The sequence below is a fragment of the Burkholderia sp. MSMB1826 genome (genome assembly GCF_001526325.1).
GTDB lineage: Bacteria > Pseudomonadota > Gammaproteobacteria > Burkholderiales > Burkholderiaceae > Burkholderia.
In genome coordinates this window covers 1-115,343 of sequence record NZ_LOYN01000016.1, presented here as the reverse complement: position 1 = coordinate 115,343, position 115,343 = coordinate 1, and the positions used below count along the sequence as shown (strand labels likewise).

The following is a 115,343-nucleotide window of genomic DNA, read 5'->3' as shown; positions in this document are numbered from 1 at the left end:
AGCAGGCGCAGCACGTCGTCGGCCGGGCGGCCCGCGTCGGGCAGCGGTTCGTCGAACGCGGCGAGACCGGCCAGCGCAGCCGCGTCGGGAAACGCGCGCCGCTCGTTCGTTGCGGCCAGATACGCGTGTGCGCGCCGATCGGCGTCGGCCAGCAATGCAAGTTCGTCCATGTCGGTTGCCTCGGTCAGGGTCAGAGTTTCGAGAGATCGCGGCCGAGCTGCTGCAGCGCGCCGTCGATCCGCTTGTAGTACGTGAACTTGCCGACGCGGGTCGCCTGCACGAGCCCGGCATCCGCGAGGATGCGCATGTGGCGCGTGGTCGTGGCCGGCGCGATGCCGAGCTTCTCGGTGATGTACGTGCAGCACACGCCGAGTTCGTCGACGTCGCCATGCGGTTGCGGCGGGAAATGCTTGCGCGGCTGCTTGAGCCAGCGCAGCACGGCGAGACGGCTTTCGTTGGCCAAGGCGCTGATGCGGGTGACGTCGTCCATGGGGGTGCGGATTCGTTTAACGTTTTGAATATTAGCTAAATGACAAAATGTGGGCAATGCAGTCGAAGGGGGATTTCGACGCATAATGACGTTCGCCGGCATGCACCGTCGCACATTCGATGTGATCGCAGCGAGATCGCCGCTTCAACCGCTCGAAGCGCGCGCAGGCAACGTGCTTCAGGCCAGCGCCTGTGCCAGCCTGTCGATCAACGCCCGCACACGCCGCGGCTGCGCCGCACTCCCCGGATAGACGATCTGCAGATCGACTTCGCCCGGCGAGAAGTCTCGAAGGATCTCGACGAGCGCGCACGACGCCAGATCGCGCTCGACGTCGACCAGCGACTTCAGCGCGATGCCGTGCCCCGCGATGCACCACGCGCGCACGAGCGCCCCGTCGTTGGCGACGCGCCGGCCGCGCACCACCACGCGCTTCAATACGCCGTCAATGCTGAACGGCCATTCGGCATACAGCTCCTGGCCGAAGCGCATCACGATGCAGTCGTGCGCGGCGAGTTCGTCCGGGTGCATTGGCGTGCCATGTGCGGCGAGATACGCGGGCGACGCGCACACCACGCGCCGCGCACGGCCGAGCGAACGGCTGCGCAACGAACTGTCGGCCAGCGTGCCGCGGCGGATCGCGAAATCGAGCCCCTGCCCGACGAGGTCGACATACCCGTCGCCGAGATGCAGGTCGACCGTCACGCCCGGATGGTCGGCCAGGAATGCATCGACGACGGGCACGACGCGCTCGCGCCCGAGATCGGCCGGCGCGCTCAACCGTACCGGCCCCGACAGCGTCCGCACGCCCAGCCGCACGCGGTTTTCGAGCTCGTCGGCCTCGGCCAGCAGGCGTCGCGCGCCGTCCACCAGCGTGCGCCCCTCGTCGGTCAGACTGATCGCGCGCGTCGTGCGCGTGAGCAGTGCCGCGCCGTAGTGGCGCTCGAGCGCCGTCAGCCGCTCGGACACCGTGGCCGGCGACAGGCCGACCTCGCGGCCGGCCGCGGCCAGCCCGCCCTTTTCCACGATGCGCAGGAACAGCGCGAGGTTGTCGAGCAGCATTGTTCGCTCCCTCCGAAGGATATTTTCGACATCTTCGGGATTATCTGGAAAAGGCGCAAACGATACATTGGTGGCCTGACGATCGACGCGCGGCCGTGCCGCGCTCACACGACGAGAGAAAACGCCCATGGAATATCGCACGCTCGGCCGCTCCGGCCTCGAGGTTCCCGTCCTGAGCTTCGGCGCCGGCACGTTCGGCGGCGCCGGCCCGCTGTTCAGTGCATGGGGCAATACCGGCGTCGACGAAGCGCGCCGCCTGATCGACATCTGCCTCGACGCCGGCGTCAACCTGTTCGACACGGCGGACGTGTACTCCGACGGCGCGTCCGAGCGCGTGCTCGGCGCTGCGCTCAAGGGACGCCGCGACCAGGTGCTGATCTCGACCAAGACCGGCCTGCCGACCGGCGACGGCCCGAACGACGCGGGCACGTCGCGCGCGCGGCTGGTGCGCGCCGTCGACGACGCGCTGCGCCGTCTCGACACCGACTACATCGACCTGCTGCAACTGCACGCGTTCGACGCCCGCACGCCGGTCGAGGAAGTGATGGCGACGCTCGACGATCTGGTGCGCGCAGGCAAGCTCCGCTATATCGGCGCGTCGAACTTCGCCGGCTGGCAGATCATGAAGTCGCTCGCGGTGGCCGACCGGCACGGCTGGTCGCGCTACGTGGCGAACCAGATCTACTACTCGCTCGTCGGCCGCCACTACGAGTGGGACCTGATGCCGCTCGGCGCCGACCAGGGCCTCGGGGCACTCGTGTGGAGCCCGCTCGGCTGGGGCCGGCTCACCGGCAAGATTCGGCGCAATGCGCCGCTGCCCGAAGGCAGCCGCCTGCATGAAACGGCCGGCTACGGGCCGCCGGTCGACGACGAACGACTGTACGACGTGGTCGATGCGCTCGACGCGATCGCGGAGGAAACCGGCAAGACGGTGCCGCAGATCGCGCTGAACTGGCTGCTGCAGCGCCCGACCGTGTCGTCGGTGATCGTCGGTGCGCGCAACGAGGAACAGTTGCGCCAGAATCTCGGCGCGGTCGGCTGGGCGCTGACCGATGCGCAGGTCGCGACGCTCGACGCGGCGAGCGCGGTGGAAGCGCCTTATCCGTACTTTCCGTATCGCCGGCAGGCAGCGTTCGCGCGGCTCAATCCGCCGATGCGGGGGTAAGCGGCGACGGCGCGCTCGAGATAGCCGTGTCGCGCGACGCCGGCACCTCCGCCCCGCCGAGCCGCACGACCGTGTCGGCCGCGCCGATGACCGAGTGCCGGTGCGTGATCGCGATCACGGTCACGTCACGAGCCAGCAGCCGCACGTGCTCCATGATGTCGCGCTCCGTCGCTTCGTCGAGCGCGGAACTCGCCTCGTCGAGAAACAGCACGGTCGGCTCGCCGTACAGCGCACGCGCGATCGCGATGCGCTGGCGCTCGCCGCCCGACAACTTCAGCCCGCGTTCGCCCACGGTGGTCCGAAAACCGTCCGGCAACCCTTCGATGAACGGCAGGATCGTCGCTTTCGCGGCCGCCTCGCGCAAGCGCCGCTCGTCGCGCGGCCGGCCGAGCAGGATGTTGTCCTCCAGGCTTTCGTTCAGCAGCACGACATCCTGCGGCACGACGGCGACCGCGCCGTACCAGTCGGCGCGGTCGATCGCCGCGAGATCGACGCCGTCGACCAGAATGCGCCCGGCGGTCGGCTCGATCGACTTCAGCGCCAGCTTGAACACCGTGGATTTTCCCGACCCCGTTTCGCCCACGACGAACGTGATCGCGCCGCGCTCGGCAATGAAGTCGACGTCGGTCACGCCGCGGCCGTTGCCGTACGCATACCCGACGTGATCGAACACCACGCGCCCCTCGCGCGGCACGAACGTCGACGCATGCGACACTTGCCGCTCTTCGGGTGCCGCCCACATCGCCGCGAACGGCACGAGCGTCGCCCGGGCGCGCGCGATTTCGTCGATGGCCCGCGCGACCATGTCGAACGGCTGATTGAGCTGCAGCAGCAGCGTGTTGAACAGCACGATGTCGCCGATCGACAGCATGCCGGCCGCGTGACGCGGCAGAAGCAGCCAGAACGTCACGGCGAACTGGATGGCGAGGCCGAGGCCCAGCAGCGCGAGATAGCCGACGTGCCGCGCCACATAAGCACGCCAGTTGTCCCGCACGATCCGCGCCTTGTCCGCGAAACGCGCGTTCATCCAGCGGTGGCTGCCAAAATGCCGGAGCGTTTCCATCGCGTTGATCGCGCCGCCGACGAACCGTGCATTCTCCTGTCCGGCCTCGACCGCACGATCGAGGAACGCACGCGAGCGGCGCGCGGACACGATTGCGATCGCCACCGCGACCACGCCGTACGCGGCGGCGATCGCCACCACGTCGAGATCGATCAGCGCGCCGAGCGTCACGAGCGTCAGCACGATCTGCAGCACGCCGGGAATCAGGCCCATGAGTCCGAGCTGCACGAGCACCGCCAGCGACGAACGCCCGCGCGCGTTCGCGTTCTGTATTTCCGCCGGATTGTGTTCGACGAAGAAGGCCGTGGTCTTCTTCAGGATGCGCGCGAAGAAGCGCGTGCTCAGGACGAATCCCAGATTTTCCGCGCTCATGAACGCCAGGTACTGCACCACGCGTTGCAACGCGCTCGAGACGCCCAGCAGGACGGCATAGAGCAGGAAGCCGGGGAGCAGCACGCCGAGCGCGCCGCGATGCGACAGCGCATCGATCAGGCGCGAGAACAGATAGGGCACGGCAACGGCGCTCGTACTCGACAGCACGACGACCACCGCCACCGCCAGCAACATCCAGCGGTCGGCTTTCCAGTAGGCCTGCAGGACCTCGGTGATCGGATTCGGTGCATGGTGTGCGTTCATGGCGCGAAGGACCGGGCGCGGTGCGGCCCGGATGGCGACAGGCGGGCAAAAAGTCTAACAGAATCGCGCTGGCCTCCGCAGTAGCCCCAGAGATACACATTTTTCGTTTTGGCGAATTTATGTGTCTCTGGGGCTACAATTTCAACGTGTCAATTTGTAGCATAGGGGCTACAATAAGAACCAGCTTGGCAATTCCTGATGCCCAGGGGCTACAAATGACTACACTTGCCGATGTCGGAGCGATGCTGAAAGACGCTCGCCACGCAGCAGGTCTTTCACAGAAAGAACTGGCCGAGCATGCCGGTGTCGCACGCACGACGCTTGCACGCATGGAAACGCTTGCCCGAGGCGACATGAGCGTCTCTGCGCTCGTTCGCCTCCTCGAGGCTGCAGGATACGATCTGCGCGCGGTCAAGCGCGGACACGGGCGCACGCTGGACGACGTGCTGGCCGAACAGCGCGCGATGGGAGACGCGTGACATGCGCCTTCACATATACGTCAAAGGCAAACTCGTTGCCCACCTCTACCGCCAGGCGGACGACTATGCATTGCGTTACATGGCGGATGCGAGTGCCTCCGATTTCGCCAGTCTGACCATGCCCGTTCGCAACGATGCCTGGGTCTGGCCTCGCGATCTGCATCCTTTCTTCCGGCAGAACCTGCCGGAAGGGTTCCTCTTTCAAGTGATTCGCGAAGAGTTCGGCCCCTATCTCGACGGAACGGACCTTTCACTTCTGGCCATCATCGGCGGCGCCGGCATCGGCCGGGTAACCGTCGCGCCCGAAGACGGCGAACCCGGCGGCGAACTAGACCCGCTCGACCTGAAAAGCCTGCTGCACGAGGACATCACCACCGCGCGCTTTGCGGAACTTGTACGGTACTACGCGCGCGCGGCAATTTCAGGCGCCGTACCCAAATTCCTTGCCCCCGAACTCCCGTCGGCTCGGGCACCGATAGGCAAGCAAACGCTACGCACGAGCCGACACATCATCAAGGGATCCGACGAACAAACGCCTTATCTTGGTTTCAACGAGCATTACTCGATGCAGGTGCTGGCAAGACTCGACGTCGCTCGAGTCGCGAAGACCACGATGTCGGACGACGGCCGCGTACTCGTCGTCGACCGGTTCGACATCGACGAACAAGGCAAACCGGCGTTCGGCCTGGAGGACGCTTGCAGCCTGCTTGGCCTGCCTCCGCATGAAAAGTACCGCCCGTCAACCGAACAGGTTCTCAACGCGACAAAGCCCTACATCGGCGCCGCCAACTGGCGACGAGAGGCCGAGCAGCTCGGCTGGCAGCTCATCGCCAACTACGTCGTGCGCAACGCGGACTGCCACGCCAAGAACATCGCGCTTCTCTACTCGAACATCGACGACGTCGTCTACACGCCCGCCTACGACATCGTCACCACCGCGGCCTACCCGCGCTTCGCGAACAATCCTCCCGGACTGAGCGTTGAGGGTCGCAAAACGTGGGTGCCCGGGAAGACGCTGGAACGTTTCTTCAACACTCGCCTCGGCATCCCGCCGAAGCGATATCGCGAAATGGTCGAGGCGCTGTGCGACTCGGCCGTATCGACAGGGAAGGATATCGTCGAAGCGGCAAAAAACGAGACGCGGTGGCATTGGATAGCCAAGCAGATGCTGCACGCATGGAACGAAGGGATGGGATCGCTCCGTAGCGCCAAACCCCAGGTGGCGCTCAAAGCGCTCACGCCGATCATCGAGGCCGCCGGTTTCCCGGACGCAGATCGGGCCGAAAGCGCGAGAGAGGTCATTGGCCGCTCGGAATTGCTCGCAAATCACGGCAAGGGAAACTGACACCCGTCCAGGGACAGCCTACGGGAACAAGTCCGGCCTTCTCTCACCCCACCGGCCGCGCCTTGATCCACAGAAACAGCGGCACGCGCGCCCACTGCTTCAGTTGATCCGTATCAACGCGATCGGGCGGCGGCTCGCGCAGCGACACGATCGCGAACCCGGCCGCTTCCAGCGCCTCCATATACGCCTGCAGCGGCAGCGACCAGCCCGCGAAGTGCATCGACAGCCCGTCGCGCGTTTCCACGCCGTCGAAATGCTCGCGCCCGAAATAGCTGCCCGTTAGCACGAACGGCGCATCGGGCTGCGGCCCGGCGAAGCCGCCGCGATCGCGGAATGGATGCACGAGCGAGATGAACAGCGTGCCGCCGGGCTTCAGCACGCGGCGCGCCTCGTTCAACGCGCCCTGCATGTCGTCGAGATCCATCAGCACGTTGTACGCCATCACGAGATCGAAGCCGGCCGCGTCGAACGGCAGCGCGGCCGCGTCGGCCAGCCGATAGCGATGTGCGGAATCCGCGCGACGCGCGGCGTCGAGCATCGCGGGCACCGCGTCGCTCGCGGTCACGTCGTAGCCGAGCGCCTTCAGTTCGCGGCTCACGCGGCCTTCGCCGCAGCCGATCTCCAGCGCGGCGCCGGTGCCGCGGCCGATGTACGCGGCCAGTCCCTCGCGGTACTTCCAGAACGCATCGTGGCCCGGCTTGCCGGCCCAGTCGATCCATTGGGCGGCGACGTGCGTCCAGTGCGCGGTGATGGGTTTCGTGTCGGTCATGCGTGCTCCCACCCGGTATGCGTCGTTGGCTCAGGATGCGCATGGTAAGCCGAAGCGGCGCACAACGTGCACCGATTACCCCGTTTGGCCAGTTTCCGTTTCCGGTCGCGACGTTCTACAGTGGCGAGAACACCACCCGCGCCGCCGCCCACGCTCGACGATGCGCACCCGATTCCGAGGAAAACCCATGCCGAGTATCTTCGCCGCGCCTGCCGATGCCCCGCCAAGCCCCGTTGCGGCGGAAACGCGCATGGTGCACGACGTCGCGACGCTGAAGCGGTCCGATTACCGCTCGGCGGACGGCGCGTCGTGGGTCATCTCGACCATCACGCCGGCCGCGGACAGCGGCGCGAGCGTCACGGGCACGACGTATTTCGACACCGCGAAAGGCCGGACCGTCGCGGTACCCGACGCGCGCCGCCGCTATGCGAATCGCGGCACGTGGCAGGTCGTCGCGAGTTCGAGCCCATCGGTGCCCGCCACTGGCCGCTACGACTGGCTCACGCTCGCGTGGTTGCCGATCAACCGGCGGCCGCCGCCGCAAACGCCCGAGCATTTGTATTCGCCGTTCATTCGCGGCGGCACGATCGTCTATCGGTGGAACCCGGCTGCGGAAGGCGGCGAGCAGTTCGGCAACGTGCGGATGATCTTTCCCGAGTGGACGCAGCAGGTGGCCGACGCGTTGCGGTCCGCGCCTGCTGCGGTGCAGGACGGTGCGTCGCCGACCCCGCCACCGGCGCTCGATCGCGTGAAAGCGGAAACGAACCCGATGACCGCCGTGCTCGATTTCGGCGACGCGCTGCGCGAGGAGCCGGTCGAACGCATCGTCGCACGGCTGCCTGCGCTGCTGCGGGTGCAGGACCGCCATGAACTCTCGGCGCTCGTGTTCCTGTGCCTGTCCGCGGCGCGCGATGAAGACCGGCCGCGCTTCGTCGAAACGATCAACGCGACGATCGCGACAATCGACGACCGCGCACGCCTGCTAGCAATCGCATATGGCGCGTTCGCTGCGGGGCGAACGCAACCGGTTCCATTTGGCGACAGGACGCTCGATATGCTCATCGACGACGTATTCGGTGCGCTGAAACAGCGAACGGCGGCACTCGGCGTGCCGGTCGCGCTGGGAACGCCGTGGTACGAATTCTTTACCGCGTATCGGCTTGGTGGAGCGCGATCGAGCAACGTCCGGTAACGACGGACCTCTCGCGCGAACGAAACGAGCGGCGAACGGCGAACGCATGGCGCGCAGCGGCCATCTTCCGCATCGTTCGCGTCACGCGCGAGTGAATGCCCTGTGCTCGCATCTGGCAGCGTTCCTATTCCGTTGAATCAACCGATATGCACCGGAGCGCGGCCGCGCCCACCGACCGCCACAAGGCATTCACGCGCGCGCGCATGACGATGAAAAAGCGGCCGCTCGCGAGCGGAGCGGCCGTCAAGGAGAGATCCCTAAACGGGATACCGGCGGACACCACACCAGACCGGCCTGCGTATTGTTGATGAACAACATGCCGCTGACCATCGGACCGGTCCGATTCGCTGCATGGTGGCGCGAACGTCACGCAGCCCCGAGCGACCCGCGCGCGTATCACGAGCGGCAACACGCCGTTACGTTCTCGAAGGGAACCCCTGGACCCGGCAACCGGTCGAAACGCCGCACGACCGTCGACGGCTTCGTCGCCGCGGCGGACGATCCCGTCTCCTGCCCCGCTCGATCACGTCCATTTTTCCTCTCTCATGCTGAGCATCGGTCCGTTCTCGATCCGCGTCGTCGCGGTAGCCGTCGCCGCGCTGCTGGCGTGGCTCGTCGCGCGCTTCATCCAGCGCCGTCCTCCCGACGGGCATCACAAGAGCGCATCGAGTCTGATCCTCGATGTGTTGCTGTTCGGGTTGCTTGCCGCGCGCGTCGGTTATGTCGCGCAATGGTGGCCGGACTATGCGACGTCGCCACGTGCGATCGTCGCGCTCGGCGATGGCGGCTTCGACGCGCGCATCGGTATCGCAGCCGCGTTGGCGTTCGCGGGCTGGCGCCTGCACCGCCTGCCCGCGCTGCGTCGGCCCGTGCTGGCCGGCATCGTCGCGGGCCTCGGGGCGTGGGGCATCGCGCAAGGCACGCTGGCGACATTGCAGCGCAGCGCGCCGCCGCTTGCCTTGATGCCGCTCCAGGCACTCGATTCGACGCCCGTGTTGCCGGCGGGCTTCGTCGGCAAGCCGGTCGTCGTGAACCTGTGGGCGACGTGGTGCGCGCCGTGCCGCCGCGAGATGCCGATCCTCGAACAGGCGCAGCGCGACCACCAGGGCATCACGGTGCTGATGCTCAACCAGGGGGAAAACGCGCAAGCCGTGCGCGCGTTCCTCGAGCAGCAGGGCCTGCACTTCGATCACGTGCTGCTCGATCCCTCGCTGCACGCGATGCACGCGTATGGCTCGCGCGGATTGCCGACCACGTTGTTCTTCGACGCGAAAGGCGAACTCGTCGAATCGCACATGGGCGAGCTGACCGCTGCGCGGCTGAAGGACGTCGTCGCGCAACGTTTCGGCCCTTGACGAGCGCCCGCAGACGAGCGAACTGCACCGTGCGGACAGGGCTGTCCCGCATGCGATCACGGACAATATCTGGCGGCCTTCTCACACCGAAACCGCGAGCAATGCACGCCTGAACAGCCGCTGAATGCCAGCTACGACGCCCTCGTCAAGTGCTCGACGTACGCCTATTGCGTGTCGGAATGCGCGATGAACCGCGAACGGATCCCCCAGCCACGCATCTCACTGGCATGCTGTTCCGGTATGCGAGCCACATGCTCGCGCCGACTTATGCCAACGCAGTCTGCAATGTGTAATACGTCCCGAACATGAGTGCCATACTGCCCACAAAACGACCGATGTTTCCGAATCGGCGGAAGGCAGCGCCGGTTTCGTTACGGCTAGACAGCAATACGATCAGCGAGGCCGCGAACATGCAATGGCCAATTGCATCGACCATGCCGAACGGAATGACGGCAATCCCGAAAAAGAACAGCAGCACCGCGCAACTGCCTTTTGCCGACAGACGCCCCGCGATGAGCAGATAGGCACAGACGAACTCGACAAAGCCAGCGCTCCAAAGGAAGAAGGTCTGATCGAGCCCGAAGCTCAAATACGGGTATTCGTCGAACAGTTGGTGAAAACCGCTCGGATACGCGAATTTCTCGATGGCGCCCCAGAGCAGCGAAAATGCCGTCGCGAGTCGCAGTACCGCCAACGCCCGATTGATGCGCTCACCGCGAAACAACGACACAAGAATCAGGAAAGCGGCGATTCCGATGAAGATCACGTAGTCGAGCATATGGAATATGCCGTACTGACTCACGCCCATTGCATACAGCACGATGATTCCCACGCCCCCGAGCCAGGCCGACGCTTCGAACAGCACCAACGCGGCGATGGCGTAGTGCAATACGGAAACGAACGGGGAAGCGGATGCGAGCTCAGGCGTCAGGAGCACATCGACACCCGCCAGTTGCAACGAGACGAAGAACACCGCCGCCGCGGCGCGCATGAAACCGCTCGCGTAGCGTTCGCCGGCATGCTCGAGCCGCGCGATGCTCGACGGCATTGAGAGCCTGCGATCGATTGCGATTACGATCAGCACGGCGACCAAGCTTGCCGCAAACAACGTCAAGAACAACGTGGAAGTTGCAAGCTCGCTCAAAGCGAGCGGCGAGGCTTTTACGTCGTATTCGCTGAACCACTTGACGTGGCCGTGCGCCGAAAGAGGAATAGCGGCAATCAACGGGACCAGCAGGGAGGCCAGTGCTGCGGGCCGAATTTTTTCAAGAGTCATGTCGGTTCTCGTTCTGTCGTGGTGAAGGCGTTCCTTCCGGCATCCTGCGGACAACGCACAAAACAATGGCGGGATACGTACCGGACGACCGTCGCCTGCGGAGCGAGCTCGTCTCGTGCCGGTCGCGAAACATAAATATTGAAGATTGGGGACTCGCGCGGACATCGGACTGCGTGACGACAATGCGCAACGGATGTAGGCCTGATCCGATTCCAGGCGCGACACCTCTGTTTGCCGCCGCATTCTCGATCACGACCGCCGCTTCCCGGATGCGGTAGCAGCCACTCCGTTCACCGCTGCCGGCCGTACCTCGACACATGTGTCGGTCGTGTCGCTCGTGTCGATCGAGCCATCGCGCCCTGTCGAGCCGCAGTCCGGCACCGCGCATACGTTCGTTTCGCCGAGTACGCCATTCGGACCTTCAACTGCGCTGCCACGACGCCGATCGCCGCGAGCCTGCGGCAGCCTTGGCCGGCTTGACATGCTCGGAGTCCCGGCGGCCAGCATCGCACACGCCCTGAATCAGCCGTTGATGGCACTCGTCACATACGTGCGTCGCCAAGCGAAGCGATTTGAACCTGCGAGTCGAAATCGCGAATTCGTCGAATCGCACATGGCCCAAGCCGGTCGCCTCGCGGCTGAAAAGCAGTCGCACAGCCCATCGCCCGTGGCGCGAGTCGGCTCACGGACAGCGGCACGGCGCCGCCGCCCGTCAGATGCGTGTCGCTTACCAGTAGAACCCGCCACCCACGACCGCGCCTACCGTACCGCGGCTACTCGTGTTCGCCGAGGCCTTGATCGTCCACTTGCCGTCGCGCGTCATGTACGACACACCGAGCGCCGAGCCGTATTCGCCGCCGTACGTGCTGCCGGCCATCGCCACGAACGTGCGGCCGGGCTGCGTCGACTGCGGCAGGCCGGCGACTGCCATCGCCGCCGCTACGCCGCCCATCGCATCCTGACGCGCGCTGTGCGCGGCGTTGTTCATCTGCTGCACGTTCACCGCATCGGTCGGCGCGGTACCCGCCGCGACGTTCGTGATCTGCCGCTCCGCCCCCGCGCTGCCGACCGATACCGCGTTGTCGCGATCCGCGGTCGAGCCCGCGCCGAGTGCGACCGAATTGTTCCCCGTCGCGTTCGCGTTCTGGCCGACGGCCGTGCTGCCGCTGCCCGATGCGTTCGAGCCGTGCCCCAGCGACGTGCTGTTCTCGCCGGATGCCATCGAGCCTTGCCCGATCGCCGTGCTGCCACCAGCCGTTGCGCTCGCGCTGTTGCCGATCGCCGTGCTGTTGCTGCCCGCCGCGTCGGCGCCCGCGCCGAGCTGAACGCTGCCCGCACCGCTGCCGGACGGATCGAAATCGCCCGAACCGTTGCCCGGGCCGCCGGGCCCCCCACCGGCTTCCAGGTCGGACACGCGGTCGCCGAGACCCGCGAACCGGTTCTCGAAATCCTGCCGCATGTCGTACAACTGGCCGCCGTTCACCGCGTCCATACTGCCCGACGCGATCAGCCCGGGCGCGACGTTGCGCAGGACCGTGCCGTTCGTGCCGCCGAGCGTCGCGCTGGCAAGCGACAGATCGTCGTACACCACCGCGCCGAGCTCCTTGCCGTCCTTGTCGACCAGCCCGGATGCCTTCAACTGGGCGAGCGTCACGGCTTCGTCGTCGTTCACGCCGTTCGCGACGCCCGACAGCGTGCGCGCACCGTTCGTGCCGGCGAAGTTCACCGATGCGCCGCCCGAGTTCGCGGCAACCGTAATCGCGCCCGTCGTCTGGTCCTGACGAACGAGGCCGAGCTGGCCCGTCGCGAGCTGGTTGTTGATGTTCGTGATCTTCGTGCGGTTGTCCGCGATGTCCGACGCGTTCTGCGCGATGGCCTCGTTGGTCGCGTGGAGCTGATCGCCCGTAACGGCGTCGTGGCTGCCTGCCGCGACGTCGCCATTCGCGAGACCCGTCAGCTTGCGCTCGCCGGCCGTGCCCGCGAAGTTCACCGCCGCGCCATCCGTGTTCGCGCCGACCGTCAGATCCGCGCCTGCCGCCGCTTGCTTGACCAGACCGATCGAACCGCTGTTCATCTCGCTGCGGATCTGCGTGATCGACGTTTCGTTGTTCGTCACGCGCTGATCGAGATGGGTCACGTCGACGGCAACCACATGCAGTTGATCGCCGGTGACGGCATCGGTACTGCCTGCCGCGACGTCGCCGTTCGCGAGGCCCGTCAGCTTACGCTCGCCGGCCGTGCCCGCGAAGTTCACCGCCGCGCCGTCCGTGCCCTCGCCGACCGTCAGGTCCGCGCCCGCCGCCGCCTGCTTGACCAGACCGATCGAACCGTTGTTCATCTCGCTGCGGATCTGCGTGATCGACGTTTCGTTGTTCGTCACGCGCTGATCGAGATGCGTCACGTCGACGGCGACCGCATGCAGTTGATCGCCCGTGATGGCATCGGTGCTGCCTGCCGCGACGTCGCCGTTCGCGAGCCCCGTCAGCTTGCGCTCGCCGGCCGTGCCCGCGAAGTTCACCGCCGCGCCATCCGTGTTCGCGCCGACCGTCAGATCCGCGCCTGCCGCCGCTTGCTGCACCAGGCCGATCGTGCCGCCCGACAGCTCGGCCAGTTGATCGTTGATCAACGTGATGTCCGACGTGTTCTTCGCGATATGCGTTTCGTTCTGTGTCACGCGACCGTCGATGTTCGTCACCTGCGTGCCGAGATTCGACACGTCGCTGCCCAGATCGGCGATGTCGGATGTGTTCTTCGAGATGTGCGTTTCGTTCTGCGTGACACGACCATCGATGTTCGTCACCTGCGTGCCGAGATTCGACACGTCGCTGCCCAGGTCGGCGATGTCGGTCGTGTTCTTCGAGATATGCGCCTCGTTCTGCGTGACACGACCGTCGATGTTCGTCACCTGCGTGCCGAGATTCGACACGTCGCTGCCCAGATCGGCGATGTCGGCCGTGTTCTTCGAGATATGCGTTTCGTTCTGCGTCACGCGACCGTCGATGCTCGTCATTTGCGTACCGAGATTCGACACGTCGCTGCCCAGATCGGCGATATCGGACGCGTTCTTCGCGACGTCGCGATTCGTGGCGAACAACTGGCCGCCCGTAACGGCGTCGGTGCTTCCTGCCGCGATATCGCCGTTCGCGAGGCCCGTCAGCTTGCGCTCGCCCGTCGTGCCGGCGAAGTTCACCGCTGCGCCGTCCGTGTTCGCGCCGACCGTGATATCCGCACCGGCTGCGGCCTGCTGGACGAGCCCCGTCGTCCCGCTGCCGATCTGGTCCGCGAGCTTCGCGATATCGCTTTCGTTGGTCGTCACGCGGCCGTCGAGATTCGTCACCACGTCGCCGACGTTGTCGAACGTCTGCTTGCCGCCATTGCCGTCGCCTACCGTGAAGCTCGGCGCCGAAATCGAGCCGTCTGCGTTGACGCCCGCGCCCGCGCCGATCGCATCGGCGACGCCCTTCAGCTGGCCGACGTTGACGGCATCGGTATCTTCCGTGCCCGCGGCCATGTTGGTGATCTGGCGCTGTAGCGTCGCGGAACCGACGGACACCGTAGCGTCGCGATCCGCGACCGAGCGGATGCCGAGCGCGACCGACTGGTCGCCCGACGCGGTCGCACCGACTCCAATGGCCGACGAGAAATGCGCCGCTGCCGTTGCGCCCTTGCCCAGTGCCAGGCTGGATTCGCCGGATGCTTCCGCGTCCACGCCCAGCGCGGTGGCGTTATTGCCGGTCGCCGCCGCACGATGGCCGACCACGACCGAGTACGTACCGATTGCCGTCGCGGCACCACCGATCGCAATGGAGTCCGCCACGGCCTGCGCGGGCGCCGCCACCGTGTTGATCTTCACGTAGTCGTCGGTCACGGCTGCGTTCAGCTTGCTGTTGATGTTCGTGATGTCGGCCGCGTGCGTCGCGATATCGCGCTTTGCGCTCGTCAGCTCGCCGTCGAGTGCACCGAGCGCATCGCCGACGGTGTACTGCGTGCCGCCGTTCGCGAGATCGTACGTCGGGCCGGTCACGGCGCCCGTCGTCGGATCGATCGCCGCGCCGCCGCCGAGTGCGGTCACGACGGGCGCAAGCTGAGACACGTTCACGGCGTCGGTGTCCTGCGTGCCGGCGGCCATGTTGGTGATCTGTCGCTGCTTCGTCGAGGATCCGACCGAAATGGTGTCGTTGCGCGTCGCGTTCGAATTCGTACCGAGCGCCATTGCGTTCGTGACGTTCGCGTCGACGGTCGCATGATTGCCGATCGCAACGGAATTGGTGGCGCCCGCCGAGACGCCGGCTTGCGTGCCCAGCGCAACGCCGCCCGTGGCCAGTACCGACGTCTGGTTGCCTAACGCGGTGCTGTTGTCGCTGGTTGCGGTGGCAAGTCGGCCGAGTGCCACGACACCGGTGCCCGTCGCGGTCGCGGAGGAGCCGATCGCCAGCACCGACGTGCCGCTCGCGGTCGAATCGTTACCGATGGCGGTCGCGGAAGTGCCGCCGGTCGCTCTTGCCAAACGGCCGAATGCCATCGAACCGGTGCCGGTTGCGGTCGCGGCAGATCCGAACGCCAGCACCGACGTGCCGTTCGCGACCGCTGCATTCCCGATCGCGACGGCGGCCGTACCCGATGCGGTGGCAGCCGTTCCGCCCGTCGTCGCCGGCAATACCTTGATATACGCGTCGTCCAGTGCGGCCGTGGTGCCGATGGAACCCATGGTGCCGACCGATCCGATCGACCCGGTATTCGGCACCGCACACACACCCGCTTCGCCGAGCACGCCATGCTGGCCGTCAGCCGTCGTACAGGCGTCTGCCCCCGTCGTAGCGGCAAAGACGTGCGACGCGCCCAGACTCAGTGCGACCACTGCCAAGGCGATCGCGCTGCGCACCAGCGCGCGCTGGCCACCGGATTTCTTCCGGCCCGTTGCAAGCTCGGAGACGGCGACGTAAGTGCCCGTGGCCGTATTGAAGAGAGTGCGATGTGCTTTGTTCATGGTGACTCCAAAGATGGTTTGATCCGTTGGAAATCACTGTATTTTTTCGGTGCTTTCGGTTCGATCAGACCAGTCCTAAAGCAATATGGCCCCATGGTCGGATACCGGCTCGGCGCCTGCGCAGCGCCGGTCGAATCGAATCAGACTGGTCCGATTGGATTGACGTCATACGGCTCGTAGACTCCGACGCGTGAACCTATCGACCGCCCCCCTTCGCCGGACGGTGCGCGCCGCGATCCGCGACGCCGCCCGTCATCCCCGCTTCGTCCGCGGACTCGACATCGCCGTGCTCGCGCTGATCGTCGCGAGCGTGTTCGTCGTGATGGCCGACAGCGTCCAGGAACTGCATGCGCCTTACGGAAAGGCGCTGTACGCGGCCGAGTGGGCGTTCACGCTGCTGTTCACCGTCGAATACGCGGTGCGGCTCCTCACCGCGCCGAAGCCTGCCGCCTACGCGCGCAGCTTCTTCGGCATCGTCGATCTCGTGTCGATCCTGCCGACCTATCTCGCCTTCTTCTTTCCGGGCCTGCATGCGCTGATCGACGTGCGCCTGCTCAGGCTCCTGCGCGTGTTCCGCATTCTCGGGTTGTCCATCTACCTGGAAGAAGGCCAGATGCTGATCCGCGCGCTCGCGCGTGCGCGGCGCAAGATCTTCGTGTTCATCGGCGGCATGTTCGTGATCGTCGTGATCCTCGGCACGGTGATCTTCCTCGTCGAAGGTCCCGAGAACGGCATCACGAGCATTCCCGTCGGCGTGTACTGGGCCGCCGTGACGATGAGCACCACGGGCTACGGCGACCTGACGCCGCACACGCCGCTCGGCCGGCTGATCACGTCGTGCGCGATCCTGCTCGGTTACGGCATCATCGCGTTCCCGACCGGCATCATGGGCGCCGAACTCGTGGCGACGGCACTCGAGCGCGGTCGTGCCCAACGGGCCGCGTCCGGCGGCACCGACACGGCGACCTGCCCGCACTGCGGCACATGCGTGTCGACACCCGGCGATACGATTGCCCCGGCGACGCATCGCACGTCGAACCGGTAATCGCGCCGCATCATGAGAATTTCCACTCGCGTCGTGGCGCTGTCGGGCTGGCTTGCGTTGAGCCTCTCCGGTACCGCGCTCGTGCTGTCGCGTTCGGTGTCCGACGCGCACGACCGCTTTTTCCAGGACACCAGCATCGCGATCCGCGTGCTCGGCCAGAAAGCGGCCCAGCAGGAAGCGACGCTCGCCACGCTCGGCGCCACGCCGTTGCGCACCGTGCCGCCGCACATGCTCGATGACCTGCGCGAACGCATGCCGCAACTCACCGGGCTCGCGCGCTGGCGGCCCGGCAGCGGCTGGCACTCGGCCAACGGCGCGGCGCCCGGTGTGCCGCCGCCGCTGAACACGACGGCTAAGCCCTATGCGCTCGAATTCGAGGCCGACGGTCGCTACTGGCTCGTCGCCGCGCCAGGGTGGGCCGTGCGCATCGACCCGCGCACGATGCTCCAGCCCGGCGACTGGCCCGCGTCGCTGACGTCCGTCACGCTGCACTTGCAGGGGCGCCGGTTCGAGGTGCTGAACCGGCCGGCGGCCGCCGCGCCGCTCGGCTGGCCGATGACGCTCGACAAGCGCCTGCCGACCCAGCCCCAGGCGCTGACACTGCACGCGACGCGCACACTGACCGTCGACGATCTGCCGTGGCTGCCGATCGCGCTGTGGAACACCGTCGCGATCCTGCTCGTTGCCGGCGTACTCGGCGCGTGGCGGCTGCGCGATGCGCAGCGCCGCGAACATGCGCGCGCGCGGCTCGACCGCTTCGGCCGCCTCGATACGCTCGGCGAAATGGCGGCCGGCATCGCGCACGAACTGAACCAGCCGCTGATGGCCATCGTCACGCACACGCGCGCCGCCGAGCGGTTGCTCGATCTCCCGACCGAACGCGACAACGTCCGGCGTGCGCTGCAGACGAGCGTCGCGCAAGCCAAGCGCGCTGCGTCGATTCTCGACCGGCTGCGCGTCGCCGCGACGTCGGCGCACGGCGGCGAGCGCCGCGCGCTCGATCCGGACGCGATCGTGTCCGCGCTGCAGCTTCTGTACCGCGACGAACTGGCGCGTGCGCAGATATCGCTCGGCTGGCACAACGCGACACCCGGCGCGCAGCCGCTTGCCGATCCCGTCGCCGTCGAACAGATCCTGCACAACCTGATCCAGAACGCGCGCGACGCGCTGTCGGGTGCGCCGCACGGCACGATCCGCGTGAGCGGCGAGCGAACCGGACGGCACTACCGCTTCAGCGTGATCGACAACGGCCCCGGCATACCGCCCGATACGCTGCCGCGCCTCTTCGAGCCGTTCTTCACCACACGCGGCCACGGGCTCGGCCTCGGGCTGCCGCTCTGCGACACGCTCGCGCAGCGCCAGAACGGCGCGCTGGAAGTTCACAACCGGCCGTCGGGCGGCGTCGAGGCCACCTTGTCGCTGCCGCTCGCGGAGGTCCGGCCATGACGACGCCCGACCCGACCGTCGTCGCGATCGTCGACGACGACGAAGCCGTGCGCGACGGCCTCGCGCTGCTGCTGCGCACCGTCGGCCTATCGAGCCGCTGCTACGCGGACGCACACACGTTCCTCGACGACGCGCTCGACGCTGCGCTCGGCTGCGTGCTGCTCGACATCCGCATGCCGGGCATGAGCGGGCTCGACGCGCTCGACCGTCTGCGCGAGCAGCGCGACTTGCCGGTCATCGTCCTTACCGGGCATGGCAACGTCGACGCATGCCGCCGCGCGTTCAAGCGCGGCGCCGTCGACTTCCTGCGCAAGCCGACCGACGACGACGAACTGATCGACGTCGTGCAACAGACGCTCCGCCGTCATGCGGAGCGCCGCGCGCGCGCCGACGCCGAACGGCATCGCGCACAGCGCATCGCCGCATTGAGCGGACGCGAACGTCAGGTGCTCGAAGGCATCGTGCGCGGGCTGAGCAACAAGGAGATCGCGCGCGAGCTCGCGCTGTCGCCGCGCACCGTCGAAACCTATCGCGCGATCGCGCTCGACAAGCTGGGCGCGGCCTCGCTCGTCGAGCTGGTGCGCGACTACGCGGCGCTGCTCGGCGCGGCGCCTCCGTAACGCTACGGAGGCGCCATCCGTACGCGAGCGGGTACAGCGCGGCCGGCGCAATTCCTACGATGACGGTTTTCATCGATCGTCTACAAGGAAACGCTTTCATGTCCCGACTCTTCGTCATTCCGTCGTCGCTCGCAATGCTGTTCTCCGGTGCCGCCCTGGCCGACGCCGCGGAGCCGACGCCCCGCACGTCGACCAACGGCGACGCCGGCTACTACGCGACGGCCCGCGTCGTCGGCGCATTCGACAACGCCGCCAACATGGAACTCACCAGCCCGCGCGTGACGAGCCGCATCGGCGGCCCGGACGGCCAGTCGCGCGTGACCGGCGCGGTCGGCCTCGGCTATCAGTTCGGCAACGGCTGGCGCGCGGAAGGCGAATACACGTTCAAGCGCAGCGGCAACTTCGTCAGCTACTGGGCGCCGTTCGGCGCCAACGCGAACCAGTTCCAGGTATCGTCGCAGCGGCTGATGCTGAACGGCTATCGCGATTTCGACCTGGGCCGCGGCTTCTCGGTCTACGGCACGGCCGGCGTCGGCGTGGCGATCGTGTCGGCGGACGGCTGGCAAACCAACGATACGCGCCAGTTCGCGTCGCGCACGCAAACCAATTTCGCTTATTCGGCCGGCGCGGGTATCAGCTATGCGATCAACAAGCGCTTCACGCTCGACGTCGGCTATCGCTTCGTCGACATGGGCAACGTCGAATCCGGCTACAACACGTTCGTGAACCGCGTGTCGGCGCGCGACGAGCAACTGAAGGCGTCGCTGCGTTCCAACGAAGTGTTCATCGGCCTGCGCGGTCGCTTCTGACCGGCCCGCGAGCACCGCGCGATCCTGTCGCTCGGGATTCCGAATCGAATGGCGGCAGCCAGCCGCTTCCGCATCGTTTCAGCCCAGTCCGATTGGCCGGCGGCCTGCCGGCTTGTATGCTTTCGATGCGCGGTACCGGAACGGTTGGTCGATGGCAGTCTGGACGCTGCATGTCGGGAGGAGCGAACCGCTCCGTCTGCCGCGCCCCGCCTGCCGGCGACGGCTTGAACGCGGGTGCTCGATGGTGGCCGGTGGGCGCGGCCACATGTAGTCCGACGCTATGTTCCGTACCTCTAGAGAAACGCTGCCTCATGCGAGCATCGAGCGCCCGCATCCAAGCCGTCTCCTCCCCCTTCATGATCGATATCCGCACGTGCATCGTGCATCGGCACGACGCGCGTGCGGTGCCCACTACTGCGCGGCGCGCTTTCCGAGCATGTGCTTGAGCAGCAGGCACGCGCCGCCGCCGATCGCGCTCATGCACGCGACGTAGCCGAAATACAGCTGGTAACCGTGCATGCCCGGATACTCGGTGGTCAGCCAGCCGTTCAGCAGCGGCAGGAATACGTCCGGCGAATAGCCGAGCAGCGAGATCACGCCGATCGCGAGCCCCTTGATCGACGCCGGCACGTCGCAGCGCTCGAGTACGCTCCAGTACAGGCCGCGCACCGCATAAGTCAGCAAACCGATCAAGATCACGACGCCGGCGAGCAGCACGACCTGGTTGAACGACGGAAACACGATCAGCGCGACGAACGCGAGCGCGGCAAGCAACAGCGCGGCGCACAGCACGTTCAGCGTGCCGACGCGATCGCCGACGAAACCGCCGCCGATGCCGCCGATCGGGCGCATCCACAGCTTCAGCGACGCGATGAAGCCGGCCGCGACGATCGACATGCCGACGCCCTTCTGCTGCAGGTACGGCGAAATGCTGTACGTGGCCCACGACAGGTGATAGCCGCAGAACACGATGACGGCGAACACCCACAGCAAGCGATTGCGCGCGAGCGTTGCCAGATCCCGCAGCAGGTTGCCCCGCGCACGCCGGTCCGCCGGCGCGGCGGACGAGGTACCCGCGCTCGCGTCCTTGACGGTCAGCAGCACGATACCGAGCGCGACGCAGACGATCGCGTAGCAGAACACGACCTGCTGGAATGCGCCGTCATGCGACGTGCCGCGTGCATCGACGAGCCAGGCGAACAGCGCGAGCGACGCGGTGGCGAGCAACGCCTCGATCAACCCGCGCCCGCCGTCGAGGAAGCCGAAGAAGCGGCCCTGCTCTCGAGGCAATGCGATCGTGTTCACGCGCTTGATCACCGAGGCCCAGAACGTCAACCCGGTCGTCACGCCCCAGCCGCAGAAGATGACCATCAGCACCGGATACGACGGTGCGCTCGCGTAAGCGACGCCGAGTGCACCGGTTGCCACGAGCGAGAAACTGATCAGATAGCGCGGCGGCAGGCGATCGGCGAGCCAGCCGCTCGGCAGATAACAGATGAGGAACGTCGTGCCGAGTGCCGAATACAGATACCCGAGCTGCGCGCGCGAGATCTGGAACAGATCCAGCATCGTGTCCTGGTAGAACTGGCGCAGATACAGCATCGGATAGATCGCGCCCGCCGCACACACGAGAAGCGCGAGCTGGAAATAGCGGCTGGCCGCAGCCGGGGCAGCCGGTTCGCGAGGTATCGCGACGTTCGATGCCGCGTGTTGATCCGACATGTGCTCCTCCATTTGAATATTCGAAGTTTTATGACGATGTGCATGCGATACGCTCGCCGCGTCGCCGCAGGACATTCGCCGTCGTCCGCCGATACGGACAAAAAAGGCCGCTCCGGGAAGAGCGGCCGTCAAGGAGAGGTCTCCGCGTCGAGGAGACACCGGCGGGCCACCACGCCCACCGGCATGCCCATTGTCGACGACGGTTCATCAGCTGAGAATCGGTTTGGTCCGAATCCGCGACGACCTTCAATTCGTCTGTGATGCGAATTTTTTATTCGCACGCTTCCTCACCGCCATGCATCGTGTGTGCAAGTGCCGGTCATATCGCTCCGTGATTGTCGCGACGCGCGGCTCGGTGCGGGGCCTCCGATCGCGACGCCGCGCGATGCGCCCCTCAGCGATCCGTCAAGCGAGTCTGATTCGTCAGGCCGACGCGCAACGCGTCGGGATTCGACGGCGCGGGCGCAGCCGCCGCGCGCGACGACTCGCGCGTCGCATCGAGCCAGCGCGAAAACTCTGCAGCCGTCATGCCGACCGCTTCGGCCGCGCTCGGTACCGGCTCGACCGACGCCTGTTGCTGACGCGGCGCGGCGGGCTTCGTTGCCGTCGCGCGCGCCGGGATGCCGCCGAACGCAGCCGCGCGATCGGGCACCGCGACCGTTGCCTTCTTGCGTCGCGCAACGGCCGGCTTCGACGCGGGCGCCGACGTCGGTAATGCATCCACCACACGACCGTCGCGCTGCGCTGCGCTCATGGATTGTGCTGCGACTGCCTCGGCATCGTCCGCGGCGGGCGGCGGAACATCCGGCGCCACGATCGCCGCCGCGGGAGTCGTGACGAGCGCCTCCGCCGGCTGAACGGCAATCGCCGCCTCGTAGACGGTATGCGGCGACGGCGCTGGCTTGCCGGTGTCGAACAGCCGCGTGGCCGCAAAACCCACGGAACCGAACGCGAGGCCGGCGATCAGCGCCAGCAGCGTCGGCCGCCAACGGCGCGGCGCCTTCGGCTTCACCCACGGTCGGTTGTCCGAACCGAAATCCGTCGCGCGAACCGATGCGACGCGCACCGCCTCGGGCGCCTCGCGCACCGCACGCAGATCGAACACGCCCGGCGTCGGCCGCTTGCTCTTCACGAACGGCCTGCGACGCCGTCCATACGGCGGCGGCACGTCCGTGTAAGGACGCGCGAGCGGTAACGCGAAATGTCCGGTGATGTCCTGCATGCTCATGATGTCGACGACGAATCGTCCCGCGTGTGCCGCGCCGATCCGCTCTCCCGTAATGTCAATGAATGGTCCCGAGTATCGCCGCGCACACGGTCCGAGTAAATCGGACTGGGCCTATTCGAGCGGCTGCGGCACGCGGACCGCCTATCTCGCGTCGTAACGCAGCAACGGCCGCCCGTTCAGCGGTTGCACCACCCGCGCGTTGTGCGAATAACGCATCCGGAACGCGGTGATGTCTTCCGCGGACAGCTCGACCGGCTCGTCCAGCACGTACCATTCGACGTTTTCGGTCAACGGCGGCGTCGTCAGCGACCCGAGGTAGTGATAGTAGATATTCATGTTGCCCGGCATCAGCGCGGCCGCGCGGAACGACGAGAGGCTCGCCGTATCGCCTGCCTTGAGCGCGTCCATCGCGGCCGCGAACTGCGCATTCTCCGCGCCGGTGCGATAAAGCACGGCAACGACCGCCAGACGCCCGTCCTGCGCGCGAAACACGAAATGTCCCTCGATCGGATAGTTGCGACCGTCGATCGTGTGCTCCGACGGCGAATGGAAGTGAATCTGCTGAAGCGTGAAATGGCGCCCGCGGATCGTGGCGCTGCCGACGGCCGGCACGATCTGGATCGTATGGCCGTTGTCGATCACCTTCGCGCGCGTGTCGGCGATATGCATGCCGATCGCGTTGTTCTCGTCGGCATAGCGGGTCGCCTGTCTGGCCGTGCTCGCGTCGATCGCCACCGGCGACTGCGCGTCGCCGGATTCCAGATGCCAGTCGCGCTGGTGGTCGTAATCGAATGCATGATCGGTCGGCGCAGCGCTCGCCGGCGCAGAGGCATCGGCCGCATGGGCGGGCAGCATCGGCGCCGTCACCGCACATAGCGTCGCGGTGACGAGCCGGGTAATCGCGGTTCGTGTCACGTTCATGTCGAGTACCGGGTGTTCTTCGATCAAAAGCACGCGATGCGGCCGAATGCCTGCTCGCGGTTCCGTTGCGCACCGTTCCGATGCGGCGCAGCACGCATTGTCCGCACGATGCCGCTTCCGGTGGTCCGATACTGAGCGCGGTATCGGTCAGCCCAGTCCGATACATGCGGTCGCGAACGCGGCGTACAACGGCGTTCGCACAGGCGACGACGAGGGGGCCGAACGCATACCTCCGGGAAAAGCCGGTACGCCGCATTCGATGCGCACTTCGCACGCATCCTGCCCGCCATTTTCGGACCGGGCCGATTCACGCCACGCGCCAACGCCATCACAATCATTCCGCCGGCATGCCCGTTCCCCCGAATCCGGGCATGCCGTGCATTCCAGAGATAGATAGTCGATATTCATCCCGCCCTCGCGGCGGGATCTTTTTCGCGCGAGATTCGCCTTTCACGCGCGCATCGAGTCCGTCCATGAGCACTCTTCCCTTCGCGCGGCGCGGGCGCATCGAAGCCGCATCCCTCTCGCCGGACGAGCGCCGCGACAGCGCCGCCCCCGTTTTCGGACGAGCCGCCGCGAGCCGGCGACGCATGCAGGCCCGCCGGCCCGCCGCGCCCGACTCGCGCGTGCGCAGCAGGCCGGCTTCCTGTACGCGCCGGACATGACCGCCGACTCGACGCTCTTGATCGGCATCCTGACGATCGACCATCCATCCCGGCATGCATTCGACGATCGGCTGCGACGGGCCGGCCACGGCTACGACCGCCTGCGGATCGACGACATCCTCCGGCGGGCCGGCTATCGTCCCGTTCGCTTCGAATACCTGCCCGACCTGCTGGCGGCCTGCGACCTGCGGCCGTTCGACCTGCTCGTCGTGCAATGCGAAGCGCCGTGCTACCGGGCCAGCGACGCGATCCGCACGCTGCGTGCGCGCTTCTCGGATTCGATGCCGATCCTCGCGACCAGCCAGACTGACGGCGCAACGGCGCAAGTGCTCGCGTTCGAAGCCGGTGCGAACGAGTACCTGCCGTACACGTCTCCCGCCGAAACGCTCGTGTCGAGCGTCGCGATGTGGCTGCGCTGGGCCCACTACCGGACGACCAGCCACCGGCGCTGGCGCATGGGCGACTTCGAGTTCGACACCGGCAGTCGCACGATCCGCGTCGCCGGCCGCGAGCACGTGCTGACCGAGAAACACTTCCAGATCGCGACGGCGCTGTTCATGAACCTGGGCCGGCCGCTGTCGCGCGCCCACCTGAGCCAACTCGTCTGGGGGTCGCTCGTCGCGGTGACCAGCCGCCGCCTGGACACGCACATCGTGAACCTGCGCGACCGCCTCAAACTGGACGGACGGCACGGCCTGCGGCTGCTCACCGTCTACGGATTCGGCTATCGACTCGTCGAATCCGGGCCCGAAGAGGATCGCGCCGAACGGCGTTAGCGGCCCCGCGCCCCCTTTTTCACGCCTTCGTCGCGCGATCGGCAACCGGCGCGCCCCCGCGCGGCACGCCCGCACCGCGATCGGTCTCGCTTATCATGGCGAAACCTCATCCGCCCGCCCCGTGCCACGATGGATCCTCGCGCCGCCGCAGACCGCCGCCGTCCCGCTTCCCGCACGCCCGTCGGACGCCGCCAGCGCATGCTGCTGTATACGGGCGGCATCGGCGTGACGCTCGCGGCGCTCGTCGCGAGCGGATCGCTGCTGTATGCGATGGGCCGCGACTACGTGCAGGAGCGCTATACGCAGTTCGCGGCGCGCCAGTTCTTCGTCCGGTTCGAGTTCAACCTGCGCACGACCGGCATGGACACGCTGGTCACGCACGAAGAAGCGGTCTGGAGCACGCGCGCGACGGATCCGGTGCTGACCGCGCAGCTCGCCGACGGACATGGCCGCCTCGTGCTGCAGGGCAGCCCGCGGTTTCCGCCCGTGCTCGCCCTCGCCGACCTGTCTCCCGGGCAGCCCGCCGCGTCGTACGGCCCCGATCTCGAGATGGCCAGCGACATGAGTTATCGGGTCGGCGCGTACGTCGCGACGCAGGAGGCCGACCGTGCGATCGCCGGCTACGCGTACGCCCCGAATCGCCATTTCGCGCTCGTCATCCCGCAGCCCGAGCCTGCCGACCCGCTGGCCACGACCGGCGCCGCCGACGTCGCCGCCTTGCTCGACAAGCTCGCGCCCGATCTCGAACTCGCGCCGGCCGGCCGCTACGTCTGGCATGCGCCCGCCTACGATCCGATCCAGCGGCGCGACGTGTTCCGGCTCGTCGGCACCGCGTACGAGGCCGGCCAGCCGCGCATGGTGTTCGTGTCGACACTCCCGACCGGCCTGCTGCGCGAACGGCTCGCAGGGCGGGACGACGGCGATGCCGCGATCATCGTCGACTCGGCCGGCCGCCCCGTGCTGCGCGTCGGCGCCGCGGAACACGGCGATGCGGCCGAGGCTGTCGTCGAGCGGCTGATCGCCGCCGCGCGCGCAGTGCGCGCCGACGGCCCGCAGCCCGCACATCGGGCGGGCGACTTCACGTTGAGCCAGCGTATCGGCGGCACCGACTGGACGCTCGTCCAGTCGTTCTCGATGCGCTCGGTACTGAGCGCGCTTGCGCGGCGCATCGGCTGGTATGCGGTGCTGATGACGATCGCGCTCGGCTTCGCGTGGGCGATGCTCGTGCTGTTCGACCGCAAGGTTCTGAAGCCCGACGACGCGCGCACGCGGCGCATCGTCGAAAGCGAGAACCTGAACCGCACCATCGTCGAAGCCGCGCCTTCGGGCATCGCGCTGCTGTCGCTCGACGACGGCACCGTGCTGATGCAGAACGACACGATGCGCGCGTACGACGCACGCGCGGCGGGCGACACGTCGCTCGCCGCGCGCCTGTTCGCGCGCTTCGATCGGTCGCCCGGCGCGAACGCGTGGCAGCCCGATCTGCACGTGCCGCTGCCGACCACGCAGGGCGACACGGTCGACCTGCTCGCGACGCTCGTGCGCACGCGCTTTCGCGACGCGGACGTGCTGCTCTGCAACGTGTCCGACATCACGTCGCAGAAGGCCATCGAGCGCCACCTCGACGACGCGCGGCGCGCGGCCGACGCGGCGAACGATGCGAAATCCGCGTTCCTCGCGACGATGAGCCACGAGATCCGCACACCGCTGAACGCCATCCTCGGCAACCTCGAGCTGATCGGCCGCGAGCCGCTGAGCGACACGCAGAGCGAGCGCCTGCATACGGTCGAAGGCGCATCGTCGACGCTGCTCGACCTGATCAACGACATCCTCGATCTGTCGAAGATCGAGGCCGGCCAGATGACGATCGAGGCGATTCCGTTCGATCTCGCGGAGACGATCCGCCAGACCGGCGCGATGTTCGAGCCGCTCGCGGCGGCCAAGGGCCTGCAGTTCGACATCGTCGTCGACGATGCGCTCGCGCCGCGCTACGTCGGCGACCCGACCCGCATCCGGCAGATCGCCGCGAACCTCGTGGGCAATGCGATCAAGTTCACGAGCCGCGGCGAGGTCACGCTCGAAGTCTATCTGCGCGACGACACCGATCCCGCGTCGCCCGTCGCGATCGGCGTCAGCGACACGGGCATCGGGATGACCGATGCGCAGCGTGCGTCGCTGTTCAAGCCGTTCACGCAGGCCGATACGTCGATCTCGCGCCGCTTCGGCGGCACGGGGCTCGGGCTTGCGCTGACGAAGCGGCTCGCGACGCTGATGAACGGCACGATCGACGTCAAGAGCGAAGCCGGCCTCGGCAGCACCTTCGTCGTCACGTTGCCGCTGCGCGCGTCGACCCAAGCAGATGCCGCGCCCAAAGACGAGGCCGACGATGCGGCGGCGCTGCCCGCGCTCGCCGCGCGCGTGCTCGTGGTCGACGATCATCCGGTGAACCGCACGCTGCAGCAGAGCCAGCTCGTCGCGCTCGGCTATGCGGCCGACGCGGCCGGCGGCGGCGCGGCCGCGCTGCGCCGCTGCGCGGACACGCGCTACGACCTCGTACTGACCGATCTCAACATGCCGGGCATGGACGGCTATACGCTCGCGCGCGTGCTGCGCGCGCAGTATCCCGACCTGCCCGTGGTCGCGAGCACCGCGCATGCGAGCGCCGACGAGCGTGCGCGCTGTGCGGAAGCCGGCATCGTCGCTGTGCTCGTGAAGCCCGTGCTGCTGGATACGATCGACCGTACGGTGCGGCGTTTCGCGAACGTCGCCATCACGGGCCCGCGTGCGTCGGCGCTCGTCGAACTCGCGGAAGGCCCGTTGCCGCCGGACGTGCAGGTGCTGCTGACCGACAGCGTCGAGCGCTCGCTCGCGGCGATCCGCACGGCGCTCGCGCACGACGACCAGCGTGCGTTGCGCGACGAGCTGCATGCGCTGCGCGGCGCATTCGCGACGATTCACGAACATGCGGTGGCGGACGCCGTGCGCGACATGCAGGATGCCGTGCGCGCCGGCAATACCGCGTCGCTCGCCGCGTTGTTCGCCGACACCGAGCGCCTTGCGCGCGAAGCGCTGCGACGGCGTGCCGCGCCGGCGCCGACGGCTTGAGCGACGCGCGTCTTTCACGCTCTCCGTCGCACACTCTTGCGGCCGAAATCGGACTGGGCTGATCGTCACACGCGTTTTCTGCCGCTAGGATGGCGATGCGTCGTCGGTATGGCATCGACCGCGCACGGTTTCCATGACTCACGGTACACATGGCCGGGAAGGCAGCGACCATTCGCGCGCTAGCGCCTTGCCTCATCCGCCCCGCATGGATTCCGGTCACTTTCAGCCTGGTCCGATTGGACGACACGGACGGTGAAGGTAAGCTGTCCTGACATAGTGCCGGTGATGGTCGTTGCGTTCCGGCCGGGAGCCGGCTGAGGCGCGGGCGTTTGGTGGTGGCCGGTGGGCGCGGCCACGACAGAGATGGGTGATGGTGTTGAAACGTACACGCTGCCAGATGCGAACACTGAACGCTCGCCCCTCAGTCCGTCGTTCCCGTTGCCGGGAAGGCGGCATGCACGGCGTCGCGATCGCGTCGCGCGAATGCGCATGCAGTGCATCCTCGAGCCGCAGCGGCGCGGCCTTCCATCGGATCGCAGCCTTGCGTTCTCCCTTCCCACGATGGTCTCCGGTATCGCCGCATGCGAGCGGCGTTCGTTTTTCTTTCTTCCAACACACCCGCGATGCGTGCGCTTCGACGCGGCGTGGCGGGCCGGCAGGCGCTACGGTTTGCGGCAAGCCCGCGTACCGGCTCGTTTCAAGTGCCTGCACCGGCTCACGCCCGCCCCACGCACACCGGTCAGACGCATGCGCCGTAAAGCGCCCACCCGCGTGTAGGACTGGCCCCACGACGATCACGCAGCGATTCAGCCCCGGACGACAGATTCGGACGCGCCCGATCCCTACCATGCTTTCAGTTACCCAACACACTGAAAGGAGTAGGGACATGAACAAGACGTACCGCAATATCTGGAACGCCGCGACGGGCACGTGGACGGCTGTCGCCGAAACGGCGAAATCGCATTCGAAGGGCTCGGCGCGCGTGGCGCGCAAGGCGGTGGTTGCGCTCGCGCTGGGCGGCGCGGGTGTCGGCGGCGCGTTCGCGGCCGATGCTTGCACGACAGCGGAAGGCGAGAATGGTGCGCTCGACGCGGCTGGTGTATGCAAAGTGAGCAGCCCGATGAGCACTCGCTCGATCGGTACCACGGCTGCGCTCGACGATGCGTACATCAAGGTTACCAGTGGAGGGGCAGGCGCTGCAACGGCCGGTGGAGGCGCATCGATGGCGATAGGCGGAGCGGCTAACTCAGCTGGAGCGAACTCCGTTGCAATGGGATATGGGGCAAACTCGACGGCGGATCGCTCTATTGCGATTGGCTCGGGAGCAGTAGTTACCACGACTGGAGATAGCGGAGTAGCTATTGGGCGACGTGCAAGCGCTACGGCAGCCAATAGTGTGGCGCTGGGTCAGTTGACTGTGGCCGACCGCGCGAATTCCGTATCGATTGGCTCTAGTACGTTGCAGCGCCAACTGGTGAACATGGCCGCCGGCACACAAGCCACCGACGCCGTGAACGTGTCGCAGCTCTCCCCTGTCGTCACCGCACTCGGCGGTAACGCGTCGATCGACCCGACCACCGGTGCGGTAACCGGCCCGACGTACACCCTCGCGAACGGCGGCACGCAGACCACCATCGGTGGCGCACTCGGCGCGCTCGACGGCAACATCACGACCATCAACAACAAGCTCGCCGCGGCCGTGACCGACGATTACTTCAAGGTCGACACTTCGTCGGGCGCCACCGCCGCACAGGCAGCCGGCAGCGCGATGGCCGTCGGCGCGAATGCGCAAGGCACCGGCGTGGCCGCGACGGTCGTCGGCAACAACACCGTCGCGAACAGCCGGAACAGCTCCGCGTTCGGTTTCGGCGCGGAGGCGATCGGCGGGACCGGCACCACCACGGGCGCAGCCACCGCAGTCGGCGCGTACGCATCGGCCTCCGGGTTTCACTCGTCCGCGCTCGGCGTAGGTGCGGTCGCGTCGGGTTCGGAGTCGGTCGCGCTCGGCGTCAACTCGCGTGCCGACCGCGACTACAGCGTTGCAGTCGGTAACGCCACGCAACAGCGTCAGGTCATCAACATGGCCGCCGGCACGCAAGCCACCGACGCCGTGAACGTGTCGCAGCTCGAACCCGTCGTGACCGCGCTCGGCGGCGGCGCGTCGATCGATCCGACCACGGGCGCCGTGACGGGCCCGACGTACACGCTCGTGAACGGCGGTACGCAGACCACCGTCGGCGGCGCGCTCGGCGCGCTCGACGGCGAACTGACGACGGCCAAGGGCGACATCACGAAGAACGCGACCGACATCACGAACATCAACAACCAGCTCGGCGATCTGACGAGCGGTACGATCGGCATCGTGCAGCAGGCGAGCGCAGGCGCGGATATCACGGTCGGTGCAAGCAACGACGGCGAGGCCGTGAACTTCACGGGCACCGCGGGCGAGCGCAAGCTGACGGGCGTCCGGGATGGCGAAGTGTCGATCACAAGCAAAGAAGCCGTCAATGGCTCGCAGCTGCACGGCGTGGCGGATAGCGTCGCGTCGGCGATCGGCGGCGGCTCGACGGTCAACCCCGACGGCTCGATCACCGCACCGAGCTTCACCGTCGGCGACGGCAACGGCGGCACGACCGTCGTTCACAACGTCGGCGACGTCGTGACCAACCTCGACGGCCGCGTGACGACCAACGAAGGCGACATCGCGAAGCTCGCCGACCAGATCGGCAACGGCACCGTCGGCCTCGTCCAGCAGGATGCGACGACGCGCACTATCACGGTCGCGAAGGACACCGACGGCAAGATCGTGGACTTCACCGGCACCGCGGGCGATCGCAAGCTGACCGGCATCGAGGCGGGCGACGTGACGGCGACGAGCAACGACGCCGTCAACGGCTCCCAGCTGCACGGCGTGGCAGACAGCGTCGCGTCGGCGATCGGCGGCGGCTCGACGGTCAACCCGGACGGCTCGATCACCGCGCCGAGCTTCACGGTCGGCGACGGCAACGGCGGCACGACCGTCGTCCACAACGTCGGCGACGTCGTGACGAACCTCGACGGCCGCGTGACGAACAACGAAGGCGCGATCACGACGATCAACAACCAGCTCGCGGCAGGCGAAATCGGCCTCGTCCGGCAGGACCCGACGACGGGCGCGATCACGGTCGCCGCGAGCACGGGCGGCACGTCGGTGAACTTCGCCGGCACGGATGGCCCGCGCACGCTGAGCGGCGTCGGCAACGGCGTGAACGACGACGATGCGGTGACGATCGCGCAGCTGAAAGCGACCGGCCTGATCGACTACACGGGCAAGGAACTCGGCGCCGTGGTGTACGACGGCATCGATCTCGACAGCGTGACGTTCGGCGGCGTGGGCGGCACGGCGCTGCACAACGTGGCGCCTGGCCTGATCGCGTCGGGCAGCATGGACGCGGTGAACGGCGGCCAGCTGTACGCGATGCAGCAGGACTTCGCGCTGCAGTACGGCCAACTGAGCGGCCAGATCGGCGACCTCTCGAATCGCGTCGGCGACCTCGAGACGGGTAGCGGCTCGGGCGGTGGCTCGGGTGGCGGCATGGGCCCCGGCACGGGCACGGGCGGCGACGGCTCGCTCGTGGTCGGCGAAGGCTCGAACGCGTCCGGCGAGAACAGTTCGGCCATCGGCCAGGGCTCGGTCGCCACGGGCGACAACGGTACGGCCGTCGGCCAGGGCTCGGTTGCGTCGGGCGACAACGGCACGGCCATCGGCCAGGGTTCGAGCGCAAACGGCAACGGTTCGGTCGCGATCGGCGCGGGCTCGAAAGCGGACGAAGCGATGACCGTTTCGTTCGGCGACGGCACCGACGAAGGCAACCGCCGGCTCGTCAACATCGCGGACGGCGTCAATCAGACGGACGCGGCAACGAAGGGCCAGCTCGACCGCGCGATGGAATCGGTGGACCAGCGCTTCGGCGAAACCAACCGCATGATCAACGACGTCGCGAAGAACGCGTACGCCGGTGTGGCCGCGGCGATGGCGATGCCGAACCTGACGCCGTCGCAGCCGGGCAAGACCGTCGTCGCGGTCGGCGCCGCGAACTACAAGAGCGGCTCGGCGGTGGCGGCCGGCGCGACCTACCGGACGCGCGACGGCAAGTGGCTGATGAACGGCGCGCTGTCCGTCACGTCGACGGGCGATGCGGGCGTGCGCGCCCAGATCGGCTACGAGTTCTGATCGACCGGCTCCGCGAATCGACTCGATTCGATTCTCGGAGCCACGGAGCGAGAGCGGAGGGCGCGATCCCTCCGCCTTTTCGCCCGACGGCCGATGGCGGTTCCTTGCGAGCCGCCATCGGCCGTCGGCGCGAGGGCGTCATCGCGGGGCCGCGAGGCCGGCCGCGAGTACGCCCTCACGCCGGCGCTCAGCAGGCGTTTATGCAGAACGACGAAACGCGCCCCGCATGGTGCGGCGCGACCATCGAGACCAATATGATGAAGAGCTTCCCCATACGCGTGATCATTGCCGACGACCATCCGGCCGTCGTCATCGGCTCCCAGTACGAACTGTCGGCGTCGAGCACCGTGTCGGTCGTCACGACCGCGCACGATTCGACGGCGCTGATGGAGGCGCTCGCCGCGCATCCGTGCGACGTGCTCGTATCGGACTACGCGATGCCCGGCAACGAATACGGCGACGGGATCACACTGTTCAGCGCGATCCTGAAGCGCCACCCGAACCTGAAGATCGTCGTGATGACGATGCTGGAGAACGCGGTCGCGCTGCGCGCGCTCATCGATCTCGGGATCCATTGCCTCGTCAGCAAGTCGGACATGACCAACCATCTGACGATGGCGATTCACGCCGCCTATACGAACGGCCGGTATCTGTCGCCGTCGATGGATCGCGCGCTGCGCCAGCTCGGCGCAGGCGGCGGCAAGACGCCCACGCTGTCGGTGCGCGAGGCGGAAGTCGTGCGGCTGTTCGCATCGGGGCTGTCGGTCAACGAGATCGCGGACAAGCTGAACCGCAGCAAGAAAACCATCAGCACGCAGAAAAGCTCGGCGATGCAGAAGCTCGGCCTCGAGCGCGACGTCGACGTGGTCCGCTATGCGATCGCCTGCGGCCTGGTCGCCGACCCCGGCAGCGCAGCGCTGCCGGCCGACTCGACGTCCTGACGGCACGGCATCGTTCGCCGGCCGACTGCTGCCGCTCACCGGCCGCTGCGCCGACTGCCAGCGGCGGCCGCAGCAGGTCGCGCGCCGGCGTGCCGGCGCCGACGCCGGCGGCGCTCACGCGTCGACGCCCGGATTCCCACCGGCGGCTTCCCCGCCCGCCTCTTCCCCGCCTTCCCCGCCTTTCCCCTCGCTACCCGACGCGGCCACGATGCCGTTCTCGATCGCGTAGCGCAGCAGGTCCATGTCCTTGTCGATCCCGAGCTTCTGCATCGCGCGCGACTTCTGCGTGCTGATCGTCTTCTTGCTGCGGCTCAGCTTGTCCGCAATCTCGTTGATCGTCATCCCCGACGCATACAGCCGCACGACCTCGATCTCGCGCGTGCTCAGCGCGGGCGCCTGATCGACGAAACGCGCGCTCGAATGTGCGGACAGCGTGCGCACGACCTTTTCGACCGACGGCGAATAGTAGGTGCCGCCCGTCGCGGCTGCGTGAATCGCCGGAATCAGGTGATCGACCGTATCGGATTTGCTGACGATGCAGCCGATGCCGAGCCGCACCAGCGCGCCGACGACGGCCGCGTTGTCGAGCATGGTCAGCACGACCAGCTTGACGTCCGGATAGCGGCGCTGAAGGTAGGAAAAGAGCGCCGTGCCGTCGCCATGCTCGTTCGCGGGCATCGCGTAATCGGACACGAGCACGTCGCACACGCCGTCGTCGAGCAGGCGAATCAGCTCGGTCGAATTGCCGGCCTTGCCCGCGAGATGGATCGTCGGCACCGACGACAGGCCGTGCTCGACGCCGACGAGCATTGCCGGGTGGTCGTCGGCCAGTACCACGCGTATCTGATAGCTTCCCATAGTCGTCCGGGGTTCACCGCTGTCGAGGCGGCGAACGGCCGCCCGGTTGCCGGCGCCGGCGCGGCTGCGCGTGGCCGGATCTGGATTCGGCGCTATCTTCGCACGAAACCGGGGCGTGATCCACGAATCGGGAGCGGGCCACCGCCGCCCGCCATGTCCCCCAAAAGAAACAGGCCGCCGGCTCTCGTGGAGCGGGCGGCCTGAAGCCTGCCGGAGAAAGCCTGCACGCGACGATTCGGTCGCGTGCAGCCCGTGCACCGGTTCATGGCCGGCGCCGGCATGAGAGGCGCCGGCTATCCGGCACCCCGCGATGCGTTACTGCACGTCGAGGCGAATCTCGACGCGGCGGTTCTGCGCGCGGCCTTCTTCGGTCGCGTTCGACGCGACCGGGTCCGACGCGCCGAGACCTTCGGCCACGAACGAGCGTGCCTGCAGCCCGTTCGCGCGCAGGTAGTTCACCACGGTGCGCGCACGCGCTTCCGACAGCGTGCGGTTGTGCGCCGCGCTACCGGTCGAATCGGTGAAGCCGGTCACGGCGACGCGCGCGAACGGCACGCCGCGATTGACCGCGAGGAAGCGGTCGAGATCGTTGCGGGCCCGCGACGTCAGCACCGCGCTGTCGGTCGCGAAGTTCGCGTCGCCCTGCAGCAGCACCTGGCGTTGCTGCACCGGCTGCGGCGCGGGTTGCGGTTGCGGCTGGGCCTGCGGCGCGGGTTGCGCGACCGGCTGCGGCTTGCCGCACATGAACGTGATCTCGCGCGGATCCTTCATCGGCGCGCGGCTGTACACGCGGTCGATCATCTCCAGCGGCGTGAAGCCCTTGCCCTGGCAGAATTCTTCCGCTGCGCGGGCGCACGAATTGGCGCTGCCGAGCAGCCCGTCGCAGCTCACGCGGAACGCGCGGTCCGGCTGGCCCGGCACCGATACGGCGCGAATGTCGTAGGTCAGTCCCGATTGGGTCGTACAGGCGCCGAGCGCCATCGCGATCGCGCCGACCGACGCGGCGCGCAACAACAGAGTTTTCATGGTCATGATGAAACGTCCGCCCGAAGGCGGACGCCCGATTTGAATTGGAATGAACGGAATGCGTGACGCGGTAGCGCACGGGCGAAGCGGCGCGAGCCGCCCCGCCCTATGCGATTACCACTGGTACGACGCACCCACGCCGACGGTATTGCCGCCGCTCGACAGACCCACGCCGGCCTTCATCTTCAGGTTCTGCGTGATGCGGGCTTCGCCGCCGAACGCCACTGCCTGATAGCCCTTGTAGGTCGCGCCGCCGACACCGAACGACAACGTCTTGCCCGGATCGACGCCCGGAATCATCGTCAGCGCGGTGGCTGCCGCGATACCCGAGTACGCGTTCTTCGACACGTCGTTGATCTGCCCTTGCAGACCGCCGACCGCGCGGTCGAGCTGACCCTTCGTCGCCGCATCGCTCGCATTGATACCGTCCGCGATGTTGACGATTCGACGGTTGCCGTCGTCGGTGCCGTTGCCGAACGAGACCGTGTTGGCTTCCGTGGCCACCGAGCCCTGGCCGATCGCGACCGAGTTGCCCGCGCCTGCCGCGACGCTCGAACCCTGGCCGATCGCCGTGCTGCCTTCGCCGCGCGCGCTCGAACCGGAGCCGATCGCGGTGCCGTTCGATCCGCCGACGTTCGAGCTGGAGCCGATCGCCGTGCCGTTGTTCACACCGTCGCTGATCGACGAACCCGAACCGATGGCCACGTTGCCGTTGCCGTTGCCCGGGTCTGCCGGCACGATCTTGCCGCCATCGCCGGCCGTGCCGCCGACGAGGTCGCCGCCACCCGAGCCGCCGCCCGAGCCGCCACCGGAACCGCCGCCCTGTTCGAGCTGAACCACGCGATCGTCCATGCTGCCGATACGATCGCTCAGTTCGGTGCGCAGGTCGGACAACTGCCCGTAGTTCACGGCGTCGTACGTGCTCGTGCCGTTCGCGACGTTCGTCAGCACCACCGGCGCCGCCGCCGAACCGCCGAGGGTCACGGAGCCATAGTTCACCGTACCGTCGCCGTTCAGGTCGTAACGCACCGCTTGCGGATCGGTCGCGCCGTACGCAGCCGCGGCCTGGACAGCCTCGGAAACGGTCTTGTACTTGTAACCGTTCACCTCGATCGCCGTGCCCGCCAGCTTGCCGTCCGCGTCGACCGTCGTGCCGCCGCCGATCGCATCCGCCACGCTCTGCGCCGAGCCGTACAACTGCGAGCCGTTGATCGCGTCCGTGCTCGCCGCGCTCACCGCGCCTGCAGCCACGTTCGTGATCTTCGTGCCATTCGCACCGCCCAGCGTGATCGAGCCCTTCTGCGCATCGTCGTAGCCGACCGCCAGCGACGTCAGGTTGCCGTTGGCGTCTTCGCCGACGAGGCCGGTCGACTTCAGCTGCGCCACGTTCACCGCATCGTGGTCATCTACACCGTCGGCCACGTTCGACACACGTACCGGCGTACCGTCGTTACCCAGCTTCACCGCCGTCTTGGTGCCGTCCGTGTACGTCAGCGCCAGCGATTCGCCCGTCGTCGGGTCGATCACGCCGCTGTTCGACAGTTGGTCGCGCAGATTCGAAATGCCGTCCGCGTTGGCCTGCGTGCGGCCATCCAGGTTCGTCAGCGCATCGCCGACGTTATGCACGTTCGTGCCGCCGACCGTGTAGGTCGGCGCCGTGACCGTGCCGTCCGGGTTCACCGTCGAGCCGCCACCCAGCGCACCGGCCACGCTCTGCGCGGTGCCGAACAGTTGCGAACCGTTGATCGCGTCCATACTGGTTGCGCTCACGGCGCCTGCCTTCACGTTCGCGATCGTCGTGCCGTCCACACCGGCCAGCGTGAGACTCGACTTCGTCGCGTCGTCGTAGGTCACCACACCGTCCACCGGTGCGCCGCCGCTCGCCGCTGCCGCGTCGATCGCGTCGGCCACGTTCGTGTAGTCCTTGCCGTTGACGGTGTACGTCGGCTGGACGATGCTGCCGTCCGCGCCAACCGCAGCACCGCCGCCGAGCGCGCCCGTCACACCGGCGAGCTGGCCGACGTTGACGGCATCGGTCTTCTGCGTACCGGCCGCGACGTTGATGATCTGACGCTCCGCGCCAGCGCTGCCGATCGACAGCGCGTTGCCGCGGTTCGCGGTCGAGCCCGCACCGAGTGCGATGCCGCCGTTCGCGCCGGCCGCAACCGATGCGTTCGTGCCAAGCGCAATCGCGTCGGCGACGTTGAGCGCAACGGTCGCACCCGTACCCGCGGCAATCGCGTTCGTCGTTCCGGCGAGCGCCTGCGCGCCGTTGCCGAGCGCGATCGAGCTCTGGCCGATCGCTTTCGAGTTGCTGCCGACCGCGAGCGCGTTGTCCGCGTTCGCCTGGACGTGCGCGCCGAGCGCCACGGCTTCCTTGCCGTTCGTCTGCGCGTCGGAGCCCATCGCTACCGCATACGGCTGACCGTTGCCGGTCTGCGCGAAGCTGCCGATCGCAACCGAGTTGTCGGAACCCGCGAGCGCTTGCAGGCCGATCGCGGTCGCATTGCTGCCGCTCGCGACGGACGCCACGCCGACGGCGATCGCCGATGCGCTCGCCGGATCGCCGCCGTTGAGCGACGCGTAGTTGTCGACACGCTGGCCGTCGATCGCGACGAGCGGATCGGTCGCATCGTTGACACCGATGGACTTCGCGCTCAGCTCGGCGATCTTCTGGTCGGTTTCCGACTTCAGCGTGGTCGTCAAGCCGTTCAACGCCGAGTAGAGCTGCGAACCGTTGATCGCGTCAGTGCTGCCCGCGCTCAGGTCGCCCGCCGCGACGTTGACGATCTTGCGCTCGTTGCCGATGCTGCCGACCGACACGGTGTTCGCCTGATTCGCGACCGAGTTGAAGCCGATCGCCACCGCGCCGTTCGCGCTGGAGCGCGCACCGGAGCCGAGCGCCAGCGAGTTCGGACCCGACGACGATGCGCCCGAGCCGATTGCAACACCCTGTGCACCGGTTGCCAGCGCAGCGGTACCCGTTGCGTTGACCTTGATGTAGCGCAGGTCGATCCCGCCGTTGGTCAGGTCCTCGCGGAGATCGGACAAGCCGCTCGTGAGCTGGCTCACGTTGACCGCGTCGGTATCCGCCGTGCCTGCAGCCACGTTGGATACACGGACCGGCGTACCAGCGTTACCCAGCTGCACCGCCGTCTTGCCTGCGTTCGTGTACGTCACCGCCAGCGATTCGCCCGTCGTCGGATCGATCACGCCACCTTGCGACAGCGAGTCCTTCAGATCGCCGATCGACTGGTTCGTCGCGAACAGCTGCGAACCGTTCACCGCGTCCGTGCTCGTCGCCGACAGCGCGCCTGCCGCCACGTTCTGGACCGTCACCGGCGTGCCGGCGTTACCCAGCTGAACCGCCTTCTTGTCCGCGTCCGTGTACGTCACCGCCAGCGATTCGCCCGTCGTCGGGTCGATCACACCGCCGTCCGACAGCTTGTCGCGCAGGTCCGACAGACCATCCGAGTTCGCTTGCGTACGGCCGTCCAGGTTCGTCAGCGCATCGCCCACGTTGTGCAGGTCCGTGCCGCCGATCGTGTAGGTCGGGGGCGCGATCGTGCCGTCCGGGTTCACCGCCGAACCGCCGCCCAACGCGCCCGCCACGCTCTGTGCCGTGCCGAACAGTTGAGAACCGTTGATCGCGTCCTTGCTCGTCGCGTTTACGGCGCCCGCCGCCACGTTCGTCAGCGTCGTCCCGTTCGCGCCACCCTTCAGCGCGATCCGGTCGAAGTTCGCCGAGTCGTCCGCGTTCTTGTCGTAAGTCACCGCCAGCGAAGCCAGGCCGGAACCCGGGTTCGTCGGATCGATCGGTGCGATCAGGCCCGCGTCCTTCAGCTGCGCCACGTTCACCGCATCGGTGTCGTCCACACCGGACGCAACGTTCTTCAGTTGAACCGGAGCCGTCGCACCCGCGCCACCCAGCGTGACCTGGTTCTTCGCCGCGCTGTCGTACACCACCGCCAGCGATTGGCCCGTCGTCGGATCGATTGCGCCGCCATTCTTCAGCGAATCGCGCAGATCGCCGATGTCTTGGTTCGTCGCGAACAGCTGCGAACCATTCACCGCATCCGTGCTCGTCGCCGACAGCGCACCTGCTGCCACGTTGTGGATCGCCACCGGCGTGCCCGTGTTGCCCAGCGTGATGCCTGCCTTCGTCGCGTCGTCGTACGTCACCGCCAGCGACGTCAGGTTGCCCTGACCATCGTCGCCAACGAGACCCGAGCCCTTCAGCTGACCAAGGTTCACCGCGTCGCTGTCACCCGTTGCGTCAGCCACGTTCGTCACCTTCACCGGACCATTGCCGTTGCCCAGCGTCACCGAGCCGTAGTTCGGCGTGCCGTCAGCGTTCTTGTCGTACGTCACCGTTGCGCGTGTATCGCCGTTGCCGTCGACCAGACCGGTATCCGCCAGCTTGTCCTGCAAGTCGACGATATCGCTCTTGTTCTGCGCCGTACGGCCGTCCAGGTTCGTCAGCGCATCGCCCACGTTGTGGTAGTCCTGCTTCTGCGATGCATTCGTCGGATCGGTCAGCGAGTACGTCGGGTTCGTCACGTTGCCGTTCGCGCCGACGGTCGAGCCGCCACCCAGCGCATCGGCCACGCTCAGTGCCGTGCCGTACAGCTGCGAACCGTTGATCGCATCCGCGCTCGTCGCCGACACTGCGCCTGCCGCCACGTTGTGGATCGACACCGGCGTGCCGGTCTTGCCCAGCGTCACGCCCGACTTCGTATCGTCGTCGTACGTCACCGCCAGCGATTCACCCGTCGTCGGGTCGATCAGGCCGCTCTTGGTCAGCGTGTCTTCCAGCGAACCGACGCGCGTGTTCGTCGCGAACAGCTGCGAGCCGTTCACCGCGTCCGTGCTCGTCGCCGACAGCGCGCCTGCCGCCACGTTCTGGACCGTCACCGGCGTGCCGGCATTGCCCAGCTGCACCGCCTTCTTGTCCGCGTCCGTGTACGTCACCGCCAGCGATTCGCCCGTCGTCGGGTCGATCACACCGCCGTCCGACAGCTTGTCGCGCAGGTCCGACAGACCATCCGAGTTCGCTTGCGTACGGCCGTCCAGGTTCGTCAGCGCATCGCCCACGTTGTGCAGGTCCGTGCCGCCGATCGTGTAGGTCGGGGGCGCGATCGTGCCGTCCGGGTTCACCGCCGAACCGCCGCCCAACGCACCCGCCACGCTCTGTGCCGTGCCGAACAGTTGCGAACCGTTGATCGCGTCCGCGCTCGTCGCCGAAGCGGCACCTGCCGCTACGTTGCGGATCGACACCGGCGTGCCAGCGTTACCCAGCTGAACCGCCTTCTTGTCCGCGTCCGTATACGTCACTGCCAGCGATTCGCCCGTCGTCGGATCGATCACGCCGCCTTGCGACAGGGAATCCTTCAGATCGCCGATCGACTGGTTCGTCGCGAACAGCTGCGAGCCGTTCACCGCGTCCGTGCTCGTCGCCGACAGCGCGCCTGCCGCCACGTTGTGGATCGACACCGGCGTACCGGCGTTGCCCAGCGTCACGCTCGTGTGACCCGCATCGTCGTAGCTCACTGCATCCGCAGACGAGCCGCCTTGCGAGGCCGCCGCCTTCAGCGCGTCCTCGACGTTGTCGAACGTTTCGGTACCGATCGTATAAACCGGCGCAACGATGCTGCCGTCCGCGCCCACGGTCGCGCCGCCGCCGAGCGCGTTCGTCACGCCACGGAGCTGGTTCACGTTCACCGCGTCGGTTCCTTGCGTACCGGCCGCCACGTTGATGATCTGACGCTGCCCCACGGTGCCGCCGCCGACCGACAGCGCATTGCCGCGGTTCGCGACCGAACCCTGGCCGAGCGCGATGCCGCCGTTCGCGGTCACGCTGGTGTCCGCGCCGAGCGCGAGTGCATTCGTCACGTTGCGGGCGACGTTCGCGCTCTTGCCCATCGCGATACTGCTCGTCCCGCCCGCGTTCACGCGCGCGCCGTCACCCATTGCGATCGAGCTCTGGCCGAGCGCAAGCGTGTTGTTGTTACCGACCGCCAGCGCGTTGTCCGCGTTGGCCTGCACGTGCGCGCCGATCGCCACGGCCTGCGTGCCGTTCGTCTGCGCATCCGAACCCATCGCGACCGAATAGTCCTGACCCGCGCCCGTTTGCGCGAGGCTACCGATCGCGACCGAGTTGTCCGAGCCCGCGACCGTCTGCAGACCGACCGCGATCGCGTTCGAGCCGCTCGCCGCCGATAGCACGCCGATCGCGGCAGCCGTCGACGTCGCCGGATCGCCGCCGTTCAGCGATGCGATGTTGTCGCCGTTCTGGCCTTCGATCGCGACGAGCGGCGCCGTGACGTCGTTGATCCCGGCCGACATGCTATTGATGCCGAACAGGCCCGCCGTGTTGCTCTCGAGCGCCTTCGTCTTCGCGTCGAACGTCGACGACAGCGAGTTCATCGCGGCATAAAGCTGCGAACCGTTGACCGCGTCCGTGCTGTTCGCATCGACGTCGCCTTCCGCGACGTTGACGATCTTGCGTTCGTTGCCGATGCTGCCGACCGACACGGTGTTCGCCTGCGTCGCGACCGAGTTGAGGCCGATTGCAATGGAGTTGAGGCCGGACGAACGCGCGCCCGTGCCGATCGCAAGCGAGCCATTGCTGGTCGCGTTCGCGTTCGAGCCGATCGCGACAGCGTTCGTGCCGATTGCGTTCGCCTGCGCGCCCGTCGCATTGACCTTGATGTAGCGCATGTTGAGGGTGCCGTCGGCCAGATCGTTGCGGATGCTGTCGACGGCGTCGGTCACCTGACCGACGTTCGCCGCGTCCGTCCGCGCTGCGCCGTCGGCCACGTTCGACACGCGCACCGGCGTGCCGGCATTGCCCAGCGTGATGCCTGCCTTCGTTGCGTCGTCGTACGTCACAGCCAGCGACGTCAGGTTGCCCTGACCGTCGTTGCCAACGAGACCCGAGCTCTTCAACTGGCCGACGTTCACAGCATCCGTATCTTCCGTGCCGGCGGCCACGTTCGTGATCTGGCGCTGCTGCGTGGCCGAGCCAACCGAAACCGTATTGTTGCGATTCGCGGTAGCGCCCGAGCCCAAAGCGACGGAATTGGTCACGTTCTCATCGATTCCGGCCTGCGAGCCAATCGCGACGGAGTTGGTTGCCCCAGTCTCCACGTTGGCGCGATCGCCCAATGCAATGGAGCTTTGAGCTTGTGCGGAAGCCATATTGCCCATCGCCGTCGCGGCATTATTGGTCGCAGCACTGCCACGGCCAACACTCACGGCGCCGGTTCCGTTTGAGTTGGCGCTATTACCGAGTGATACCGACGACAATCCTTGCGCGCTAGCGTTTGAGCCAATGGCGACCTGATGTGTGTAAGTGCTATCTCCACTGACTCCAGCGACGGCACCGCTCCCGATAGCAATCGAATTGATCGTGTTCGCCGATGCGTCATCCGCCCCATTGACCTTGACGAGCCTGTTATCGACGGCTGCCGAGAGCCTGTTGTTGATCGTCGTGATGTTGCCGTCGAGCGCCGTCAGCGCACCGCCGACGGTCGTCTGACGGCCGCCGTTCGCGAGGGTGTACGTCGGGCCCGTGACGGCGCCGGTCGTCGGGTTGATCGACGCACCGCCGCCGAGGGCGGTCACGACCGGCGTGAGCTGCGACACGACAACGGCGTCGTTCGCTTGCGTGCCGGCCGCCACGTTGACGATCTGCCTCTGTGCATTCGATCTGCCGACCGAAACGGTATTGGCGCGGTCAGCAACAGCGTTATAGCCCAGCGCAACCGCGCCGTTTGCCGAAGCATTCGAACTGTTTCCGAGCGCGGTCGCATTTTGCCCAGTCGCGCCCGCGGAGCGACCCAGTGCAGTCGCATTTTGAGCCGTCGCGCTGGCGCCCACACCGACAGCCACCGTCTCGGTGCCCGTTGCCCTCGAAATCGTACCGATCGCCACCGCGTTCTGCGACGCACTCGCCAGTGCACCGCCGCCGAGTGCGACGTTGGACAGGCCACTGGCCGTGGCCCCGGCACCGATCGCCGTCGCGCCATTTCCCGCGGCCGACGTTCTGGCCGCGGCATAACTGCCGCTGTTGACATCGATATAAGGATTGTCCGCCGCCGCGATAGCGGCATTCATCTGCGCCAGGTTAACGGCGTCGTTCGCCTGCGTACCGGCGGCTACGTTGACGATCTGTCTCTGTGCAGTCGTCGTGCCTACCGATACCGTATTGGCTCGATCGGCACGGGCACCACTACCCACCGCAGTCGAACCATTGGCCGAAGCAACCGCGCCTTGTCCCAGCGCGGTCGCACCTGTCGCCGACGCACTTGCAGCGCGACCCAGCGCGGTCGTATAGCTGTTCGACGCATTGGCGCCCACGCCCACCGCGACTGACTCCATAGCGGATGCCCTAGCGAGCGTGCCGAGCGCTACCGCGTTGTCCGCGGTTGCCGACGCACTACCGCCGAGCGCCACCGCAGACGTGGCGTTGGCGTTGGCGCCCGCACCGATCGCGGTTGCGCTACTTCCCGCCACAGCAGCGGTGGCGGGTGCATACACCCCGGTTCGAACCTTGATATACGTATCGTCGAGCGCCGCCATCGTCCCGATCGAATCCGTGCTCATCGTGCCCATCGGCATCAGCGATTTCGTGCCGGTGATCGGCGTCTGGATCACGCTGTCGTCGTCGGCCTTGCCTTCCGCGCCGTCGGACACACCAACGACATCCGCCGCCGACGCGCCACCGATCGCCATCCCGCCCAGTGCGACGGCGGCGAACGCCTTGCGCGCCACGCGCGACGATCCCTTCGATTTCGAGCGCGCCGTTTCTTCGGCCGCTGCCCAAGTACCCGTCGTGGCATTCCAGACGGTCCGGTAAGTCTTGTTCATGTTGATTGCCTCATGTGCAAAAGAGAGTGAGACGAAGCCCGTGTTACACGAGGCAATATATTTTTCGCGGGCAATTTCGATAATCAGACGTCTGGATACACCCCAAGTATTTTTATAGGACCCGTCTGAATATGACGATGCCTGACAATTCTGCGAGGAAAACGCGACATGCACGCTTCGCCGCATCGTCGTTTCGTTTGACACGCGCCCGCCTCGGGCCGTATAAACGCAGCTCTCGGCGACTTTCAAAAAATAGGACTAGTCCTAGCCATCTGCGTCAATTGTTTCGGACTGCCCTACATACCGATGGCCCCGCCATCTCGATAATTGGCTCGTTCCCCGAGCCGGCAGCGCAATCGCCTGCCATCCCACACGGCTTACGGATATCGCTGCGCATCGCGGATCGCACCCGGTCTTCGCCGGACGACCCGCACGCGCCACCCGATCTGTGCATTGATTTCACGGTATTCGTCCCATGCCCATCCGAAAACTCTTTGCGTCCACCACCGATGCCGGCGCGCCGTTCGCGACGATCGACGGCGAAGCGCGCGACCTGAGCCTGCTGAACCGCTACCAGCGCTTCACGCTGTACGGCGGGGCCGCGGTGCTGTCGCTCGTGATCCTGTTCGCGACGAGCATCCTCGTCGCCGGATCGGTGCGCGACTACATCTCGAAGCGCCGCGAGCTGTTCGAGACACACAAGGCGCTCGTGCAGCTCGAGATCGACGCGAAGCAGGCGTCGATGCGGCGTGCGGTGATCAATGCGGAACTGCTGTGGAACAGCCACCCGCGCCACGCGCGCAGTGCGGTGGACGCGATCGTGCGCGACGGGCACGTCGTGCTGGCGCCGCTGAGCAACGTCAGCGAGATCTTCGCGGCCGCGACGCCCGCCGCCGCGGCCAGCGGCGAAATCGACGCGTACGTGCAGTTGATGGAGCGTCTGACGATTTCGGTGGCCGCCGCCGAGCGGCAATCCGGCATGCCGATGTCCGGTTATGCGTACAGCCCCGATCGCGGCGTGATCGCGATCACGCCACCGCCGTCCGTGCCCTATCGCGACGTGCTGGCGCGCATCGGCGTGCCCGATACGGGCGCGCTGATCGATCGCCTGGCCCTCGACGCCGCCGACTGGTCGAATCCGTCCATCGCCCGCTACTGGCGCGACACGCGCCGCATCGCATGGCAGGCGCCATCGATCGATCCGCTCACGGGCAAGAACGTGTTCCGCCTCGTCGAACCGGCCTTCGAAGGCCAGCGGCATTTCATGACCTTCGTCAGCGACCTCGACGTCGACGTGATCGACGACCGGCTGAAGCAGGCGCCCGAGGACGCCGTCGTGATGCTGGTCGATCATGCGGGCAACATGCTGTTGAACGAGGACCGCACGCGCGAATCGATCGACGGCGGCGCGCTGATGCGTCACGCGCTCGCCGAAAACGCGTGGCGGCGCGGCTTCGACCGCTTCGACGAGAGCTACCTGCATGGCATCTTCACGATCAGCGACCGGCTTTCGAATTCCGGCCTCGCGATCGTCTACGCGTATTCGTGGCGCACGATCGCGATCGCGATCTGGCCGACGATCGTGCGCGAGTTCGGCGTGGCCGCACTGATCCTCGCCGTGTTGTGGACGCTCGTGATCATGTTCGACCTGAAGGTGCTCGCGCCGCTGTTCCGCCGCTCGCGACGCGTGTTCGACAGCGAGCAGATGAGCCGCGCGATCATCGCGACTTCGCCTTTCGGCATCGCGCTCGTGTCGCTCGGCACGCGCGACGTGCTGCTGCGCAACCGCATGCTGGAACTGTACGAGCGCGAGGCCGGCACGCCGCCGCTGCACGAGCGCCTGCTCGCGTGCTACCAGGCGCGCGCCGGCGGCGCGCCGGTGCTCCTCGACGTCGAGCTGCCGTTGACGCTCGGCGACGGCCGCACGCGCGATCTCGTCGTCAACTTCGTGCGCGGGCGCTACCGGGGCAAGGACACGCTGCTGTGCAGCTTCTCCGACATCACGACGCGCGCCGACGCCGAGCGCGCACTCGACAGCGCGAACCGCGCGAAATCGACCTTCCTCGCGACGATCAGCCACGAGATCCGCACGCCGCTCAACGCGATGCTCGGCAATCTCGAGCTGCTCGACAAGGCACCCGATCCGAGCCGGCAGAAGCTGCGGCTGCACGCGGTCACGTCGGCCGCGCGGATGCTGCTCGACATGCTGAACAATGTGCTCGACATGACCAAGATCGAGGCGAACCGGATGACGCTCGAAGCGACGAGCTTCCGCATCGACGAGCTGATGCGCGACATCGTCGACCTGTTCGAGCCGATCGCCGCCGCAAAGGGCGTCGTGCTGTGCACGGAAATCGACCCGCGCATCGCTCGCCCGTACATGGGCGACCCGATGCGGGTGCGGCAGATCGTCGTCAATCTCGTCAGCAATGCGATCAAATTCACCGATCGTGGCTCGATTGCGTTGTCCGTTTCCGCGTCTGGCGCCGACGCGACGCCCGTGACGATCCGCGTCAGCGATTCCGGAATCGGCATGACGGCCGCGCAACTCGAACACATCTTCGAGCCGTTCGCGCAGGCCGACGCGTCGACCGCGCGCCGCTTCGGCGGCACCGGCATCGGCCTCGCGCTGAGCTGCAAGCTCGCCGAGTCGATGGGCGGCAGCATCGCGGCCGACAGCGTGCCGAACATCGGTTCGACGTTCGTCGTGAAGCTGCCGCTGCCGTGCGACGACGCGCCGGGCACCCCGCACACGGGCGCGGAAGCCGACGCGCCGAACCTGCGCGTGCTGTTCGTGGACGACAACCCGGTGAATCGTGCACTGGTGCACGATCAGCTCGACGTGCTCGGCTACCGCGCGGATCTCGCCGCGAACGTCGCGGATGCGCTGGAACTGATCGGGCGCAACGACTACGCGGTCGTGATGACGGACCTGAACATGCCGGGCCTCGACGGCTATACGTTCGCACGGGTGCTGCGCGAGCGCGGCCACCGCGCGCCGATTCTCGCGGTGACGGCCCACGTCGAGCCGGACGAGCAACACCTGGCGCTGGACGCCGGCATCGACGAGATCGTCACGAAGCCGACCTCGCTGAAATCGCTCGAACAGGCTATTGCCCGATACACGGGTGTGCGGCGCGACACACGACCGGCGGCGAACGCGCTGTCGTCGGCGGACGGGCCGCTGCCGGGCGAACTGCACGCGGTGCTGTCCGACGCGATGCTGCGCGCGAATGCCGCGATCGTGCGTGCACTCGAACACCGCGACCTGAAGCTCGCCCGCACCGAGATTCACAGCATGCGCGGCGCGTTCGCGATGATCGGCGAACGCGATATCGCGGACAGTTGCGCGACGCTGGAGCGGTTCGCGATCGCCGGCGACGCCGCGGCGTTTGCCCGGGAGTTCGAGCGTTATCGACGGGAAGCCGGGGATGCGCTGGCGCGGCGGGCCTCGGGAAGCAAAGATGGCGAAATGCGATCGCCGCACCCAGGAGCATCGATGCGGGCCTGATTCGGCACGGCTCGATTTTCAAACCGACGACAGGAAATGAACAACGGCGCCGAGTGGCGCCGTTGTTTGTTACGCGCTTCCGATCAGTATGTCTGCAGGAATGTGCAGTCCCGCATGCAACTTGCGGATCATCGCGAGACTCAGCGCGCGCCGGCCAGCCAGCACCTCGTACACGCGATTGCTATTTCCGATGTATGGCTGCATGTCGGGAACCGACAAGCCAGCCTGATCCATCCGGAACTTGATCGCATCGATTGCGCTCGGCGCCTTTATGGGAAAGTGCTCGTCTTCGTAGCGCTCAATCAGGATTGCCAGAATCTCCAGCTCGTCACCTTCCGGCGTGCCAGGTGCCGGATCCGCGTCAACGAGTGCGGACACTGCCTTCAGCGCGGCATCGTAGTCGGCCTCGGTTCGAATCGGGTGAATGTCCATTTCGTTACTCCATTTCCACGGTTGCCGCATCGACCTTGTCGTATTCGGCATGCGTGCCGACAAACTTCACGTACACCACGCCGATCTGATAGGCCACCGCGACGATCAACCGAAATGCGTTGCCTTTGATATTAAAAACTACTCTGTTCCTTCCGACAAAGCTCGCACTCGCGTACTGGTCCTTTATGTGCTGAGGCGTCTTCCAGTTCGCCTTCAACGCTTCCGCGTACCACGCCAGCAGTGGCTGTTCGGCCACCGCATGGCGCGCGATGAAGTTCAGCAGGGTCCTTTTGGCAACGATTCGCATTTGAGTAAGTATAGTCCCATTTTGGGACTTGCGCAATCTGGCTGTTACGCGTGCAGAGAGCATTGCCCTTCGAAGCTCAGGAATACCGCCGGCGGTCACGCCGGTCGGACGCTACGACGACTTGCTACTACGTCTCGGTTTTGCCATAAAGGCCGGCCACGAAGTCGACGAACGCGCGCAGCTTCGGCGCGACATGGCGTGCTTTCGGATAGAGCGCGTAGTACTTGCGCTTCGCCAGCGTGTAATCGGGCAGCACGTGCACGAGACGGCCGCGCTCGAGGTCGCCGCGCACGGTGAGATGCGTGAACGCGCCGATCCCGAGGCCGGCGACGGCCGAGGCGTGAATCGCGGTGATCGCATCGAGCCTCAGATAACCGTCGAGCTTGACGGACACGGCCGCGCCGCGTGACGACGTGAGCTGCCATGCGCCGCCGTCCTCGCGCCCGCTGTAGGGCAACAGTTCATGGGCGTCGAGTTGCGCGGGCGTTCTCGGCAAACCACGGCGCGCAATGTAGGCAGGAGAGGCGACGAGAATCTCGTCGGAGACGGCGAGCGTTCTCGCCACCAGGTCGGAATCGGGAAGATCGCTGCTGATGCGCAGCGCGACGTCGAAGCCTTCGCCGACCAGATTCGAGAACCGGTCGCTGCACGATACGTCCAGACGAATATCAGGAAAACGGCGATGGAAAGCGGGCAGCCAATCCGGCATCTCCAGCGTGCCGATCGACAGCGGCATGCTGACGCGCAACGTGCCGGACGGCTTGCGCGGGCTGTCGGCGACGGCTTCCGCCGCCGCTTCGACCCGATCGAGAATCTCGACGCACGACGCGTAATAACGTTCGCCGGCCGCCGTCAATGCGACGTTCCGCGTGTTGCGATTGACCAGTTGCACGCCGAGCGACGCTTCGAGCAGCTTCAGCTGACGCGATACGGTCGAATGGGTGGTATCGAGGCGCGCGGCCGCCGCGGAAAAGCCGCCGGCTTCCACGAGACACCGATAAACGCGCATTGCGAACAATTGATCCATGGTGGAGCGCAGCGTGATGGCGGAACCGGCGCAGGTCCGGCCGTGCCTTCATGCGGGCACGACCGCGTACGCTTAGCGAACCGGCAGCGCGACGATCTCCGACGTGGACTTCACGTCGCCGAAGGTATCTTCGATCTCCGCGAGCGCCGCGCGATGCAGCGTGTCCTTGTCGACCGTCTCGCCGTTTGCCCGGGCGATGCTCCGGGTGGCGGAGGCGTCCGATGCTACCACGACCTGGTAGCCGAGCGGCACCGCGTCGCGCGCGGCGCCGGCGACGCATGCATGCGTCATCAGGCCGGCGATCACGATCGTCTTGATGCCGTCGTCCTTCAGGCGGCGGTCGAGATCCGTACTGGCGAACACGCTGACCGTATCCTTCTGCAACACGGTGTCGGTGGCGCGCGGCGCCATCTCCGGAATGAACTTCACCGTCTCGCCGTCGCGCGCGAACACCGCCGAGCCGGCCGGCGTGACGTGCTGGACCTGGAACACGCGGATGCCATTCTTGTCCGCGAATTCGATCAGGCGGCGCGTATTGACCATCGCGCGCTGCACGTCGGGAATCGGCATCTTGCCGTTCAGATATTCGTTCTGGAAATCGATGACGACGAGCGCGGTCGACTTCGGATCGATGCGGTCGATCGGTTGCGCGCCGGCCATGGCGCGAATCGTCGGCGTGGCCGGAAACGCCGGCGCGGCTTCGCTCACCGGCACGATGGTGGCGGCGGAAGCGAGGACGACGAAGCGTGTGAGCGTGCGAAGCGAGAATGCAAACATGAGACGTTTCTCCGAATGTGAACAAAGGGTGCGACGAATTTAACTTCGTTCTCGCCGCATCACGACCACATCAGGACGACAACTCCTGTGCACTCGGCGCACAGATGCAACGCTCCCCTGTTCGGCTCGTGCAGCGATGGCCAAGACCATGACGCTCGTGCATCGGCAACGGCTGGCCGTGCCGATCCGACTGCAATCGTTCGTGAGGATCGCGGAAAAATCGCGGAAACCGCGAAAGGAAAGGTGCGTGGCACGCGAAGTACCGGCCATCGACGCTCGCATGAGGCAGCGTGAGGAGTAGTGCTACGGGGAAGTAGCGATGGATGCGGCCGCGCCCACCGGCCGCCGTCGATGTGGCTTCGATGCCACGCATGACCAGCATAGCGGCGATCGCGCCCCGAACCAATCGGACTGGACTGATTCGGCAGGTGCCGCCGCGCGCGGAAGCCGCCCGCGCGCCGCGCACGCGTTCGCGCGCAGCGGCGTTCGCCGCCGCGCGCCCTTGCCGCGTTACTGCTCGATCTTCGCTTGCGAAGCCAGTTTGTCGACCAGCGTGCCGAGCGCGCGCTCGGTCGCCTGTGCGTCGAGCTGCTGACGCAATACGCCCTTCGCCTGCTCGAAGGTCGGTACGACCGTCTTGCGCTTCTCGTCGAGCTTCACGATCACGTACGCGTTGCCGACCTGGATCGGGCCGGTCGTCGCGCCGGCCTGCATCGACGCGATCGTCTGCGCGAGCGACAGCGGCAAGCCGCCGGTGTTGCCCTGCGCGAGCGGCGTCTTCAGCGACACCCATTGCGCCACGCCGCCGTTGGGCGTCGTATTGAACGCCTTCGCGACGTCGGCGAATGCCGTGCCCTGCTTGAGTTGCGCCTGCGCGGCGTTCGCCGTCGCCGCGTCGCCGACGGCGATGACTTCCGCGCGATATTCGAACTGCCCCGCGCTCGCGACGATCGCGTCGTAGCGCGCCTTCACCTGCGCGTCGGTCACCGGCTGCGGGCGCAGCGCATCGCGCACAAAGAGATCGGTTGCGGCGTCATCGCGCACGCGCTTGACGGCGCCGAGCACCTCGGGGCGGCTGCCGTAGTTCGCCTTGTCGGCGGCCTGAGCAAGCAGTTGCTTGACGATCAGGTCGCGCTTCACCTGCGCGCGCAGCGCCGGCGTGTCCGGCTGGCCGGTCGCCTTGAGCACGGCATCGAACTGGCTTTGCGGAATCGGCACGCCGTTGACGACCGCCACGACGCCGGCCGGCAGCGGCGTTTCGGCAGCGATGGCATGGGTTGCGCCGGCCGCGCAGGCCAGCACGATCAGGGCGCTCATGGCGCGAAGTCGGGTTTTCATGATGAACTCCTTGATGATGAGAAATCCGGAGCACCGAACGAAAACGGCACGATGCGTCCGCAGACAGGAAGGAATGCCCTACGCTCGCATATGGCAGCGTGGTTCCGTCAATCAACTGGAATAGGTCAGTCGATAAGCGGCCGAGCCCACCGGCCGCCGCAGGGCATTCGTTCGTGTCGAATCTGAACCCGGTTCCGGCTCGTTGCGCGCCGACGCGCGACGTGTGTCCGGAAAAAAGACGCCGCTCGCACGGAGCGGCGTATGGAACGAAGACAAAGCTTCGGATACGAGGTATCGAGCGGTAAACCATGCAGCCGCTCGACCCGGACATTCTCCGATGGCCGCATCGCTCGCACAATCGGCCTGGTCCGATTTCGCTCGATGTCCCGCCGCGCCGGACAGTGCGGTCATCCGGCCCTTGGGTCGCGCGGCATCGCATCACGTCTGAATCGTCGACGTGCGACGGTCGTTCATCGTGATCGCGAGCGGCGGAAACGACGCCACGCTCCGCATGTCGCCATAGCACTTGTTCATCGCGACGTCGATGCCGAAGTTCGATATGGGGCGGTCGAGCCCGTACGAAAACAGGACCTCCGGCTTCAGCGGAAAACAGCGATCGAGCAGAAAACGTGCTCCCGCCGGCGAGACGGTATAGGCGCAAATCCCGTAGAACTCCAGCAGGTTCATCACGAGCACCGCACTTCGGTCGCTTCGAAACGCGTCGACGGAGCGCGCCAGCGCGGTTTCGTCGAAACGCATCGTCACGGGCGTCCGCGAGTTGAAGATCGAGCCGCGCAGGATCGAATCGAAGTTGTAGCCCCACGCGATGAAGTCGTAGCACCCGGCGTTCGCCTGCAGGAACTGCTCGGTGACCTCGTGAAAATCCGGCCTGAAAATCGCGTCGTCCTCGGCGATCGTCACCAGCTCGTCGCCTGCCGCGATCTCGGTCCACAGACGATGCGTCGTCATCGCAATGCCGTATGCGCCGCGGGAATACGGAAGCCCGGGCGCAAACAGGCCGCTGTTCGCGATGTCGTCGTCCGACAGCGCAGCGCCGTCGACCGCATCGACGAACTCGACATCGAGTTCGGGGTTGCCGGCTCGGAATGAAACGCGGCGCGAGCGGCCGTCGGTCAGCGAAATGACGCTTACCGCGCGCCGCAGCATCGGCGCGCACGTGCCATGAGTCGCGACGATGGGTCGGCTCGGGTTTCGGGCGGGCATCTGAGCGGGATTCATCACCAGCCCGCCACGACGGAAATGCCGAACACGATGCCGAGCACGATGCCGATCGAGCGGCCCTGCAGCATCGGCTTCAGTGCATCGGGCTCGAAGAACGGATCGATCGCCGACTCGCGATTGCGCCATGCGCTGACGACCGGCGGCACGAGCAGTGCAGCGGCCATCAGCAGGACCGCCACGATCGTCACGACGGGACCGTCGGCGGACCATCGCGTGCCGACGTCGATCACGAAATGAACGAGCGCGACGGTCGCCGAACTCGCAATCATGCCGGTTATCGCACCTTTCACCAGAAAATCCGCTTGACTCATCGCCAGTACTCCACGTTGTCAGATTCGCGCCGATCGATGTCGGCCGGGATGCTTCGTATTAAAGACGGACTCGACGCCAGTCTCTATCGGACTGGTCCGATTTCTGAGTCGCAACGTACGGCTGTAAGACAGGGACGGCAGGCAACCGGGAGGCGAGGAGGGAAAGGAGAATGTCGACTCGGTAGCTGCGGTGCTCGACCGCCGAGCGGGCACGTCTTGCTTCGACGCAGAAAATCGGACCAGGCTGATTCCACCGGCGGTCCATGCCCGACAGAATGACGTCGCTGGATGGCTGAACCCCGTCACCCCAGCTATCGCGTTCTATCCGCGATGCCTCCGTTCTGCGCCGCCCCCTCCGGGCGGCGTTTTTTTTATGCGCGCGCCGACACCGCGAACTACCGTTTTCCGCGCACGCCGTTCGATCGAAAAAGTCAGATTTGGTCAACCCGCACGGCCAATAGGCCCAGTCCGATCCGAACACGGTCTTGACTGCTCGCTGTCCGATGGTCTGGAAACGACATCGCTCATAGACTCGTTTCATACCCGGATGCACGCAGCGATTGTCCGGGTGATACGCCGCGCATGCGGTCGCGGGAACCGAGGCGTGCAACCCGTGACACGAGCATGTACGTGACAGGCTTGGATGGGTAGATGAAATGAAGAAGAAGCAAGCTCCGGGCAACGAGATCGTCGTATGTGCGATCGACGTCGTCGTGATCGTCGCGGTCGCGGCGCTGGCCCACCAGGGATCGATCGGCGATTTCGCCACGCTCAGGATCGAAGCGATCCTGACCGGCGTCAGTGCGCTGTTGGCCGCCTTCCTGCTGCGGCTGGCCGGCATCGGCCTTGACGGTCGCAAGCTGCCCGCCACGCGCCATGCAATGCGCACGGTGGCGCTGTGGCTCGTCGTGCAAGGCTTCGTCTTCGTCAAGATGGTTGCGCTGACAACCGTTACGCTGGTGCTGACGAAGTGGTTCCTCGACTGGACGATCGGCGTCGCGATCGCGCTCGTCGTATTCCGGATCGTGCTCTGCATCGTTCGACGCCGCAGCCTTCGCGCGCCGGTTACGCCCGCCACGGTCGCCATCGTTGGCAGCGGCGAGCGCATCGCGCAGATCCGCACCGAGCTCCGTGCGAGCGCGGCAGCCCGCTACCGGGTCGTCTGCGTGTATCGCACGACCGGCGAGGCCGCCACGCTCGACGACGACGTACCGGTAATGACCGATCTTGCGTCGTTTGCAGCCGGCGTACGCCGCGAGCATGCAGACGAAGTGTGGATCGCGCTGCCGCTCGACGACGACGAGACGGCCCGCACGGTCGACGCGTTCCGCAGCGACTTCGTCGAGCTGCGCCTGATGCCCGACGTCAGCAAGCATGCGCTGTTCGGCAGCCGCGCCGGCGAGATTCTCGGCGAGCCGGCGATCTCGCTGGCCGCGCCGCCGCTGTCGCGCGGCGCGCTGGCGCTGAAGGCCGTGTTCGACCGCGTGTTCGCCGCCGTCGCGCTGATCCTGCTGATGCCGGTGCTGCTCGCGATCGCCGTCGCGGTCAAGCTGTCGTCGCCGGGGCCGGTGCTGTTTACGCAAAAGCGCCGCGGCGCCGACGGCCGCACGTTCGACATCTACAAGTTCCGCACGATGCGCGTGCACGTCGAACAGGCGGGCACGGTCGTGCAGGCGACGCGCGGCGACCCGCGCGTCACGCGGATCGGCGCGCTGCTGCGCCGCACGAGCCTCGACGAGCTGCCGCAGTTCATCAACGTGCTGCTCGGCGACATGTCGGTGGTCGGCCCGCGCCCGCATGCAGTGGAACACGACGCGCAGTACCGCACGCTCGTCGACGGCTATATCCATCGCTACCGGATCAAGCCGGGCATCACCGGCTGGGCGCAGGTCAACGGGCTGCGCGGCGCGACCGAGCAACTCGAAAGCATGCAGTCGCGCGTGGAGTATGACCTGTATTACCTGCGCAACTGGTCGTTCGCGCTCGATCTGCGAATCATCGGCGCAACCGTGCTGAAAGGGATCGTGCACCCGAACGCGTACTGAGTGGCGCGGCCGTTCGCCTGCCTGGCGACGCGGCCGACGCATTGTCGATTGACCCCATGCGGGTCCGCGCAAGCGGGCCCGCGCGCGCTGCCGCGTCGGCGATACGTCGACACGCACCGCGCAACAGGAAGGAATCCATGAACACCTCGATCGCATCGACGGCCAAGAGCCGCCGTCGCGCGCTCGCGCTCGTTCTGACGGCCTGCATAGCGCTGTCCGGATGCGTGCTGGCGCCCGGCATGAAGATGAGCACGACCCAGCCCGGCACGCCGGCGGGCAATCCGAACCCCGTCGCGTCGCCGGCCGGCGACGCGCGCGCGGCCGCGACGCCCGATGCCGCGACGCCCTCGGCCCGCACGGCCGTCGAGATCGTCGCGATCGATCCGGCGCTGATCGCGCGTCAGCGCGCAGCGCGCGACGCGACGATGGCGTCGTTCGACGCACCGGCCCCGGCGCGTGCGCCGGCCTACCGGATCGGCCCCGGCGACGTGCTGCAGATCACCGTCTGGGATCACCCCGAGCTTGCTGCCGCGCAAGCCGGCGCGCAGCAGACGCCGCCGCGCGCGGCGGACCCGATCGCGGGCTTCGTCGTCGACGACGACGGCAACCTCACGTTTCCCTATGCGGGCAGGCTGAAAGTCGCGGGGCTGACCGCGGCCGATGCACAAGCACGCGTGAAGCAGGCGCTTGGCCGGATCTACCGCGATCCGCAGGTCACGCTGCGCGTCGCGTCGTTCCGCTCGCAGCAGGTCTACGTCGACGGTGAGGTCCACACGCCGGGTGCGCTGCCCGTGAACGACGTGCCGATGACGCTGGCCGACGCGATCGCGCGTGCAGGCGGCTTCACGGCCGCCGCCGATCAGAGCGACGTGACCGTCGTGCGCAACGGCGTGCCCGTGCGCATCGATCTGGCGCGCCTGATCGAGCGGCATCGCGATCCGTCCGCCATTGCGCTGCGCGGAGGCGACCTGCTGCGCATCGGCGCGCGCGACGACAACGGCGTGTACGTGATGGGCGAAGTGAACCGTCCGATGCTCGCACTGCCGAAGCGCAACGGCCGCCTCACGCTCAGCGACGCGCTGCTGCAGGCCGGCAGCATCAATTCGAACACGGCGGACGCGGCGCAGATGTTCGTGATCCGCGGCACGCACAGCGGCGCGCCGACGGTATTCCATCTCGACGCGCGCTCGCCGGTCGCGATGGTGCTCGCGAACCAGTTCGAGCTGGAGCCGAAGGACGTCGTCTATGTCGACGGCAACGGGCTCGTCCGCTTCAGCCGCGTGCTGAGCCTGCTGCTGCCGAGCGTCAACACGGGCGTCGCCGCCGGGATTGCAACGAAATGAGCGCGCGCCCGTTCCTGCTCGTCGTGTGCGAAGGCAACATCTGCCGCAGCCCGCTCGCGGCCGCGCTGCTCGCCGCGCGCCTGCCGCAGGCCGACGTGCGCTCGGCCGGCCTCGCGCCGCCGCCGGGCCGCCCGGCCGACCCGCTCGCCTGCGACATGGCGCATGCGCGCGGCGTGACGCTCGCCGGCCACACCGCCCGCGCGGTGACGACCGACCTGTGCACGCACGCCGACCTGATCCTCGTGATGGACGACGGCCAGCGTCGCGTGCTCGAAGCACGCCACCCGTTCCTGCGCGGCCGCGTGTTCCGGCTCGGCGAATACGCGCGCGCATCGGACGACGCGCGCCCCGGCCTCGACATTCCCGACCCTTATCGCGGCACGCGCGCGGATTTCATCCGCTGCGCGGCGCTGATCGATCTCGCCGTCGCCAGCTGGCTGCCGCGCGTCGCCGCGCGCTGGCCGGCCCCACCCGTTTCCACATTCCAGTCATGAACACGCCCGCTATCCCCGAACGCGAGATCGACTTGATCCGCGTGCTCGACACCCTGCGCAGCGCGCGGGGCACGATCGCTGCGATCGCGACGGCCTGCATCGCCGCCGGCGCGCTCTACGCATTCGTCGCGCCGCCGACCTACCAGGCCGACCTGATGATTCAGACTGACGATTCGACCGACACCGCATCGAAGAACCTGCTGGGCGACGCCGCATCGTTCTTCAACGTCGGTTCGCCCGCGTCGGCCGAAGCGCAGATCCTGTCGTCGCGGCTCGTCGTCACGCGCGCCGTCGAAGACCTGCGCAGCTACATCGTCGCGAAGCCGTCGCGGGTGCCCGTGATCGGCGCGTTCGTCGCACGATTCAACGACGGCGCGGTATCGCCCGGCCTGCTGGGCTTCGGCGGCTACGCGTGGGGGCAGGAACGCGTCGACGTCGCGCGGTTCGACGTGCCCACGCGCGCCGAGGGCGACACGTTCCACGTCGTGCGGCTCGATGCCACGCGCTACCGGCTGACCGGCCCCGACATGACGGCGGACGCCGTCGGCACCGTGGGCGCCGCGGAATCCTTCGCGACGCGCTACGGCCCGCTGCACATCGAAATCACGGGCTTCGACGCCTTGCCCGGCACGCGCTTCAAGCTGATCCGTCAATCGCGCGCCGAGACGATCGACACGTTGCGCAGGGCGCTCGACGTGCAGGAGAAGGTCAAGCAATCGGGCGTGCTCGTCGCGTCGCTGCGCGGCGACGATCCGGCCGAGATCGGCGCGACGCTGAACGCCGTCGCGAACCGCTACGTCGAGCAGAACATCGCCCGCCGTTCCGCCGAAGCGGCCCAGTCGCTGACGTTCCTGAACACGCAACTGCCGCTCGTCAAACAGCAACTCGAACGCGCCGAAACGCGATATGCGTCGCTGCGCAGCCGCACCGGCTCGGTCGATCTGGCCGAGGAAGGCAAGCTCGTTCTCCAGCAAGGCGCCGATCTGCAGACGCGCATGCTCGAACTGCAGCAAAAGCGCGACGAGCTGTCGAAGCGCTTCCTGCCGACCCACCCCGACATGGCGGCGCTCGACGCGCAGCTCGCGACGCTGAAGCGCCAGCAGGGCGCGCTCGACACGCGCATCGCGCGGCTGCCCGCGCAACAGGGCGAGGAGGTGCGCGCGCAACTCGACGTGAAGGTCAACACCGATCTGTATACCGCGCTGCTGAACAACATCCAGCAGCTCGAACTCGTGCAGGCCGGCAGGACGGCCAGCGTGCGCGTGGTCGATTCGGCCGTCGCACCTGCCGATCCGATCCGGCCGAACCGGCCGGTCGTGATCGCGGCCGCCGCGCTGGTCGGTCTCGCACTCGGCGTGATCGCCGCGTTCGCACGCGAGTTCCTGTACGGCGGCCTCACGGCCGTCGACGAGATCGAGCGCCACACGTCGCTGCCGGTGCGCGCGGTGCTGCCGGCCGCCACGCACCAGCGCAGGTTGATGCGCGCGGTCGAGCGACGCGACGCGGGCCTGCACGTGCTCGCCTACGACGATCCGTACGAGCCCGCGATCGAAGGTCTGCGCAGCCTGCAGACGGCGCTCCATTTCTCGCTCGCAGATGTTGCGCACCCGCTCGTGCTGATCACGGGCCCGACGCCCGGCACCGGCAAATCGTTCGTGTCGGTCAACTTCGCCGCGGTGCAGGCATCGAGCGGCCGGCGCGTGCTGCTGATCGACGGCGACCTGCGCAAGGGCTATCTGCACCAGTACTTCGGCCTCGAGCGCGGCCCCGGCTTCGCCGAACTGCTCGGCGGCAACGCCAACGCCGACGACGTCGTGCGGCGCGGCGTCGCGCCGAACCTCGATTTCCTGCCGACTGGCGAGCTGCCATCCGCTCCGACCGCCCTGCTGCAGCACGCGCGCACGGGCGCGCTGCTCGCGTCGCTGCGCGCGCGCTACGACCTCGTGATCGTCGATTCCGCGCCGCTGCTCGCGGCCACCGACGCGATCTGGCTCGATACGCATGCGGACGCGACGCTGCTCGTCGCCCGCGCCGGCTCGACGCGTGCCGGCGAGCTGACCGAATCCGCGAAGCGGCTGCCGCAACGTCGCGGCCGCACGCCGAACGTGGTGCTGAACGGTCTCGATCCGCGTTCGGGCGCCTCCGCGTTCGGCTCGAAATACGGCGGCTATCGCTACGAAGCGTATCGCTACACCTGCGACACGCGCTGCACGCACCTCGCGCGCCTGCGCACGGCCCTGCAACGTCTGCTGCGGAGGTCCGCATGAGCGACACCGTTCTCGCCCCGAAGCTGGACGATCGCGCGGCGAACGTCGGTCACACCGGCCGGCATGCGCCGCCGGCCTCCCGCGCGCGGCCGATGCGCATCGCGCTCGTCGTCGAAGCCGCCGGCGGCGGCGTCGCCGTGCATCTGACCGATCTGATCGCCGGGCTGCGCGCGCGGTCCAATGCGGAAATCCATCTGATCGCGCCGCTCGGCGAGCGCTTCGACGATGCGATGCTGCACGGCGCGGCCGCCCAATGCGATTCGTTCCATCGGCTGCCGCTACGGCGCGCGGTCGGGCTGCACGACCTGCGCGGTGTGCTGGCGCTGCACCGCCTGCTGCGCCGGCTCCGGCCGGACATCGTGCACAGTCACAGCTCGAAGGCCGGCGCGCTCGCGCGGCTGTGCCGCGGGCCGTGGAAGCAGGCGTACACGCCGCACGCGGTCTACACGCTCAACCCGACGCTGTCGCCCGCCAGGCGCGCGTTCTACGGCGGCATCGAGCGCGTGCTCGGCAATACCTGCTCGGATGCGGTGATCGCGGTATCGCAGGACGAAGCCGATCATCTGCACGACCTCGGTATCGCGCGCCACCGGATTCGCGTCGTCGAGAACGGCGTGTCGCCACCGCAGCTGCTCGAGCGCCACGCGGCACGCGCCGCGCTCGGTCTGCCCGACGACGCGTTCGTCGTCGGCTTCGTCGGGCGCTTCGATCACCAGAAGGGCGTCGATCGCCTCGTGCGCATTGCACGCCTGCTGGAGCGGCGCCACGAGCAGCGCCTGCGGGTCGTCGCGATCGGGTCCGGCGATTTCGATCGCGCGGCCGGCGACGAAGCGCGCGATCTGCCGACGAACCTGCACGTCGCGGGCCGCGTCGACGACGCGCGCCGCTATTTCTCGGCATTCGACCTGCTGGCGCTGCCGAGCCGCTACGAAGGTTTTCCTTACGTGTGCCTCGAAGCCGTCGCCGCGCACGTGCCGATGGTCGCGACGCAGGTCGCGGGCGCAGCCGAACTGATCGCGGCGCATCAGGTCGGCCTGACCGTACCGAACGACGACGATCCGGCAGCCTTTGCGGCAGCGGTTTGCCGGCTTACCGACCATCCGGCCGCCTTTCGACTGATGCGCGGCCAATGCGCGCGCGCGTACCCGCATTTCTCGGCCGACGCGATGGTCGATCGCACGCTCGCCGTCTACCGCGATCTTCTCCAGGAGCAAGCATGATGAATCGCCCCGTTCACGTCGCGCTGCTGCATGCGTACAGCGCGCGCAACTCCGGCGACGGTCTGCTCGTCGACCTGTCGGTCGCGCTGCTGCGCGACGCGTTCGGCCCCGACACGCACGTGTCGGTCGTCGCGGCCGATCCCGCGTCGTTTCCCGGCCATGCCGACGTACAGCCGGCGCCGGTGCTCGCCGCGAGCGGCGTGCGGCGCCTCGTCGGCGCCGCGATGGCGGCGCTGCCGGTCGGCATCAATCCCGCGCTCGCCGGCCTGCGCGCGCTGCTGCGGCACGCCGACCTGATCGTCGGCGTCGGCGGCGGCTACCTGCGCGCGCGCAATCGCGTCGAGGCGCTCAAGCTCGAAGCCGGGCATCTCGTGCAGATGCGCGCAGCGCGCGCGGCGCGCAAGCCGACCGTCTATCTTCCGCAAAGCATCGGGCCCGCCGCGGAAAACCCGTTGCTCACCGAACACCTGCGGTCGCTGCTCGGCGGATTCGATACCGTGTTCGTGCGCGACGACCGCTCGGCCGCGTTGCTCGCCGAGCATGCCAACACCCGGCGCGCGCCGGATCTCGCGGTGCTCGAGTTCGCCCATCGGGCGTCCGGCGTGCGCGACCTGGCCCGCTCGGCCGCGGCGACGCCCGCGCACGTCGCGCTCGTGCTGCGCCGCCCGCCGGCTTGGAGCGACGCACAATGCGCGCGTTACCACGCATCGACCGACGCGCTGATCGAGCGGCTGCGCACGTCCTGCCGCGTCACGTTCGCCGTCCAGAGCACCGGGCGCGGCAACGACGACGCCACGTACTACCGCGAACGCGGCTTCGACGCCGCTCGCATGCTGAAGGACGTGCTCGCCGGCGACACGCCCGACGCGGTCGTGTCCGTGCGCTTGCACGGCGCGCTCGAAGCGATCCTGCACGGCGTGCCTGCGTATCACCTCAGTTACGAGCGCAAGGGATTCGGCGCCTATGCCGATCTCGGCGTCGGCCGCTGGGTCGCGAATGCGGCCGACTTCGATGCGGGTGCGGTCTGCGACACGCTGTTCGCGCCCGACGCGCTGAGCCGGTTCTGGCTCCAGGCGGAAGTCGGGCTCGAGCGGCTCGGGCATGAACGCGAGCAGATCGTCGCCGCGCTGCGCGACGCGCTCGACCATGGAGCGGCACGATGAGCGCCGCGTGGTTCCGCCTGGTGTTGCGCGTCGGCGCACTCGGCCTGAAGTTCATGCTGGCGATCGTCGTCGCGCGCGCGCTCGGGTTCGACGCGGTGGCCGTCTACGGTTTCGCGCTCGCCGTGTCGGTCGTCGCGTCGAAAGTGCTCGGCCTCGGCTTCAGCACCGAGATCAATCGCCGGCTGGCCGGCCCCAATCCGCATGACGCGGTCCGAACCTGCGTACGCCTGTCCGTGCTGTATGCCGGTGTCTACGCGCTGCTGTGCGGCCTCGCCGTGCTGCCGGGCCATGCGTTCGGGCCGCTGCACCTCGGCGCGCTGCCCGACATGTCGCTCGCGCTCGTCGCGCTCGTCGCCTGTGCCGAGCATGCCGCGCTCGAAGTCAACACCTGGCTCTTCTCGCTCCATCGCGCGCGCGCCGCGTCGTGGCTGCTGTTCGTCCGGACGGGTGCATGGGCCGCGGTCGCGATCGTGGCGCTGACGACGGGCACGATCGGATCGATCGACGGGTTGTTCGCGATCTGGATCGCCGGCGATATGGTCGTGGTGGTGGTCGGCTGGGGGTTGATCGCCGCCGCCGCGCACCGGTTGCCGGCGATGCCGGCCCTGTCGGCCACGCGCGTGCGGCTCGCGACGGTCTGGCGCGACGGCGCGCCTTTCTTTGTCGCGTTGCTGCTGCTGTCGGTGCTGCAGTATCTCGAACGCTTCGTCGCGTCCGCGCAGCTCGATGCGAACGAGCTGGGGCGCTACGTATTCGTCTGGTCGATCGCCAACGCGATCCAGACGATCGCATCGGCCACCGTCGTCGCGGTAGCCGCACCGCGCCTCGTGAGCGCACTCGACAGCACACGCGCCGCCGCACCGGCGTTCCGCCGCGAGCTCGTCCGGGCGCTGCGCGCGTCGCTCCTGCTGACCGGCGCTGCCGCACTCGCGATCATGCTGGCGCACCCATGGATCTTCCGGCTCGCACACGCCACCAACGACGTCCCGTCGATCGCGATGCTCGTGGTGCTGCTCCTGTCGTTCGTCCTGCGTGCGGCGACCGACGTTCTGTGGGCGGCGGCGGTCGCCTTGCGGGCGGGACGCACGGTCGCGTGCGTGATCGCCGCGCTGACGGTCGTCTGCCTGCCGATGTCGATCGCGCTCGTTCACGACCAGCGTGCGCTCGGCGCGGCCGGCGCGCATCTCGTCGCCAGCATTGCCGTGACCGCGTGGATGACGTGGCTCGTGATGTCGCGCCTGCCCGCCGCGCGCGGCGCTCGCATCGGAGCCGGCGATGTTGCGTAACGTCATCGGAACCGGGCCGCTGTTGAGCCGCGGCCTGCGCGACGCCATCGCGGCGCTCGCCGCGCTGCTGTACGTCGGCGTCTACGCGAACGCGCGCGCGCTGCTGCCGGAATTCATCTTCCGCGACGCGGACAAGATCCAGACCCAGATCGGCGGCGGGTCGACCTACGACGGCTCGTCGTTCGACGCGGTCGGCAGGCTGTACCAGATGCTCGGCGACGCCGGAACCGCGCTGTTCGTCATCGCGCTCGGCGTCGCCACGATCTGGATTGCCGTTCGGCAAGCGCGGCGGCTCGGTGCGCTCGTCGCCTATCTCGCGCTGATCGCGCCGTGCCTGTTCTTCAACCTGTTCGTCGCCAGCAAGGACACGATCGTCGTCGCGATGTCGATCGTCGTACTCGCCGCCGCGCGCCGGCGCGGCATCGTGTGGCCGATGATGATCGCCGCCGCGCTGTATCTCGGCTACGCGGCGACGATTCGCAGCTATTTCGCGCTGATCCTCGCGATCGCGTTCGCCGCGTGGGCCTTTCGGCGCGCATCGACGCTGCCGAGGCTGGCCGGTGCGTTGCTGGCCGTCGCGGCGCTGGTCGCGCTGCCCGACGCGGCCTACATGCTGCTTCAGCAACCGCGCGACCTCGCTGTGGACTATCTCGTCTATTCGTCGCCATTCGGCGCCCGGACGAGCTTCTACAACCCCTTCACGCCCGATTCGTTCGCGCATTTCGTGGGCAACTACGCGTATTCGCTCGTCCGGCTCAATCTGCCGGTGCTGTTTTCGCTCGATCCGAAGGGGTTCGCGATGCAGGCGTTGATCGCGCTGTTTCTCGGCGCCGCATGGCGCCGCATGCCGAAGCGGCCCGTGCACGACGACGGTGCCGTGCCGGTTCGAAACGGCGAGCTGCTCGCCTGTCTGATCCTCGGCCACGTGGCCGTGTCGATGCTGTTCGAACCCGATCTCGGCAGCTATCTGCGGCATCTGTCGAGCGTCGCGCCGTTCGCGGTTGCGCTCTGGTCGATTCGCACGCGACAGGCGCGCGCCTGATCATCGCGCCGCCGGTGTCGCACGCAGCGACGCACGGGCCGCGTCGAGCGCGGGCTTCCGCGAGCGGTCCGCGTGCACGAGTCCATAGCTCCGCTGCGCGGTATCGCCGGCATTCGCGGTATCCGCCCACTCATAGACCGAGATCAGCGGCGTCCGGAGGTCGCCGCGCGCGTCGAGCAGCGCGCGCAGGCGCTGCGCCTGACGGCGCTCGCCGTCGGCGCCTACCGACGCCGCACCGTCTTCGGTGACGAGCGCCGGCAAGCCGTAGCGCGCGTCGATGGCGTCCGCCGCCGTACGGATTTGCGTGGGCGTCATCCCGTACGCGTGATACGACACGGCATCGAGACAATGCGGTGCAGCCGCGTGCACGCGCGCGAGCAGATCGCCCGAGACATTGCCGGGCAGCGGCGGGTGTGCGAACCCGAAGCCGACGATCGGCACCGCCGGGGGGCGCTCGGCCAGCCGGCGGCACAGTGCGACCGCGAACGGCGGAAACGTTCGCGCGACGTCGCCCGTCGGCCAGTAGCGACCGAGGTCCGGTTCGTTCCAGGGTTCGATGGCGATCAGGTCGCGCGCATGTCGCGCGGCCAATGCCGTGATTGCATCGGCCATCCGGTCGCCAGCGTCCGCGAGCGGGGCCGCCGTTGTTTTTGCATCCGCGCCGTCAGCTTCCGCGAGGCGGCCAAGCGTACGAACGGTCAGCAGCACCGGCAGGCCGGCGGAGCGAGCAGCAGCGATTGCGCCGTCGAGCTGCGCGCGGTAAGCGGCCTGGTCGAGGCGATCGGTCCACGCACCCAGCCTGACGAACGCGAAGCCGGTGTCGCGAATCATGCGTGCGTCGTCGCGCGTGAACGACTGGATCTTGACCTGCACGCCAACGAGCGGCCTACCGCTCGCCGCATCCGGCCAACGATGGCGGTCGGCCGCGCAAGCCGCGACGGTCAACGCGCAACCGGCGGCCAAAACCGACAGCTTGCGAATCCAGTTCGACATCGAGCACACGCTCCCTCTTCCTCGGTTGAAATTCCGCGTACCGATCGACCGCCGCAAGGCGCGGCCGACGGCGTATCGCGTGCCGTACCGCCTCGACATCGTGCCGCATCGGACCGCTCACAGCACAAAAAATATGGCGATAGCCACGAATATGGAAATGATCAGTAGACCCATGCATCGAATCCCGGAAAGCCGGACAGCATCGCCTATCCGACGCACGCCGGCAATCGGACCGGTCCGATCGACGCCATCGTGCGACGTCCGATGCCTCTGCCAGAATCCGACCAGTCCGATTGTCGCGCCCGACGATTGTTGGGACCATGGCCGTTCGGCGCGGGAATACGTTCGAGTACCCGTGGCGGCACGCGCCGTGCACGCACGCCGACGCACGGCGCAAGCAGCGCGCATCGCGCACTTTCCGCTGCCGCCGCGTCTGTACGACGCGTCGACCGCAACACTGCCACCAATCGGTCCGCGACGCATTTCACCCGTCGGCACCGGCATCGCCTTGCGGCGGAACCGGCGCGCTACGCCGGCCAGGCCCGACTTCATCCAGCCATGCGCTCGTGCTGTCGCCCCGCTCCCGCCGACGGACCGAATCAACAAGGACATTCTCGATGAGCGATACAGGATTGCCTCCCCGTAGCGCCGACGCCGCCGGTCTGCCGGCGTCGTCCGCCGCCGAAAGCCGGACACTGCAGCGCAGCCTGACCTGGAAAGACGGTTTCTGGGTCACGAGCGGCGTGCCGGCAGGCGTGCTGTTCACGATCGGCGGCGTGTCCGCGACGATCGGTCATCCCGCGTGGGCGATCTGGATCGCCGCGATCACGATGGGGCTGATTCAAAGCGCGACTTATGCGGAAATCTCGGGGCTATTTCCTCATAAATCGGGCGGCGCGTCCGTGTACGGCGCGATCGGCTGGGTTCGCTACAGCAAACTGATTGCCCCGGTGTCCGTGTGGTGCAACTGGCTCGCGTGGTCGCCGATGCTCGCGCTCGGCTGCGGCCTCGCGGCGAGCTATGCGCTCACGAGTCTCTTTCCCGCCGATGCGGCGGTGCTGCACTGGCAGCTCAAGATTGCGGATCTCGGTTTCATCAAGCCCGGTCTGTCATTGCGGATCAACGCGACGTTCATCATCGCGACGATTCTGCTCCTCATCACGTTCAAGCTTCAGCACAGCGGCGCGTCGAAGGCTGCACGCACGCAGCGCATTCTCGGCATTGCATCGCTCACGCCGCTTTTGATCGTCGGCATCGTACCGTTCGTCACCGGCGACGTGCCGATGTCGAACCTGCTGCCGCTGCTGCCGCTCGGTCACGACGCGCAGGGCAACCTCACGGCCGCGACGTTCGGCTCGTGGAACGGGCAGGGCGTGACGATGGCGCTCGGCGCGATGTTCATGGCCGGCTGGGCGTCGTACGGTTTCGAGACGGCCGTCTGCTATACGCGCGAATTCCGCGATCCGCGACGCGATACCGCGAAGGCGATCTTCTGGTCGGGTGCGTTGTGCCTGGTCGTGATGACGCTCGTGCCGATGGCGTTCCAGGGTGCGCTCGGCACGCAGGCGATGCTCGATCCGTCGATCGGCGACGGTACCGGCGTCGCGGCCGCGATGGCGAAGATCGTCGGCGGCGGCGCATGGGTCGCGAATGCGGTCGTCGTGATGCTGATGCTGTCGATCCTGCTGATCGTGATGACGTCGATGATGGGCTCGTCGCGCACGCTGTACCAGGCGTCGGTCGACGGCTGGCTGCCGAAGTATCTGTCGCACGTGAACGAGCACGGCTCGCCCACCCGCGCGATGTGGACCGACCTCGGCTTCAACCTCGTGCTGCTGATGATGTCGGACTACATGACGGTGCTGTCGATCTCGAACGTCTGCTACATGCTGTTCGTATTCCTGAACCTTCAATCGGGCTGGATTCACCGGATGGATCGCGGCAGCTGGGATCGGCCGTTCCGCTGCCCGACGTGGCTGCTGGCGGCGGGCGCGATCTGCGGCTACGCGAACCTCGTCTACGTCGGCGCGGGCGCGAACCTGCAAGGCGAAGGCACGCTGCGCAACGGGTTGATCGCGATGCTGCTGATCGTGCCGGTGTTCCTGTATCGCCACTACTGGCAGGACCGCGGCCGCTTCCCCGCGCAGATGCAGCGCGACATGGCGCTCGACGTGCCGAAGCGCGCGTGGTGGCTGAATGCGATGCCGTATGCGGCGTTGATCGGAGCCGCGCTGACGATCGGCGTGTCGCACTACCTTGCGTGGGGGCTTTGAGCGTCGATTGCCCACCTGCCGAATCATCCCAGTCCGATAGGCCGACGGCGCCTTCGACGATAAGCTTGTTTTGCGCGGTACCGGATCGACGGCGCTGAGCGCGCCTCATCGGGCAACGCTCACGCGACTCCGGATCTCGCGCACCGTCCGCCTGCGACGGCTTCGATGCGGGCGCTCGATGGTGGTCGGTGGGCGCGGCCACGCTTTGAAGGGCGCTGATCTTGCTGCAACTCGATAACGCTGCCATATGCGAGCGTCGAGCGTCCGCATCGGAGCCTGTCGCGCGCGTACGCCCCACCGCCTTACCGATCTCGCTCGGAGTCGACATGAACCCACGACAGACGACATTGCAAGACGGCGAATACTGGGCCGCCTGCAAGGAACGCAACGATCTCGCCGCGGCCGTCAACGGCCACGGCGCCGTGTATCCGCGCGCGCGGATGACCGTGCGCGACGGCGTCGCGGTGTTCCATCACGGCGGCGACACGCTGTGGACGTGCCGTGCGCACTACGCGTTCGCGAATTTCACGATCGACCCGGCGTAGCGCGTCGACCCGAACGGACCCGTACCGGATACGGGTGGGTGCGCCGGGTCCGCGCTGCTACGCAGCCATAGACTCCGGTCTCAACAGCGGCGCAAGCGCGCGTGCCTGCGAATGCTGGCGTATCGTCCCGAGCGCCTCCGCCTCCAGCAGCCGACGCCGTGAAGTATTCCGGACCAGCTCGGCGCATGCGTCGACCAGCCCGTCGTATGACGCCGCATGGAATCCGCCCGCATAGTCGTCGTCGACCGCCGTGGTCGGCGACACCTCGCCGACTACGGCCTTGCCGTTCGTCATCAGATAGAACACGCGCACGATCTCGAAGATGTGGGACGCGTAGTGATGCAGGTTCAGCACGACTTTGGCACGCGCGATGTACGCATCGCGCGCATGGCCGTAGACGCCGCTCACGACACCCACTGTCAGACCGCGCGCCCGCAACGCGTCGAGTATCGCCGCTCGCCGCGGCCCGATCGTGCCGTAGAACAGCACGTCGATGTCCTGTTCTACGTCATGTGCAATACGACGCAGCTTCGGATGGAAACCAAGTTTCAAGTAGCGTGCGTTCCCGATGCCCAGATGGCGCAGCTTCGCGATGTTCCGCTTGCTGTAGTCCCACGTCTCGTAACGAGCGGTCCAGCGGTAGATGTTCTGGTTCCACGGTTGTTCGTCGATATGGAGTTGCTCGGTATTGACGACGATCGTGTCGTTCGGGACGTGCTCGGTCGCCCCGGGATCGGCAAGATGGCAACCGATCAGGATGTTACGCGCGCCCGCCATCATATCGTTCTCGCTGAAGCTGACGCCATGACCAAGATCTTCCAGCCCGTAAGCGATGACTTCGGCGAGCTCCGTGAATGCACCCGAATGCGCGTAGCCGTCGGGCCGGACGATGCAAATGTTGTAGTACACGGCGAGACTCCCGTATCGCCCGGCAGGTAAGCGGTGAATCGCTGTGGGCCCGGCTGTGATGAACGAATGCAGCCCAAAACGCGGAGATTGGCGATCATGTCGTTCGGCACCAATCCAGTCCGCGATCGACGGCCATCGGCGACGCGCCGCGTTCGGCTGCATGACTGCCCGCAACGGTGCGTCGGGCCATGTGTCCGGCATACCGTGCGGTGACGATGTCGCCGTTCGCCCCGCGTGCGATCGCCACTCCATGGCCAACGCCACTTTAGGCATTCCTTCGCCGCGACTAAATCGGACCAGTCCTAATCTTCACCGGGTTGCGGTTGATCGCCCCGCGCCCGCATGCCGGGCTCCGCGCTCCCTATCGGGCCGTGTCGATCGGAGCCGTCCGGCGGCGATCGGTGCCGTGAATCGCCTTGTGTTCGACCGGGACGTTCGACGCCGCCAGGGCGGGCGTCGGCTGCCGTGCGACCCATATCGGCGAATGACGGTTGCAGCACGCTCACCCCGCCTGCGTTCCCACCGTACGGACGAACTCCGACACGCCCGTCAGCATGATCTGCACGCCCACGCACAGCAGCAGGAACGCGGACACGCGCATCGCAACCTTCGTCCCGTCGGCGCCGAGATATCGGGCGAGCGTCGTCGCGCGGCTGTAGATCTGCCAGATCGCGAGCGCGACCAGCGCGGCGACCGCCACCGAAATCACACCCGACATCAGATAGTCGGCCACGCCGCGCGAGCGGTTCGCATGCAGCGCGATACCGGCCGCGATTGAACCGGGTCCGATCGTGAGCGGCACCGTCAGCGGAAAGAACGCGCGCGACATCAGGCTTTGCAGATCGCCGCCCTGCGCCGGCGTGGAGCCGCCCGGCACGTCGGGCGCATTCAGCATCGACCAGCCGGCGACCGCCACCGCGAACCCGCCGCCGATCCGCAGCGCCTCCATCGAGATACCGAAGAAGTTCAGCACCGGCGCGCCGACGAAAAAGATCACGAGCAGCGTGCCGAACACGTTGATCGCCAGCTTCTTCGTCAGTTGCGCGCGCTCGGCTTCCGTCAGCGACTGCGTGCGCTCGAGAAACACGAAAGCCATGCCGATCGGATTGATGATGCCGACCAGGCCCGTGAAGCCGAACAGGATTTCTGGAATCAGTCGTTCAACCGACATCGTCACCATGGTTCTCCGTTGACGTAGCGTGACATGACGCAAAAAAACGGCCGCTCGACAGGAGCGGCCGCAATCGCAGATTGTTTCCGCGAAGCGGCAGGGGCCATGCCCGGCGCCTCGTGGAACTGAAATTGTCGTGAAGACAAAGGGGAATCGGAATCAGTCGAGTCTGATTTTGCGGTGCCGGGATGCCAACCGCGAATCGCCGCGCTGGATGGAACGGCACCGCACCGCGCGGGAAAGCGGCCCGCCTACTCGCCCCCTCGCGCGCACATCGTGCTCGTGTCGCCCTCCGCGCCGTCCCGCAGCGCCGACCGCCCCGGCGCCACTTTCGGCGGCGCCACCGTGCCCACCTCCGCCCACGGCAAATTCGGAATCTCGTCGAACATCGCCCGCTGCCGCTGCGCCCACGTCGTATTCAGCATCCCGTAATAGGGATCGTGTTCGTCGAAGGTCGCGAACTTGGTCGCGCTCAGCGTATCGCGCTCGTACACCAGCAGATCGACCGGCAAGCCGACCGACACGTTCGAGCGGATCGTCGAGTTCATCGAGATCAGCGCGCACTTCGTCGCGTCCGCGAGCGACATCGCCTCGCACAGCATCCGCTCGATGATCGGCTTGCCGTACTTCGCTTCGCCGATCTGCACATACGGGCTCAGCGTCGACGCCTCGATGAAGTTGCCGGCCGCATAGATCTGGAACAGTCGCGGCGCCTCCCCGCGCACCTGCCCGCCGACGATGAAGCTGCAGTTGAAATCGACGCCGAATTCGCGCAGCGATTGCGCGTCGCGCGCGTGGACGGCCCGCACCGCGTCGCCGACGAGCCGCGCCGCATCGTGCATCGAGCGCACGCGCCAGATCGACTGCGGATCGGTCTCCGGCTGCGACGCCAGATGCTGCGTCACGGCCTGCGTGATCGCGAGATTGCCGGACGACAGCAGCACGACGACCTGCTCGTCCGGTACCTCGAACAGCACCATCTTGCGGAACGTGCTCACGTGATCGATGCCCGCGTTGGTGCGCGAATCGGACAGGAACACGAGCCCTTCGTCCACGCGCATCGCGACACAGTACGTCATTGCGCGCCTCCTGCCTGCACGTCCACCTTCACGTCGAGCGACTCTTCGCCGCCGCCGATGCGCATGCCGCGCACGGGCGCCGCTGCTTCGTAGTCGCGTCCCGTCGCGACCCGGCAATACGCCTCGCCCGCGAAGCGCGCATGCGTGACGTCGATCGACACCCAGCCGATCTCGCGCACCCATACGTCGACCCATGCATGGCTCGCCGCATGCTCGACGTCGCCCGCATCGAAATAGCCGCTCACGTAACGCGCGGGCACGCCGCTGGCGCGACAGCATGCGAGCATCAGATGCGCGTGGTCCTGGCATACGCCGTGGCGCAGCGCCAGCGCATCGGCCGCCGTGCTCGTCGCGGCCGTGATGCCCTGCCGGTACGCAACCGTGCCCGCGATCCGCTCGGCCAGCGCGACGAACGCATCGGGCCCGTCGCTCGCGCCGAGCGGCGCGGCGAGTTCGCGGATCGCGTCGTCGGCCTCGGTGAGCCGCGTCGGGCATGTGTAGTGCTCGACCGGCACCGGCCCCGGATCGAGTCCGAGCCGGCCGTCGTCGAGCGGTTGCGTGTCGATCGCGCCGTGCGCGTGCAGCGCGATCTCGGTCAGCGCCCGCGTGACGACCAGCGAATGCAGCGCGTTGCCGTACGCATCGCTCGACGCGTCGAGCGCGCCGGGCGCGGCGATCCGCCAGCCCGCGACGTACTGCGACGGCAGCGTGGGCGGCGTCATCCGGATCTGCTGGATCGAATAGGTGAGCGGCGCCGAATAGCGATAGATCGTGTCGTGTCGGATGGTCAAATACATGGAAACCTCGATTCAGCTCGCGGACATCATGAAGGCGCGCGAGACCATGTTGCCGAGCGCGTAGACACGCTCGAGCAATTCGTTCAGGAACGCGTGCAGCCCCTGCGCGCGGATCTTGCGGATATCCGCGTAGTGCAGCTCCGCCCGCAGCCGGCCGGCCTCGCGTTCGCACTCCGCCGACGCGGCGTTCTTCAGCTTGTCGAGCGTCATGCAGAAGTCGTCGATCGCCGCGCGCAGCGAGCGCGGCATCGCCGGGTTCAGCAACAGCAGTTCGGCCACGCGCTCCGGCGTCACGACGTCGCGATAGACCTTGTGATAGATCTCCATGCCCGACACCGACGTGAGAATCGACGTCCAGTAATAGAACTCGTCGATCTCGTCGGGGGTGTCGGCCGTCGCCTGTTCGATGTCGAGAAAGCGCACGTCGAGCATCCGCGCGACGTTGTCCGCACGCTCGAGAAATGTGCCGAGCCGCGAGAAGTAGTAGGCGTCGTCGCGCATCGCGGTGCCGATCGACACGCCGCGCGCGAGGTGCACACGCGCCTTCACCCATTCGAGGAACCCATGCGGATCCGACGCGAGCGCATCCGATCCGAGCTGCTCGACGCATTCGATCCACGTGTGGTTGATCGTCTCCCACCACTCCGTCGTCAGCAGGCCGCGCACCGCGCGCGCGTTCTCCCGCGCGCTGCGCAGGCACGCGTAAATGCTCGACGGGTTGTCGCGATCGGCGACCAGAAACGCGATGACGGTTTCCGGCGCGGGCTCGCCATGTTTCGCCGCGAACGCGGGTTCGAGCTCGACCGAGCGCAGCAGCGCGCGCAGCGTGCGGCGCTGCCGTTCGGCGCCCTGCGGCAGCAGCAGCGACTTGAGGTTGATGTCGACGATGCGCGCGGTGTTCTCCGCCCGCTCCAGATAGCGGGCCATCCAGTAGATATGATCCGCGGTGCGGCTCAGCATGCTGCCTCCTGTGTGTTGTGATTCCGGCCGTCGCCCCGTCGAGCGGGCCTGCGCGTCGCGTTCAGCCCGCGACCCACGTGTCCTTCGTGCCGCCGCCCTGCGACGAATTCACCACCAGCGAACCCTCCTTCAGCGCGACGCGCGTGAGACCGCCCGCGACCATCTTCACGGTGCGGCCCGACAGCACGAACGGACGCAGGTCGATGTGGCGCGGCGCGATGCCGGCTTCGACGAAGGTCGGGCAGGTGGACAGCGCAAGCGTCGGCTGCGCGATGTAGTTGTCCGGCTGCGCGACGAGCCGCGCGCGGAACGCGTCGATCTCGGCCCGGGTCGCGGCCGGGCCGACGAGCATCCCGTAGCCGCCCGCGCCGTGCACTTCCTTGACGACGAGCTCAGGCAGATGCGCGAGCGTGTACGCGAGATCGTCGGGCTTGCGGCACTGGTAGGTCGGCACGTTGTTCAGGATCGGCTGCTCGCCGAGATAGAACGCGATCATGTCGGGCACGAACGGGTAGATCGACTTGTCGTCGGCGATGCCGGTGCCGATCGCGTTCGCGATCGTCACGCGTCCCGCGCGATACGCGCCGAGCAGTCCCGGCACGCCCAGCGCCGAATCGCTGCGGAACGCGAGCGGATCGAGAAAATCATCGTCGAGCCGGCGATAGATCACGTCGACGCGCTTCGGCCCGTGAGTCGTCCGCATGTACACGTGCCCGCCGTCGACGAACAGGTCCTTGCCCTCGACGAGCTCGACGCCCATCTGCTGCGCGAGGAACGTGTGCTCGAAATACGCGGCGTTGTACATGCCCGGCGTCATCACGACGACCACCGGGTCGTCGACGCCGTCCGGCGCGCTCGCGCGCAGCGTGTCGAGCAGCAGGTCCGGATAATGCGCGACGGGCGCGATGCGGTTGCGCACGAACAGATCGGGAAAGAGCCGCATCATCATCTTGCGGTTCTCCAGCATGTACGACACGCCCGACGGCACACGCAGGTTGTCCTCGAGTACGTAGAACGCACCGTCGTCGCCGGCTCGCACGAGGTCGACGCCTGCAATGTGCGCGCGAATGTCACGCGGCACGTCGACGTTCTGCATTTCCGGCCGGTACTGCGCGTTCGCATAAATCTGCTCGGCCGGCACGATCCCCGCGCGCACGATGTCGCCGCGGTGGTAGACGTCGTGCAGGAACCGGTTCAACGCCTGCACACGCTGCCGCAGGCCGGCTTCGAGCGTGCGCCACGCGTCGATCGGCACGATGCGCGGAATCTGGTCGAACGGGATTAGCCGCTCGCCGCCTGATTCGTCGTCGTTGACGGCGAACGTGATGCCAACCCGCCGGAACATCAGATCCGCTTCCGCGCGCTTGCGGCGCATCGTGTCGTCGGTCTGCTGGCTCAACCAGCGATCGAACGCTTCGTAGTGGCGCCGGACAGTGCCGCCTTCGAGATGCATTTCATCGTAGAACTGCATGCGGGTCTCCGTTTATGGTTAGATGTGCCGTCGCCGCCGCACGACGCGGCGTGCGCGGGGGACAGGCGAGGAATACGACCGGCAGGTCAGCCGATCGTCGGAAGTGGGATACGCGACGGCGTCAGGAGTCGGTCGGGCGTGCCGGATACATCGGGTGAAGCTCGGCCTCGCCGCGTCGCTGCGGTCGCAGGATCGGGGCCGATGCCTGCCGGCGGATATCGGTGAGCCACGACGCCAACTCGGCATCGGTCATGCCGAGCGCCTTGGCCGTGTCGGACGACGCGTCGGGCTTGCGCGGATAGCGCGCCTTGGCGTGAGCCGCCGCCAGCGTGGCGGACTCGCGTGCTTTTCGGCTCGCTTCGTCGGAGCCGCCCGGTGCCGCACCGCCGGGTGCGGCGGCCGGACGCGCGATGAAACCGGGGTGCGGGGTATTCGCGCCGTCGTGCATCCCGATCGCGGCCGGCCGCCGCAGCTCGTGCGCGTGAGGCGCCGCAACGCACATCGACCCGAACATCGATCCCGCCATCGCCACCACGACGGCAGGGCGCCGGGCACACGGCCCGCACTGGAGCCGCACGCCTGCGAACGGATGCGCGACCCGTGTCGCCAACCGCCCGATGATGTGTCGATAGCCCATGATGTCCATAGGAGTACGTCCTCGGCAAACCGCACCGCGCTCGTTTGAATGGAAATTCACCGATTCCAGTATCGCGTTCGGTACGCGGGCAAGTAAATCGGACTGGGCTGATTTCGCCGGGACCCGATCACGACCGGTGATCGAACCTGCCCATTGGAGAAACGTTGTTGGATAATCTCCGTCAATCGCGTGATCGGAACCCATCGCGCAAGTCGACACCTTCGGCACGCTCGTCGCAGCGTCGCTCGTCCTCTTTCTCGGTCAGGTGCTCGTGTCACGCGCGCCGGGCTTGCCGAACCACATGTGCCGCAGGACGGCCTCCGGCGACACCGGCGGCCTCGAACACCCGAGGGAACAGCGGCGATGACGCCCTCCGCATTCATCAACACAATCGCGCTGTTCGCCATCGCGCTATCGGGTGGCACGGCGATCGAACGCTGATCCGCGGCACGACGTTCAAGCTTCCGACGCTCGTATACTTGCTGTTTGTCGGCGTGGTGTTCAGCAACGGGTTGTCGCTGTTCGGCTGGCGGTCGTCTGAGCATGCGGTGTCGTTGCTCGGCAACGTGAGCCTCGCACTGCTGATGACGCTGCCGCCGTGGTAACTCGCGTCTCGCACTGCCGATTCTCGCGCTACTCGCGTCCCGGACCGTGCTGATGGTCGCCTACGCGGTGTTCGTCACGTACCGCTTGATGGGGCCGCAACTACGACGCGGCGATGCTCGCCGCCGGGCATTGCCGCTTTCGACTCCGTGCGACACCCACGGCGATCGCGAACACGCAGGCCGTGACCGTGCGCGTCGACCGCTCGCACATGGCGTTCCTGATCGTGCCGATAGTCAGCGCGCTCTTCATCGACATCACGAACGCGATCGTCATCAAGCTGTTTCTGGCGTAGCCGGTTTATGGGGGATTACAGGTGATGCGAGGCGAACGGCTCAGCGACGCAGGAACACCATCATGCGCCCCGACACGCGCTGTAGCTTGAGCCGACCCATGTCAGCGGTAAGGCAGCAAGTGCTGCAGCGGGGAAGTCGAACGCGGCTTTCCCGGCGGCGCTAACGACCGCGATGCTGCGGCTTGGCGCCTTCCCTGCTTCGGTCCTCGCGCTGCCGTTCTGCACGCCATAGAAGTAGCGGTGACCCGCGCTGACCTCGTTTTGCAACTGCCTCGAGTGCCCAAGCAACCCGAGCATCGAGCAAAACAAGTCTGCAACACGCTGCGTCGTCAGGCTGTGCGCCCACAGTGCGCGTTCGCGGCCGGCCTCGCTAGATTGTGGCGATCAGCCCCCTGAGCCTACTCCGTGATATCGCCTCTCAGGGAATCGTGCCTTCTCATGACGCGCTCCTCATGGTTGGGTTGGCCCGGGTTAGCTTGCCTGCGGGGCGATTGACTGTACCAGACTGCGGGCAAAGCCGCGCGCCGGAACAGAGCGCTTTCAACCTTGTCGCAGGCCGGTTGAACGATACCCTCATTGAGTGAATTCATTGCCCGTCGAGTATATCTGGCCCGCGCACAATCAACGGAGGTACGATCGCCTTCGGCACGATGCCGGCGCTACGATGGATATCCATCAAGCAACTGGCTGCGGACCGGCGCGAACTCGTGCATGCCCCTCGTGCGCGTGCTTCCGCGACGCATCAGCAGTAGCATCGGGAACGAGGTGGCGGTGGCTCGCACGATGCCGATCGACAAAATCGCGATGAGACTCAATCCCTCTCCAATGGCGGATCGATCTCGTGGTGCTCACCGCCCCTACTCCGCTGTCGTTCCGGGGCATACGGACTGCGCTGCCGTTCGGACAATTGGGCGCGCCGCGATTGCGCGACAGCGCTATCCCGCAGCAGCGCTTCGGGATCCAATCGCCGCACCGGCATGCGCCGCACGAACTCCACAACGCGCATCGCCATGGCACGGTCTTCAGGCTCGACAGAGTTGGCCAATGCGTGCGCAAGCTCGCGCCAGACGCTCAATGACTCGATATGCGCGCGCCACAGTGAGCGTTGCGCCCTCTCGCTAATCATAGGTTGGTAAAACCGCGGAGCAACGCCGCGAGAGGCCATCCGAACAACGGCCTGTTTCGGCAAGCGCTGCGTCTGGCCGCGTACCAGTCTCGGTGTCGCATTGGCCTCGACGCCCTGTTCGCGCAACTGTCGAGCAAACTCGTCTCGCCAGTGCCGCAGATCCGGCCTGCGCGGATTCAGACGCCGCCCGTCAGGACCGCGCACCTGAACGCACAGATGCACATGAGGATGTGCTTCGTCATCATGCTGGGCAAACACATACGGTCGTCCATCTCCAAAAATCTCCCGCGCAAACGCTCGGGCCGCATTGCGCACCGCCTCGCCGCTCGTACCGGGCGGCATCGACAGCATCACATTGAACGTTTCACGATGTCGGCTCTGTTCCGATAGTCCCAAGCCGCCCCATTTCCATTCCTCGCACAGATCTTGCAATGCGGCGTCCCCGGCGATCACACGTGCGTCCTGATCCTCTAGTTCGACACGGCCGTGGCGCGAAATATATTGCAAGTGGCGCCGTACCGCCCCCATGCCCTGGGCGCCCGAAGCGCGATTTGTAATCCGTACCATAACTTCGGGGGCGCGCCGAAGCGTCAAAGCCAGCCGCTCACGTACGCGCCGTGCGTCGCATGGTAGCGACCCGTGCGACAAATAGAGGGCGCGTGAGTGCCTCAGCGGCTCGGGGAACAATCGATCTCCCCAATTGACCAGTAGCGAGTCGACATAGGCTTTAGGAAACGGCATATCAGCGGCTCCATCGGTCTAGATTACTTTGTAGATGTTTCACCACTGTGCGCAAGTGCGCGTCGATCTTGCCGCGAAGCTGCTCCCAATCGAATCCCACCATGCGCTCGATAGCATCCGTGTGCCTCGCCAGTTCGTTCAGTCGCGTACGAATTGCAGCGAGTTGTCGATTCGACTCGGCGAGCAGCATTAGTTCGCGGTTTCCGAACTGTGGTTGATTTGTCAGGTGTGCCCGAACCAATGCGGCAATCCATCGATTCGGCGTAAAGCCGTGCAGATAGGCCTGTCCTTTGACACATTCCAGTTCGGCACGCGCGAGCCCCACTCCGATTCGTACTTCGCGCTCGCTCAGCGGTTCGAGCAACCGCGCCATGTCCGGCGGCTCGACAGTAATTCCTACCGTCTCGGCCACGAGTCGGCGCAACCCTTCGCCCGGTAGCACGCCACGCTGCGCACACCAGGCCGCCCAGATGGGTTTGAGCGCACCCAGTTCAACAGCAACGCGTGTTCGAGTTCTCGATCCCATGTTCGTCTACCTTTCAGGTATCGCAGGCAGCATCATGCCGTCGACTACCGTGGCGGGTCATCGGTGTCGGCCCGACCTTGCGTGCGCGTCTTCGCTTGTGCGAGCGCAGTCGCACGCGCTGCTTTTACACGCTCCCATGATGCACTCTGCAATGCGTCGAGCTTCGCGTCCATGTCTTCGCCCAGTCCCATTTCCCGCGCCGATTTTTTCAGCGAGGCCACCGCACGCTCGAGCTGATCGCGCGCGCGGTCCCACGGATAGACTTTCGCTCGTTCGCCGTCGTAGCCAATTTGTACATCCGCGCCGTTTAAGCGATGATTTTCGTTCATCCATCGCAGCCGGTCCGAGACAAACGTCATCTGTGTCTTGGCGTGAAATACCACGCTTCGCGGCGCGACCTCTTGAACGAGATAATGTTCGGTATTGAACACTTCTCCTCGATAGGGTCCGCCGTGTTCTCGTGGTGTCGCCATCCTTAACGCGACACCAAACCGATGCTGGGCCAACGCCTTGACTTCCGCCGGCACCACGTCGAGCCCATAAAGCAACGCCCCGGGCGGCCGACGCGATGACTCGACCGCGCTCTCGCTCGACACAGACTCACCCTGCAGGCCGATCCCCGCATCAGAAGGTCTTGCCGTGTGCCCATTGTCTGGCGTTCGCACCGCTGTTTCCCCGTCACTTGAACCGTTCGGCGTGGTGTGTTGTCCCGCCTCGGTCGCACCGGCACCCTTATCTGCCCTCGCGCGCGCCATATCCTGACCTCCCGCTAGGTAAAATGACATGCTGTTTGCCACCATATTGCCCATACCTGCATCAAACAGTGCAGGTATGGGGCTGCCACGAACAGCGCTTCGTAAAAACTCACCAAGAGCGCCGATTCCGCTGAGCACCGCCATATCGTTGAAGTCTGTCGGTACCTGGTTGCCGATACGCGAGCCTTGCCTGAACTGGGGAGCCACCAATCTCGCTTGGGCATCGCGCGCCGCATGCACGGCATGCGCGTAGCCCGCACCGAGGTCAGCCAGAATAACGAGGTCGGCTTGCGGATACCGCGCGCGCCAGGCAAGTGCCACCTTGAGCAAATTGCCGCTCGATAAGGCGGCAAGCGAGTACCATCCGGTTGCTTGCCATGCCGACACAGCCGTTGCCACGCCTTCGGCGATCATGATCGGCACGCGTACCTCGCCAAGACTTTGCTTTGGTACGGCTTCCCAGCAGCCACCAGCTTTTGCGCCACCCGCCAGTGCGGATTTACGTCCATCACGATCAATCAGCTCGAGCGTCGAGATTCGATCCCCAATACGGACCGGCACGATCAACACGCGACCACAAAGTGGCTCGTCGGTGCATTTCGGCACGTAGCCGAGCAACACGTGCAACTCCTCCGCTTCGAGCTCACGTAGCCCGGGCACCGACTGGATCCGCTTGCGCGTCAGATAGGGGTGGTCGGGCGCGAGTGGGCGCGCCCATCGCCAGATCGCTCGCGCCTCACGCGCGACGGCAGCTCGTCTTGCCTGGCTTTTTCGCGTGCGTTCGGCCCCACCGTCGACCATGGGGGCGGAACGCGTCGCGGTGGAACTCGTACGATTGCCAAACACACGTGAGTCAGCAAGGTCGAACCCATGCCGATTGGCTAGCCAAAACAGCGACGCGAGCGTCTTCCCCCCATTTTGGCTCGCCGAACGCCACGTCACGCGGGCGGCTCGCGCATCGTAATTGGATGCCGTTTGGCTCCATGCATCCCATAGATCGAAGCCCGCGTCGCCAAACCCTTGCTTCACCGCAAACGCCATGTCGACCCAGGTCGTATAGTCGTCGGCCGGGATCGTGGACAAAGCGGCACGCACCCGCTCTGTCTCGCTCACGAAGGGACTGTTCATGGGTTTGCTCCACCCGAAGACACCTCGCTGGTACGGGCAGATGTCCGGGTACGGCGTGCACTTTGACACGAGTGCCCTTTGGTCGGTGCAGCCCCGGCCGTACCGGCTTTGTTACCCGACAAATGGTCTCGAGCGCGCGCTGTGTCATCGGTTGGTGCGCTAAACAACGCAAATTGCTGTCCCACGTATGCATCAACGTCCTCGCAACTGATATCGTCCAGCGGTTGCGACAAGTCCGGCGGACCCCATGCCTGAGCACTTTCCAGATAATCAGGTAAAACGTGTGCAAGACTCGAGGTATGGGCATTGACTTCGTCGTCTGCTAAGTCCATTACCCGGTGCTCGATTTGGGCGGTAAATCCGGCGATATCTAGTGCCGGCAACGTGGGCGCGTCCATCAGACGTGATGTGAAGACCGGATCACGCCAGTAGCAAATCCGATCGGCCAGAATCGGTCGGGTATTTTCAAGAAGGATGATCTCCTTGTCACGACCGAGCTCTTTGAGTTCCTGCGGCAACATCAACGGCCGGCGCTGTTCGGACAAGCTCTCACTTGTGCCACCTCGGCCCGCGAAGATGCCCCCTGAGCGGCTCGTTGTGCGCGAATGTGCCGTACGCGTGCCCAGCATCTCCGAGTACGCGTTGGCATCTACCTGCTCGCGAGGTGCAAACAGGATCTGCATCGCATGATTCGTCACGATGCTTCTCGCGTCGGCACGGCCGTAGACCGATTCGAGTTGGGAAACAGATTGCACAATCGAGAGCAAGCGCAGATCGTAGCCGGCCATGTAGGCCACTGCTCGCGCGAGGATCTGAATTTTGCCGATTGATGTCATCTCATCCAGCAACAGGAGACACTGATATTTCAGATCGGGATTGTTCTGCGGCAGTTCCTTGGTATTCAGATTCACGAACTGAGAGAAGACCAGATTCATCAGCAGTGCTGCTTCACTCAGATGGTCTGGCGTTACACCGAGATACACGGACATTCGGCGCTTTCTCACGTCTCTCAAATCGAAGTCGTTTGCACTCGTTGCCGCATCGACGATCGGATTGGCCCAGATCGTGAGGGGCGCATTAAATGTCGCCAGGATGCTGGCCAGCACCTTGTCGTCGTTGGAGAGAAAGCGATTCAACGCGTCAACACAGGCTCGGCTCAAACACTGTCGATCTCGCGCCAACACCCGTTGCAAATAGACCTTAAGCGGCATCCCGTTTCCCGAGGACTGGCGTAGTACCTCACCCATTGTCACCGGATAGTCCGGCGCATCGGCCACCTCCGCGTGGCGAGCATCACGCCATTCGCACAGCAACAGTACGAGCGCGAGGAACAGATTGCGGGCCTGGTCTTTCCAGAATTCGTCGTGTCCACCCGCCGGGTACAACACATGGCTAATGGCCAGGATGTCGCCCACACGAAACACCCCGTCGCCGATAACGGATAGCGGGTTATACCGATGCGTTCGGCCATCCTCCGCAAAGGGGTTAAAGAGATATACCGCGTGCCCGTGTGCGTGCCGAAAACCGGCAGTTAGCTGAAAATTCTCCTGTTTAATGTCGAGCACCACGACAGAATCGGGATAGCTCAGCAGGTTCGGCACGACGACGCTAACACCCTTTCCCGAACGCGCGGGTGCCGCAAGCAACACGAACTGCTGCCCCGTAAAGCGCAGATAGCGACTACGCCAGCGGCCTACGACAAGCGCTGGGTTTGGTGGCGTGAGCAAGCCCTGCCTCATCACAATCCCGCCTTGCGAATATCCGCATCGGTGGCAAAACGCGCGTCGCCGTAAAGCGCCCGGCGCGCTGCCCGCTCAAGCCATACGTAGATGGCAAGCACAGGACTGCCAAAAGCAATGGCCAATCCGATGAAACCCGCACCGGCCAAACGCCTACCCATATTCGGCAGGCCGCCGTCTGACCACGCCAGAAGTGCATCGACCCATGCCGACCAATGCGCGCGAAACGGATTGAGATGCAAGCTCACGTATAGCGTGCAGGTAGCTAACCACACGGCAACGCAAAGCCCCATCAACATCCCGATGACCACGCAGAGCGTGACAATCGTCGCGCGCCACGAGAACGAATGCCAGTCAGAAATCGGACGTGTCTGTCGCATCACGATTCCCTCCACTCTGATTATCCACCTGCCCGATGCTGCGCAGCGGATCGAACCACACTTCAGTCATCGCCCAGCGTTTGCCGATCTGAGCGCCGTGCGAGTCGAGCACCGCCTGCGCCTGCATGTGCGCAACCACGTCGATCGTGAGAAACAGCAAGCGCTTAAGCGATGCGACTTCCCACGCCGCGGCTTCCGGGTGCTCTTTAGCCATTAACGCGAAGCGTTCGATGGCAACGCGCGCACTGGAGGCATGAAAGCTCGTCATCGACCCCGCGTGTCCAGTCGTCAGCAGCTTCAAAAAATCGTACGCTTCCGAGCCGCGCAACTCGGCAAGCAATACCCGATCGGGTCGCATGCGCATGGCGCTGGCAATCAAGTCGGCGGGTGTGACGCGGGCACGGCCCTGCTCGCCCTTGCTGTACAAAAGATGCACGCAGTTCTCCAGATGCTGGATGAATAGTTCGCGCACGTCTTCGATCGTCACGATACGTTCGTTCGAGGGCAAATATCGACACAAACTGCGCATAAAGCTCGTTTTGCCAGATCCAGTGTCACCGACAACGACGATGTTCTTGCGCGCCTGCACGGCGCGCTCAAAGAAAGTCGCAAACTCGCGTGCATCAAGCCGTTCGATGAGCAACTGGTCTGCTGCATGCAAGGCCGATTTCACCGTATCGAGGTCGCTCGGGCGATGCCACTGCGTCGTCTCAAAAAGCCCCTCGTCGCGATAGCACTCGAGCGTCTTCCCCTCGGCAGACGGTCGCCTAATCGTTACCGAAACCGAGCCTGGAGGAACCGCCGGCGGTACAGCAATCTGAATGCGCGCGTTGCCCGGCAGCAGTGCTGAGAGCAATGGACGTTCGGCTGAAATGCCCTGATTCGTCAGGGTCGCAATCGCGACGGAAAACGCCATGAGCCGCTCGAAGTCGAGCTCCAAGCGCTCGTGCACTTGCCAGCCTAGACGAGTTTCAGTTAGTACGCGCTGTGGGCGATTGATTACGAGCTCGGTGACTTCTGCATCTTCAAGCAACGGCGCAAACGGACGCATCAACTCCCTCACCGACGCGTCGTCGGGCAACACGGATAGTGCATCGGCTAGAGGAGCGGGCGCCACCGATCGCATATGCGCATAAGCGTTCATCGCACGCCCTCCGGTTCAAGGGTGTAGACGGAACTGAAATCAAGATCACGCGCGAGAACAATCGTGAATTCCGCGCCCTGATTCTGTTTGAGCGTGGGCGCAATATTGATGGTCTGATCGAGCACGCGCGTAGCCATGTCGTTGCCTTGTGCCTGCGTACTCTGATAAACGATCGTGCCGTTGGCGTTGCCCCCGCGCGTGGCCAGATAGCCGATTGCATCCTGGCTCAGTCCGAGCAGCATCGCCGCGCCCACACGCTCGCCCCAGTGATTGTCGAGTGCACCGGCCACGCCCATACGACCTAGCGCATCGGCCACGGGTGAGTCGATTTGTACGATCACGCCATGCGGTGTGACGATTCTGGCCGACAGAACGAATACGCGCTTTTGCCCGGGCGCGAGATTGGCACGATATTCGCAATTGATTTGCGATCCGCGCTCGATGAGCACAACGCGCCCGTCGTCAGAATAAATATTGCGAGTGACCGTGCAGGTCGAAATGCCGGCCTGTGTCGAATCGAACGCGGTGTCGCCCGCACAGTCGATCTGGGTGCCCTGACTGAGCAGCAAGCTGCGGTTGCCGATAAACGCGGCTTTCACCTTCGGCGTGCGCGTCGGAACCAGCGCCTGCGCCAGGCTCGAGAACGTTCCTTGATCGGCGCCACCAGTCTGCTCGCTCACATGCGCCAGAACCGTTCCCGACCCACCGGAGGCTGCTTCCTTCATGTTGCCAGGCTCACTCTCACGGGCGGCAACGACGAGCAACGGTGCATCGTAATAGCTGTGTGCCGGTCCGATGCGATCAACGGCTACGGCCGCGCGTGGCGCTGACACAGCCACCGATGGCGCAGGCCCCGCACTTGCAGCCCCCGCAATTTCCGTAAGCGCCGGATCGATCTCGAATACCTTGTCGTGCGTATCCTGAGCACGAACCGCGTTGCGCCGAGCGCGCTCGGCAGCATCATGGCGGCTGAGCACGCCATGAACCGTCCACACGGCGCCAGCTAGCGCGAGCATGACAATCATGAGTGGGATAAGCCAACCGGCTATCGAGCGACGGTTCTGCCCATCTAGACTGGGTAAGCCGCGATCCAGGACGGTAAACGAATTGGATCCTGACAAGTCGATTTGGTGCGGCTCGAGATTGTCGTGAGGGGATCTACCGTTTCGCGAAGTCTCATCAATCATCCTCGCTGCTCCGCAAAGTACGGCGCACACCATCGACCGTTACACCGTGCCGAGGCGCTACGCCGTCAACGTCAAATGCGTCGTTCCACAGTCCGACCGTCTCCTCGCCTAGACGCAACACGAGACGCCGAGCCAGCTCATGAACGACGATCACATCGTGGTCCATATGCTTGTCCACAACGCGCTCACTATCGTCGTCTTCAACGCGAAAGACAGCGGGTATTCGGCGATTGTTCGGAATTCGGATATATGTGAAGCGACCGTCATCCCACGCTGCAGACGGTGCAATGTCTTCGGCACGTGGCATGACCTGCATCGAATAAGCGGTATTGCGCACGATTGAAGGTTGGGAAAGGCGTTGTTGCAGACACGTCATGCGCGCCGCAATACGAGCGTTCGCTGCGTTGGCGTCGGGATACACAAAACTTACCCGGTACATTTCGCGCGTATTACCGGAGCGGGCTTGCAGCGGCAGCACGACAAGATCGAAACTGTAACTGCGTCGATCGGTCCGAACCACGAGATTCGTGTCGTGCGCCGCAAGCTTGGGTTTCAGATAAACGTCGTGATCGCCCCGGTTGGCGACGACGTGCCATCCGTCACGATCACCTGGCGCGACCACAAGAATATGTTCGCCCGGATCCAGCGCGATATGCGTGGCAAAGCCGCGCTGTGCGACAACGCGCACCACGTCATCTGGCACGAAGCGTACTTGGCGCACCCGCGCATCACGAGTCCATTCCGGCACGATATGAGCATCGACGGATTGCGCCGCGACGCTTGCTAGCAAAACTGTCGCGGATACGAGCACGTTCATCGCGTCCCCCCTGCAACCGCCGCCTGAGCAGGTGATATGTCTTCGGCATCCCGACTGTACGCAGTGACCTTGAAACCAAAGGGGTTTTCGATTGCCGTACGCTCGCGCATCAGCGTAGCTGGACGATACGTAAAAGCCAGCGTAATCACGAAACGTTGTGCGGGCTCGCCACTGTCGATACCATTCTTGAGAGTCGTGCGTTCGATATGCACGACTGCACGGCCGGGCTCGTCAGGCACCAGAGTGGTGGACACAACTCGAACACGGTACTGTACCGATGCGCCTAGGCGTTGATCTAAAGCGTCAGGTCCGCTGTAGATTTGGCGATATGCGCGTGCGACCGACTCGTCGCTCATTTCGAGGACACGGTCGTAGTCCATCTGCAGCAATCCCCAGTCATAGCGCTCTCGCGAGCGGACATAGACCGCGACCCAATGCCTGTCTTGTATCTCGCGCAGTGGAATGTGCTTTGCGTCAAGCACATCGATGAGTTGCGCTTCACCAGTGAGCTTGTCCACCTCAATCGGTAACGGCACCACACGGTAAAACGGCGTCATCACGGCAAGCGCGGCCACGGAGCCCATTGCAACGGCAACGGCTGCGCCCGCCACCTGCCATGCTCGGCGTTCGGAGCGCGCCTGCAGATGCGTGAGCGACGTCTCAAAGTCGAGCGCGCGTCGGTAGTCGTCTGCGCCTTTCATGGGCAGTCCCCAACTGATGGCGCAACTTTGCCGAGCGGAATAGGAGACTGCTGATTGACCGGCACCCGATGAGAACCATCGGGCAGCTCCGGTTTGGGCGGCACACTGCCACACCCTGACAGCACTATGATCAGCATGCTCAACGTCATCGACGACCAAATCGGCTTCACGATCGTCCTCCTTACCGTCCGAATGTCGCCGGTACCATCTCGTCCTGAAGGCGGCGAGTGTTGCCCGCTCGCTTGAGAATCAGTTCGGACTGCTGCTGCGCGATTAGGCGGTCCTCGGTATCCGACAGCGCCTTGAAAAGCTGCAGCTTCGTCATTTCGTTGCCGACTGCGGTGCTCTCAGATTGAATGCGCGCCTGTAGCTCTGCGATGCCTTTCGCATCCTGGGTGGCATCGATCTGCCGCATCAAGCGCTCGATCCGGTCAAGCTCCGCCAGCTCGGTCTGGTACGCTTGCAGACCGAGTGCCTTGTCCTGAAATGGCTTGTTCAGCGCGCGTTGGCAAATCTGTTGATCGATGCCGCGCTGGTCCTCGCAGTCATAGAGCTTGTTTTGCGCACGTAACGCTTTTGCAGGACCGGTGAGGCCCGCATACCCACCCTGTCGAATCGCTGCATAAATGTCTTGCCAATCAGCAGGCAGCGCATTGGCTAGTCCCGGTCGGTCAAGCAACGCGCCGAACCCGCGCGCACCGCTCATCGAGCGATACAGCGCGATTTCCTGCTGCACTTGCTGCTTTAACTGTCCGACCATCGCAATGGCCTGAGCCACGTTCCGTTCGTCATAGACGGAATAAATCTCCGCGCTTGCGGGCATGGCAATCGCACCGGCGAACGCAGTCGCAGCAATCAGGATGTGGGCCGTTAAATAGTGACGCTTCATGGTTTGAACCCCTCCTCAATCCTCGGTTTGATCGAGATGAGCACGTGCGGCGCGCTGATACGCTGGAGCTCGCACGGCCCCGGTTGTGCTAGCAAGCGCGCCGGTCTCGCTTGTCCGGGCACCCGACGATGCACTTCGGGGCAAGGCACGCAGTCCGGACACGAGTGCGCCGCTCATCTGCCGGGACGCGTATCCCGCGACGAAGGCGCCAAAACCGGAAAGGGTCGCGCCTCCTGCAAGCCCGGAGGCGACGGCCGGCAGCTGCCAGCCGATCATGGCCAGTAGTACGGACGTCACGAACATGCCAAATGCCCCCGCCCATGGCGCGCTCGCCTCCAGCGTCTCGCGCGCGGCCGCCGCAAGCGCATCAGCAGAAGTCTCGGGCGGTGCCGTCGTCACATGAAATGGCGCGAGATTGGCGGAGAATGCGGCAAGCGCGAGCCCCAGGAACGCTGCGACCAATATCTGAAGCAGCGCGTAGTTCACCACCTTGGCCGTCCAAGCCTCAAAAAAGCGCGCGGTCGGGCTAAATGCAGCACACGCGATAAATGCGGGTCCGAGTGCAAGCACGAGATCAAGCAGCATGCGCGCCATGAGAACTTCGACGGCCAGCACCATCAGGAAAATCGCCCCGCCGAACGCAGCTACCAGACCGCAGGCCAGGTCACCGATGCCTGCGACAATGCCACTCATACTCAACCCCTCGTGGGTTGCCTTATCGAAATACGCGTCAACCACGAGGTTAAGCTGCCGGTCATAGCAATCAAGCGTGCGGTAGATGCCGGCAGCACTTGTGTCTGATGCGCTTGCTTGCACGAGAGCCGCGCACCCCGCGTTGCCGGCACCAGCGTTGACTGCCGCGGTTTGAATTGCCTGAGCAACGCCGGTAGTGGCCCCGCTCACGGCGGTGACAACATGCGACTGATAAAGACCTGTACCCAGTGCAAATGCGAGTGTGATTGCGACTTTCGTGCCTCGCCAGGCGAAGGCAGGGACCGGTTCATGGGCCTCGCCGCGAACCACGGCCATGCCAAACGCGAGAATCCAGATCGTCACCCCCGTTGTCGCCACTGGTACAAGCGCGGAGGACAGCGCCGACGATGCGTCTGTCACATACGTTTGCATACCGTTTTCGAGCGTGCCGCCCACCGCACTGAAAAGCCCGTTCATCGCGCACCTCGCTCAGGGCTTACGACGGTGTTCACATGATCTGTTCCACGCGAACTTGATCGCGCTCGGCGCGCGGCCACTGCATCATGGAAGTGCGGCAGCCATGCTTCCGGTAACTCACCCACATCGGCTCGAATCGCATCAAGCAATGCAACGTTATCCGTCGTACCAGACAGTACGTCGAGCACGTCACCCAAACCGGTTAAATCCAGCCGACCGACCGCCGAACGATGGCCTTGCTTAACCAGAAATAGCCGGCTGTGTTCGCCCATGCGCCGCACGATGTTGAATTCGGCTTCGGAAAGCTTAAAACCATGCACGTAGTCGTCGTAGTCAGCTGTAGGGTTCGGTAGAAAGAAGAATGTGGCTGTTTGCTCGACAAGTGCGCGGGCAATAGGACTATTGAGTACATCCGCGGGCGACTGCGTGTCGAATATACCCAGACCATTTAGTTTGCGAATCGTCTTTTGCTTGTCGTTTGCAAATTCTCTGAAAACCGGATCGCGTAGCCGCTTCCAGAACTCCGTCATCACGTAGATGAAGCGCCGGCCGTCCATCAAGCGCTCGGTCAGATGGAGCAACACCATCGTAAGGGGTGTGGACGCTTCCGGATCGTCAAGAAGCTCCGTATCGTCAAACCCGAGGAGCCTATGGCTGTGAAAATCAATCCGGTCCACCGGATTGTCGAGCAACCAACCGAGACGTCCACCGGCACACCATTTAGCAAGCCGCGCATGCAGACTGTTTTCGCCAACGTTCGGTAAAAGTTGTCGGACCATCGACAATCGTCGCAACGAGTGCTCCATGCGTGCGACCTGCTGGACGGCGCGAGAAATGTCGAGCTCCTCCTTGGCCGACAGCGCAGAGCCGTTATCGACGAGCTTGCATACGAGACGCTCCCAAAAATCGCGCGTGGCCTCGTCCGGTTCAAGCTGGAACGGATTCACACCGGTCGGCTCTCCCCGACGAAAGACCGTATATTTACCGCCCATTGCACGAATGCCGATCTCGGCACCGCGATCCTTGTCGTAGAGCACGGCGGTCACGCCATACTTCGTCGCCATAGCGAGCAAGAACAGTTCGAGCACCGTTTTACCTGCGCCCGCACGACCGATGAACTGCGTATTGGCCAAAGCCTTCTCGTCGATGGCGTCGGTCTTCTCAGGCGTCGCGTGAAAGTTCAGATAGAGCGGTTGGCCACTGGGCGTCTTCACGATTGTGATGGCCTCGCCCCACGGATTGCCATTGCGCTTTCCGGTTGCGAAATTATGCAGACTGGCCATTGCACAGAAATTGCGCGAAGTGAGCTTCGCATCCCGCGGCCGATATTGCCAATTGCCCGGCCACTGCGCAAACCATGCGGCGTCGGCCACCAGGTCGATGAGTGCGCTTTGGAAACCGGCGTCGGCCAGGCACGTCCGTGCTTGCGCGACATGGCGGACCACGTCGTTTAACGAGTCGCCCATTACAGCCAACGTGTAGTGATACTCGCCTAGCACAAAGTCACCGTTCACAAGATCGTTTAATGCACGATCCATCGCTTCAATTTGGGAGACGGCCACATCATCGCCAGCGACAAGTTGATTGCGCTGACGCTCGAGCGTCTCCTTGGCACTTGGACGATCGAGAATGGTGAAGCTTTGCGTTTCGATATACTCGAATTCTCCATACAGCAATCCGTTGAGCATTCCTGGTTCGGTTTGCTCCGGATAATCCTTCAGATCGAGCATGGCCGCGTATCGGGTTTGCGCAGGCATACGGATTTCGAGTTTCTCCCGCTGAAACAGCAGCCGAGAGGTCGGCAGCGCTTCGTAGATTGGACCGGCCGGCACCGGCACCACTTCCCACGTTGCATTAACGAGATAGCCCAGCACCTCGAGCGCGGTCGAATAACAGCGCGACTGCCCCGTCAATGGATCGGGACGCTCAACCACACCCAATGCAATAGGCGCCCAGGGTTTTAAACCCGACTCCATCTGCGAGGCGATATCTTCCATGGCTCGCAACGCGTCCTGCTGGTCGCGACGAATATCGTCGAGCGTACGACGGGCCGCACGGCTAAATGCCCGCCCCAGTGTCGTGCGATGTGGTCGATACACCACGCTCAGATACAGCTCGTTGACCATCATTCGGTATCCGGAAAAGCTCGCGTAGTACCGCTCAGCCAACTCCTGACAAAACCGGTTGGAGTACGATGTCTCGAAGCGATCTGCGGTGCGCCGCCGTAGCCGATGTGTCCAAAGCGCAATGTGGCCGCCAGGGAGGTTACGTACGAGCTGATTGAATCCAATGTGGCGTGTAAGGATCTCTGTCGGATCGACCGCTTCGAACGCGATGCCGGGGATTTTCCAGATTTGCACGTAGTCGCCCTCGCACGTACGAATAACCCGGTCTGTGACGTGCGAGGAAAACGGAATAAAGTCGGCAAGCACCACTTCGCGTTGCGCGACTGCAGCCAGCGTTGATCGCATATTCATATCAACCTCTGCGCTTGAAACGGATAGGCCCATAGGCGTGAGCGTCCCAGAACGGACAATTGCGCTGACGCAGCTTCATCCTGAAACGCAACAGACGCTGGGCGAGCCGCTGATCGTCCTCGCGCGCGACCATTCGCATCGTCGCGAATACTGGAATGATCAGCAGCACGAGCCCAACGCCCGCGGGTGGACTGGCGATCAATACCCACACAGCAGGAATCAGCACGCCGCCGAGGACGATCAAAAGCGGCACGAGTGGTACCCCCCATAGCATTGCAGGCCGGGTGCAACCTTTGAAGACGGGGTCCGTGAGTGCGTCCATTAATCACTCCATGCACACATCAGCTTGTCGGAATCAGCATGCCGGCGATCACCGTCGCACAGCCGACGAATAGACCGCCGATAAAGACGTGTGCAATATCACCAAACCGGGCATGTTGAAACATCATCTTGAAACCTGCCCAGATGATCGAAATCGAACACACCACTCCACCGACGCCGAGCAATGTATTCTGGATCGTAATCAGCAAGGTGCTAACCTGAGTGAGCTGAGCGCTTGCTGGCACAGTCGTCACGACAAGCGCACTGGCCACTACAATTCGAAGAGGAGCAAGATAAATTGTTTTGCAGAATATATCGGCGATCTTTAATAGACAATTATTTAGCAGTAGTACTATGTTTTTAACATTACCCTGTCTCATCTTCTATCACCTTTTCCGTTCAGAAGATCACAGCATCGGTTTCGGACTCGCCATCTCGCTGACCGCGTACCGTCCTGTCTTGCGGGTTCTGGAGCGCAGAAGATGCTGGCGAAAACCGCGGTCTAATTTCCCTTTGTGAAGCTACGGGGCGCACGGGGATCACCGGAATCGGCTTTGCCTCTGAAGTCGGGGCGGGCACGATGGCTTGGATAGCGTTCGCAGTTGTCACCACACGTTGGACGTATCCCGTTCGGAAGCCGGTGATAAAGTCACCGCTTTCATAGCATGACAACGCTGCGCGCAGTGCCTGCTGAGGGTCCGCGTAGACAACACGTGCACGTGCGAAGCACTTGCTTAGAATCGTCGCGCCAGCGGCCAAGTTTTGGCAGACATCGAACACGTTTGATGCCGTCAGCCCATAGCGAGACCAGTTCGCTCGATTGATTTGCGTGAGGCCCGCACTATAGTTCCATCCGGTTGCCTCAAGCGCGTTGAGCGTGGCAATTGCTTCATCCTGGCGCCGCGGTTGTCTCGCCAGACGGCCATGGACAACGCCAATCGCGTACGGATTGAATCCAGATTCGACGCGCACAATAGCGGCTAGCGTCGGTGGTGCGACGGCAGGTGCACATTGCTGAGCCAGTGCCATAAGGTCGTGTGCCATCATCGATCGCTCTCTATTGTTCGGCCGAAATCTCTCAACTGTTTCGACATGTCACCGAAAACGGTTTCACCACAGCCACTGAAGCTGCCGCGGTCGCGGCGGCACATAGCCAGCAACTCGTTCGCGTTATGAGTCGCACGCCGCCTCTGTCCTGAGTCGTAGGCGAACCGTGGTGGGAACAGGAGGGAATTTATGCAGTGGGTGGCAAGAGCCCAAATCCGTCTTGTCGACGGCTTCTCCCGTCGAATCGAGACGTTGTGCTCAATGCCGAGAGTAGTAGAGACTGGCCGGCTTTCCCGCTATGTACCCGAACCATCTTTTCATGGGCAGCGACTGCCGAATGCGGCATGCGTGGTCGCAAGCCAACAAGAAAGTAGTCTTCCACGTGGCGGCTCGACTCGTACGCATTATCGCCATCGCAAGAGATCAACCGGTGGTACGGCACTTTATGGTCAGCTATGCGAGACAGAGAAGCCGCCATTCCAGATTCCGCAACTCAGCGCCGCGTGCTGTCGGCCCAGGGCATAGCCACGGCTTGTACTGTCAAATCGCGGGTTGTCTGACACTCCTCGCGGCGCGTGTTCCTATAGGGGAGTGGGTTCGGCGCGAGCGCGACGAACATCGTATTGATCGGAATGCCCAACCACCCGGCAGCGCGGCGACCTGCGCGACATGAACGGCAATCGATACCCGGAGCGCCCACTTCAATGGTGCGGTCGGCGTGGTGAACACTTTGGTGACGACGGTCGCTCCGAGCCTAGGCGCGGTGCCTGTTCCGATTACGCATCCCACGCCGTAGTTGACGAAGTACATGTTGATTAGCACACCGCGGAATCGCCCGATCATGTCGGACGTGATCGACGCGCGCCCGATTTCATGGGTCGTCGCCGTATCGGTGAACCCGTGTAAATGTGCGAAATGCACGACTTCCACATTATTCTCGCCGACATCGTGCGCGTAACTATTGAATTGATCGCAGGTTGTCCTCGGCGAACTAAACCCGTGGCCCGTGTCGGCTTCCTCGGTCTCCAACAGGGCGACAAACCGTATGCAGAGGCCGGCGATGGCTTCGCTCAATGCAGGTCGGGCGGTACGTAGTGAACCCCGAATTGCTCCGCCAGTTGCGCGAGCCGCCGATCGCGCGTCCAGAGCCAAGTGCGCGGGGTCAATAGCACTGACGCCAGCAGCGTGCAATCACCGCACCGCATGCGCGCCTGTACAGCCGTTCCCGCTCGATCCAGTCCACTACTTTTTCCTAAGCGTGGCGAGGCGCGTTTGGCGCAACAGCGCGAGATCTCCTAGCGTTCGGGCTCGGGGTTCGGGCGGCGTTCCGCACGTCAGTTCGAGGATCACGAGTGGATGTACCAAGACGGCATCGGCCTGCAGCAGCTGGACAAGTACCGATAGCAGCCGCCGGAAATGCTCGACCCAGACCGACGTATCAACCAGAACGCTCATCGACCAGCAGCAGTCGGGTTGCGGCGCGGCACATCAGGCATGTCGGGCGCGCGACCGCCAAGTGCGGCAAGGCGTTGGCCGGCCTGGACACGTACGAACGTCTCCAGTGCGGCTCGGAACAGGTCAGCCGGCGAAATGCCCGGCTCGGCGAGCTCGAGTGCGCGCGCATAGAGAGTATCGTCAACGGTGACGGTGGTACGCATGATGACTCCTTTGATGCTTTACTGCATCACTTTTAGCATCAAATCGGCAACGGTACAGTCGACGGCGATTAGCTAACGCTCCTGTAGTCCCGGCACGCAGTCCGCCACGAATTGCGCGAGCGGCTTAGGGTCCCACTCGGGAGGGAAACGGGGTGGCAGTGCGAATGAAGCCAGAAGTGACCTCGTAGTCATTCCTGTTTCCAGGAGAAAGGTGTCGAGGCAAGGCTAGCAGACCACCATCGCGAATCTATGACTGCGCGGGCGGTGGCATCACAAACAGGCGTTCGTCCCACACCACAGGTTGCGGATCTGTCACAACGATTCGCATTGCGTGCGGATGCGCGGGATTTACCAGCACGTTGAACTCTGCACGGACGACAACGGACGGGACTATCAGGAGCGCTGTACGCAATTCGGTCATCCATGTGTCACCGAACTGACGCGCTGCCTGCAGCGCCACCGCGTCCCACCCGCTCGGCAATGTTTCGGCCGTATGGCGTTCGACGCTCACGTCATCGGGAACGCTTGCTTCGACCCATCCGTGCGTTTTCGGCACCTTGCCGATGCGCGCATGCACGAGCACCTCGAGCATCGCACCCGCGAACGTCGATGCTGCATAGATGACGGGCCGCCCCGGACTGTTGAAGCGGCCACCGACCAACATCGCGCCAGTGCCGCTCCAAATCGTGTGTCGCGTGTCAGCGATGCGGAACAACTTCATGCGGGTAGCCCGTAGAACAGCTTCCAGAGCAACTCTTCGACCCGGCGCGCACCGAGTTCGGTCAGTGCGACATCGAGCGGTGCCCGCCCCTCAAGTTCAGGATGGGGCGTCGACAGAAACTCTCGCGCATCCTCTTCGTCGTTCCAGACGTAGGTGGTCGTCGCAACGATCCGGGCCAGGCGCTCGGTTTTCTCGGATTCGTCTTGCGTCAGCCGATCACGGCGCCGCTTGTAAGTCGCCTCGGGGATGATGCGGGCAAGCAGCGCGCGGCGGGCGTCGGCACCTCGCGTCGCATGTTCGACGCCGGCGCGCAGTGCAGACTTCGGCAGGCCGTCGCGCACGAGCGCCTCTAATTCCGCCAGCGTGTGCGGGACCGATCGCAGTTCCATGACCGCAGCCACGGCTTCAGGGGTAACGAGTGACATGGCAGCCCCAATCAGGCATCAGTTGATACACGATTATAGATCATTTGATACCTTAACGAGACGGATTCGCCAATGGCAGCTTGAATCGATGCACGTCAGGCCCCCGCGTCGCCGTTAAAGTCGCTCGGCACGCCTACATGTGATCAGACGCGCAGGTCCTACCCCGCCTCGCCCGCCGGATGCATGCGAACCGCGGACAGGGGCAATTGGCCCCGTCTGACGTTGCGCGAGTCTAGGCGTTCATGCCGCAAGCGTGCCCGATGACTGGATAAAATGGCAAATTAGGCAATAAAAGGGGCCGACTACTGAATTGACCCCGTAAAGTTGGACGGGGAGGTCATGGCGCCGAGGGCTGAACCGACATGCGAGTACGTAATCGTGAAATGGCGCATCGTCCGCACGAACCGCCGGACGATTCAAGTAATCAGACAACGGGTGGGGCTTGCCCGCTCGCCACGTCAAAGGCCTGGCTGATCAACAGCACAGGCGCGTTCAAACCACGCAACCTGCGATTGGCAAAACTCGAGATACGCTCGAACCAGCGCAGACGGATGCCGATGCGATGGATACAACAGGTTGACGTGCTGCTCGGGCAGCGGGTAGCCGGGAAGAAGTGCCGTCAACCGCCCCTGCCGGATCGGCCCGGCAGCAAGAAACGGCGGAAGCTCGGTGACCACCTCTCCGGACATCGCGCGGCTACGCAAGTGCGAATAGTCATTGGTGGACAAGACGGCCGCGGGTTCGAATGTCTGCTCGCCCAAACGCCACCCCCGATTGAAATTCGCACCGGTGCTCCACACCGCGCACGGGAATCGGTGCAGGTCGTCCGGCGCCGCCGGCGTACCCAATGTGTCGAGCAAGCCGGGACTGGCGACCAGCACGTGCCGGTATGACAGTAACCGGCGCGCCACCATCGCTTCGTGCGAGATCGTGCCGATCCGCAGCGCGACATCGATCCCGTCTTCGATCAGATCGACTCGACGTTCGGTCGAATACACATGCAACTCGATATCCGGATACCGCTTCCGGAACGCCGACAACAGATTCCACCACGCCTCGAATGCAGGCGGTAACGACAAGCGCAACCGCCCTTTCAGCCGAGCCTGATCGCTGACCACGGCCTGTTCACCCTCGGCGAGCATTTCGACGCCGCGGCTCGCGTGCTCGTAGAGCCGCGTTCCCGCTTCGGTCAGCTTGGTGCCGCGCGCGGTGCGCTCCAGCAGTTGCACCCGTAATTGCTTCTCGAGCGCGCGGATCCGCCGGCTGACCGTCGGCAACGGTATCTCCAACCGCACTGCCGCACCGGACAGACTGCCCGTCTGCACGACGCCCACGAATATCCGTACATCGTTGAGATCCAATTTACCCTACCAAAAATGAAAGCAATGTTTCCATTTTAGCCAGTTACATTTCATATTTGAATTATCGAGAATGACAGGCATTCGACGGGTCATCGTCTGTTAGATGAGCCGTCATCACGCAATTTTTCGCACTTCAGGCAGTGCATGTGGAAGCGGATTCCGTCCGGCGTCACGACTCAGACGCCCGTGGCGGCGATCGCATCGCATGCGTCCCTGCGTGCATTGGAGTACTCGTGAAGGCCTATGTCATTGAACGCTTCGGCGGCCCGGACGTCCTGCAGTTGCGGGACATCCCGATTCGGAATCCCGGCGACGACGAAGTCCGGATTCGCGTTCGCGCGTTCGGACTCAATCGCGCCGAAACCTACCTCCGCTCGGGTAACCTCGGGCCACTGGGCGACCAGCCGCGTGTGCCGGGCATCGAGGCCGTCGGCGAAGTGCTGCACGATCCCAGCGGCCAGTTCCGAACCGGACAGGCCGTCGCGACCGCGATGGGCGGCCTGCAGTTCACGCGGCCGGGCAGCTACGCGGAGGAAGTCATCGTGCCGCGCGGCAACGTCGTCGCCGTGCCGGACACGGCGCTATCGTGGGAAGAGCTGGCCGCGTTGCCGGAAGCCTATGTCACCGCGGTCGGCGCGCTCGACAGGATGCTGGCGACCCGCGCTGGCCAAACGCTGCTGGTGCGCGGCGGCACGTCGTCGGTCGGGCTCGCGGCCATCGCCTATGCGAAATACCGCGGCCTCACGGTCGTTGCCACGAGCCGTGCGGAAGCCCATTTGCAACGAATGCGCGACGTTGGCGCCGATCTCGCGCTCGTCGACGACGGGCAGATTGCGCCGACCGTCAGGAAAGCGGTTCCGTCCGGCGTCGACGCCGTACTGGAAGCCGTGGGCGCCAGCACGCTCAGAGATTCCCTTCGCACGTTGCGCCCGTTCGGCACGGCGAGTCTCGTCGGCATGCACGGCAGCGCGCAGCTCGAGCATTTTCATCCGATGCGCGATCTGCCCGATGGCGCGCGTCTCGGCTTTTTCTCGTCCGGCATGTTCGGCACGGCAGCACTGCCGGCGTCGGCCGTGCCGCTGCCCGAGATCGCGCGCGCGACGGCCGAAGGCCGCATGCCCTCGCTGCGCACGCACACCTTCGACTTCGATGAACTCCGTCGCGCCCACTGCCTGATGGAAAGCAATCGGGCGCTGGGCAAGATCGTCGTGTCCGTCTGACGACTCACCCGCCGCGATGAAGCACTACCTGGCCGGCCAAGCCGGCTGAATCTGAATCCAGATCATCACCTCGCATCGACCATTCGATTCGATCAGAACCATAGGAATCCAACATGAATTCGAACGCCTCACCCGGTATTTCGCTTCCCGCGACACGCATCGCCCGATATCAGCCGGCGGCGATGCTGATTGCACGCATTTTTCTCGCGCTGATCTTCCTGCTGTCCGGCCTGTCGAAGCTCGCCGCCCCGGATGCGATCCGCGGCTACATGGAGGCCAACCATGTGCCGGGCCTCCTGTTCGTTCCGACCGTGATCTTCGAGATCGGAACCGGTCTACTGGTCGTTCTCGGATATCGCGTGCGCGTCGTGGCCGGGCTGCTCGCCGTCTTTTGCGTCGTGACCGGCGTGTTGTTCCACAACCAGTTCGCGGACCAGACGCAGATGGTCATGTTCCTCAAGAACGTCGCCATGGCCGGGGGCTTCCTGCTTCTGGCAAGCGTCGGCGCGGGCCGTTTCAGTCTGGACGCGAAACGCGATGCGCCCGATGCGCACCGCGACGGCCGCGCGCTCGTTCACCCCGTTGTCCCGCTCAATGAAGAGAGGAATTCTCAAGTGTCGAATATTGCCGAAGTGATCAAGTCGCGTGTTTCCGCGAATCGCTACGACACCAGCCGCACGGTGTCGGAAGAACAGATCCGTCATCTGATCGATCTCGCCACCCGCGCGCCGTCCGCGTTCAATCTGCAGAACTGGAAGTTCGTCGCCGTTCGCAGCGACGCGGCCAAGGCACGCCTGCTGCCGCTCGCTTACGGGCAGCAGAAGGTCGCGGACGCAGCCGTCACGTTCATCGTGTGCGGCACGCTCGATCCGCATCTGACGCTCGCCAGCGCGTTGAAGCCGACGCTGGACGCCGGCATCATCGACGAGGCCGTCTACAAGGGCTGGGTTGGCGCGGCGCAGAACATGTACAAGAACAACCAGACGTTCCAGCGCGACGAAGCGATTCGCTCGGGTTCGCTGGCGGCGATGACGCTGATGCTCGCCGCGCAGGATCTTGGCCTCGTCTCCGGCCCGATGATCGGCTTCGACCCGCATGGCGTCGCCGAAGCCTTCAAGCTCGAACCGACGGACGTCCCCGTCATGCTCGTCGCGGTCGGCTATCCGGCGTCCGGCAACTGGCCGCAAAAGCCGCGCAAGCCTGTGACCGAAGTACTGAGCTTCGCGTGAAGAATCCACCCGGGGCGGCACGGGACGTGCGCGCTCCGGGTGACGACGAACGTATTCAAACAGCAAGATTGGCTGTGCATGCATGTTTCCGTCGAAACGCCTCAGCCATTCGCTTTTCGGCATTGTGGCACCGCATCGAATCGTCAAACCGGCCGCAGCCGCGAAGTATCCGGTCCCCGACCGCACATCCGCGTTCGCCAAGAACATGCGAACGTCGTATCGCGCGATGATTCCGTCTGCTGGCGTACCCGACGCGGTCGGCAAGGTACTCGCGCTCGACGTGCCTGCTGGTCAACCTTCCCGGAACATTCCGGTGCGCGGCTATCGCCCGGCCGATGTACTGTCGTACGAGTGGCTCCCGATCCTGCTGTTCGCGCACGGCGGCGGCTTCGTATCGGTGATCTGGATACGCACGACGTGCTCGTGCGCGCGATCGCCGGCCGCACTCGTGATTGCCGTCGACTATCGGCTGGCGCCGGAATTTCCGTTCCCAGCCGGTCTCGAGGACGTCTACGCCGTGCTGCAGTGGACAGCTGACCACACCGACGAATTGGGCGGCGACGCCAGGCGGATCGTCCTCTGCGGCGACAGCGCGGGCGCGACACTTTCGGCGGCTACACCATGCTCGCCCGCGATCGCGGCGGCCCTCGCCCGGTGGCGCAATGGCTGATGTATCCATCCGTAAGCAACAAGCTGAATACGGCCTCGTGGGCTGAGCTGGGCGACGCCTACTTTCCCACGCGGGAAGTGATGCGCAACGTGCTGGCAAGCTATGTGCCACCAGGAACGAGCCCGTACGCGCCGCTGCTTTCCCCGATGCTCGGCGAGCATGCCGGCCTGCCGCCCGCGCTGATCCAGGTCGGCCAGCTCGATCAGTTGCGCGACGAGAACGTCGCCTACGCAAACCGCCTGAAAGTGGCAGGCGTGGAAGCGCCCGTCGTCGTCTACGAAGGACAGGCGCATGGCTTCATCCAGTTCTTCAAAGACAACGCGAATCATTCGCGGGGCGAAGCTGCACTGGACGATGGCATCCGGTTTCTCACGGAACGGACGACGTCGCGGTAATCCCCTGCCCGGCCGGCGACGGGCTTGTGTGCGGCAGGACTCGCACGGTTGGTGATCCCACTCCGAACGATGCAATAAACAAGTTCTCCGATATAAGCGCTTTCGTGGACCGTCGTCGAGTCGGGCAACTTTTCCGAAGCCGCGCGTCGCCTCAGCACGGCCAAGTCAATCGTCAGCCAACGCATTCAGTAGCTCGAGAAGCGTCTCGGTTGCACACTGCTCAAGCCCAGGCGCCCACTGCAACTGACCGGCGCCGGCCAGCGCTTCTTCGGGCAATGCCGTGTTTGCGGCATAGGTCTGCGACCTTCATGCCTGCGTCGGCTTCCTTCAGTACCCCGATAATCTGCGCTTCGCAGAACCGCGACTTCTTCATGACAAGGGTTCTCCTGCGCCCCGAGTTGCCCCAGCATTCCAGAAATTTAAACAATATCCGTCGACTCATCATTTTATAGAACGATCACAAATCGTGCTTGACCTAACTATTTTCAAATCCTAGATTGATAAAAAACCTCCCCATAGGAACGAAAGTCCATCATGAAAAGCAAGTGAAACAATAAAAACTTATATGGTGCGCGCTTTCGCTTTTCTGGGAATTTGATGACGGGACCAACCCAGAATCAGCTTCGATACAGATTCACATAATTTCTACCGCATCCCCATTGAATCGGTCTGCAGAGATATGCAGGCCGCGACTTGCCGCCATTAAACATACGAAAGGAAAGACAAGTATGGCCCGCACCGCACCGCTACTATTACCTTTCCACTAGACCATAGCGATTATGCGTGCATTTAAAATTCCGGAATAGTTTCCGGATGATTATTCGCGCCCGCTCGATTATCAGAATTCTGCGCGGATTGCAAAATCCATTCGTCAGACATTTTCCGATCGATGGTCGTCGCGCGTGTAATTCACTTTCCATAGAAATTCAAGCTGGATGAAAATAAAATGGATGAGACTCTCATTCTGGTAGACCAAAACGATACGCCTTTAGGTTTCGACACCAAGACGCGAATTCACCAAAATGGCGCATTGCATCGGGCTTTTTCAATCTTCATTTTCGACCACCGAGACCGTCTGTTGCTTCAGCGGCGCGCCCTCCGGAAATACCACTCGGCAGGCCTGTGGAGCAACAGCTGTTGCGGCCACCCGCGGTACGGAGAGGAACTGGACGCTGCGGTATCTCGACGTCTGCGCGAGGAGATGGGCGTCGATTGCCGGATGAATAAAGTGTCGTCGCTGACGTACCGGGCGGAATTGCCAGGCGGGCTGATCGAGCACGAGTACGACCATGTTTTCGCCGGCACCCTGGAGGGCGAGCCGACGGCGAATCCCGACGAGGTCGCAGACTGGCAATGGATCCCAGTCGATCGGGTCGTGGATCTGGTCGAGTGCCGGCCGCACGACTTTACCGTCTGGTTCCGGGAAATCCTGGGCCGCGCGAGAACGAAGGGCCTCGCGCAATGGCGAACCATTTCGAGCAGCGGCGCATCCCTTCCCGCCGGGGGCGTCCCGGTATCGCGCGAAGCATCGCGCTGACGTGATCTTCGAGATCAGCTCGGGACAACAACATGGACGCCTTGCTGAAGTCGATCGATACACCAGCCGCGTTGCGGAAACTCGCACGCGGACAACTCGCGGACGTAGCAACGGAATTACGCGATTTCGTGCTGCAAACCGTCTCGGCCACGGGCGGCCATCTGTCGTCGAATCTGGGTACCGTCGAACTGGCCATCGCACTGCACTATGTGTTCGACACACCGTACGATCGCATCGTCTGGGACGTCGGGCACCAGTCGTATCCCCACAAGATTCTGACCGGCCGTCGCGATGCGATGAAAACGTTACGGCAACTGGGCGGTATTTCCGGTTTTCCACGACGCGAGGAGTCTGCCTACGACGCTTTCGGCACCGCGCATTCCAGCACATCGATTTCGGCCGTGCTCGGCATGGCCCATGCGGCACGGATCGCGGGCGAAGCAAGACACTGTGTCGCCGTGATCGGCGACGGTGCGCTCAGCGCGGGGATGGCATTCGAGGCGATGAACAACGTCTCGGCGCACGAGGACATGCGCCTGCTTGTCATTCTGAACGACAACGACATGTCGATTTCGCCGTCTGTCGGCGGACTGCGCAACTGCCTCGCAAAACTGACCGCAAACCGCTTTCTCAACCAACAGAAAGTCAACGCGAAAGCCGCGTTGCAGGGGATGCCCGCGGCCGCAAGGGACATCGCTCATCGGCTCGAGACGCATCTGAAAGGCATCGTCCTACCGGCCACGCTGTTCGAGGCGCTCGGCTTCAATTATGTCGGCCCGCTGGACGGGCACGATCTCGATGCGCTGGTTCCTGCGTTGGAGATGCTGCGCACGCTCGAGGGACCTCAGTTGCTCCATGTCGTCACGCGTAAGGGACAAGGATATGCGCCGGCCGAAGCCGATCCGGTGCTGTATCACGGACCAGGCAAGTTCGATCCGTCAGTGGGGATCATGCCGGCCACAACAGGCAAAATCACCTATGCGCAAATCTTCGGCGACTGGCTCTGCGACGAGGCGGAGCGCGACAGCCGCGTGGTGGCGATCACGCCGGCGATGCGTGAGGGATCGGGACTGGTCGAATTCGAGCGGCGCTTCCCCGATCGCTACTTCGATGTCGGCATCGCCGAGCAGCACGCCGTCACCTTCGGCGGCGGGCTGGCGACCGAAGGCCTCCGGCCGGTGGTCGCGATCTATTCGACCTTCCTGCAGCGCGCTTACGATCAGCTCATCCATGACGTCGCGATCCAGCGCCTGCCCGTGGTGTTCGCCATCGACCGCGGCGGCGTGGTCGGCGCCGACGGCGCCACGCACATGGGCGCATTCGACCTGGCCTATCTGCGCTGCGTTCCGAATCTCGTGGTGATGGCGCCGTCGGACGAGAACGAGTGTCGGCAGATGCTGCACACCGCGTTGCTGCACGACGGCCCCAGCGCGGTGCGCTATCCGCGCGGCACCGGGCCCGGTGCCGCCATCGCCGCGGAAATGAAGGCGCTGCCGATCGGCCGGGGTGAAGTCCGACTCGAATCGTCGCAGCCGATGGGCAAGCGCGTCGCGATCCTGGCGTTCGGCGCGATGCTTGCACCAGCACTGGCCGCAGCCGAGCGGCTCGACGCCACCGTCGCCAACATGCGCTTCATCAAGCCGCTGGACGAAACCTTGCTGCGGGCATTGGCGCAGACGCACGATGCGCTCGTGACCGTGGAAGAAGGGTGCGTGATGGGCGGCGCGGGTTCCGCATGCCTGGAAGCGCTGGCGGCGCTGGGCATTCTGATTCCGGTGCTCCAGATCGGCTTGCCCGACCGGTTTATCGAGCATGGCGATCCGACCAGGCTGCTCGAAGCTTGCGGCCTGCATGCCGATGGCCTGTCGCGGTCGATCGAGGCGTTCCTCGACGCCAACCTTTCTGCCAGTCGGGCTGTCGCGGCGATCCGCACGCCTGAGCCCGTTTCCTTGAACGCCACACGGAGAAGACTCTCATGAGCACAACCCTCGCGCCCACCGGCCACGCCGTCGCCGCTCCGTTTGAAGTGGTGCCCGGCGCCGTGCCCAATCCTTATCTGGGCAAGGTGGAATATACCTATCAGGACGACCCCGAAGACTGGCGCAAGGCGATCGGGGACAACCTCATGTTCCAGTTCGGCGTCTATGACGATCCGCGTTCGACGCCGCCGATTTCGCTCGACGAATCGGGCCTGCGCTATTTCGACCAACAGATGGAGATCGCAGGCTTTGGCGGTTCCGAGCCGGCCCCGATCATCCGGCGCATTCTCGATGTCGGTTGTGGCTGGGGCTTCGGTCTCAAATATTTGGCGGAGCGCTTTCCGGCATGCGCGCGGCTCGATGGCGTCAATGTCAGCCGCACCCAGCTCGAATATTGCGCGAAATATCTCGCCGCGCAGCGGCTCGACGATCGCGTCCATCTCTATCTGTGCGATGCGCAGGACGTCGACCGGCTGCCGGACGCCGACGAGCTCTATGACCTGGTCACCATCCGCGGCGTCATCACGCACTTCCCGGACGATTTGTACGAGCGCGCGATGCGCAAGCTCGCCCCCCGCGTGCGCGAAGGCGCGAAGCTGGTGATCTCCGACAACCTCTACAACGTGCCGCTAGACGACTATCGCTCGGATATCCATGACGAGGTGGACCGGCTCGCCTGCAAGCACCGCAAGCGTCCGGACTATTTCCGGCGTGTGATCGAGGACAGCGGTTTCGTGGTGGAGGACATCCGCGTCCTGCCGGCCAATATCGACGTCGTGCGCTGGTTCATGGACGTCAAGAAGAACATCGAACGGCACTTTACGCCCGGCAATATCCCGCCGCCGCTGGAGGAGCTGCGCGTCATGGCGGTGAGCCTTTCGGTCGCGCTGATCAAGGACAAATTCTCGACCTACAGCGTCATCGCGCGGCGGGAATCCGCCTGAGCGCGAGTCCGCTGATTCCAGATTCCATCCCAGCATCGGAGGCCCGTCATGAACGCCTTGCACGCGAGCGCAGCAGAAATCGAAATCGTCCAGGGAACCGGCGTCGATCCTTATCAGGACATGGTCGAGAAGGTTTATGCCGACCCGTCGGAGGAATGGCGCAAGATCATCGGCAGCGAGCTCTGGTACCAGTACGGCATATTCGACGAAAAAACCGACCCGCACAGCGACCCGCTCGATGCGTCGGGCCGTCGGCATATGGAGCTGCAGTTCGAACTTGCCGAGCAGGCCGGCGCCGATCTGTCCGCGTCATCGGTGCGGCGGGCGCTGGACATCGGCTGCGGCTGGGGGCCAGTGCTCCGTTTCCTGGCCGCGCGCTATCCCGGTTGCCACGTGGACGGCATCAACATCAGCCCATCGCAGATGGAATGCGCGCGCCAGATGGTCGAGCGCGAGGGGCTGGCAGACAGGGTGCGCCTCTATCTGTGCAACGCCAAGGACATCGCCGCGCTGCCGCACCCGGAGATTCCTTATGACCTGGCGATATTGCGCGGCAGCCTGATCCATTTCCCGCCGGAGGTGCTGCAGACGGCGCTGGCCGCGCTGGCCGCGCGGATGCGCCCCGATGCGACGGTGATCATTTCAGAAAGCCTCTACAAGGTCGATCTGGCGACCTATCAGTCGTTCATCCCCGACAAGGTGGATCGCGCCGCCTCCGGCCACCGGAAGACGCCCGACGGCTTGCAGAAGGCGCTGGAAGATCATGGTTTCGCCGTGATCGACCAGCGCATCCTGCCAAGCAACGCGGAAGTCGTCCGTTGGTACGATCTGGTCCGGGAAAACATCGAAGCCCACTGCCCGCCCCCCAGGAAGGCGAATTTCGAGGAGCTGCGCGACATCTCGATCAGCTTCGGCGACGCACTGCGCAAGGACAAGGCTTCGTCCTTCAGCTTCGTCGCGCGTCGTACGCCGTCATGACCGCGCGCACTCCGCTTCCGGTCGCCGCGCATGAGAGCGGCGAACCGGGGATCGAAAGAGTGGTGATCGTGCCGGAGCCGGTCATCGAGGGGCCCCGTCCGCTGCCCTATCCGAACGGCTGGTTCGCACTGTGTTTCAGCGACGAGCTCAAGCGGGCAAGCGTGCGCACCGTTCCTTTCATGGGCAGCGATCTGGTGCTGTACCGGACGGTTGCCGGCATCGCCCATGCCGTCACGCCTTATTGTCCGCATCTCGGCGCCCATCTCGGCCATGGCGGCAAGGTCGACGGCGAGGATCTGATCTGTCCGTTCCACGGGCTCGCCTATGGGCCGGATGGCGCCTGCGTGCGCAGCCCCTTCGGCCCGACGCCGCCGCGCGCCGCGCTGGACACATGGCTGGTGCGCGAGCGCGGCGGCGTGCTCCTGGTCTGGCGCGATCATCTGGGGCGGGCGCCGGACTGGGAGATGCCGGACTTCGATGCGACCGGGTTTTCGCCGGCAAGGGGCAGTTGCTACGAACTGGGCGGCTACGCGCACGACATGGTCGAGAACAGCTCGGACATCCGGCATTTCCCTCATCTGCACGGCTTCACCGATGTGGCGATGCGTCACGAGGTCGGTCGCCATCATCTGACGATCGATCTCACCGCCCGTTGGAAGGGGGTGGATGTCCATCTGCGCATGACCAGCCATGGCCTGGGCCATGTGCATGGCGAAACCGACGTGCCGCGCTTCGGGGCGAAGGTGATCACCCGATCCTACGCCACGCCCACCGCGCCGCTGAAATGGACACTGCGGTGGACGGACGTGATGCGTGTCGCGCGGATCGATGCGCTGCCGCCGTTTCTGCGCCAGCCGCTTTACGCGCTGCTCGCGGGGATCGCGCATCACTGGTTCGTCCGTGTCGTGCGCGCCGATTTCCAGATCTGGAGCAACCGCCGCTACCTTGCCCGGCCGATGCTGGCCGCCGGAGAGGACGCCACCGCAGCGCTCCGGCGCTGGATGATGCAGTTCTATCCGGAGCAGCCCGCGCCCCGAAACGGCGGCCCGATCCTCAACCCCGCCAGGCCCTCATCACTCCAACGGAGACAATCATGACCGGCAATTTCAGGCTTCCTCCGCTGCCGCTGCCTATCGAGCCCAAGGTGCATCCCCATTTCAATCTGAAATGTCCCGCGGAAGATCGTTTCGAGGCCGTCACGCTGGAATATGCCGACCGGTTCAAGCTCTATCACAGCGAGGAGCAGCGGGCCCGCATGCGCAATACGGAAAATTCCCGCCTCGCGGCCTGGATGTATCCGCACGGGTCCGACGAGCTGGTGCAGATCGGCTCCGATTTCGTGCTGTGGGCCTTCGCGTACGACGACGAATATTGCGACGAGGGGCCGCTCAGCAACGACCCGGTGCTTTTCATCCAGAAGGCGGGCGAAATCCTGCGGGCGATCGACAGCCCGGAAAACCCGCCCTGCAACGAAGACAAATACGCGATGGCGGCGCGGGACATGCGCCAGCGCCTCGATCGCTACGCGAAACCCGTTCAGGTCGCACGCTTCGTGGAGGCGTTCCGCTGGTACATCACGGCCGAAATCCTGAAGATCACCAACCTCAAGCCGACGCTCAGCGATTTTATGGTTCAGCGCCTGTACAGCGGCGGCGGCTGGGCCTTTCCCATCTTGGTCCACGTCGTTGCCGACATCGACATCACGCCGGAGGAATACGAGGATCGCCGCGTTCGCGCGATCTCCGAAATGTCGGCGATGCTGACGGTGCTGGACCCGGAACTCTACGCCTATCCGAAGGAGATCGCGCGGGCGGTCAACGACAAGGAACACAATCTCATCCAGATCATGTGCCGCGACCATCAATGCTCGCTGGAGGAAGGGATACGCCATTGCTACGATTTCCGTTGGCGCATCATCAGCCTGCTTCTCCGGCTGAGGGACGATGTGATGAAGGACGCCTCGCCAGGCCTGCGCGCCTATATCGAGACGATCATTCTCTATTGGGCCGGCTCCATCACCTGGGTCTGCGGCAATAACCGCTATTACTCGGTGGAGGGTCTCGAACAGACCGGTCTGGTCAGCGGTGGCGAGTTGACCTTCGACTGCCCGCCGGAAAGCTTTGAATCAATCGGCGTCCCGTCTTTCGAATGGTGGTGGGAATACGATCCCGCGCGCCGCGCCGGATATCACCGGGAAAAGGTGGCCGCCCATGGATAGGCCAATGGAACGAGTGCCGTCGCCGCGCGAGACGCCGCCGCCCGTCATCGAGGGGCCCCGTCCGCTGCCCTATCCGAACGGCTGGTTCGCGCTGTGCTACAGCCATGAGCTCAAGCGGGGAAGCGTGCGCACCGCGCCTTTCATGGGCGGAGATCTGGTGCTGTACCGGACGGCTTCCGGCATCGCCCATGCAATCACGCCTTATTGTCCGCATCTCGGCGCCCATCTTGGCCACGGCGGCAAGGTTGACGGCGAGGATATGGTCTGCCCGTTCCACGGCCTTACCTATGGGCCGGACGGCGCCTGCGTGCGCACTCCCTTCGGCTCGACGCCACCGCGCGCCACGCTGGACACATGGCGGGTGCAGGAACGCAACGGCGCGATCTTCGTCTGGCGCGATCATCTGGGACGCACGCCGGATCGGGACGTGCCCGAGATCGATGCGACGGGCTTTTCCAAGCAGCGCCGGCATTGCAGCGAATTGGGTGGATATGCCCATGACGTGGCGGAGAATCTATCGGATTTCGCCCATTTCGATTATCTGCACGGCTTCTCCGACGCGGAGATGACCCATGCGATCGAGGATAATCTGCTCGTCTCCCATCTCACCGGCCAATGGTTCGGGACGCCGATCCGGATTCGCTTCGTCTCGCACGGACTCGGCTTCTCCGTCGGCGAATGCCACATCCCGCGCCTCGGCGTGAAGATGATCCAGCGGGCCTATGCCACGCCGACCGCGCCGCTGAAATGGATCCTGCGATGGACCGACGCCGTGCAGGTGTCGCTGTTCAACATACTGCCGGCGGGGCTGGGCAAGCTGATGAACGAGCTGACCATCAGCATCCTGCATCGCATATTCGCCGGCATCGTCGCCCAGGATCATGAAATCTGGGCCAACCGTCGCTTCGATCCGCATCCCAGACTGCTGGCAAGGGAAGCGACCATCTCCACATGCCGGCGTTGGATGATGCAATTTTATCCGGATCCGCCGGCGCGATGAAATTGCGCGCGTCCCGCGCGGGGCCGCGCGTCGGCGCCCGGGACGCAGTGCGCGAGCAATGAGAAGGTAGCGTGATTGCCAAGCCGAAATAGATTCAATAGTATGGTTATCGCGGCAACAAAAAATTGCGCATCTCCTGGAGGGCCCAATTCCTTGCCACACGGATGCGACAACCGGCCAATCGACGATGATATAAGGTTGTTCCTCCAGAGATAAGCCGGTAAAGAGCTTGCGTCGTGAACGTTAGGTAGCTAGCCGCTCCGTTCGGGCATCTTCCATATCCCGTTGGTCCTTTTGCAAAGGGCCCCATGGAGAATACGACAATGCCGCAAATTTCCCACAGCGAAGAACCGAACAGCGTTGATGCGCGACCGCAGTCAACTACTTCGCGCATAACCGTAAGTGCATTGTCCGACAGCACGGCGCTCGACTGCGACGTAATTGTGGTTGGCGCCGGCCCAGCCGGCTTGTCGGTCGCGTCGCGGCTGGCTCGTGACCATCGGGTGATCGTAATCGACGCGAAAGCGCCGCCAGCGCGCGGCAACGCTCGCTTGCAGGCAATGGCAGACCCTATCGGCACGATCGACTCGGCAAGGATTCATCGAACGTGGTTTTGTCCGCACGACTGCCTGTACGACAATCCCGAACTTTTACATTGCAGAAGATCGCATGGTGTGACCCGCTTTCTGGCAAAAACCTACAGCGGGCCGCAAGCTCACAATCCCGACGTATTCGACCTGTGCTGGGAAAGTCAACTGTTTCCGCAAGCACCGGCAATCGATCGTTATCCGTATCTCGACGAATACAAACTTATCGCGCATTGGGAACAGACAATCTTCGACTCAAGCAGCTCGTCGATCCGGGGCGGGTTGTTGTATCAGGATCACGTGGTGCGGCCCGATCACGTCGAAGTTCGTTTCATTGCCAGCAATTTGGATGAGTCGGCTCCGACCGTCTATCGTGCGAAACTACTGCTGGATGCGAGCGGCCACGATTCCGATATCCGCAAGACCTATACCGATGGCCAGTCCGATGTCTACTGGTGGTCGGTATTCGGTGCGATCTGCTCGCATCCCGACGGCGACATCGTCGATCATCCCACGCCGGGACATCCACTCGTCGTCGGCGACTACATGCTGTGGCAGACCTTCGCAAGCACGAATGCAGACCCCCAGACGCCTGTGCGGCGCGGCCGCCCGATATTCGAATACGAGATCCTCGATCGCAACACGAGCTTCCCGTTGATTCTGTATCTTCGGCCTCACAAGATGTCGATGGAACATGCGAAGGCCGAGTTCCTGCGCATCATGAAGCAAGAGGAGGCAACACGCGGTTTCGCTCGCGCCGAAATCAAGGAATTCAAATTCGGACACTATCCATCGGGACGCGTGCATCGGAGCTTCGCACAGGATCGAGTGGATTTCATTGGCGACGCAGGCTTGTGGACGACACCATGCGGCTGGGGCACGAGCTTCATCCTCAAGAACTTCGTCCCCTATTCCGATCGAGTCGGCAAGCTCATCCGCGAAGACCGTCTCGATCGCAAATCGCTTCGCCGGCTGTCGAGGGGACATGTAAAGCGCGCGGAGTTTCTGATGAACTCGATCATCACACGATTCCTGTCTTTCGGCACCACCGAACAACTCGATCGTTTCATCGGCTTGTTTCGCAAGGTCGACCCGGTTATCTGCGAACGGATATTCACGTTGCGGGCGGAGCCACGCGACTTGCTCCGTTTCGTTGCCGCAGCGAAAGGAGACCTGCCATTTTCGGCACTTTGGCGTTCGATGCCGAGGCACGAGCGCGTCAGCATCGCTCTCGATGTCTGCAGGACCGTCACGCAATTTGTTCGCGAAGAGGTATTGAGATCGTTTGGCCGAACGATCGAACGTGGCTTTGATGTATTCAGAGAGTCTTGAGTAGCGAACGCGCAACAGCCATGGTCATCCGACAGCATAAGCGCCGCGAGCTGCTCGTTGATCGTCGCCCGAGCCAGCGTGCCGGGTACCAAATGCTTGATCAGTTCCGGGTCCAGGTTCAAGCCCTTACCCGCTTCAATCGTCACGTCTTCCTTGCGTTTACGCGGCATATCGTGGCCCCTTGGCCATCAGTTTATGCCTCACACACAAAGATTCGGATAGGCTCGATGTTCGAGTCGCCGTGCAGCAGAAGACACGGCATGCGCTCACGCCTGGGCGTGTCATAGAGCCGTTGCAGTAGCTGCAAGGCTTCAGTCGCTCGGGGATAGTCGATCCTCCGGTCACGTAGCAGACTCTTTATGCGATCCTCTTTTCCGAGTAGGACCTGGTCTCTTGCTGCGGGTAGCAGATGCGCGAAATCATCTTGCTTCATGCTGCCCCCCTACCACTGTTCAACGTCATACGCGGTAACTGGTGCGTCGTAGTTCACCTGCTCGACCTGCCGCTGTTCAGTGAGTGAAAGATCTTCGATGCCGCTCTTCGGAACCAAACCGCCAGCTTGACGTGCCATGCGGCGTCGCGCTCGAGTAGCCCGCCGGGAAGTGACGACCAGTTGTCGCTGCTGCTCAACAGTCTCGAATATCTCCCTCTCCGATACTGCCCGTTGTCCCCTAGCCCGGATAGCTCGCAAAGCTGCCCGCTGTTCGAACAGCGAGATGGAAGGCCGACGCAAGTCCGCGTATCGCACTTCAACGAAACTGCCTCTGCCAGCGCTTACGAAGATGCGCGAGAGATCTTCTGGGCGATAGCGGATCGTCAAGCGTCTCGAGCTGCCCCGCAGCGCAAGCAAGTACCGGACGCGCCTGGGTGCGTGCCTGGCTTTCCCGATAGACCGCGAGCCAGCGTGAGAGTGCTTTGCGCTCGTCGCGGGTCATCGCGTCTAGTATCGCGGAAGGAACCGGTTCATTGGCACGAAACGTTCCGATTACCTGTTCGCGTCGGCGCGTCCTAGCGGACGACTGCTTCGATGGATCGACGCGCAGCACCTTGATGAGGCGCCCCTGTTCTCGAATAAGCATCTCTCGTCTCAGAATTCACACGATCTTACTAAACATATCAAACGAGAATCGAAAGCACCCCACTTCCCATCTTGTTCATTCGGGGTTGAAGCTCATCCGCGATCATGACAGATCGAGGCGGTCTGGTCGCACGATCGTCGGCCCGATAAAGACTAGCTTGCGTAGCGACGCCTGCGGACCGTAAGGCTGCATCCGGAAATGAGGTCGGCGCCAATGGCCGCGAACCTCGTGACAATTGCCGACCATTGGGACGGTGTTTGCCGATTCGGCATCGAGAATTGCCGGCCCGACAAGATGCCGATCATAGAGCATCTCGATTTCGGCCATTCGTTCATTACGTTTCCGCTGACCCAATCCAGGGAACGATCGCGGCGCATCCGAGTAAGCGCGCTCCTGAACCACGTGCGCATCGCGGGCCTTGAGGTACAAGAGCATCTTGACGGCGTAGTCGATCGATCCACGCAGATAAGCACGGAGCGTTTGAAAGGTTTCCGACGATCCGCAGACCTCGTCAAGCAACGCGCCGATGGTCCGATCCGGATTGTCCAGCGGAAGTTCGACCACATCGACTGTCGCGTTTCGCTGACCATCGTGCAGGTGCATGACCCAAGTGGCACAGGCCAGCGTCTGTCCGTTCCTGAAAAAGATCGTGGCGTCACTACGCTCCCCTTTGCCCCACGACGAGGGCTCCGGAATGATGCACAGTGTGTCGGCGGGAAACTCGACGGCGCCGATCGGCACATCGTCGGAAATGTACGCGTCGTCAAGCAGCCGATGCAGTGGCGGAGTGGGTTCGAAAATCATCCCGTTCCGGAGTTCGAACGCCTGCCAGAGTGCACTATGCGCGGCGACTTTTCCCGCCTCGTCCGGCATCATTTCGGGGGTGCCGTATGGAAGCAGCCGTTTTGCAAGTTCGTCAAACTGGTTGACCAGTGCGACGATCGAGCGCGTGCGCAGCATCTCCGATACGTTGTTCGGCCCTTGTTCGACGCCCCGGCGCCATGCTTCCCACGCTTTGGCCGCGCCTGTCGCGCGGAAGCGGACGAAAGCAGGCAAGCGCTCGTAACGCGCGTCGTCGGCGAGCGCACTTTTACTCAATGCCTCAGCCAACCGAAAGCGGAGGTTGGCGTCCGATTTGGCAGCGTCAGAACGCTCGATTCTGCTCATATTGCAAGCACCAATGAGGCGAACTATCTATCGAACTTGCCAGAAACAAGAGGCATGTCTTTCTTTCCGCCCCACGGATCATCTCGCAAATATTTTGCTTGATGATGCTCGGCTTCTGAGACAAGCGTAAATTTGTATAAAACTTCGTCGCCTTCGTAAACCTCGTAATACACGTCGTAATAATTAAGCGGCAATTGCAGCGAAATTTTAAATTTTTCGGTCGCGGAAGCGACTTCGAGCGCGTTACGATCCGTAATATGAAAGGGAGCAACGATGCACCGTGCAGCCCGCTCGTCCATCTCGAACTTGTCCAGAACTTGCAAGTAGACCTTTGCACCGAAGGCATCGTCCGGGAGCGGGTCGAAAATGAGGTAGTCGGCATGCAGGACCGCGCCCTGATCAATGTTTCCCGTTCCCCATTGGCTCAAATCTTCGTCATACGGTCGAGACCGCATAAGGATCTGACTATGGGAGATCAACAAGTCAACTATTTGGCGGGCAATGTCGCGCATCTAAAATCTCAACCGCAGCTATTCTTACGAGTTGCCATTGTCGAATAACCACTCATGATATTTTCTCTTGTCGTTATTAGTAATGTTTCCGGCAGCAAGGTCACTCGCAAAAATCCTTTGCATTTCGATCTCGTGATCGACTGGATTCGCTACATTTCCATCGATCAAGCCGAAGCTCTCTAGGTAGTCGATCCGGTTAATTAGGACTTCAGCACACAAGGCTAGTTCTTTGACCTTGCGATCAGTGCGCCATTTTCCTAAAAATGCCAATCCTGCTAACAAGTCAGTAGCACCTTGCGCTGCCGCTTCATCTGACATTTCAATTTCATCCGGATCCCAATCAACCTGTTCGATATCACTCAGGGGAATTGTATTTTTGTGCCCCTGCCACACCTCATCCAGATAATCGAGCACACGATCTCTAATTTGTGTACTCGTGCCGCCTGACTTACTTGCCAAGAACTCGAAAACCGATTCATCGTGTGTAAGCCCAATGCAACACCAGACGCCAAACCGAGCAAGATGATCCACCCTGCCCGCAGTGAGAAGAGATTCGAGTGATTCTTTATGTGCAGCGATATCAAGCATTTCGACTCCTAATCGAAAATTCCGCCAGCTTGCTCAACATGAGGCTGACACGATGCGCAGGATGCATTCCGTTGCAACCCTCCCCAGGAAACACCCCAGCGAGTCACTTCGACACCTTCCGGCAGATTCCGCAAAATAATTCGTTCCGCATGGTTTTCCAATCTATCAAATCCATCAATGGCCGATTTACCATGGAAGATGTTTTCTTCTGGAACTCCCAATCTTACAAGCGCTTGTCGCTGAGCCGGACTTAGGCGGCCTCCGCTTCCCGCTGCGAATAGTTGCGTCTCACCGTTTACCTTGGCTTCGACAATAGAGACGGTGGAGTTTCGGATAGAACGTGCGTCTCCACCACCTGCCAAATTGTGGACCTCTTGGGCTTTGCCGCTCAGTTCGCCACAAGCCCATCCCCATGGATCGATCCATACCAACGGATTACTGGCATACCGATAGAGGTTCATTCCGCCCAGCAGCCCGATCGGATCGGGGTTGATGAACCGTCCGATATCCGGATCGTAGAAGCGGAACGTGTTGTAGTGCAGCCCGGTCTCGCGGTCTAGATACTGGCCCTGGAAGCGCAGGTTCTGCGGCCGCGGCACATGGCCCGGTGTCGCCGCCGCTTGCATTTCGCCCCATGCAGCCGCAGGTTGCTGCGGCGCATGCGCGATCCACTCCTCCTGAACTGCGTTACCCCACACCTTGTAGCGGGCCTGCCAGACCAGCTCGCCGTCGGCGTCGGTCAGTTCCTCCGGCAGTCCCGACACATCGTTATGGAAATAATAGACCGCATCTCGAGCCTCCGCATCGTTGGCCGCCGGCGCCGTATGATCGATCCGTGCGAGCGGCGCGTAGCTATTCGCTTCGTACAGATACGTCAGTGCCTCTTCGCCGCGTCGGTCGTGATATGTCTCCTGCACGAGCCGCATGCCGTCCCACAGGAAATCCGTGCTCGTATAGCTGCCGTTGAGCTTGCGGATACGACGGCCGAACGCGTCGTATTCGAAGTGCGTGGTCGACACGCCGAGCCGGTCCTTCGTCACGACGGTCTTCAGCTGATTCCAGTCGTCGTATTCGAACGTCTGCTCCCTGGCGGGGCCGTGGCCGCTCAGCTTGCGCGCGAGCCGCCCGTATGCGTCATACTCGAAGCGTTTGTCCTCGAACATCCGGAGCCGGTTGTGTTCGACGTAGCCGCCCGGGTGGTCACTCGATACCAGGTTCGCGGCGGCATCCCAGCGAAACACCTCGGACGGTAGGCCTGGCCCCATCGACTGCTCAATGCGGCCGGTCGGGTCGTAACTGTAGCTCGTCGTACCGTAGCGCTGATCGCGCTTCTGGACGACGTCGCCCGCCGTGTCATACAGCCACTGCTTGGCGAGCAGTACGTCCGCCGATGCACCGCGCTGCGCCGCCGCTCGCGCGCGGCGACCAACGGCGTCGTAGCCGAACTGGCTGGTCAGCTTGCCCTGCGTGCGCAGCACCTCGCGATGCAGATCGTCGCGCTCGATGTCGGCAATCGCGGCGTCTCCGACGCGGATCTGGTGCACGTGCCCGGAGCCGTAATGCAACCAGTCGATTGTCTGTTCGCCCGAGACGGTGGTGCTGATGCGATTGCCGAGCTCGTCGTAGGTGTGCGCCAGCCATCCAGTCGGCGTGTACTCCTCGAGCACCTCGCCGCGCGCGCTGTATTTCAGGGTAACGCGATTCTTCAGCGACGGATTGCGGCCCGTGAGCGCGTACAGTTCGCCCGCTGCGATCCGACCCGCCTTGTCGTAACGGTATTCACAGCGTTCGCGAGTGGCTTGCTTGGCGACGAGCTGACCGATCGCATCTCGTTCAAATATGGTCTGGAGCTTTCCCTCGCGCAGCGCTGACCTGCCCCCAGTAAACAGGGCCAACCGGAACCTAGTAAAGTTCGTTTTCGGAGAAGACGAACATGAAGAAGCGCTTTACGGAAGAGCAAATCATCGGCTTTCTGAAGGAAGCCGAAGCCGGCCT

At 64.8% G+C, this 115,343-nt stretch carries 91 protein-coding genes and 5 pseudogenes (1 of these 96 running past the window's edge); 40 read left to right on the top strand and 56 right to left on the bottom strand.

The window, feature by feature from the left end:
• From WS95_RS10205 to WS95_RS10195, 3 genes are all read right to left on the bottom strand, one after another.
• Window positions 1–170 carry the start of a pyridoxal phosphate-dependent decarboxylase family protein gene (locus tag WS95_RS10205; protein ID WP_059781536.1) on the bottom strand. It extends 1,183 nt beyond the left edge of the window, so the window shows 170 of its 1,353 coding nt (coding positions 1–170); the start codon lies at window positions 168–170; its stop codon lies off the left edge, out of view.
• A gap of 20 nt (window positions 171–190) precedes the next feature.
• The gene (locus WS95_RS10200; protein ID WP_059823700.1) at window positions 191–490 is read right to left on the bottom strand and encodes an ArsR/SmtB family transcription factor; all 300 of its coding nucleotides are present in this window, start codon (window positions 488–490) and stop codon (window positions 191–193) included.
• Between the two features lie 177 nt (window positions 491–667).
• The gene (locus WS95_RS10195) at window positions 668–1,549 is read right to left on the bottom strand and encodes a LysR family transcriptional regulator (protein WP_059823699.1); all 882 of its coding nucleotides are present in this window, start codon (window positions 1,547–1,549) and stop codon (window positions 668–670) included.
• Between the two features lie 127 nt (window positions 1,550–1,676).
• On the opposite strand from WS95_RS10195, the gene WS95_RS10190 reads away from it, so the two are divergent.
• Window positions 1,677–2,714 (top strand): aldo/keto reductase, encoded by a 1,038-nt coding sequence (locus tag WS95_RS10190; RefSeq protein WP_059823697.1) that lies wholly within the window; start codon window positions 1,677–1,679, stop codon window positions 2,712–2,714.
• Here WS95_RS10190 and WS95_RS10185 read toward each other — a convergent pair.
• Complete coding sequence (locus WS95_RS10185; protein WP_059823695.1) at window positions 2,692–4,413, bottom strand: ABC transporter ATP-binding protein; 1,722 nt, start codon at window positions 4,411–4,413, stop codon at window positions 2,692–2,694. The genes WS95_RS10190 and WS95_RS10185 overlap by 23 nt on opposite strands.
• Window positions 4,414–4,628: 215 nt before the next feature.
• Here WS95_RS10185 and WS95_RS33095 point away from each other — a divergent pair, with 215 nt between their 5' ends.
• Both WS95_RS33095 and WS95_RS10175 read left to right on the top strand, forming a co-directional pair.
• On the top strand, window positions 4,629–4,892 hold the full coding sequence (locus tag WS95_RS33095) for a helix-turn-helix domain-containing protein (protein ID WP_082746894.1): 264 nt from the start codon (window positions 4,629–4,631) through the stop codon (window positions 4,890–4,892).
• 1 nt (window position 4,893) lies between these two features.
• Complete coding sequence (locus WS95_RS10175) at window positions 4,894–6,237, top strand: type II toxin-antitoxin system HipA family toxin (protein WP_059823692.1); 1,344 nt, start codon at window positions 4,894–4,896, stop codon at window positions 6,235–6,237.
• Window positions 6,238–6,280: 43 nt separating this feature from the next.
• On the opposite strand, the gene WS95_RS10170 is transcribed toward WS95_RS10175, so the two are convergent.
• Complete coding sequence (locus WS95_RS10170; protein WP_059823691.1) at window positions 6,281–7,006, bottom strand: class I SAM-dependent methyltransferase; 726 nt, start codon at window positions 7,004–7,006, stop codon at window positions 6,281–6,283.
• Between the two features lie 187 nt (window positions 7,007–7,193).
• On the opposite strand from WS95_RS10170, the gene WS95_RS10165 reads away from it, so the two are divergent.
• Together WS95_RS10165 and WS95_RS10160 are read left to right on the top strand one after the other, a co-directional pair.
• Window positions 7,194–8,198, top strand: coding sequence for a hypothetical protein (locus tag WS95_RS10165; RefSeq protein ID WP_059823689.1), 1,005 nt, complete (start codon window positions 7,194–7,196; stop codon window positions 8,196–8,198).
• Window positions 8,199–8,743: 545 nt separating this feature from the next.
• Window positions 8,744–9,553: a TlpA disulfide reductase family protein gene (locus WS95_RS10160; RefSeq protein ID WP_059823687.1), complete on the top strand. Its 810-nt coding sequence runs from the start codon at window positions 8,744–8,746 to the stop codon at window positions 9,551–9,553.
• Between the two features lie 265 nt (window positions 9,554–9,818).
• Here the strand turns inward: WS95_RS10160 and WS95_RS10155 are convergent, their stop codons facing one another.
• Together WS95_RS10155 and WS95_RS10150 are read right to left on the bottom strand one after the other, a co-directional pair.
• A complete protein-coding gene (locus WS95_RS10155; protein ID WP_059823685.1) occupies window positions 9,819–10,829 on the bottom strand; it encodes a hypothetical protein in 1,011 nt (336 codons plus the stop codon).
• 727 nt (window positions 10,830–11,556) lie between these two features.
• Entirely contained in the window at window positions 11,557–15,816 is a 4,260-nt protein-coding gene (locus WS95_RS10150) for an ESPR-type extended signal peptide-containing protein (protein WP_082746893.1), read from the bottom strand.
• Window positions 15,817–16,006: 190 nt separating this feature from the next.
• On the opposite strand from WS95_RS10150, the gene WS95_RS10145 reads away from it, so the two are divergent.
• From WS95_RS10145 to WS95_RS10130, 4 genes are all read left to right on the top strand, one after another.
• A complete protein-coding gene (locus WS95_RS10145) occupies window positions 16,007–16,861 on the top strand; it encodes an ion transporter (protein ID WP_059823682.1) in 855 nt (284 codons plus the stop codon).
• 12 nt (window positions 16,862–16,873) lie between these two features.
• Window positions 16,874–18,307, top strand: a complete 1,434-nt coding sequence (locus WS95_RS10140; protein ID WP_059823681.1) for a sensor histidine kinase — start codon at window positions 16,874–16,876, stop codon at window positions 18,305–18,307.
• Window positions 18,304–18,927: a response regulator transcription factor gene (locus WS95_RS10135; protein ID WP_059823679.1), complete on the top strand. Its 624-nt coding sequence runs from the start codon at window positions 18,304–18,306 to the stop codon at window positions 18,925–18,927. Before WS95_RS10140 ends, WS95_RS10135 begins: the two co-directional genes overlap by 4 nt.
• Window positions 18,928–19,025: 98 nt before the next feature.
• Complete coding sequence (locus WS95_RS10130; RefSeq protein WP_059823677.1) at window positions 19,026–19,736, top strand: outer membrane protein; 711 nt, start codon at window positions 19,026–19,028, stop codon at window positions 19,734–19,736.
• Between the two features lie 411 nt (window positions 19,737–20,147).
• Here the strand turns inward: WS95_RS10130 and WS95_RS10125 are convergent, their stop codons facing one another.
• From WS95_RS10125 to WS95_RS10115, 3 genes are all read right to left on the bottom strand, one after another.
• A complete protein-coding gene (locus WS95_RS10125) occupies window positions 20,148–21,458 on the bottom strand; it encodes an MFS transporter (RefSeq protein ID WP_059823734.1) in 1,311 nt (436 codons plus the stop codon).
• A 394-nt stretch (window positions 21,459–21,852) separates the two neighbouring features.
• Window positions 21,853–22,680: a hypothetical protein gene (locus tag WS95_RS10120; protein ID WP_257139696.1), complete on the bottom strand. Its 828-nt coding sequence runs from the start codon at window positions 22,678–22,680 to the stop codon at window positions 21,853–21,855.
• Between the two features lie 147 nt (window positions 22,681–22,827).
• Entirely contained in the window at window positions 22,828–23,607 is a 780-nt protein-coding gene (locus WS95_RS10115) for a carbonic anhydrase (protein ID WP_059823673.1), read from the bottom strand.
• 661 nt (window positions 23,608–24,268) lie between these two features.
• On the opposite strand from WS95_RS10115, the gene WS95_RS10110 reads away from it, so the two are divergent.
• The 4 genes from WS95_RS10110 (at window position 24,269) to WS95_RS10095 (ending at window position 33,307) form a co-directional block, all read left to right on the top strand.
• Complete coding sequence (locus WS95_RS10110) at window positions 24,269–25,048, top strand: response regulator transcription factor (protein WP_059823671.1); 780 nt, start codon at window positions 24,269–24,271, stop codon at window positions 25,046–25,048.
• A 198-nt stretch (window positions 25,049–25,246) separates the two neighbouring features.
• Window positions 25,247–28,153, top strand: a complete 2,907-nt coding sequence (locus WS95_RS10105) for a hybrid sensor histidine kinase/response regulator (protein WP_257139695.1) — start codon at window positions 25,247–25,249, stop codon at window positions 28,151–28,153.
• 370 nt (window positions 28,154–28,523) lie between these two features.
• Window positions 28,524–32,366, top strand: a complete 3,843-nt coding sequence (locus tag WS95_RS10100; RefSeq protein ID WP_441294157.1) for an ESPR-type extended signal peptide-containing protein — start codon at window positions 28,524–28,526, stop codon at window positions 32,364–32,366.
• A 254-nt stretch (window positions 32,367–32,620) separates the two neighbouring features.
• Window positions 32,621–33,307, top strand: coding sequence for a response regulator (locus tag WS95_RS10095; protein ID WP_059823732.1), 687 nt, complete (start codon window positions 32,621–32,623; stop codon window positions 33,305–33,307).
• Window positions 33,308–33,421: 114 nt separating this feature from the next.
• Here WS95_RS10095 and WS95_RS10090 read toward each other — a convergent pair whose 3' ends face one another.
• The 3 genes from WS95_RS10090 to WS95_RS10080 form a co-directional block, all read right to left on the bottom strand.
• Window positions 33,422–34,165 carry a response regulator transcription factor gene (locus tag WS95_RS10090; protein WP_059823665.1) on the bottom strand — a complete coding sequence of 248 codons (744 nt, stop codon included), beginning with the start codon at window positions 34,163–34,165 and terminating at the stop codon, window positions 33,422–33,424.
• Between the two features lie 315 nt (window positions 34,166–34,480).
• Window positions 34,481–35,197 (bottom strand): OmpA family protein, encoded by a 717-nt coding sequence (locus tag WS95_RS10085; protein ID WP_059823663.1) that lies wholly within the window; start codon window positions 35,195–35,197, stop codon window positions 34,481–34,483.
• Window positions 35,198–35,305: 108 nt separating this feature from the next.
• Entirely contained in the window at window positions 35,306–42,280 is a 6,975-nt protein-coding gene (locus WS95_RS10080) for a YadA-like family protein (RefSeq protein ID WP_257139703.1), read from the bottom strand.
• A 316-nt stretch (window positions 42,281–42,596) separates the two neighbouring features.
• Between WS95_RS10080 and WS95_RS35705 the strand changes: the two genes are divergently transcribed.
• Window positions 42,597–42,731, top strand: coding sequence for a hypothetical protein (locus WS95_RS35705; protein WP_257127951.1), 135 nt, complete (start codon window positions 42,597–42,599; stop codon window positions 42,729–42,731).
• Between the two features lie 71 nt (window positions 42,732–42,802).
• On the opposite strand, the pseudogene WS95_RS35700 reads toward WS95_RS35705, so the two are convergent.
• Window positions 42,803–44,062, bottom strand: a pseudogene (locus WS95_RS35700) (YadA family autotransporter adhesin); the annotation flags it as partial.
• A gap of 475 nt (window positions 44,063–44,537) precedes the next feature.
• On the opposite strand from WS95_RS35700, the gene WS95_RS10070 reads away from it, so the two are divergent.
• Window positions 44,538–47,573 (top strand): sensor histidine kinase, encoded by a 3,036-nt coding sequence (locus tag WS95_RS10070; RefSeq protein ID WP_059823658.1) that lies wholly within the window; start codon window positions 44,538–44,540, stop codon window positions 47,571–47,573.
• Window positions 47,574–47,642: 69 nt separating this feature from the next.
• Here the strand turns inward: WS95_RS10070 and WS95_RS10065 are convergent, their stop codons facing one another.
• The 7 genes from WS95_RS10065 to WS95_RS35695 all read right to left on the bottom strand — a co-directional run bounded on the left by WS95_RS10065 (window position 47,643) and on the right by WS95_RS35695 (window position 52,965).
• Window positions 47,643–48,005, bottom strand: a complete 363-nt coding sequence (locus tag WS95_RS10065) for a helix-turn-helix domain-containing protein (protein WP_059823656.1) — start codon at window positions 48,003–48,005, stop codon at window positions 47,643–47,645.
• A gap of 4 nt (window positions 48,006–48,009) precedes the next feature.
• The gene (locus WS95_RS10060) at window positions 48,010–48,312 is read right to left on the bottom strand and encodes a type II toxin-antitoxin system HigB family toxin (RefSeq protein ID WP_059823654.1); all 303 of its coding nucleotides are present in this window, start codon (window positions 48,310–48,312) and stop codon (window positions 48,010–48,012) included.
• A 127-nt stretch (window positions 48,313–48,439) separates the two neighbouring features.
• Complete coding sequence (locus tag WS95_RS10055) at window positions 48,440–49,339, bottom strand: LysR family transcriptional regulator (RefSeq protein ID WP_059823652.1); 900 nt, start codon at window positions 49,337–49,339, stop codon at window positions 48,440–48,442.
• A 72-nt stretch (window positions 49,340–49,411) separates the two neighbouring features.
• Window positions 49,412–50,116 (bottom strand): cysteine hydrolase family protein, encoded by a 705-nt coding sequence (locus WS95_RS10050; RefSeq protein ID WP_059823651.1) that lies wholly within the window; start codon window positions 50,114–50,116, stop codon window positions 49,412–49,414.
• Window positions 50,117–50,626: 510 nt separating this feature from the next.
• Entirely contained in the window at window positions 50,627–51,454 is an 828-nt protein-coding gene (locus WS95_RS10045) for a peptidylprolyl isomerase (protein WP_059823649.1), read from the bottom strand.
• Between the two features lie 438 nt (window positions 51,455–51,892).
• Window positions 51,893–52,678 (bottom strand): glycosyltransferase family 25 protein, encoded by a 786-nt coding sequence (locus WS95_RS10040; RefSeq protein WP_059823731.1) that lies wholly within the window; start codon window positions 52,676–52,678, stop codon window positions 51,893–51,895.
• A 14-nt stretch (window positions 52,679–52,692) separates the two neighbouring features.
• A complete protein-coding gene (locus tag WS95_RS35695) occupies window positions 52,693–52,965 on the bottom strand; it encodes a hypothetical protein (protein ID WP_257127947.1) in 273 nt (90 codons plus the stop codon).
• A gap of 698 nt (window positions 52,966–53,663) precedes the next feature.
• On the opposite strand from WS95_RS35695, the gene WS95_RS10030 reads away from it, so the two are divergent.
• From WS95_RS10030 to WS95_RS09995, 8 genes are all read left to right on the top strand, one after another.
• Window positions 53,664–55,052, top strand: a complete 1,389-nt coding sequence (locus WS95_RS10030) for an undecaprenyl-phosphate glucose phosphotransferase (RefSeq protein WP_059823647.1) — start codon at window positions 53,664–53,666, stop codon at window positions 55,050–55,052.
• A 137-nt stretch (window positions 55,053–55,189) separates the two neighbouring features.
• The gene (locus WS95_RS10025; protein WP_059823645.1) at window positions 55,190–56,395 is read left to right on the top strand and encodes a polysaccharide biosynthesis/export family protein; all 1,206 of its coding nucleotides are present in this window, start codon (window positions 55,190–55,192) and stop codon (window positions 56,393–56,395) included.
• Window positions 56,392–56,889, top strand: a complete 498-nt coding sequence (locus WS95_RS10020) for a low molecular weight protein-tyrosine-phosphatase (protein ID WP_059823644.1) — start codon at window positions 56,392–56,394, stop codon at window positions 56,887–56,889. Before WS95_RS10025 ends, WS95_RS10020 begins: the two co-directional genes overlap by 4 nt.
• Window positions 56,886–59,156, top strand: coding sequence for a polysaccharide biosynthesis tyrosine autokinase (locus WS95_RS10015; protein ID WP_059823642.1), 2,271 nt, complete (start codon window positions 56,886–56,888; stop codon window positions 59,154–59,156). The genes WS95_RS10020 and WS95_RS10015 overlap by 4 nt, the downstream gene beginning before the upstream one ends.
• Window positions 59,153–60,376 (top strand): glycosyltransferase, encoded by a 1,224-nt coding sequence (locus WS95_RS10010; RefSeq protein ID WP_059823641.1) that lies wholly within the window; start codon window positions 59,153–59,155, stop codon window positions 60,374–60,376. Before WS95_RS10015 ends, WS95_RS10010 begins: the two co-directional genes overlap by 4 nt.
• Complete coding sequence (locus WS95_RS10005) at window positions 60,373–61,539, top strand: polysaccharide pyruvyl transferase family protein (protein WP_306454104.1); 1,167 nt, start codon at window positions 60,373–60,375, stop codon at window positions 61,537–61,539. The genes WS95_RS10010 and WS95_RS10005 overlap by 4 nt, the downstream gene beginning before the upstream one ends.
• Complete coding sequence (locus WS95_RS10000; protein ID WP_059823639.1) at window positions 61,536–62,825, top strand: oligosaccharide flippase family protein; 1,290 nt, start codon at window positions 61,536–61,538, stop codon at window positions 62,823–62,825. Before WS95_RS10005 ends, WS95_RS10000 begins: the two co-directional genes overlap by 4 nt.
• A complete protein-coding gene (locus WS95_RS09995) occupies window positions 62,815–63,867 on the top strand; it encodes a hypothetical protein (RefSeq protein WP_059823638.1) in 1,053 nt (350 codons plus the stop codon). Before WS95_RS10000 ends, WS95_RS09995 begins: the two co-directional genes overlap by 11 nt.
• On the opposite strand, the gene WS95_RS09990 is transcribed toward WS95_RS09995, so the two are convergent.
• Window positions 63,868–64,860, bottom strand: coding sequence for a hypothetical protein (locus tag WS95_RS09990; RefSeq protein WP_059823636.1), 993 nt, complete (start codon window positions 64,858–64,860; stop codon window positions 63,868–63,870). It lies immediately after the preceding gene.
• A gap of 617 nt (window positions 64,861–65,477) precedes the next feature.
• On the opposite strand from WS95_RS09990, the gene WS95_RS09985 reads away from it, so the two are divergent.
• Both WS95_RS09985 and WS95_RS09980 read left to right on the top strand, forming a co-directional pair.
• Window positions 65,478–67,133, top strand: a complete 1,656-nt coding sequence (locus WS95_RS09985; RefSeq protein WP_156444469.1) for an APC family permease — start codon at window positions 65,478–65,480, stop codon at window positions 67,131–67,133.
• A gap of 326 nt (window positions 67,134–67,459) precedes the next feature.
• Window positions 67,460–67,678: a hypothetical protein gene (locus tag WS95_RS09980; protein ID WP_059823632.1), complete on the top strand. Its 219-nt coding sequence runs from the start codon at window positions 67,460–67,462 to the stop codon at window positions 67,676–67,678.
• A gap of 57 nt (window positions 67,679–67,735) precedes the next feature.
• On the opposite strand, the gene WS95_RS09975 is transcribed toward WS95_RS09980, so the two are convergent.
• The 7 genes from WS95_RS09975 to WS95_RS09945 all read right to left on the bottom strand — a co-directional run bounded on the left by WS95_RS09975 (window position 67,736) and on the right by WS95_RS09945 (window position 74,711).
• Window positions 67,736–68,749: a hypothetical protein gene (locus WS95_RS09975; RefSeq protein ID WP_257139694.1), complete on the bottom strand. Its 1,014-nt coding sequence runs from the start codon at window positions 68,747–68,749 to the stop codon at window positions 67,736–67,738.
• Between the two features lie 340 nt (window positions 68,750–69,089).
• The gene (locus tag WS95_RS09970) at window positions 69,090–69,758 is read right to left on the bottom strand and encodes a MarC family protein (RefSeq protein WP_059823727.1); all 669 of its coding nucleotides are present in this window, start codon (window positions 69,756–69,758) and stop codon (window positions 69,090–69,092) included.
• A 251-nt stretch (window positions 69,759–70,009) separates the two neighbouring features.
• Window positions 70,010–70,837: a peptidase gene (locus WS95_RS09965; RefSeq protein WP_059823628.1), complete on the bottom strand. Its 828-nt coding sequence runs from the start codon at window positions 70,835–70,837 to the stop codon at window positions 70,010–70,012.
• Window positions 70,834–71,634: a transglutaminase family protein gene (locus tag WS95_RS09960; RefSeq protein WP_059823627.1), complete on the bottom strand. Its 801-nt coding sequence runs from the start codon at window positions 71,632–71,634 to the stop codon at window positions 70,834–70,836. Before WS95_RS09960 ends, WS95_RS09965 begins: the two co-directional genes overlap by 4 nt.
• A gap of 12 nt (window positions 71,635–71,646) precedes the next feature.
• Window positions 71,647–72,594, bottom strand: coding sequence for an alpha-E domain-containing protein (locus tag WS95_RS09955; RefSeq protein ID WP_059823625.1), 948 nt, complete (start codon window positions 72,592–72,594; stop codon window positions 71,647–71,649).
• A gap of 61 nt (window positions 72,595–72,655) precedes the next feature.
• The gene (locus WS95_RS09950) at window positions 72,656–74,065 is read right to left on the bottom strand and encodes a circularly permuted type 2 ATP-grasp protein (RefSeq protein WP_059823624.1); all 1,410 of its coding nucleotides are present in this window, start codon (window positions 74,063–74,065) and stop codon (window positions 72,656–72,658) included.
• A 121-nt stretch (window positions 74,066–74,186) separates the two neighbouring features.
• On the bottom strand, window positions 74,187–74,711 hold the full coding sequence (locus WS95_RS09945; protein WP_059823622.1) for a hypothetical protein: 525 nt from the start codon (window positions 74,709–74,711) through the stop codon (window positions 74,187–74,189).
• Between the two features lie 470 nt (window positions 74,712–75,181).
• Between WS95_RS09945 and WS95_RS35690 the strand changes: the two genes are divergently transcribed.
• Both WS95_RS35690 and WS95_RS35685 read left to right on the top strand, forming a co-directional pair.
• On the top strand, window positions 75,182–75,307 hold the full coding sequence (locus WS95_RS35690; RefSeq protein WP_257139692.1) for a sodium/glutamate symporter: 126 nt from the start codon (window positions 75,182–75,184) through the stop codon (window positions 75,305–75,307).
• A gap of 113 nt (window positions 75,308–75,420) precedes the next feature.
• Window positions 75,421–75,600: a sodium/glutamate symporter gene (locus tag WS95_RS35685; protein ID WP_059823620.1), complete on the top strand. Its 180-nt coding sequence runs from the start codon at window positions 75,421–75,423 to the stop codon at window positions 75,598–75,600.
• 811 nt (window positions 75,601–76,411) lie between these two features.
• Here the strand turns inward: WS95_RS35685 and WS95_RS09930 are convergent.
• The 20 genes from WS95_RS09930 to WS95_RS09860 form a co-directional block, all read right to left on the bottom strand.
• Window positions 76,412–77,467, bottom strand: coding sequence for a relaxase/mobilization nuclease domain-containing protein (locus WS95_RS09930; protein ID WP_059823618.1), 1,056 nt, complete (start codon window positions 77,465–77,467; stop codon window positions 76,412–76,414).
• Between the two features lies 1 nt (window position 77,468).
• A complete protein-coding gene (locus WS95_RS33085; protein WP_082746891.1) occupies window positions 77,469–77,993 on the bottom strand; it encodes a hypothetical protein in 525 nt (174 codons plus the stop codon).
• Window positions 77,994–78,037: 44 nt separating this feature from the next.
• On the bottom strand, window positions 78,038–79,876 hold the full coding sequence (locus WS95_RS33080; protein WP_082746890.1) for a PriCT-2 domain-containing protein: 1,839 nt from the start codon (window positions 79,874–79,876) through the stop codon (window positions 78,038–78,040).
• Complete coding sequence (locus WS95_RS09925; protein WP_082746889.1) at window positions 79,873–81,615, bottom strand: type IV secretory system conjugative DNA transfer family protein; 1,743 nt, start codon at window positions 81,613–81,615, stop codon at window positions 79,873–79,875. The genes WS95_RS33080 and WS95_RS09925 overlap by 4 nt, the downstream gene beginning before the upstream one ends.
• On the bottom strand, window positions 81,615–81,995 hold the full coding sequence (locus WS95_RS09920) for a hypothetical protein (RefSeq protein WP_059823617.1): 381 nt from the start codon (window positions 81,993–81,995) through the stop codon (window positions 81,615–81,617). The genes WS95_RS09925 and WS95_RS09920 overlap by 1 nt, the downstream gene beginning before the upstream one ends.
• Window positions 81,970–83,139, bottom strand: a complete 1,170-nt coding sequence (gene virB11, locus WS95_RS09915; RefSeq protein WP_059823615.1) for a P-type DNA transfer ATPase VirB11 — start codon at window positions 83,137–83,139, stop codon at window positions 81,970–81,972. The genes WS95_RS09920 and virB11 overlap by 26 nt, the downstream gene beginning before the upstream one ends.
• Window positions 83,136–84,326 carry a type IV secretion system protein VirB10 gene (gene virB10, locus WS95_RS09910; RefSeq protein WP_059823613.1) on the bottom strand — a complete coding sequence of 397 codons (1,191 nt, stop codon included), beginning with the start codon at window positions 84,324–84,326 and terminating at the stop codon, window positions 83,136–83,138. The genes virB11 and virB10 overlap by 4 nt, the downstream gene beginning before the upstream one ends.
• Entirely contained in the window at window positions 84,319–85,143 is an 825-nt protein-coding gene (locus tag WS95_RS33075; protein WP_082746888.1) for a TrbG/VirB9 family P-type conjugative transfer protein, read from the bottom strand. Before WS95_RS33075 ends, virB10 begins: the two co-directional genes overlap by 8 nt.
• A complete protein-coding gene (locus WS95_RS09900) occupies window positions 85,140–85,844 on the bottom strand; it encodes a virB8 family protein (protein WP_027782052.1) in 705 nt (234 codons plus the stop codon). Before WS95_RS09900 ends, WS95_RS33075 begins: the two co-directional genes overlap by 4 nt.
• 181 nt (window positions 85,845–86,025) lie before the next feature.
• Window positions 86,026–86,733, bottom strand: coding sequence for a type IV secretion system protein (locus WS95_RS09895; RefSeq protein ID WP_059823610.1), 708 nt, complete (start codon window positions 86,731–86,733; stop codon window positions 86,026–86,028).
• 15 nt (window positions 86,734–86,748) lie between these two features.
• Window positions 86,749–87,903 (bottom strand): type IV secretion system protein, encoded by a 1,155-nt coding sequence (locus tag WS95_RS09890; protein WP_059823608.1) that lies wholly within the window; start codon window positions 87,901–87,903, stop codon window positions 86,749–86,751.
• On the bottom strand, window positions 87,900–90,380 hold the full coding sequence (locus WS95_RS09885; protein WP_059823606.1) for a VirB4 family type IV secretion/conjugal transfer ATPase: 2,481 nt from the start codon (window positions 90,378–90,380) through the stop codon (window positions 87,900–87,902). Before WS95_RS09885 ends, WS95_RS09890 begins: the two co-directional genes overlap by 4 nt.
• A 1-nt stretch (window position 90,381) precedes the next feature.
• Window positions 90,382–90,702, bottom strand: a complete 321-nt coding sequence (locus WS95_RS09880; protein ID WP_059823604.1) for a type IV secretion system protein VirB3 — start codon at window positions 90,700–90,702, stop codon at window positions 90,382–90,384.
• Window positions 90,703–90,721: 19 nt separating this feature from the next.
• Complete coding sequence (locus tag WS95_RS34760) at window positions 90,722–91,081, bottom strand: TrbC/VirB2 family protein (RefSeq protein WP_059823601.1); 360 nt, start codon at window positions 91,079–91,081, stop codon at window positions 90,722–90,724.
• 19 nt (window positions 91,082–91,100) lie between these two features.
• Window positions 91,101–91,748: a lytic transglycosylase domain-containing protein gene (locus WS95_RS33070; RefSeq protein ID WP_082746887.1), complete on the bottom strand. Its 648-nt coding sequence runs from the start codon at window positions 91,746–91,748 to the stop codon at window positions 91,101–91,103.
• 540 nt (window positions 91,749–92,288) lie between these two features.
• On the bottom strand, window positions 92,289–92,822 hold the full coding sequence (locus WS95_RS33065) for a hypothetical protein (protein WP_257139687.1): 534 nt from the start codon (window positions 92,820–92,822) through the stop codon (window positions 92,289–92,291).
• 377 nt (window positions 92,823–93,199) lie between these two features.
• The gene (locus WS95_RS33055) at window positions 93,200–93,406 is read right to left on the bottom strand and encodes a type II toxin-antitoxin system VapB family antitoxin (protein WP_082746886.1); all 207 of its coding nucleotides are present in this window, start codon (window positions 93,404–93,406) and stop codon (window positions 93,200–93,202) included.
• Window positions 93,407–93,653: 247 nt separating this feature from the next.
• The gene (locus tag WS95_RS09870; protein ID WP_059823599.1) at window positions 93,654–94,127 is read right to left on the bottom strand and encodes an RES family NAD+ phosphorylase; all 474 of its coding nucleotides are present in this window, start codon (window positions 94,125–94,127) and stop codon (window positions 93,654–93,656) included.
• The gene (locus WS95_RS09865) at window positions 94,124–94,552 is read right to left on the bottom strand and encodes an antitoxin Xre/MbcA/ParS toxin-binding domain-containing protein (RefSeq protein ID WP_059823597.1); all 429 of its coding nucleotides are present in this window, start codon (window positions 94,550–94,552) and stop codon (window positions 94,124–94,126) included. The genes WS95_RS09870 and WS95_RS09865 overlap by 4 nt, the downstream gene beginning before the upstream one ends.
• 458 nt (window positions 94,553–95,010) lie before the next feature.
• Window positions 95,011–95,913, bottom strand: coding sequence for a LysR family transcriptional regulator (locus WS95_RS09860; RefSeq protein WP_059823596.1), 903 nt, complete (start codon window positions 95,911–95,913; stop codon window positions 95,011–95,013).
• A gap of 233 nt (window positions 95,914–96,146) precedes the next feature.
• Between WS95_RS09860 and WS95_RS09855 the strand changes: the two genes are divergently transcribed.
• From WS95_RS09855 to WS95_RS36100, 5 genes and pseudogenes are all read left to right on the top strand, one after another.
• Window positions 96,147–97,133 (top strand): zinc-binding dehydrogenase, encoded by a 987-nt coding sequence (locus WS95_RS09855; RefSeq protein WP_059823594.1) that lies wholly within the window; start codon window positions 96,147–96,149, stop codon window positions 97,131–97,133.
• 113 nt (window positions 97,134–97,246) lie between these two features.
• Window positions 97,247–97,540, top strand: a pseudogene (locus WS95_RS35465) (DoxX family protein); the annotation flags it as partial.
• Window positions 97,541–97,747: 207 nt separating this feature from the next.
• Window positions 97,748–98,362 carry a nitroreductase family protein gene (locus WS95_RS35460; protein ID WP_059823726.1) on the top strand — a complete coding sequence of 205 codons (615 nt, stop codon included), beginning with the start codon at window positions 97,748–97,750 and terminating at the stop codon, window positions 98,360–98,362.
• 82 nt (window positions 98,363–98,444) lie between these two features.
• Window positions 98,445–99,427, top strand: a pseudogene (locus WS95_RS09845) (alpha/beta hydrolase).
• A gap of 144 nt (window positions 99,428–99,571) precedes the next feature.
• Window positions 99,572–99,619: pseudogene (locus tag WS95_RS36100) on the top strand (hypothetical protein); the annotation flags it as partial.
• A 79-nt stretch (window positions 99,620–99,698) separates the two neighbouring features.
• Here the strand turns inward: WS95_RS36100 and WS95_RS35675 are convergent.
• Window positions 99,699–99,800, bottom strand: a pseudogene (locus WS95_RS35675) (transposase); the annotation flags it as partial.
• Between the two features lie 573 nt (window positions 99,801–100,373).
• Here WS95_RS35675 and idi point away from each other — a divergent pair.
• The 8 genes from idi (at window position 100,374) to WS95_RS34750 (ending at window position 110,002) form a co-directional block, all read left to right on the top strand.
• The gene (gene idi, locus WS95_RS09840; protein ID WP_059823593.1) at window positions 100,374–100,964 is read left to right on the top strand and encodes an isopentenyl-diphosphate Delta-isomerase; all 591 of its coding nucleotides are present in this window, start codon (window positions 100,374–100,376) and stop codon (window positions 100,962–100,964) included.
• Window positions 100,965–100,996: 32 nt separating this feature from the next.
• On the top strand, window positions 100,997–102,943 hold the full coding sequence (gene dxs / locus WS95_RS09835; protein ID WP_059823591.1) for a 1-deoxy-D-xylulose-5-phosphate synthase: 1,947 nt from the start codon (window positions 100,997–100,999) through the stop codon (window positions 102,941–102,943).
• On the top strand, window positions 102,940–103,887 hold the full coding sequence (locus WS95_RS09830; protein ID WP_059823589.1) for an SAM-dependent methyltransferase: 948 nt from the start codon (window positions 102,940–102,942) through the stop codon (window positions 103,885–103,887). Before dxs ends, WS95_RS09830 begins: the two co-directional genes overlap by 4 nt.
• 48 nt (window positions 103,888–103,935) lie before the next feature.
• Entirely contained in the window at window positions 103,936–104,865 is a 930-nt protein-coding gene (locus WS95_RS09825) for an SAM-dependent methyltransferase (protein ID WP_059823588.1), read from the top strand.
• Window positions 104,862–105,962, top strand: a complete 1,101-nt coding sequence (locus WS95_RS09820; RefSeq protein WP_059823586.1) for a Rieske 2Fe-2S domain-containing protein — start codon at window positions 104,862–104,864, stop codon at window positions 105,960–105,962. The genes WS95_RS09825 and WS95_RS09820 overlap by 4 nt, the downstream gene beginning before the upstream one ends.
• Window positions 105,959–107,083, top strand: coding sequence for a terpene synthase family protein (locus WS95_RS09815; RefSeq protein WP_059823585.1), 1,125 nt, complete (start codon window positions 105,959–105,961; stop codon window positions 107,081–107,083). Before WS95_RS09820 ends, WS95_RS09815 begins: the two co-directional genes overlap by 4 nt.
• Before the next feature lie 4 nt (window positions 107,084–107,087).
• Window positions 107,088–108,083: a Rieske 2Fe-2S domain-containing protein gene (locus WS95_RS09810; RefSeq protein WP_059823583.1), complete on the top strand. Its 996-nt coding sequence runs from the start codon at window positions 107,088–107,090 to the stop codon at window positions 108,081–108,083.
• Window positions 108,084–108,406: 323 nt separating this feature from the next.
• On the top strand, window positions 108,407–110,002 hold the full coding sequence (locus tag WS95_RS34750) for an NAD(P)-binding protein (RefSeq protein WP_179950183.1): 1,596 nt from the start codon (window positions 108,407–108,409) through the stop codon (window positions 110,000–110,002).
• A gap of 193 nt (window positions 110,003–110,195) precedes the next feature.
• On the opposite strand, the gene WS95_RS33030 is transcribed toward WS95_RS34750, so the two are convergent.
• From WS95_RS33030 to WS95_RS09790, 6 genes are all read right to left on the bottom strand, one after another.
• Window positions 110,196–110,435: a TniB family NTP-binding protein gene (locus tag WS95_RS33030; protein ID WP_257139684.1), complete on the bottom strand. Its 240-nt coding sequence runs from the start codon at window positions 110,433–110,435 to the stop codon at window positions 110,196–110,198.
• 316 nt (window positions 110,436–110,751) lie between these two features.
• Window positions 110,752–111,081: a hypothetical protein gene (locus WS95_RS34745; protein WP_156444467.1), complete on the bottom strand. Its 330-nt coding sequence runs from the start codon at window positions 111,079–111,081 to the stop codon at window positions 110,752–110,754.
• A gap of 102 nt (window positions 111,082–111,183) precedes the next feature.
• A complete protein-coding gene (locus tag WS95_RS09800; protein WP_059823580.1) occupies window positions 111,184–112,248 on the bottom strand; it encodes a hypothetical protein in 1,065 nt (354 codons plus the stop codon).
• Between the two features lie 23 nt (window positions 112,249–112,271).
• Window positions 112,272–112,760, bottom strand: a complete 489-nt coding sequence (comJ, locus tag WS95_RS09795; protein WP_059823578.1) for a competence protein ComJ — start codon at window positions 112,758–112,760, stop codon at window positions 112,272–112,274.
• Window positions 112,761–112,784: 24 nt separating this feature from the next.
• Window positions 112,785–113,348, bottom strand: coding sequence for a hypothetical protein (locus WS95_RS34740; protein ID WP_156444466.1), 564 nt, complete (start codon window positions 113,346–113,348; stop codon window positions 112,785–112,787).
• An 8-nt stretch (window positions 113,349–113,356) separates the two neighbouring features.
• Window positions 113,357–115,243 (bottom strand): RHS repeat domain-containing protein, encoded by a 1,887-nt coding sequence (locus WS95_RS09790; RefSeq protein ID WP_257139683.1) that lies wholly within the window; start codon window positions 115,241–115,243, stop codon window positions 113,357–113,359.
• Window positions 115,244–115,343: the final 100 nt, after the last annotated feature.

Excerpts from the sequence above, each read along its gene's own strand:
- WS95_RS10190 (WP_059823697.1), top strand. The coding sequence starts at position 1,677 with ATGGAATATCGCACGCTCGGCCGCTCCGGCCTCGAGGTTCCCGTCCTG.
- WS95_RS10050 (WP_059823651.1), bottom strand. The coding sequence starts at position 50,116 with ATGTTTGCATTCTCGCTTCGCACGCTCACACGCTTCGTCGTCCTCGCT.
- WS95_RS33085 (WP_082746891.1), bottom strand. The coding sequence starts at position 77,993 with ATGGGATCGAGAACTCGAACACGCGTTGCTGTTGAACTGGGTGCGCTC.
- WS95_RS09900 (WP_027782052.1), bottom strand. The coding sequence starts at position 85,844 with ATGAAAGGCGCAGACGACTACCGACGCGCGCTCGACTTTGAGACGTCG.
- WS95_RS09920 (WP_059823617.1), bottom strand. The coding sequence starts at position 81,995 with ATGCGACAGACACGTCCGATTTCTGACTGGCATTCGTTCTCGTGGCGC.
- WS95_RS33030 (WP_257139684.1), bottom strand. The coding sequence starts at position 110,435 with ATGAAGCAAGATGATTTCGCGCATCTGCTACCCGCAGCAAGAGACCAG.
- WS95_RS33070 (WP_082746887.1), bottom strand. The coding sequence starts at position 91,748 with ATGATGGCACACGACCTTATGGCACTGGCTCAGCAATGTGCACCTGCC.
- WS95_RS33095 (WP_082746894.1), top strand. The coding sequence starts at position 4,629 with ATGACTACACTTGCCGATGTCGGAGCGATGCTGAAAGACGCTCGCCAC.
- WS95_RS10160 (WP_059823687.1), top strand. The coding sequence starts at position 8,744 with ATGCTGAGCATCGGTCCGTTCTCGATCCGCGTCGTCGCGGTAGCCGTC.
- WS95_RS10100 (WP_441294157.1), top strand. The coding sequence starts at position 28,524 with ATGGTGTTGAAACGTACACGCTGCCAGATGCGAACACTGAACGCTCGC.
- idi (WP_059823593.1), top strand. The coding sequence starts at position 100,374 with ATGGATGAGACTCTCATTCTGGTAGACCAAAACGATACGCCTTTAGGT.
- WS95_RS09945 (WP_059823622.1), bottom strand. The coding sequence starts at position 74,711 with ATGGACATCATGGGCTATCGACACATCATCGGGCGGTTGGCGACACGG.
- WS95_RS10120 (WP_257139696.1), bottom strand. The coding sequence starts at position 22,680 with ATGCAGGACATCACCGGACATTTCGCGTTACCGCTCGCGCGTCCTTAC.
- WS95_RS09870 (WP_059823599.1), bottom strand. The coding sequence starts at position 94,127 with ATGAAGTTGTTCCGCATCGCTGACACGCGACACACGATTTGGAGCGGC.
- WS95_RS10175 (WP_059823692.1), top strand. The coding sequence starts at position 4,894 with ATGCGCCTTCACATATACGTCAAAGGCAAACTCGTTGCCCACCTCTAC.
- WS95_RS09865 (WP_059823597.1), bottom strand. The coding sequence starts at position 94,552 with ATGTCACTCGTTACCCCTGAAGCCGTGGCTGCGGTCATGGAACTGCGA.
- WS95_RS09825 (WP_059823588.1), top strand. The coding sequence starts at position 103,936 with ATGAACGCCTTGCACGCGAGCGCAGCAGAAATCGAAATCGTCCAGGGA.
- WS95_RS10010 (WP_059823641.1), top strand. The coding sequence starts at position 59,153 with ATGAGCGACACCGTTCTCGCCCCGAAGCTGGACGATCGCGCGGCGAAC.
- WS95_RS10095 (WP_059823732.1), top strand. The coding sequence starts at position 32,621 with ATGATGAAGAGCTTCCCCATACGCGTGATCATTGCCGACGACCATCCG.
- WS95_RS10020 (WP_059823644.1), top strand. The coding sequence starts at position 56,392 with ATGAGCGCGCGCCCGTTCCTGCTCGTCGTGTGCGAAGGCAACATCTGC.
- WS95_RS35695 (WP_257127947.1), bottom strand. The coding sequence starts at position 52,965 with ATGATTGCGAGTTCGGCGACCGTCGCGCTCGTTCATTTCGTGATCGAC.
- WS95_RS09880 (WP_059823604.1), bottom strand. The coding sequence starts at position 90,702 with ATGGACGCACTCACGGACCCCGTCTTCAAAGGTTGCACCCGGCCTGCA.
- WS95_RS09950 (WP_059823624.1), bottom strand. The coding sequence starts at position 74,065 with ATGCAGTTCTACGATGAAATGCATCTCGAAGGCGGCACTGTCCGGCGC.
- WS95_RS10105 (WP_257139695.1), top strand. The coding sequence starts at position 25,247 with ATGCTGCTGTATACGGGCGGCATCGGCGTGACGCTCGCGGCGCTCGTC.
- WS95_RS09960 (WP_059823627.1), bottom strand. The coding sequence starts at position 71,634 with ATGTATTTGACCATCCGACACGACACGATCTATCGCTATTCGGCGCCG.
- WS95_RS09890 (WP_059823608.1), bottom strand. The coding sequence starts at position 87,903 with ATGAACGGGCTTTTCAGTGCGGTGGGCGGCACGCTCGAAAACGGTATG.
- WS95_RS10030 (WP_059823647.1), top strand. The coding sequence starts at position 53,664 with ATGAAGAAGAAGCAAGCTCCGGGCAACGAGATCGTCGTATGTGCGATC.
- comJ (WP_059823578.1), bottom strand. The coding sequence starts at position 112,760 with ATGCGCGACATTGCCCGCCAAATAGTTGACTTGTTGATCTCCCATAGT.
- WS95_RS09895 (WP_059823610.1), bottom strand. The coding sequence starts at position 86,733 with ATGAAGCGTCACTATTTAACGGCCCACATCCTGATTGCTGCGACTGCG.
- WS95_RS10040 (WP_059823731.1), bottom strand. The coding sequence starts at position 52,678 with ATGCCCGCCCGAAACCCGAGCCGACCCATCGTCGCGACTCATGGCACG.
- WS95_RS10150 (WP_082746893.1), bottom strand. The coding sequence starts at position 15,816 with ATGAACAAAGCACATCGCACTCTCTTCAATACGGCCACGGGCACTTAC.
- WS95_RS34750 (WP_179950183.1), top strand. The coding sequence starts at position 108,407 with ATGCCGCAAATTTCCCACAGCGAAGAACCGAACAGCGTTGATGCGCGA.
- WS95_RS10155 (WP_059823685.1), bottom strand. The coding sequence starts at position 10,829 with ATGACTCTTGAAAAAATTCGGCCCGCAGCACTGGCCTCCCTGCTGGTC.
- WS95_RS10140 (WP_059823681.1), top strand. The coding sequence starts at position 16,874 with ATGAGAATTTCCACTCGCGTCGTGGCGCTGTCGGGCTGGCTTGCGTTG.
- WS95_RS10135 (WP_059823679.1), top strand. The coding sequence starts at position 18,304 with ATGACGACGCCCGACCCGACCGTCGTCGCGATCGTCGACGACGACGAA.
- WS95_RS10085 (WP_059823663.1), bottom strand. The coding sequence starts at position 35,197 with ATGACCATGAAAACTCTGTTGTTGCGCGCCGCGTCGGTCGGCGCGATC.
- WS95_RS09885 (WP_059823606.1), bottom strand. The coding sequence starts at position 90,380 with ATGAATATGCGATCAACGCTGGCTGCAGTCGCGCAACGCGAAGTGGTG.
- WS95_RS10115 (WP_059823673.1), bottom strand. The coding sequence starts at position 23,607 with ATGAACGTGACACGAACCGCGATTACCCGGCTCGTCACCGCGACGCTA.
- WS95_RS10015 (WP_059823642.1), top strand. The coding sequence starts at position 56,886 with ATGAACACGCCCGCTATCCCCGAACGCGAGATCGACTTGATCCGCGTG.
- WS95_RS09800 (WP_059823580.1), bottom strand. The coding sequence starts at position 112,248 with ATGAGCAGAATCGAGCGTTCTGACGCTGCCAAATCGGACGCCAACCTC.
- WS95_RS09975 (WP_257139694.1), bottom strand. The coding sequence starts at position 68,749 with ATGCAGCCGAACGCGGCGCGTCGCCGATGGCCGTCGATCGCGGACTGG.
- WS95_RS34745 (WP_156444467.1), bottom strand. The coding sequence starts at position 111,081 with ATGCTTATTCGAGAACAGGGGCGCCTCATCAAGGTGCTGCGCGTCGAT.
- WS95_RS10025 (WP_059823645.1), top strand. The coding sequence starts at position 55,190 with ATGAACACCTCGATCGCATCGACGGCCAAGAGCCGCCGTCGCGCGCTC.
- WS95_RS34740 (WP_156444466.1), bottom strand. The coding sequence starts at position 113,348 with ATGCTTGATATCGCTGCACATAAAGAATCACTCGAATCTCTTCTCACT.
- WS95_RS10125 (WP_059823734.1), bottom strand. The coding sequence starts at position 21,458 with ATGTCGGATCAACACGCGGCATCGAACGTCGCGATACCTCGCGAACCG.
- WS95_RS09955 (WP_059823625.1), bottom strand. The coding sequence starts at position 72,594 with ATGCTGAGCCGCACCGCGGATCATATCTACTGGATGGCCCGCTATCTG.
- WS95_RS34760 (WP_059823601.1), bottom strand. The coding sequence starts at position 91,081 with ATGAGACAGGGTAATGTTAAAAACATAGTACTACTGCTAAATAATTGT.
- WS95_RS09985 (WP_156444469.1), top strand. The coding sequence starts at position 65,478 with ATGAGCGATACAGGATTGCCTCCCCGTAGCGCCGACGCCGCCGGTCTG.
- WS95_RS10170 (WP_059823691.1), bottom strand. The coding sequence starts at position 7,006 with ATGACCGACACGAAACCCATCACCGCGCACTGGACGCACGTCGCCGCC.
- virB10 (WP_059823613.1), bottom strand. The coding sequence starts at position 84,326 with ATGATTGATGAGACTTCGCGAAACGGTAGATCCCCTCACGACAATCTC.
- WS95_RS10065 (WP_059823656.1), bottom strand. The coding sequence starts at position 48,005 with ATGGACATTCACCCGATTCGAACCGAGGCCGACTACGATGCCGCGCTG.
- WS95_RS33080 (WP_082746890.1), bottom strand. The coding sequence starts at position 79,876 with ATGAACAGTCCCTTCGTGAGCGAGACAGAGCGGGTGCGTGCCGCTTTG.
- WS95_RS10200 (WP_059823700.1), bottom strand. The coding sequence starts at position 490 with ATGGACGACGTCACCCGCATCAGCGCCTTGGCCAACGAAAGCCGTCTC.
- WS95_RS09810 (WP_059823583.1), top strand. The coding sequence starts at position 107,088 with ATGGAACGAGTGCCGTCGCCGCGCGAGACGCCGCCGCCCGTCATCGAG.
- WS95_RS33075 (WP_082746888.1), bottom strand. The coding sequence starts at position 85,143 with ATGAACGTGCTCGTATCCGCGACAGTTTTGCTAGCAAGCGTCGCGGCG.
- WS95_RS10005 (WP_306454104.1), top strand. The coding sequence starts at position 60,373 with ATGATGAATCGCCCCGTTCACGTCGCGCTGCTGCATGCGTACAGCGCG.
- WS95_RS09990 (WP_059823636.1), bottom strand. The coding sequence starts at position 64,860 with ATGTCGAACTGGATTCGCAAGCTGTCGGTTTTGGCCGCCGGTTGCGCG.
- WS95_RS10055 (WP_059823652.1), bottom strand. The coding sequence starts at position 49,339 with ATGGATCAATTGTTCGCAATGCGCGTTTATCGGTGTCTCGTGGAAGCC.
- WS95_RS10090 (WP_059823665.1), bottom strand. The coding sequence starts at position 34,165 with ATGGGAAGCTATCAGATACGCGTGGTACTGGCCGACGACCACCCGGCA.
- WS95_RS09925 (WP_082746889.1), bottom strand. The coding sequence starts at position 81,615 with ATGAGGCAGGGCTTGCTCACGCCACCAAACCCAGCGCTTGTCGTAGGC.
- WS95_RS10070 (WP_059823658.1), top strand. The coding sequence starts at position 44,538 with ATGCCCATCCGAAAACTCTTTGCGTCCACCACCGATGCCGGCGCGCCG.
- WS95_RS10185 (WP_059823695.1), bottom strand. The coding sequence starts at position 4,413 with ATGAACGCACACCATGCACCGAATCCGATCACCGAGGTCCTGCAGGCC.
- WS95_RS09815 (WP_059823585.1), top strand. The coding sequence starts at position 105,959 with ATGACCGGCAATTTCAGGCTTCCTCCGCTGCCGCTGCCTATCGAGCCC.
- WS95_RS09970 (WP_059823727.1), bottom strand. The coding sequence starts at position 69,758 with ATGTCGGTTGAACGACTGATTCCAGAAATCCTGTTCGGCTTCACGGGC.
- WS95_RS10195 (WP_059823699.1), bottom strand. The coding sequence starts at position 1,549 with ATGCTGCTCGACAACCTCGCGCTGTTCCTGCGCATCGTGGAAAAGGGC.
- WS95_RS33055 (WP_082746886.1), bottom strand. The coding sequence starts at position 93,406 with ATGCGTACCACCGTCACCGTTGACGATACTCTCTATGCGCGCGCACTC.
- WS95_RS10130 (WP_059823677.1), top strand. The coding sequence starts at position 19,026 with ATGTCCCGACTCTTCGTCATTCCGTCGTCGCTCGCAATGCTGTTCTCC.
- WS95_RS09830 (WP_059823589.1), top strand. The coding sequence starts at position 102,940 with ATGAGCACAACCCTCGCGCCCACCGGCCACGCCGTCGCCGCTCCGTTT.
- WS95_RS10000 (WP_059823639.1), top strand. The coding sequence starts at position 61,536 with ATGAGCGCCGCGTGGTTCCGCCTGGTGTTGCGCGTCGGCGCACTCGGC.
- WS95_RS10045 (WP_059823649.1), bottom strand. The coding sequence starts at position 51,454 with ATGAAAACCCGACTTCGCGCCATGAGCGCCCTGATCGTGCTGGCCTGC.
- WS95_RS09980 (WP_059823632.1), top strand. The coding sequence starts at position 67,460 with ATGAACCCACGACAGACGACATTGCAAGACGGCGAATACTGGGCCGCC.
- WS95_RS10060 (WP_059823654.1), bottom strand. The coding sequence starts at position 48,312 with ATGCGAATCGTTGCCAAAAGGACCCTGCTGAACTTCATCGCGCGCCAT.
- WS95_RS09995 (WP_059823638.1), top strand. The coding sequence starts at position 62,815 with ATGTTGCGTAACGTCATCGGAACCGGGCCGCTGTTGAGCCGCGGCCTG.
- WS95_RS10165 (WP_059823689.1), top strand. The coding sequence starts at position 7,194 with ATGCCGAGTATCTTCGCCGCGCCTGCCGATGCCCCGCCAAGCCCCGTT.
- virB11 (WP_059823615.1), bottom strand. The coding sequence starts at position 83,139 with ATGAACGCTTATGCGCATATGCGATCGGTGGCGCCCGCTCCTCTAGCC.
- dxs (WP_059823591.1), top strand. The coding sequence starts at position 100,997 with ATGGACGCCTTGCTGAAGTCGATCGATACACCAGCCGCGTTGCGGAAA.
- WS95_RS10110 (WP_059823671.1), top strand. The coding sequence starts at position 24,269 with ATGACCGCCGACTCGACGCTCTTGATCGGCATCCTGACGATCGACCAT.
- WS95_RS09820 (WP_059823586.1), top strand. The coding sequence starts at position 104,862 with ATGACCGCGCGCACTCCGCTTCCGGTCGCCGCGCATGAGAGCGGCGAA.
- WS95_RS35685 (WP_059823620.1), top strand. The coding sequence starts at position 75,421 with ATGCTCGCCGCCGGGCATTGCCGCTTTCGACTCCGTGCGACACCCACG.
- WS95_RS09965 (WP_059823628.1), bottom strand. The coding sequence starts at position 70,837 with ATGACGTACTGTGTCGCGATGCGCGTGGACGAAGGGCTCGTGTTCCTG.
- WS95_RS09930 (WP_059823618.1), bottom strand. The coding sequence starts at position 77,467 with ATGCCGTTTCCTAAAGCCTATGTCGACTCGCTACTGGTCAATTGGGGA.